Here is a 115,343-nt window from a genome sequence, read left to right as displayed (position 1 = left end):
TGGAGTACGCTAAATTTCTAAACTCTGAAGTGTTTTTTCGTCCGAAGGGATACCAATACGTACAGGATAAGCTTCTCTTGATAGAGAAGTTTCTACAACTTGGGCTTCCTATAGATGATTTGGAGTCAATAGATGTTAAAAAATTACATACATGGGAAGGCTTATATTCATTTATAGGAATGAACTCTTTTAAAATAGATTTTGCTGCTAACGGAATGAATAGTGAAGGACTTGTTACAGGAGATATGGTGCTCACTGTAGCTGAGTACCAAGATGGAAAAGAAGCTTCTGATAATAGCGTGCTATGGTACCCTTATTTGACTAATTGGATTTTAAGCACATGTAGTAGTGTTGAAGATGTGAAAAATAAGTTACCTGAAATAGTAGTAACAAACCCCATAAATGAATTTACAAAAGATAATCCTGGTTTTTTGATGCATTTCCCAGTGAATGACGCTCAAGGGAATGCTATCGTTATTGAGTTTACAGATGGGAAATTACAAATTCATGACAATAGTGATATTGGAGTTTTAACCAACGACCCAGTATTTCCTTGGCAGAAACTAAACTTAAATAATTATTCAAATATTACTCCTTTTAATCAGCCTGCCCGCGAAGGTGCTCGTTTTTCTGTTAGTTGTCCTTCTCAAGGTACTGGATTTAGTGGCTTGCCTGCAAATTCTACTCCGGTAAGCAGATTTGTGAGAGCTGCTATGATGGTAAATTATGCGTATGAACCAGAAACTACAGAAGAGTCGGTTAATTTAGCAGTACATGTATTAAATACTATTGATATTCCTTTTGGAACTATTAGAGAAGGAATCGATGCAAATCCGCTAAGTGAAGATTCAGATTTAACCCAATGGCTTACTATTTCAGATACCCAAAATTTAAAGTACTATATACGAATGTATGGATCACCTTCCTTTTTTGTAGTTGATTTTAAGGAGGTATTAGAGTCTTACGTGGATAATCTATCTTCTTTAGCTAATATTAAGATAGCTATTCCAACAAAGGAAAACTTTGCCATTGATTTAACTAAAAGTGTATCAGTTCCAGAACCGGCACTATAGTCTTGCTATAATTTATAATAGAAAAGATCCTTCTAAATTATCTAGAAGGATCTTTTTTTTTAACGTATAGCGAAAGTAATTTTAAGGATACCATTCAAGAAGTTTAACTTCTATATCTTTACTTTCAGATGTTGTAAGTTCTTTAAATTTTCCAATGTCGCTTTTCCCATCTTGTCCTCTGTAGTGGTAAGGGTATACGGTTTTAGGAGCAAAGTCTAGTACTGCTTCAGCTGCCTTATCAACCGTCATTGTATAGGGTAGGTTCATACATACAAAGGCAATATCTATATTTTTAAGGTTTCGCATTTCGGGTATATCCTCGGTGTCACCACTTATATAAATACGTTTATTGTCTAATGTTAGAAGATATCCATTACCTCTTCCTTTAGGATGAAATTGTTTGGCTTCCTCTCTTAAATTATACATAGGGATTGCTTCTATAGGAATGTCTAAAATGGTTTTAGTAGCTCCATTGTTCATAACAATAGTCTTACTTTTAAAAGTTTCAGGGAGTTTGTCTGCTACAGCTTGGGGAGCAATGATTTTAGTGTTTTGGTCTATTTTTAAGCTCTTCAACGTTTCAATATTCAGGTGGTCTCCATGAATATCGGTAAGCAATACAATATCAGGAGTACCATACTGATTGAAAAAGTTTGCCTTTACAGCAGGATCAACAAAAATAGTTGTAGCTTCTGTTTTTAATACAAAAGAGGCATGTTCAATTGGGATAATCTCAAGAGCTTCTTCAGTTTTCTTCTGCGAGCAACCTATAAGAGTTAGTAAGGTTAACAATAGCGATATCTTTAATTTCATAACATGTAGTTTTGATTTAAAGATAGGTAATAAAAAAGGAGGTAAAAACTAAGTAAAGGTTAAATTAGTCTAGGTTAAAAGTTTTGAGTGTTTTTACAAACTTTTTTCTTTGGTACCAATCGTTATAAACCAGTTCAATTGAGTTTACCGTAAAAGTTCCAAAATTATGGTCTCTATATTTTTCTAAAGTAGTTATGAGCTTGCTTGTATTTGTTAGAGGTGCCCTAAATCTAATTACTGTAGCATGGGCTGTCTGAATAGCGTAACGTTTGTCTATGCTTTGTTCTATAGAAACGTTTTTAAATTGACTTCTTAATTGATCTCTTATTAAATTTAAGCTATTATCATCAGGAAATCCTTGAACAATAATACAAGAGTCTGAAGCTGTTATACCTTTAAAACTTATCTTAAAAGGTCTTATACCATTTAAACCCTCTTCAATAATGGAAGTATAATCTTCTATTGTTATGTTGTCTAAAGAGAATCCGTTATAACAAGAGATAACAGATAGTAATGTTATGTGAATATCAGAATTAGGGTAATAATATTGATGCGGTTCTAGAGGAATTATTTCCGATAAAAATGATTGAATAGCATTTTTTGTTTGCTGGTCTGGTCTAATAACCAAAGTTATACCAAACCTAGTATCATTATCTGTATTTATTAAGGGATCTGTTTTGTAAAGCCCCTTAATTATTTTTTCTTTTGAAGTGTAATAAAGGTTGCTATAATGCTCTTTTAAATTCATTTGATAAACGGAAATTCCTTGCTTAGCAGTTTTTGTATTTATCATGTAGTCCAACTCCTTGTAGTATCATAGGGGTGATTTTTTCCAATCTACTAACTTTGGTAGCTTCTCTTTTGGCTTCCAAAATGTGGTTAGCATATTCCTTTTGTTTGCCAGGAGTTAACTTATCAAAGGCTTGTGTTAGTTCTTCAGACTTTTTTAAAGCTTCCTTAAAAATAGGATCTACATCAAAAGCTATTTTCTTAGAACGTTCAGGTTTAATTTCTAGTCCTTTTAATTGGTTTTCAATAGCTTCTTGAACATAAGTGAGTATCAACGCTTCATTGATGTCTTCATTACTTTCAAATCTCCACTGGCGTAACGCCTTAGTTTTACCTTCTTGTGCATTTAAAAGCACATTTTTGGTGTCTTTTAGCAAAGCACCTTGGAAAAACCATATCCCAAAATGATTTTTAAAAGCACCTAGACCAACAATATTTTTGTTGTTAATGGTGTAAGTAGGGGCACCCCATTTAATGGTTTCTTCCAATTCTGTTTGAAGTAACACGGTTCTTATTTTTTCCAAGCCCGTTTTCCAGGTACTATGTTTTTCTAGGTATGCCGCTACTTTATCCATTATATTAGTGTATTATTTTTCTAATTTTTTAGAGGCTGTTAATTCAGCAATTTTTACAATTACCTGCATAGCTTTCTCCATACTTTCTACAGGTACATATTCATATTTCCCATGAAAATTATGTCCACCAGCAAAAATATTAGGACAAGGTAATCCCATAAAACTAAGTTGCGAACCATCGGTTCCACCTCTAATAGGCTTAATAATAGGCTTAATATCTAGCGCTTCCATAGCCTCCTTAGCGGTATGAACTATTTCAATCACAGGTTCCACCTTTTCTTTCATGTTGTAATATTGGTCTTTAATATCTAATAAAACAACATCACCGTATTTAGCATTTAAATCCGCCTCTATGTTATATAGTAGCTCTTTACGTGCTTCAAAAGCCTTTCTGTCGTGGTCTCTAATAATATACTCTATGGTAGTATTTTCAATAGATCCTGATATGGTATGTAAATGAAAGAAACCTTCTCTACCAGTTGTTTTTTCTGGTACTTCATCTTTTGGTAAAGCATTCATAAACTCATTTGCCAGCATAATGGCATTAACCATTTTTCCTTTAGCATACCCCGGGTGAACACTTTTACCTTTAAAGGTAACTTTAGCTCCGGCAGCATTGAAGTTTTCAAACTCTAATTCTCCTATTTGACTACCATCCATTGTATAAGCCCACTCAGCACCAAACTTTGCTACATCAAACTTGTGAGCACCACGTCCTATCTCTTCATCAGGCGTAAAACCAATACGTATTTTACCATGTTTAATTTCAGGGTGTTCTATAAGGTATTCCATAGCAGAAACAATTTCTGTAATACCTGCTTTATCATCTGCTCCTAATAGGGTAGTACCATCGGTGGTTATAATGGTTTGCCCTTTATATTGTTTTAAGTCTTCAAAGTATTCAGATGATAAAACAATATTTTCTTCTTCGTTCAATACAATGTCACCACCATCGTAATTTTCTACAATTTGCGGATTTACATTAGTGCCTGAGAAATCTGGGCTGGTATCAAAATGAGCCACAAAACCAATGGTAGGTACGTCATGCGCTACATTAGAAGGTAAGGTAGCCATAATGTATGCATTTTCATCTATGGTTACATCTTCTAAACCAATGCTCTTTAATTCTTCTACAAGTTGGTTGGCTAAATCCCATTGTTTTTCTGTACTAGGTGTAGTTTCAGAAGCTGGGTCAGACTGAGTATCCACAGTTATATAACTGATAAATCTATCAATAATAGGTTTCATACAATATATCTTTTCATTTATGTAATTCTCAAAAATACAATCTATTTAAGCTAATTATAAAGTTTTCTTTATAAAAATAATAGGATAACGTACTTTTGCAGACAACTTATAAACTAACAACACAACCTTCTATGTACAAACAACTCATTAGGCCTGTTTTATTTAAGTTTGATCCTGAGAAAATTCATCACTTTACTTTTTCTTGTTTACGAATAGGACAAAATCTTCCCTTTGTAAAAGGTATTATTAAAAGCTCGTTTGAGGTATCGCACCCTGCATTAGAGCGTGAGGTTTTCGGATTAAAGTTTAAAAACCCGGTAGGACTTGCAGCTGGTTTTGATAAAGATGCAAAACTGTATAAAGAACTATCTGCCCTTGGTTTTGGATTTATTGAAATAGGAACATTAACGCCTAAACCACAGCCTGGAAATCCTAAAAAGCGTTTGTTTCGATTAAGAGCAGACCAAGCTATTATAAACCGTATGGGCTTTAACAACGGTGGAGTAGAAGAGGCAGTGGAGCGTTTAAAGAAAAATTCTGATGTTCTTATTGGTGGAAATATTGGGAAAAATAAAGTAACCCCTAATGAAGAGGCGGTAGAAGATTATAAAATCTGTTTTGATGCCTTGTTTGATTATGTAGATTACTTTGTAGTAAACGTAAGTAGCCCAAATACGCCTAATTTAAGAGCTTTACAAGACAAAGAACCGTTAACACTACTACTAAATACGTTAATGGAAAAGAATGCCTTAAAAGAAGCGCCTAAGCCTATCTTGTTAAAAATAGCACCCGACCTTACAGACGATCAGTTGTTAGATATTATTGATATTGTAAAAGAAACTAAAATAGCTGGTGTTATAGCAACCAATACTACTATTGCCAGAGATGGTTTAACATCTGACGAAAGCTTAATTAAAGAAACCGGAGGATTAAGTGGTAAGCCGTTAACCGCCAGAAGCACCGAGGTAATTAAGTTTCTTGCAGAGAAAAGCAACAAGGCATTCCCTATTATTGGGGTTGGAGGTATCCATACAGCCGAAGATGCCTTAGAAAAATTAGATGCTGGTGCCGACTTGGTACAGCTATATACAGGATTTATCTACGAGGGTCCTAAACTTATTAAAGACATAAACAAAGCAATTATAGCACGCTCCTAAAAACTTTATATTATGAATAGCAGAGAATCTCAATTAAAGGCTTTTGATAGATTATTAACTATAATGGACGAGTTGAGAGAGAAGTGTCCGTGGGATCAAAAACAAACCATGGAATCTTTAAGACCACTTACCATAGAAGAGACTTATGAATTAGGAGATGCTATTTTAGATAAAGATCTTACCGAAGTAAAAAAGGAGCTAGGAGATGTATTATTGCATATTGTTTTCTATGCTAAAATTGGAAGCGAAACCAATGATTTTGATATTGCAGATGTACTAAATTCTCTATGTGAAAAATTGATTTATCGTCATCCGCATATTTATGGAGACGTTCAGGTAAAAGATGAAAAACAGGTAAAAGAAAACTGGGAAAAACTAAAATTAAAAGAGGGTAAAAAAAGTGTTTTAGAAGGGGTGCCAAAAAGTTTACCAGCGTTGGTAAAAGCAAACCGAATTCAGGATAAAGTTGCCGGAGTGGGATTTGATTGGGAACACCCAGAACAGGTTTTTGAAAAGCTAAAAGAGGAGTTGTCTGAGCTACAAGAGGAAGTAGAAAAGCAAGATAAAGATGCTATGGAAGGTGAGTTTGGAGACGTGTTATTTAGCATGATTAACTATGCCAGATTCTTAAAAATTGATCCTGAAAATGCATTGGAGCGCACCAATAAAAAGTTCATAAAACGCTTTAATTATCTTGAACAAAAAGCCTCAGAAATGGGAAAATCACTAGGTGAAATGACCCTTTCTGAGATGGATGTTTTCTGGGAAGAAGCTAAAAATATTTAAACAATCACTTTAATTAAAACTTATTAACTAATTGATTAACAATATTTTCAATAGTTTCATTGTTTTTCTTACGAATGAGTTGAAGGGGAGGACTTTTACGAACTTGACAATCTGTCAGTCCACAACTTTCACAAGTAACGCCAACCACCTCGGTCGTGATTTCTGGGTGGCTCACAAACTTAATTTTTTGATGGAGTGATGGTGTTATTAAAATACCAATGCTAATACTTCTCAGGTAATTTTCTTTAAACGGATCGTGCGTAGTAGAACTAAAAACTAAGTACTCATTATTGCTGTTGTGATACTTTGAAATTTGCGCTTCAAAATAATGGGTGTTGGTTACTTTTTTAAAATTTTGCATGGTTTTAATTGCCACCCATTTTCTACAATAATGCTCATTCATTTCGTTTGCTCTTGGCTCTTGCTGATGGGTAATATGGAGCTCTTTTTTTAGCTGATATTTATCGGAACCTTCTTTGTGAGTAAACCTCAAAAAGAACAAATTTTTCATCTGAAAATCTTTCGGAAGTATGTTGGTGATACGTTGATATAAAGTTTCAGGAGAAGCGTTAAATGTTCGAATGATTTCTTCAAAATCTTTTTGTAATAAGATGGGTTGATTAAAAAAATTAGAAAGCTTTTCTACCAACATTTTTCTTGGAATAATTAAAGCACCTGCAAAATAAGAAGCATAAAAATTGTTCAGTACTTGCTCAAAATTTTCAAATTTAATCCAGCTAAACGTATATAAGCGTTCAGCATAGTTAAGATAATTATAAGCTATTTCTTTTGCGTAAATAAAAGCCCTTTGTGCTTCATCTATGTAATTAGCTATTAAAAGAGTTTTTGTTTTAGGTACCAATACTGAACGGAGTGTTTCCAGTTCGGTATGCTTAGATAATTCTTCTTCGTTTATGGTGTAACCATATTCCTCAATTAAGATGGTTTCTAGTTCTTTTGCGCTAATCTTACTGTTTAAGTCTATCTGATAGGCTTCTGCGAAGCTTAGAACGTGATTCTCTAAATCTTCGAAGAAGTTGTTGTGCGCCTCCTGATACGACCTTAGAGAGGCTAAAAAGAAGCTTTCTCTGTTTAGGTTGTATTGTTGCGATATTTCAATAATGGTACTTATAAAGGCATTTACCTTGGCGGGTGCATTTGCAATAATGTCTATCAAATCTCTTTCTTGAATGCCAAAGAGGTCTAGCGGAATCTCTTTTAATATTTTAGATTGTAAAATATCACCAATAGGAGCCAGGTTCTTGTCTAGCTTGGAAGATACTAGTTGGTCATACGGAACATTTAAATGTTCTGATAAAAGGATAATCTTATCGGTTTTAGGATATTTCTTGCCTTTTTCTATTTCATTTAGGTACGATTTAGAGAGCCCGGTAAGTTTAGATAGCCCGAATAATGATAGGTTTTTCTCTGTTCTTATCTGCTTTAATTTTAAGCCAAAAATAAGTCGTATGTATTCTTCTTCTATTGTCATACTGTAAAGATATACTTTTTTGCGAATATATTTAAAAAACGAATTTTATAAAAAAAGCGAACGTTCGCTTGCATTTTATTTTTTTTTAATTTAATATTGTTCTCAGAAACAAACAATTAAGTATTATGTCTGATTTAGCAGTAAAAAAAGTAAGCGCTCAATTTAGCAACGAGGTAGCTAATTATTACCCGGAAGTGCTAACAGATGAGGCATTGTTTTTCCTTGGCAAGTTGCATGAGAAATTCAATGAAGAACGATTATCATTATTAAAAAGACGGGCACAAGAACAAGTGCTTTTTGAAAAAGGAAAGTTGCCTTCTTTTCCTGTAGAAACGTCTGATATTAGAAATAGTGAATGGGTAGCAGGTACTACACCAGAAGATTTACAGGATAGACGCGTGGAGATTACGGGGCCTGTAGATCGTAAAATGATTATTAATGCATTGAATAGTGGTGCTAAAACTTTTATGGCTGATTTTGAAGATAGTAATGCGCCATCGTGGAAAAATAATATGGAGGGGCAGCAGAATTTATCAGACGCTATTTCGAAAACGATTTCGTTGTATGATTCAACTAAGGATAAGTCGTATCAGTTGAATGACGAGGTTGCAACCCTTATTGTACGCCCCAGAGGTTTACACCTAAATGAAGAACATTTGTTGTTTGATGGAGAGTCTGCATCAGGGTCTTTGATAGATTTTGGGTTGTACGTTTTTAGAAATACCAAAGCATTGATGGAGCAAGGGTCTGCACCTTATTTTTACCTTCCTAAAATGGAACATTATTTAGAGGCTCGTTGGTGGGATAGGGTTTTTACTTATGCTGAGCAATGTATGAATGTACCACAGGGAACTTTAAAAGCTACTGTATTGATTGAAACTATTACCGCTAGTTTTCAGTTAAATGAAATTATTTATGAGCTAAAAGATCATATTGTAGGACTTAATTGTGGTAGATGGGATTATATTTTCTCTTACATTAAAAAGCTTAGATATCAACCAGATTTCTTGGTGCCTAATAGAGATCAGGTTACTATGACCACACCTTTTATGGAGGCCTATTCTAAACTGGTTATTCAAACGTGCCACAAAAGAGGTATCCATGCTATGGGGGGTATGGCAGCACAAATACCTATTAAGAACGATACAGAAGCGAATGATAAAGCTATAGAAAAAGTACGTAATGATAAGTTGCGCGAAGTTCAGAATGGTCATGACGGTACATGGGTGGCACACCCAGGCTTGGTAAAGGTGGCTATGGATATATTTGATGAATACATGCCACAACCTAATCAGAAAGATAAAATGCTTTCAGATGTTGAGATTACCGAAAAAGATTTATTAGAAAAGCCTGAGGGTACTATTACAGAAGAAGGTATACGTAAAAATATTAATGTAGGAATACTGTATATAGAAGCTTGGTTACGCGGTAATGGGGCAGTGGCCTTATATAACTTGATGGAAGATGCTGCTACAGCAGAAATTTCACGAACTCAAGTGTGGCAATGGTTGCATGCTAAGGCAACTTTAGAAGACGGTAGAACTTTTGATATAAAGTTATACAATCAATTGTTAGAGTCTGAAGTAAACAACATACAAGCTATGGTTGGTGATGAGGCTTTTTGTAATGGTAAGTTTGAGAGGGCTATTCAATTATTTGAAGAGTTGGTACTTAATGAAACCTTCGAAGAGTTTTTAACGCTACCTGCATATCAATATTTATAAACAAAACATCCCGTAGTTTGCTGGACACAATTCGTACGGGACATTCAATAATCTTTAAAAAGCAAATTTATGAAAACTGAAGCTAGAATTCAACAATTAGTAACGGATTGGGAAACAAATCCAAGATGGAAAAATATTACAAGACCTTACACCGCCGAAGAGGTTATTACACTTCAGGGTTCTTATCAAATTGAGCATAGCATAGCTAAACAAGGGGCTATTAAGTTATGGGATAAATTAAACTCACAAGACTTTGTTGCTGGCCTTGGGGCTTTAACAGGTAATCAGGCAATTCAAGAGGTAGAGGCTGGCTTAGAAGCTATTTATTTAAGTGGATGGCAAGTTGCTGCAGATGCTAACCTTGCAGGAGAAATGTATCCTGATCAGTCTTTGTACCCTGCTAATAGTGTACCTATGGTGGTAAAACGTATTAACAATGCTTTGTTGAGAGCAGACCAAATACAAAATGTAAACGGACTTGCTGATAAGAAAGACTACCTAGTGCCTATTGTTGCCGATGCAGAAGCTGGTTTTGGGGGTAATTTAAATGCTTTTGAGTTGATGAAAGCCATGATTGAAGCAGGAGCTTCAGGGGTTCATTTTGAAGATCAGTTAAGTTCTGCTAAAAAATGTGGTCATTTAGGAGGTAAAGTGTTAGTGCCTACGCAAGAGGCTATTAATAAATTAATAGCAGCCAGATTGGCGGCAGATGTATCTGGTGTACCTTCTGTAATTATTGCTAGAACAGATGCCGACGCAGCTAATTTGTTAACGAGCGATATTGATGAAAGAGATCATAAATTTTTAACGGGAGAACGTAGCGCAGAAGGATTCTTTTATGTGAAAAATGGTATTGAGCAAGGGATAGACCGAGGGTTAAGCTATGCACCGTATGCAGATTTAATTTGGCTAGAAACTTCTACACCAGATTTAAGTGAAGCAAAAAGATTTGCAGAGGGTATACATGCTAAGTATCCTGGTAAAATGTTGGCGTATAACTGTTCTCCTTCATTTAATTGGGCTGCTAAATTAAGTGTGGCTGAAATGGAAACCTTTAGAGAAGAAATAGCAGCTTTAGGGTATAAGTTCCAATTTATTACTTTGGCAGGGTTCCATGCCTTAAACACTAGTATGTTTGAACTTTCTAGAGCTTATAAAGAAAGAGGGATGGCTGGGTACTCTGAGTTGCAAGAACGTGAGTTTGGTTTACAAAAACATGGTTTTAAAGCAGTGAAGCACCAAGGCTTTGTGGGTACAACCTATTTTGATGCTGTACAAAATATAGTTACTTCTGGTACTGCTAGTACAGTGGCTATGAAAGGGTCTACCGAAGCAGCACAGTTTTAGTGTAGTATGCGTTTGACACTCTATATATTTATTTATTTGAGAAGCGCCCGGTTTGTATAGTATCGGGTGTTTCTTTTTTAATACTGATGTATAATAAATATAGCAGGTCTTTTGTGAAGGTCTACTTTTGTTTTTTTCCAGCTAGAAATAGGTTGCGTTTTAATATACTCGGTTGGTAATGTTAAGTCGCAGGCTATACATAATTGGGTGTTACTTTGTAATATAGAACACATGCTTTCTAAAAGCTGATTGTTTCTGTAAGGAGTCTCAATGAATAATTGAGATTGATTAAAATCTTTTGATCTACGCTCTAAAGCTTTTAATGCAGACTTCTTTTCTCCTTTATCGATTGGTAAATAGCCATTAAAAGCAAAATTTTGACCATTAAAACCGCTACTCATCATAGCTAATAGAATAGAGGAGGGGCCAACTAATGGAATTATTTGAATGCCTTTTTGATGCGCTATTTTAACTACATCTGCACCAGGATCTGCAACACCAGGGCAACCAGCTTCAGAAATAATACCTACATCGGCTCCGTTTAAGCAATTGGTTAAAAAACTAGGTAGCTCTTGTGGCTCAGTGTATTTATTAATTACATGAAGTTTTAGCGAGGGTTGCGATTTTTCAGGGCATATCTTTTTAATAAACCTTCTTGCTGTTTTTTCGTTCTCTACAATAAATTCACTTATGGCGTTAATTGTAGTTTTAACAGCTTCAGGGAGTACCTGTTGTGGTTCAACATCTCCTAATGTAGTAGGTATTAAATAGAGTTTACCTGTGCCCATGTCTTATGCATATTTTTTAATAAACGCATCGCATGCTGTATCCAGCATTTTATATACGTTTAAAAACCCATCTTTACCACCATAGTAAGGGTCTGGTACCTCAAGGTTTTCTTTTGGAAAACTTAAGTTTAAGATAAGTTGTACCTTTTTGATATCTTTTTCATTACTAGCTAAAGCAATTACATTATTGTAGTTGCTTTGGTCCATTACAAAAATATGATCAAACGCAGCAAAGTCCGATTTTTTAAATTGTCGGCAGCGTTGGTCTGTAATGTCAATATTAAATTGCTTGGCAATGTCAATAGATCGCCTGTCAGGAAGTTCACCAATATGGTAACCTCCTGTTCCGGCAGAATCTACTATAAATTTTTCAGGATCAAGTCTGTCTTTAAAAATACCTTCTGCTAAAGGAGATCTACAAATGTTCCCTAAGCAAACCATTAAAATTTTGGTTTTCATTATAAGGTAAGTTTTTGAGATATTTCTTCAATATATTTTTTGAACTGCTTGTCTGTTTCGGCAAGGTTATCTACTGTTTTACAAGCATGTAAAACGGTAGCGTGGTCTCTTTTTCCTATTTGAGAACCAATGCTTGCTAAAGAAGCTTTGGTATATTTTTTAGCAAAAAACATAGCTAATTGGCGTGCTTGCACAATATGTCTTTTACGAGTTTTAGATTGTAGGGTAGCAACATCCATTTGAAAATAGTCTGACACTATTTTTTGAATGTAATCTATAGATACTTCTCGTTTGGTGTTTTTAACAAACTTCTCTACAATCTGGCTTGCAAGATCAAGGGTTACTTCTTTTTTGTTGAAAGAAGATTGAGCGATTAACGAAATAATAGCTCCCTCCAATTCTCTTACATTGGTTTTAATATTTTTAGCAACATACTCTACAATCTCTTCAGGCATTTCTACACCATCTCTGTAGAGTTTGTTTTTAACAATAGAAATTCTTGTTTCGTAATCCGGACTTTGAAGTTCGGCAGATAATCCCCATTTGAATCTAGATAACAAGCGTTGCTCAATATCTTGCATATCTACAGGAGCTTTATCAGAAGTTAAAACAACTTGCTTACCATTTTGGTGTAAATGGTTGAAAATATGGAAAAATACATCCTGTGTTCCAGATTTACCAGAGAAAAACTGAACATCATCTATAATAAGTACATCTATTAATTGATAGAAGTGAATAAAATCGTTTCTCGTATTCTTTTTAACAGACTCAATATATTGCTGAGTAAATTTTTCAGCCGATATGTATAAAACTGTTTTTTCTGGATACTTATCTTTAATATCTACCCCTATAGCATGTGCAAGGTGAGTTTTACCTAATCCTACACCTCCAAAAACTAATAAAGGATTGAACGAGGTTCCTCCTGGTTTATTAGCAACAGCTAAACCAGCAGATCTTGCTAATCTGTTAGAATCTCCTTCAAGAAAATTATCAAAACTATAGTTAGGGTTTAGTTGCGATTCAATTTTTACATTTCTGATACCAGGAATGATAAATGGATTCTTAAGTTCAGGATTTTTATTTTTTAAAGGCACGTCTAATTCCTGAGAAGGAACAGCCGGACGATTATTACTAGGAATTTTCTCAGTAAAAGGTTTTTTGTTGCCGTAAGTGTTTTCCATTCTAATAATGTACACTAACTTTGCTCCATCACCAAGTTCTTTTGTTAAAGCAACCTTTAACAATTTCACATAGTGTTCCTCTAACCACTCATAGAAAAATTTACTAGGTACCTGAATGCTTAAAGAGTTGTCTGTCAACTTAACTGCTCTGATAGGTTCGAACCAAGTTTTGTAAGCTTGAGGTTGAATGTTATCCTTTATGAACTGGAGACAGCGCTCCCATACCGTTTGAGCAGTTTTATCCATTCTTTCTTAAAATTTTTTTTATTAATGGGGTAAGATTAATAATTCTTTTTCTTCTAGTTTGGTTAAACAAATATGTGAACAAAAAATTGAAAAAAAAAACGGATTGGGTATTGAATATTTAAAAAAAAAAACACATACCCATTTACATTAAATTAACATTATTTTAACCTATAAAATTCTTACATAAAATGAGACTAGAACATACTTGTAGTACTAGAATACGATATGGTGAAACTGACCAAATGGGGGTAGTGTATCATGGCAATTATGCACAATTTCTAGAGATGGGACGTACCGAACTGCTTAGAAACATTGGGGTTTCATACAAAAGTATGGAAGAAGAGGGGGTAATGTTGCCTGTAGTTTCACTTACTATTAATTACAAGAAATCTGCGTATTATGACGATGTAATTTTTATTAAGACTATATTATCTCAAACACCCTCTGTAAAGATTACTTTTGATTATGAAATAACTAACGAGTTAGGAGAGTTATTAACAACTGCTACGGTGGTCTTAGCTTTTATGAATAAAGACACTCATAAGTTAACAAGATGTCCAGATTATGTATTAAATAAGTTAGGATAACTTTTTTAACGTAATTTCATAGAAAGGAGTAAAAGCTTGTTCGCAAGCGGGTGCTTCAGACTTTCTAATAGAGAAAATAATCTCACATGTGATTTCCATTTTTTGAGAAATGATATGGAGATTTTTTTCTTTTATAATACGCATTACATGGTGTATGTCTTTGTATTCAAAGTTTACCTTATAGGTACAGTCAATTGTTCTTTCTACAATAGAGGCATTTTCTAATGCCATTTGCGCTGTAGTTCTATAAGCATTTATTAAGCCAGGAACGCCTAGTTTAACCCCTCCAAAATAGCGTACTACTATAATGAGTACGTTGGTAACTTCAAAAGATTGTATTTGTCCATAAATAGGCATTCCGGCAGAATTGTTGGGTTCACCGTCATCATTGGCTCTGTATTGCACTGTTTCAGCGCCTATTTGCCAAGCATAACACCAGTGCCTTGCATTGTAATGCTGTTTTTTAATGTCTTCTAGAAGGTCTTTAATTTGTTCTTCGGTTGTTACGGGGTATGCATAGCCGAAAAATTTACTGTTTTTATCTTTAAAAAGTACTTCTTCTGTTGCAGTATCAATAGTTTTGTAAAAGTCTTGATTCTCTTCCAAGCTATCTTTATTTAAATGGATATGGTTGGTTAAACAAATTTGTTACTTCATCTTTTCCAGGAATTAAATTCCAAGTATGTATACCCAGAGAATGCGCTGTAGCAATATGTTCTGCAGTATCATCTATAAATAAGGTCTCTTTAGGGGTAAGATGAGCATCTTTTAAAACAAATTCAAAAATATCGGCATTGGGTTTTCTTAGGTTAATCTCATATGATAGATAGAACTGATCAAAACAGTTTTTGAATTCTTCAAATTTCTCAAGAGAAATTTCATTAATCACGTGCTGAATATGAATATCGTTTGTATTGCTTAGTAAATACAGCTTGTATTTTTTAGAAGCGGCCAAGTCTTTTATAAAGTCAATTCTATTTTGTGGTATGTCTAACAAGATGCAATTCCATGCATCTAGTAAATCTTTTTCAGTAGCTTTTGGGAAAACTTCTTTATAATAGGCTACAAACTCAGCCGAGCTCATAAGCCCCATTTCGTAAGCGTCATTTTTGGCCTGCATTTCTTCTGAAATTTCAAAGGTGCCAAATTTTTCAGTTAACCTAGCAACGGTAGCTGGTTTGTCTAGATTGATAAAAACATCTCCAAAATCAAAAATTATATTCTGTATCATTTGTTTTTGTATATGTGTAGTTGGTTATCTAAAATTTGTTTTTGTTGTGTAAAAGGCTTGTTTATATGCGGAGCCTTAATACCTTTTTCAAATATTGTATTTCCGGTAAAAACTCGGGCTTCATCCCATAGGTTTTCATTTATAAAAGTTTGTAGTGTTTGTGCTCCACCTTCTATAATAATGCTTTGAATGCCGTGTTTGTATAAAATGCTACATATTTGTTTAGCTACATTGTTGGTAAAATCTATATTTTCAAAATATATATTGTTTTTATTACCAGTTTCTTTTTCGGTTATAATAATGGTTTTTACATCCTTATTATAGATTTCTGTGTGGGTAGGAATACGTAAACTTTTGTCTAGCACAATACGAGTTGGATTTTTACCTGCCCATTCTCTGGTAGTTAAAGAGGGGTTGTCTGCTAATACTGTGTTGGTGCCAACAAGTATAGCGTCTTCAATACTTCGCCATTTATGTACTAATTGTTTTGCGTAGGTGTTAGAAATCCAAACAGGAGCTACTTCATCTTTGGATTCAGGAGCTAAAAAGCCTTCTTTAGTTTGAGCCCATTTTAAGATGATATACGGCCTTTTTTGAGTGTGATACGTAAAAAACCTACTGTTTAAATCATTGCATTCATCCTCTAAAACACCTACAGTAACATTGCAACCAGCTTCTATTAACTTTTTAATACCTCTACCAGCTACTTCAGAAAAAGGATCAACTGTACCAATAACAACATTAGGGATACCTTCTTTAATAATTAAGTCGGAACATGGAGGTGTTTTTCCAAAATGGCTACAAGGTTCTAAACTAACATAAATGGTAGCTTCTTTAAGTAGTTGTTTATCTTTAACAGATGCAATGGCATTTACCTCTGCATGTGGTTTCCCTGCCTTTGTATGCCATCCTTCTCCTATAATATTATTATTGTGTACAATGACACTTCCTACCATTGGGTTAGGGGATGTACTACCAAGTCCATTTTTGGCCAGCTGAATACAGCGTTTTAGGTATTTTTCATGTATCTTCACACCGCAAAAATACTATTTATAAAGAGAATTAGAGGAATGATTATTAGGGAAATTGCTCCGGAAGACAATGCTGCTGTTGCGCAGTTAATTAGAGGTGTTTTTGATGAGTTGGAGATACCAAAAACAGGAACTGCATACGAAGATGCTTCGTTAGATAAAATGTATACTGCCTATGAGTTACCAAAGCATATCTATTTTGTAGTGGGACACGAAGGTATTGTTGTTGGTGGCGCAGGGATTGCACCCTTAGCAAATGGAGATGGTTCTGTTTGTGAGTTGCAGAAAATGTATTTTGCAAAAGAGGCAAGAGGGAAGGGTATTGGTTCTAAAATGATGGAGCAATGTTTAGCATACGCTAAAAAAGTAGGTTTTAAAAAATGTTATATTGAAACCATGCCTTTTATGCACGATGCTCAGAAATTGTACAAAAAGTTTGATTTTAAATATCTAGATGCACCAATGGGGTGTACAGGACATACTTCTTGCCCTGTATGGATGCTAAAAGACCTTTTATGAGATTAAAAGAGTTACATATTCATTTTCAAAAAACACTTGCAGCGTTATATGATAGAGAAGAAGTAAATAACTTTTTCTTTATGTTGTGCCAGGCGTTTGTAAATGTAACAAGAGTTCAGTTGGCTTTAAGACCAGATTTGGAAGTTACTGAACAGGATGAACAACGATTTAGAGAGGCGTTATCAAGTTTAGAAAGGGAAACGCCTATTCAATATATAATAGGAGAGGCTCATTTTTATGATTTACTTTTTGAGGTAAATGAGCATACACTAATACCAAGACCAGAAACTGAAGAATTAGTAGATTGGATTAAGTCTGATTTACAAGATATTGGTTTGCAAAAACCTAAAATTGTAGATATCGGAACAGGAACGGGTTGTATAGCCATTAGCTTAGCGCATCTGTTTTCCGATGCATTGGTTACGGCAATAGATATTTCTGCAGGTGCTTTGGAAACCGCGTATAGAAATGCCGAAAAGAATAAAGTAAAGGTATCTTTCATACAGAAAGATATTCTAGCGGTTGCACCAAATGATGCGGATTTAGGAAAGTATGATGTTGTGGTGTCTAACCCCCCTTATGTTAGGGAGCTTGAAAAACAAGAAATAAAAAATAATGTATTGCTGTATGAGCCCGATACTGCTTTGTTTGTTTCAGATGATAACCCATTGATTTTTTACAACAAGATTAGTGATTTTGCTTTCGAGCATTTGCAGCCAGGGGGAATATTGTATTTTGAAATTAACCAATATTTGGCAGAGGAAACTAAATTGCTAGTTGCTTCAAAAGGGTTTAAAGAGGTATCTTTAAGAAAAGATATTTACGGGAATTACAGAATGTTAAAAGCTATTAAAAAATAGTCATGAACGAAAAAGAGAGAATACTTAGTTTACGAGAAGAGTTAACACATTATAACTATCAATATTATGTTTTAGATAATGCTTCCATTTCAGATTATGAATTTGATATGAAGCTTAAAGAACTGCAGAATCTTGAAGCGAAGCATCCAGAGTTATATGATGCAAACTCACCAACTGTAAGAGTTGGGGGTATGGTAACTAAGAATTTTGAAACCGTAGTGCATGATTATAGAATGTATTCTCTTGATAACTCTTACTCTAAAGAAGATTTAGAAGATTGGGAAAAAAGAATTCAGAAAATTATTGGTGATGATAAGGTTGAGTTTACTTGTGAACTAAAGTATGATGGTGCTTCTATAAGTCTAACCTATGAAAATGGTACCATGGTAAAGGCGGTAACCAGAGGTGATGGTATTCAGGGAGATAATGTAACTAATAATGTAAAAACTATTAGATCGGTACCATTACAATTAAAGGGTGATTATCCAGAAAAATTTGACATTAGAGGAGAGATAGTTTTACCACATGAAGGTTTTGCTAAAATGAATCAGGAGCGTATAGAAGCTGGTGAAGACCCTTATATGAACCCAAGGAATACTGCTAGTGGTAGTTTAAAATTACAGGACAGTGCCGAGGTGTCTAAAAGACCGTTAGAGTGTTTGCTTTACAATATAGTTGGAGAAAAACTAGCTATTACTTCTCAATTTGAAAGTTTGGAGAAGGCTAGGGAATGGGGGTTTAAAGTACCAACAGAAGCAAAACTATGTAAGTCTACAAACGAGGTGATGGAGTTTGTGAATTATTGGGATGTTCACCGCCATGATTTGCCTTATGAAACGGATGGTGTTGTAATAAAGGTAAATTCTTTTCAGCACCAAGAGGAACTTGGTTATACTGCCAAGGCTCCAAGATGGGCTATGGCTTATAAATTTAAGGCGGAGCAGGTTAGTACTAAGTTAAATGAAATTACGTATCAAGTAGGGCGAACGGGCGCTATAACTCCTGTAGCTAATTTAGAGCCTGTGTTGCTAGCTGGTACTACGGTAAAAAGAGCATCGTTACACAATGCAGATCAAATTGCTAAGTTGGATGTGAGAGAAGGTGATGAAGTATTTGTAGAAAAAGGAGGAGAAATTATCCCTAAAATAGTAGGGGTAGATTTTACCCAAAGAGACCTTACATCTGAACCTACAGAATATATAAGCGAGTGTCCTGAATGTGGAACGCCATTAATTCGTAAAGAAGGAGAGGCGCAACACTATTGCCCTAATTACACTGGGTGTCCACCTCAAATTACGGGTAGAATTCAGCATTTTATATCTAGAAAAGCAATGGATATTGAAGGTTTAGGTGGTGAAACCGTAGAGCTTTTATTTAAAAGTGGGTTGATTGATGATTATGCTGATTTGTATGAGTTAAAGGTAGAAAATTTACTTCCGTTGGACCGAATGGCGCAAAAGAGTGCAGAGAATTTAGTGAATGGAGTAGAAAAGTCTAAAGAAATTCCTTTTGAACGAGTGTTGTTTGCTTTAGGAATAAGATATGTTGGGGAAACGGTAGCAAAGAAATTAGCGAAACATTATAAATCTATTGAAGCTATACAAAATGCCACTATGGAAGAGTTGGTAGCGGTAGATGAGATTGGTGAGAAAATAGCGGAAAGTGTTGTAGATTTTTTAAGTAACCAAGTGAACATTCGATTGATTGAACGCCTAAAAGATTACGGTTTACAACTAGCGATATCTAAAGATATTTTGGAAAATCAAACCGATAAGTTAGCGGGGGTAAGTTTCGTAGTTTCGGGTGTTTTTGAATCGGTTTCTAGAAATGAGCTTAAAAAAATGATAGAAGATAATGGAGGTAAGGTAGCTTCTTCAATATCTTCAAAAACAGGATATGTGATAGCGGGAGATAATATGGGGCCTAGTAAAAAGGAAAAAGCAGAAAAACTTGGAGTGCCTGTAATATCTGAATATGATTTTAAAGATATGCTGACATAAATGCTTTATGTAGATAAAGAAAAAATAGGGAATTATTTTTTTGTATTGGCAATACTGCATACGTTGTTTTATACCACAATGTATGCTTTAAATATATATGGGTTTTCTAGAATAGTAGCTGTGTTTAGCATACCGTTACTAATGTTTGCATATTTTTTTAAATCTGTAAAAGTAGATTACGTGTACTTATTTTCATTACTGCTGGTTTTAGTAGGTGATGTAACAAATAGCTTTTGGATAGAGAAATATGACTGGTCTGTTTTTTTGTATGGTATAAATTTAGGTTTTTATAGTTATTATTTGCTTAAAGAGATGGGTGATAACTTAACATCTACCCGAATTTTAATACCTGCTATACCATATTCTATTATCTATTTTTATGTGTTTTATAGTTTAGTGGATAATATGGATGGTATGACATTAGGGACTGTGTTGTTTTACAATTTTTTCTTGGGGTTGTTCTCTGTTTGTACGTGGATTAAGCTAATTTATGAAAGATCAAGATCTTCTTTTTATTTATTTATAAGTAGTTCGTCGGCTATTTTAATGTCTATAGCTTATTTATTCAATAAATCGTTGGAAAAATTGAAGGTTATAGATGATGTTATTATCAATTTTTTATTTTTGTTCTTTCATGTGGCTATGTTTCTCTATATCATAAGAAAAGAAAAAGAGAAATATGGTGTTAGTAAGAACGAATGAGGATAAAAATAATACCTGTTTTACTATTTTTAAATACATTGCTATATGCTACAATGGGATATTATAATATCCACTTTTTTGTAGATTTCTTTTCAGTACTTACAATTCCAATCATTGCTTGGTTTTATTTAAGTGAATCTACGGGTAAAAAATTATGTTATCCGTATATTATAAGTTTATGTTTCTTGTTTGTTGGAGATTTGTTTATTTCGCTTACAGATAATATGACTTTTTCACTTTTCTTTTTAGGAGCCGGTTTAACAGGATATGCGAATACCGTATTGAGTAAAATAAATTTTTTAAAAACGAGTATTATTATAAAAATAAGTATTCCTTTCTTATTAGTTTATTTAGTGCCTTCACTATACTTTGCCAGTTATTTTAACGAAATGCTTTTTCCTATTACCATGCATAATTTTGGATTAGGAATATTTGTGTTTACTATTCTCTTGAAATTATTGCACGAGAAAAAAATAAGACCAAATATGTATTTGGTCTTAAGTGGTACTTTTATGTTTCTTGTAGCTATTTTTGATGCTTATGTGTTGTTTATTTCACATAATGATTTTATACATTCTTATATTTCCATTCCTAGTTTTAGTATAGCTCATTATTGTATGTCTAAATTCATACTTAAAGTATACGCTAAACCAAAATAGACTTTCCTTGAGATTTTACTTTAGAGGCTTTGTCAAAATAAAAATCTACTCTACCTACATTAATACCATAACAACCAACCTGGTTAACTAGTACATCTTCATTTATTTTATTTTTAACTACAGCAGGTTTATCTAAAAATGTATGGGTGTGTCCACCAATAATTAAATCAATATCTTGAGTTTGCGCGGCTAGTTTTAAATCGGAAACTTTATCACCTTTATAGTGGTATCCTAAATGTGATAAACAAATAACTAGGTCGCAATTCTCTTTTTCTTTTAATTCTTTAGTGATGTCTTGCGCAATTTCTATAGGATCAATATATACAGTTTCACCGTAATTTTTCTTTTCTACTAATCCTTCTAATTCAATCCCTAATCCAAATACTCCAATTCTAATTTCGCCTCGTACAAAAATTTTATAAGGTTTTATGTAGTCTTCAAGAGGCGTGTTTACAAAAGCATAGTTAGCAGAAACAAAATCGAAGTTTGCATTTGGTAATTGTGCTAAGATGCCTTCAATACCATTGTCAAAATCATGATTTCCTAATGTTACAGCATCATAACGAAGCATACTCATTAGTTTGTATTCTAATTCACCACCATAATAATTAAAATAAGGAGTCCCTTGAAAAATGTCTCCGGCATCTAATAGAATAGTATTAGGGTTTTCTTGTCGTATATTTTCTATTAGGGTAGCTCTTCTAGCCACTCCGCCTTGATTTGGGAAATCAGGATGATCTGCAGGAAAAGGGTCTATATGGCTGTGTACATCGTTGGTATGTAATATGGTAATATGACTTTGCTTTTCAGGTGCACAGGAAGCTAAACTTAATCCTCCTAAGCTTGCAAATGTGGCTCCCACAGCTGTTTTTTGAATAAAATCTCTCCTTTTCATAATTAGTCAATGTAAAGTCTTTTGTCTGTAGATGTTTGTAAAGTGTCTTGTTTAGCAAAATAGTCAATCATAGCTTTTCTAAGCAAATAGTCTACAGGAGTAACGCTAAGTGCTTCTTTAAAAAAGTCCATGTGATCTCCTCCTCCTAATAAGAAGTTTGAGGTAGCCACGTAATAGGTTTTGTTTTTTTGTGGAGTCTTTTTGTTAATAGTAAAAGACTTAACAGACTTATCTTTACGAAATTCTAGATGAAATTGTTGGGAAACCGGGTGTGCTTTCTCATTTTCTATAAGGTAGCTTTCTAAGTCTTTTAGTTGATCATAGGAAAGTTCTGCTACCAAAATAGTATTTTCAAAAGGCATTACTTCAAAAGCGGTTCTGGTAGTTATATTACCTTCTGGTATAGTAGCCCTAATGCCTCCGTAATTTAGTAATACAAAATCAATGTTTTTTCCTGTTCTTTCATTAAAAATTGGATTGGCTTGCTCATACACTATGTCTGCCATTAAATTGCCTAAAGCACTGTTAAGGTTGTTCCCTTTTTTGCTTAAATACGTTGGGTTATAACATAGAATTTTCTCCAAATCGGCCTTAATGTACTCCCTTTTTGGTTTTATAAACTCTTCAATTTCAGTAACTTCTTTTAAAGAATCGTTAATGTTTATCTGTTTTGCCTCAATTTGTCTTAACTTTTGAGGCTCTTTAGAGCAATTATAGGCTACTAATAATGTTATAATTATAACAAAATGTTTAATTTTCATATATTAAAAAGTAGTTATATAACAAAGTTTTAGAAATAAATATTAATAAATTTGTAAATAGGAAAGTAGTAAAATTAGATGATATTAGATGCTGTTCGTAGAAAATTTATCAATAAATTAAGAAGAGATAAAGAATCTACAAAAAATGAGAGTTTTGAGTTTTCCAAAATTAAAAGTGTAGGTTGTATTATAGACCTTGACAAATATGAGAATCCGAATCATTTAATTTCTGAGTTTAAACAATTGGGTTTATCTGGTGCAGAATTTAAAATTATTGGTTTTTCAAGAAAAAATAGTAAGCAAAAGGAAGATACTTTGATTCCTGTTTTTTATAAAAATGAGGTAGGGATTAAAGGGAAGTTGAAAGGCGAAAACCTACAGAATTTTGTTGATGGGCGTTATGACGTATTAATAAATTATTTTGCTGAAGATGTGTTTGAGATGAAGCTAGTTTCATTAATGGTAAAAGCATCTATAACAGCAGGTTTTCCTACTGTAGATCAAAAGTGTAACGATTTAATTTTGAATTGTGAATATACTAATGTGAAGCAGTTTTTTGAAATTTTAAAGAGATATTTGAAAGTTATAAAGAAGTAGAAAGATGCGATCAAAATTTTTAGGAACAGGAGTAGCTTTGGTAACTCCGTTCACTTCGGATAATCTAGTGGATATAGAGGCACTAGAGCGCTTGGTTAATTATGTAGTAGATAGAGGGGTAGAATACCTTGTTGTGTTAGGAACTACTGCAGAAACTGCTACTTTAAATAAACAGGAGAAGGAATTAGTTATTGCTACGGTGAAATCAGTAAACGATGGTAGGGTTCCGCTTGTTTTGGGTATGGGTAGTAACAATACGTATGATTTAGTAGATCAATTAAAGGAAACTGATATGAGTGGTTTTGATGCTATTTTGTCTGTTTCACCATATTATAACAAACCTACTCAGGAAGGAATTTATCAGCATTTTAAAATGGTTGCTGAGAATTCTCCTCTTCCGGTTATCTTATATAACGTGCCTGGTAGAACGGGGTCTAATATGTTGCCTGCAACGGTTTTACGTTTGGCTAACGAATTTGATAACATTATAGGTATAAAGGAAGCATCTGGAGATTTAACTCAAGCCATGCGTATTATTAATGAAAAGCCAGAAGACTTTTTAGTTATATCTGGAGACGATATGTTGGCGTTACCTATGGTATTAGCAGGTGGTGCAGGTGTAATATCTGTAATAGGACAAGGTTTCCCTAAAGAATTCTCTGAAATGATTCGCTATGGTTTATTGCATAAAACTAAAGAGGCGTTTGATCTTCAATATAAAATAATGAATTCTATAGATTATATTTTTGAAGAGGGTAATCCTGCGGGAATTAAAGCACTATTAGAAATATTAGGAGTATGCTCTGGAGGGGTTAGACTTCCATTAGTAAAAGCATCAGGTAACTTATATGAAAAATTATTAGTATTTTCAGAGAAATTTAATGCTATAACCGTATAATGTTCCATAAAGTTAATGATCCCGGCTTTGGTAATTTTTCAACAAAAAATATTCAGCGCTACGTAAATAAAGACGGGAGATTTAATATTAAACATATAAATAAGAAACGAAATATTTCAGCCGCGTATACTTTTTTAATAAGTATTTCGTGGCTGAAATTTTTTGTTCTAGTGATATCTTGTTACACGGTTATTAATATTGTTTTTGCGTTTATTTATCTACTTGCAGGAATAGAAAACTTAACCAGCTCTACGGGTAGTCCTTTACATGATTTTTTTAATGCGTTCTTTTTTTCAGCACAAACCATAACTACAGTTGGGTATGGTGGTATTTCACCGCGAGGTATAATTACAGGTTTAATATCGTCTTTTGAGGCTATGTTGGGGCTTATCTGTTTTTCTTTTATTACAGGGCTTTTATATGGTAGGTTTTCTAAGCCAAAAGCAAGTGCTCAGTTTAGTGAAGATATAGTGGTAAATAAACATTTAGGTACACATAAAATTATGTTTAGGGTTATGAATAGCCGAAAATCGGTAATGATTAGACCTAAAGTAGATGTGATTTTGTTATTGCCAGAGGCGGTAGGTGATAGTTTTAAGAGTAGCTTTTATACTTTAGATTTAGAAAGAAATGCCATAACGTATTTGCCAACTACTTGGACTATTGTACATGATATAGATGATAATAGTCCGCTAAGTAATTATAAAGTAGAAAATTTAGCCAATTTGAATGCAGAACTTATTATTTTACTTTCTTATTATGATGATGCATTTAACCAAGAAGTACATCAAGTACATAGTTATTTATTAAGAGAATTGAAGATAGACTATACTTTTGAGAAAGCTTTTTCGTTTAATGATGACGGTATAATGGAGCTAGACCATGATAAGTTTGATAGAATAATACAAAAATAACGTTAAAGTTTTTCTGAGAGCTATTTTTACTAATTTCAAAAGTATACATTAGCCGTGCAAAAAATCTTTTGTAAAACGTTAAAAATATATAATTTTGCAGAATGTTTAAAAAAATAGAATTTTTAGGATTTATAGCAGTCTTAGTAATTTTTACTTCTTCTTGTAGCGATTACCAAAAAGCACTTAAAAGTGAAGATGTAAAAATAAAATACGACATGGCAGAAAGCCTTTATAATGAAGGTAAGTATACTAAAGCAAACAGATTGTTTGAGCAAATAATGCCAAAGTATGCGGGAAAGCCACAAGGAGAGAGAGTAGTGTATATGTATGCAGATGCTGCATATAAAGATGAAGATTACTATTTAGCAGCGTATCAGTTTGAGCGTTTTGCTACTTCTTACCCAAGAAGTCAAAAAGCACAAGAGGCAGCTTTTTATTCAGCTAAATCATCTTATATGTTGTCTCCTAAGTATTCTATAGATCAAACAGATACTTACGAAGCCTTAGATAAGCTACAGAATTTTATTAATAATTATCCAGATTCTGAATGGTTACCAGAAGCCAATGAAATGGTTCAGGAGTTAACTTTAAAGATTGAACGTAAAGAGTTAGAGATAGCAAAAAACTACAGTAAAACTTTTCATTACAAAGCAAGTATAAAGTCTATTGATAACTTTTTAGTTGATTATCCTGGGTCTGAGTTAAAAGAAGAGGCTTTGTATGTTAGGTTAAATGCATCATACGAGTTAGCAATTAACAGTTATGAGTATTTAGTAAAGGATAGATTATTACAAGCACAAGAAGCTTATCAAGAACTAATAGAAGATTATCCAAATACTCAGTTTTCAGAGGAAGCTACTGAAATCAATGAGAGTATAGAAAAAGAATTAAGTAAAAGATCATAAATATTTAACAATCGATAGAATGAGTAATTTAAAGAAAACTGAAGCGCCGGTATCAACCATTACCTATGATAAAAATGAGTTTGATGCCCAAACAGATAATATTTATGAAGCTATTGCTATTGTAGCTAAGCGTTCTATTCAAATTAACTCTGAGATTAAAAAGGAGTTAATTGAAAAATTAGACGAATTTGCTACTTACAATGATAGCTTAGAAGAAATTTTTGAAAATAAAGAACAAATCGAAGTTTCTAAGTATTACGAAAAATTACCAAAGCCACATACATTAGCTGTAGACGAATGGTTAGACGGTAAAATTTATTACAGAAACACTGAAAAGTAAACAGCTATGTCTGTATTAAGCGGTAAAAAAATACTCTTGGGTGTAACCGGTGGTATTGCTGCTTATAAAACTACTTATTTAGTTAGATTATTCATAAAAGCGGGCGCGCAAGTTCAGGTGGTAATGACAAACAATGCCAAAGAATTTGTGACGCCTTTAGTGCTTTCTACACTATCTAAGAATCCGGTTTTAAGCGACTTTGTCAAGGATACAACTACAGGAGAGTGGGCAAACCACGTTGATCTTGGATTATGGGCTGACTTTATGGTAGTAGCGCCTGCTACTATTAATACGTTAGCTAAAATGGCTACAGGAGAAAGTGATAATTTATTGTTGGCGGTATACAGATCTGCTAAATGTCCGGTGTATTTTGCCCCGGCTATGGATTTAGATATGTATAAGCATGAAAGTACACAACACACTTTTAAAGTATTGCAGTCTTTTGGTAACATAATGATACCTTCTGAAGCTGGTGAACTTGCCAGTGGGTTGGTAGGAGAAGGCCGCATGGCTGAGCCTGAAAACATTTGTACGTTTATAGAAAATGATATTTTAGGCAAAGCACCATTAAATGGAAAGAAAGTTTTAATAACTGCCGGGCCTACGTATGAAGCTATAGACCCAGTACGTTTTATAGGTAATCATTCCTCAGGAAAAATGGGCTATGCATTGGCAGAAGTAGCAAATAGCTTAGGCGCACAAGTTACATTGGTTTCTGGACCTACAAGTTTAAAAGATCCGTTAGATGTAAATGTGGTGAGAGTGGTAAGTGCTGAAGAGATGTATAGTGCGGTTCATGAGTATTATGCAACCACTGATATAGCTATATGCGCAGCAGCTGTAGCAGATTACAGACCAAAAAATGTAGCTGAGCAAAAAATAAAAAAGCAAACAGCATCGTTAACTATTGAGTTAGAACCTACAAAGGATATTTTAGCTTCTTTAGGAGCTTCTAAGCAAAATCAGTTTTTAGTTGGTTTTGCGTTGGAAACGGAGAATGAATTGGCTAATGCTAAAGGGAAGCTAGAAAGAAAGAATTTAGATGCCATTGTTTTAAATTCTTTAAATGATACTGGTGCTGGTTTTGGCAAACCAACAAATAAAGTTACTTTTATAAATCATAAAGAGGTGAAAGCTTTTTCAATTAAAGAAAAAGGAGAAGTAGCTAAAGATATTTTTAACGAAATTATTGAAAGATTAGATGCGTAATTGGATCTTATTAGTTTTTATCTGTATAACAGGTGTAATTAAAGCACAAGAGCTTAATTGCAAGATAACTGTGAATTCTCAGAAGATTAGTCAAACTAATCAACAGGTGTTTTCTACACTTGAAACTGCTTTAAATGAGTTCATGAATAATAGAAAATGGACTAATAAGACCTACAAACCAGAAGAACGTATAGACTGTAATATGTTAATTACGGTAGATTCTTATGAGAATAATAATTTTTCAGCAACAATTCAGGTACAATCTTCTAGACCTGTTTACAATTCTTCGTATATAACCCCGGTATTAAATATTAATGATAAACAGTTTTCTTTTACCTATCAAGAATTTGAACCGCTATATTATAATGAGAATAGATTTGAATCTAATTTAACCTCCGTAATGGCGTTTTATGCCTATGTAATTATTGGGGTAGATGCAGATACTTTTAAAATGCGCGGTGGAACTATGTTTTTCAATCAAGCTAAAAAAGTAGTTAATATTGCTCAGAGTGGTAATAATGTTGGTTGGAAACAAAATGATGGTAATCGTACACGTTTTGAATTGATTGATAATTTACTTTCTAATTTTTATAGAGAGTACAGAACTGTAATGTACAATTATCATTTAAAAGGTATGGACTTAATGTCTTCTAAGCCAGAAATGGCTAAGAAAACCATAGCTTCCAGTATTCAGTTATTTAAAAGTATGAATGCACGTAGGCCAAATTCATATTTGCTTCAAGCTTTTTTTGATGCTAAAGCAGATGAAGTATCGCAAATATATTCAGGGGGTCCACAAATTAATACTACACAATTAGTGGCAACTTTAAATAACATTATGCCCAATTATAGTGGTAGTTGGAAAAAAATTGAATAATAGCTGTTTTATACTCTACAAAATAACAAGTATATTTGAGGTTTAAAATTAATATCATTTGTTAGCTTCACTTTCCATTAAAAATTACGCCCTAATAGACGAGCTTAAAGTTAAGTTTAGTAATGGGTATACTATAATTACAGGGGAAACCGGTGCAGGTAAATCTATTCTTTTGGGAGGTTTATCGTTAGTCTTAGGGAAAAGAGCCGATTTAACGGTGCTTAAAACCAAAGAAGAAAAATGTATTATTGAGGCTGAGTTTCATATAGAAAACTATAATCTAAAACAATTTTTTGAAGAAGAGGATTTAGATTACGAAGGTCAAACCTTTATAAGACGTGAAATATTGCCTAGCGGAAAATCTAGAGCTTTTATTAACGATACTCCTGTAACCCTTTCAGTACTGAATGATTTAGGTGTTAAGTTGATTGATATCCATTCTCAAAATCAAACTTTAGAGTTAACAGAAGAAGAATTTCAATATTCAGTGATTGATGCTGTAGCTTCTAATTTTGAAAATGTAAAACAATATCAAGAAATTCTTTCTACTTACACTAAAACAAAATCTGCTTATAACAGACTTTTAAAAGATCAGGAAGAGGCTTCTAAAGAATATGAGTACAATAGCTTTTTGCTTAAGGAACTAAAAGATTTAAAATTAGAAACCTTAGACAAAGAGGAGTTAGAGTCTAATTACGATCAGCTTTCTAATGTAGAAGATATTAGAGAGAAGTTAACCGCTGCCTTACAATTAGTAAATGCCGAAGAGGTTGGTGTACAAGTGGCTATAACAGAGTTAAAACAGTTGTTTGCCAAACTTACTTCTTTTGGTAGTACGTATGCCGGTTTACATGATAGAATACAATCTGTACTAATAGAGGTTGATGATATTAATGGCGAGCTTATAGCTTTAGAAGAAGGTTTAGAAACAGATCCTGTAGCCTTAGAAAAACTACATGAAATACTGCATAAATTATTTGCAGTAGAAAAGAAACATGGTGTTTCTGGCGTTGCGGAATTGTTGAAAATACAAGAAGAATTAGAGCAGAAAGTAGCTATTACAGAAAATGCAGATGAGGCTGTTTTAGAAAAACAGCAAGAAATGAAGGCATTAGAAGAGAAATTAGATAAAATAGCTTTAAAAATACATAAGCAACGTGCTAAAGAGTTGCCTAAGCTTATCAAAAATCTTGAAAGTATTATTTCAGAATTAGGAATGCCAAATGCTAAATTTAAGATTGAGGTAGCACAAAAAGAGAAGTACTTATCTAATGGTAAAGATGAACTTACCTTTTTATTTTCAGCGAATAAAGGTGGTAGTTTTGGCGATTTGAAGAAAGTAGCATCAGGAGGTGAGTTATCTAGAATAATGTTGGCTATTAAATCTATATTATCTGAGTATATGAACTTGCCTACCATTATGTTTGATGAGATAGACACAGGAGTATCTGGAGAGATAGCTATAAAAATGGCTGACATTATGAAGGAAATGAGTAACCATATGCAAGTTTTTTGTATTACCCATTTACCGCAGGTAGCTGCTAAAGGAGATGCTCACTTTAAAGTATATAAAGAGAATACCCTGTTGGGAACTAGTAGTAATTTGAAATTATTAAATAAACACGATAGGATAACAGAGATAGCTCAAATGTTAGGTGGAGAAAAAATTAGTGAATCTGCTTTGACACATGCAAAAGAACTATTGAGTTAAAAAATTAAACTATCTTTGGCACCTAGAAACTAAGATAAACCTAAAGGAACATGTATAATTTATTAAAAGGAAAAAGAGGAATCATATTTGGAGCGTTAGATGAGAATTCTATTGCTTGGAAAACTGCTGAGCGTGTACACGAAGAAGGCGGTACTTTTGTGTTAACTAATGCACCTATTGCTATGAGAATGGGGCAAATTAATGAATTAGCAGAAAAAACAGGTTCTGAAATTATACCTGCAGATGCAACTAGTATGGAAGATTTAGAAAATTTAGTTTCTAAAGCAACAGAAATATTAGGAGGAAAACTAGATTTTGTTTTGCATTCTATCGGGATGTCTGTAAATGTTAGAAAAGGACGTCATTATACTGAAAACAACTATGATTTTTCAGCTAAAGGATGGGACGTATCTGCATTATCATTCCACAAAGTAATGCAAACTTTATATAAGCAAGATGCCATGAATGAGTGGGGTAGTATTGTAGCCTTAACTTATATGGCAGCTCAAAGAACTTTCCCAGATTATAATGATATGGCTGATAACAAAGCATATTTAGAATCAATTGCTCGTAGTTTCGGGTATTTCTTTGGTAAAGAGAAAAAAGTTAGAGTAAATACAATTTCACAATCTCCAACACCAACTACTGCTGGTCAAGGTGTTAAAGGATTTAGTGGGTTTATTTCTTATGCAGAGAAAATGTCTCCGTTAGGAAATGCATCTGCTCAAGATTGTGCAGATTACACTGTTAGTTTATTTTCAGATCTTACGAAGAAAGTTACTATGCAGAACTTATTCCATGATGGAGGTTTCTCTAACACAGGGGTAAGTAATGAGGTAATTGAAAGATTTGAAGACTAAGTAACATATAATTTTAAGGCTGTATGAGTTTACATATAGGAGCTGAAGTAGGAGAGATTGCAGAAACGGTATTATTGCCAGGAGACCCATTACGTGCAAAATGGATTGCTGAACATTTTTTAACCGATGTAAAGCAATATAATAATGTAAGAGGAATGCTTGGTTTTACCGGATTGTATAATGGTAAAAGAGTTTCTGTACAAGGAAGTGGAATGGGAATTCCTTCTATTGGAATTTATGCTCATGAGTTGATAAACGACTATGGAGTTAAAAAATTAATTAGAGTGGGTAGTGCAGGTTCTTATCAGAAGGAAGTTGCCTTAAGAGATATTGTACTTGCAATGTCTGCATCTACCAACAGTAGTATTAATAATGCTACTTTTCATGGTGAAACATTTGCTCCTACTGCTAGTTTTAATTTATTACGCAAAGCTGCTGATTTTGCAGAAAACAAAGGAATAAGCTATAAAGCAGGAAACATTTTGAGTAGTGATATTTTTTATCAAGACAATCCTGAGTATTATAAAAAATGGGCTTCTCATGGAGTACTTTGTGTAGAAATGGAAACAGCTGTTTTATATACTACAGCTGCTAAGTTTGGCGTAGAGGCATTGTCTGTGTTAACCATTTCAGATAGTTTGGTTACTCATGAAGCTACAAGCAGTCAAGATAGAGAAACAACTTTTAAAGAAATGATTGAAATAGCTCTTTCATTAGTTTAGAAAATATTATCAAAATTTTATAAAAAGGGATACTGTAATTACAGTATCCCTTTTTTATTTTAGATTGGTGAATGGCAGCTATGCATAGTTGCTAAAAAATATTGTAATTTTGCCTTCCTATGCAGAAAAAGATTAACATACAAAATAAGAGAGCTAGATTTGAATATGAAATTCTTGATAAGTACACCGCAGGTATTGTATTAACGGGTACAGAAATCAAGTCTATTAGATTAAGTAAAGCCTCTATAGCAGAAAGCTTTTGTGAATTTAATGAAGGTGGAGAGCTTTTTGTGGTAAATATGAATATAGAAGAATACGCTTATGGTACACATTATAACCATAAGCCTAAAACAGAACGTAAATTACTTTTACAAAAGCAAGAACTAAGAAAGTTACATAAAGAGGTTAAAAACTCGGGTAATACCATTGTACCTTTAAGAGTATTTTTAACGGATAAGGGCTTAGCTAAAATGGATATAGCTTTGGCTAAAGGTAAGAAGCTCTATGATAAAAGAGAAACTATTAAGGATAGAGATAATAAACGAAACCTTGATAGAATTAAAAAGGCTTATAAATAGCCTTTCTCAAGATTGAGTTTTTAGCTTAATTATATAAAAAGAAAAGCTACTATAAAAGTAGCCTTTCACCCCAAACCTTGAAACAATAAAAACTTATTGCTTAAACTTACATAGCATACTTATTAGGTAATGCTGGTTGCAAAACATTAAAATGAGAGGAGTCATTTAGTAATGATTACATGACAAACTTAGATGTTTTGGTTACCAATTTTATTAGTATTTATACGTATTTTTTACCTTAAGTACGTTAAAATGAGTTGTTTTATAAAAGTTATTTTATATAAGGTATGTAATAGTTTGACATAAATTATCTATTTTTAAAATAAAAATTAGTTGTTTAAAGGAATGATGTTAAAACAAAACAAGCATTTTCTTCTATTTGCTGTATTGGTAACTTTTGTGCTTTTTTTTAATTTGGGAGCATGGGGTGTAGCAGAAACAAGCGAGGCTAGGTATGCAGAAATTAGCAGGGAAATGTTACTGTCTAATAATTATTTATATCCTAAATTACTGGGTGTTTACCATTTTCATAAGCCACCGGTAACATATTATTTAACAGTATTAGGATATCAGATTTTTGGGATAAATGAATTTGGTGCTAGGTTTTTTTTACAATTGGCCGTTGTTATTCAACTGTTGCTGGTTTATAAAATTGTAGATTTACTTTACAAAAATAGAAAACTAGCATTGTACGCTGCTATTTGTTACTTTACCATACCAATAGTACTCATGGCAGGTAGAAATCTTACTACCGATATTTATCTTACAACCTTTATTATTGCTGGAGTTTTTCATTGGTTGTCCTATATTCATCATAAGGGTAATTATCACTTATACCTGTACTATTTGTTTATGGGTATATCTTTTGAAACTAAAGGACCTGTAGGGTTATTGTTTTTATTGAGTTTTGTGATTATTTATCGCACTGTTTTAAAAGAGCGTTTTAAAATAACTATGCATCATGTATTAGGGTTTATACTATTTATAGTAGTAGGAGGACTATGGTATTTCTTACTAATTTATAATAAGCCAGAAGTGTTAGATTATTTTATTATAAAGCAAACTGTTAGTAGAATAGCTTCAAAGTCGTTTCATAGAGATCAGCCTTTTTGGTTTTATCTGCCAATTCTACTAGGAGTATTATTTCCTTATGTGATTTCATTTTTTGCTTCTGGTAAAAAATTATGGAAGATTAATAATAGAGTAGATAAAGTGCTTTTATGGAATACCGTAATAATTATTGTTATATTCTCGTCAATAGTTACTAAACGTATATTTTATATACTGCCTGCTTTTTGGATGATTGCAATTCTTATTGTAAGGTTATTGTCTTTTACTTCTGATAGGGTAATAAAGGCAATGAAAATAGCCTATATTAGTTTAATACTAATATATGCTATGGCGTGTGTTGTACTTTACTTTTATAAAGTAGAAACCATAACTATACCTTTAACTCAGTTGGTATTAGTATTGATAGCACTAATTTTATTTCTAATAGTTTACTTTAAATTTTTTAAATCTGTTAGAAAACCTGGAGTGGTGTATGGTATGGGATTGTTCTTTTTTTCTATGGTTTTAGTTTCAGGTACGTTTTTTATGAAAAACAACAGAGATGCCCTAAACTCTTTTAAACCTATAGTAGCATTTATAGAACAACAACCTGCTGATTCAGATAAAAAAATCTTTGCATTTGACTTTTTAATCAACTCAATTCCATTTTATACCAATTCAGAGTTTTACACGGTAAACTATTTACATGATACAGTGGTGAGAGAGATAGAGTTTCAAGCGAATGATAAATATAAAAATCATCTCATTAATGTATACTTGAAATCTGAAGCCGATAGATTTAAAGAGCTTTTAGATTCGGGGGCCAATTATGTACTTGTAAAAAAGAAGTATGGTGTATACCCTCCGTTTAACTTTATAAAGGAGAAGTTACCGCACACAAAAGACTTTGGTAAATGGGTGCTGTATTACAATTAATTTTTGTTTTGTAACATAGGTACAAACCTAAACTCACCAAAGGTAGTTTTTTCAAACTTTTTAGTATCAGTTCTCACAAGTAGCGTCATTATCTGTGGGTCGTCTCCAACAGGTATAACAAGTCTACCACCAATTTTTAGTTGCCCTAGTAATGCTTTTGGGATAAAAGGTGCACCTGCAGTTACAATAATGCTATCAAACGGAGCCTCGTCTGGTAAGCCTTTGTAACCATCACCAAAAATAAGTTTTTTAGGTTTTAAACCAATTTTGGGTAAAAACAAGTTGGTTTTTTTAAACAACTCTAGTTGTCTTTCTATCGAAAATACTTTGGCTCCAAGTGCAACTAAAAGGGCACATTGGTAACCACTACCGGTTCCAATTTCTAAAATTTTATCGGTTGGTTTAACCTCTAGTAACTGTGTTTGAAATGCAACTGTAAACGGTTGTGATATGGTTTGCCCGGCAGCAATTGGGAATGCTTTGTCTTGGTAGGCATGATCTTCAAAAGTACTGTCCATAAATAAATGCCTAGGGATATGCTTCATAGCCTCTAACACCTTAGTATCGGTAATACCTTTTTGAGCCAATATATCTATTAATTGGTTTCTTTTACCTTGGTGTTTTGGTGTATCTTTTAGCATTTGAAAATGGTTAGTGTTAGGATTGTGATGGCAAAAATAATAATACTACCTTTATATTGATTAAAAAGATACTAACAAAGCGTTCTATAGGGTGCTTTTGCTGGGCATATTTATTGCCTAACCCTGTGAGAAACTTTATTTTTGTAAAAAACAATAATTATATGCTTAAAGCAGGAGTTTTAGGTGCAGGTCATCTAGGAAAAATACATTTAAGATTACTTAATCAATCAGATAAATACGAGTTAGTAGGATTTTATGATCCTGATAAAGAAAACGCTGCTAAAATTACCGAAGAATTTGGGTATACCTATTTTGATACTATTGAGGCTTTAATAGCGGCAGTAGATGTGGTAGATATTGTAACGCCTACACTTTCGCATTATGAATGTGCTGTAAAGGCTATTGAAAATAAGAAACATATTTTTATCGAAAAGCCTATTTCTAATACTATTGAAGAGGCAGAGTCTTTAATTAAGTTAAGTGAGGAATACGGAGTTAAAGGGCAAGTAGGCCATGTAGAACGTTTTAACCCTGCGTTTACTTCTGTTAAAGACAAGATTAATACCCCTATGTTTATAGAAGCTCATAGATTGGCTGAATTTAATCCTAGAGGTACAGATGTGCCAGTGGTATTAGATTTAATGATACATGATATAGATGCTATTTTAAGTGTGGTAAACTCTAAAGTAAAGCATGTTAGTGCTAGTGGTGTTTCAGTAATTAGTCATTCACCAGATATAGCTAATGCCAGACTTGTATTTGAAAACGGTTGTGTAGCAAACTTAACCGCAAGTAGAATTTCTTTAAAGAATATGCGTAAGTCTAGATTTTTTCAAAGAGATGCTTATATAGCAGTTGACTTTTTAGAAAAGAAAGTTGAAGTTGTAAAAATGAAAGATGCACCTGAAGTACCTGGAGATTTTGATATGATTCTTCAAAATGCAGAAGGAGAGCGCAAACAAATTTATTTTGAAAATCCGGATATTGAAGCAAACAACGCTATTTTAGATGAATTAGAAACGTTTGCCGATGCTATAGAAAATAATACTACCCCCATAGTTTCTTTACAACAAGGTACCGAAGCACTTAGAGTTGCTAAAGAAATAATAAAAGCATTTGATAATAATTAATACCAAAAAATTATGAAGAATATAGCTGTTATTGGGGCGGGTACTATGGGTAATGGTATAGCGCATACATTTGCCCAATATAACTTTACAGTACATTTAATAGATATATCTGAAGAGGCTTTAGCTAAAGGGATGCATACCATTAGTGCCAATTTAGATAGGATGGTGGCTAAAGAAAAAATAACGGAAGCTCAAAAAAACGAAACACTTGCCAATATTACTACGTTTACAAAACTAGAAGAAGGGGTAAGTGGAGTAGATTTAGTAGTAGAGGCAGCTACTGAAAATGTAGACTTAAAACTATCAATATTTAAAAATTTAGATAAAGTTTGCGATAGCAAAACCGTGTTAGCTACTAATACATCTTCTATATCTATTACTAAAATAGCGGCAGTAACTAGCCGACCAGAACAGGTAATTGGGATGCACTTTATGAATCCTGTGCCAATTATGAAGTTGGTAGAAGTTATAAAAGGATACAGTACGTCTGATGAAGTTACCAGTACGGTAATGGAATTGTCTAAAACCTTAGGTAAGGTGCCTGTAGAGGTAAATGATTATCCTGGGTTTGTAGCAAACCGTATTTTAATGCCAATGATAAATGAAAGTATAGAAACTTTATACAATGGAGTTGCTGGTGTAAGTGAAATTGATACGGTAATGAAATTAGGGATGGCACATCCTATGGGGCCATTACAGTTGGCAGATTTTATTGGTTTAGATGTATGTTTATCTATATTAAATGTAATGTATGATGGCTTTAAAAACCCTAAATATGCTCCATGTCCGTTATTGGTGAATATGGTAATGGCAGGTAAATTAGGGGTAAAATCTGGAGAGGGATTTTACGATTATAGTCAATCTAAAAAAGCAGAAACAGTAGCTAAAATGTTTTCATAATGCCAAAAGTGTTGCCATTTAAAGCGGTATTACCTAATAAGGCTTTTGTTTCCTTAGTCGTTTCAAGATCTTATGAAACTTACAAGAAGAAGGAGCTAAAAGCTAAATTGGCGTATAATCCTTATTCCTTCCTTCACATTCTTACTCCTGGATTTAAGTTTCAGCATGAGATTAGTGGAGTGCAACGCTTTAATATGGTTAAAAATAGATACTTAGAATTTCATGAGCGTGAAGTATATGAGTATGACACGCAAGAGGCTTATTATATTTACAGAATACAAACACATCATAATATATATACGGGTATTATTGCCGCTGCCAGTATAGAAGATTATAAAAATGATGTGATTAAAAAGCATGAAGATACTATTCAGAAACGTGAAGAAGTATTTAAAGAGTATTTAAAAGTAGTTGGGTTTAATACAGAGCCTGTACTGCTCACATACCCTGATGATGATGCTATTAATGCAGTTATTGAGAAAAGAACTCAGGGTGAAGCAGATTATAACTTTGCAGTGGTAGAGCAGCAATTACATTCATTATGGAAAATTGTAGATAAAGAGAGTATTGCTATTATAGCTGGGCACTTTGAAAGCATGAATGCACTTTATATTGCAGATGGACACCATAGGTCAGCATCTTCTAAATTACTTGCTGAAGAAATGTTTCCGCAAACCGGAAATGAAAAGTATAATTACTTTCTAAGCTTCTTAATACCAGAATCTAATTTACATATATCTGAATTTAACAGATTAGTGAAAGGTTTAAACGGATTAACTAAAGAAGAATTTCTGTTTAGACTCGATGAAATTTTCAGAATTGAAAATAGGGGCATTGAATTATATAAACCCTCTAAAAAGCATCATTTTAGTATGTATTTAGATGGTGAATTTTATTCGTTATATTTAAGAAAGTCCTATTACAATTTTCAAGACCCTTTGGGTGAGTTGGATACGCAACTACTGTATAACCTAATTTTAGAACCTATATTAGGTATTCATGATTTAAGAAATGATAATAGAATTGCGTATTTGTCTGGTAAAGATAATAGTATACGTATGAAGAAGCTGATTGATGAAAAGGAGTTTGATGTAGGTTTTGGAATGTTACCTGTTGCCATTACAGAATTAAAGCAAATAGCTGATGCGGGTTTGCAAATGCCTCCAAAGAGTACGTATATTGAACCTAAGCTACTAAGTGGCTTAACCATTTATGAATTTTAATTTATGAGTATAAAAGATAATTTAAGCACTATAAAGGCAACCTTGCCTACACATGTAACCTTAGTAGCGGTTTCTAAAACCAAACCTGTTTCAGATTTGGAAGAGGCTTATAATGCGGGTCAACGCGTTTTTGGAGAAAACAAAATCCAAGAAATGACCGATAAATGGGAGCAGTTGCCAAAAGATATCGAATGGCATATGATAGGTCATGTGCAACGTAATAAGGTGAAATATATGGCTCCGTATGTGAGCTTGATTCATGGCGTGGATAGCTTTAAGTTGCTTAAAGAAATTGATAAACAAGGCGCTAAATGTGACAGAGTAATTAAATGTTTGTTGCAAGTGCATATAGCGGAAGAGGATACCAAGTTTGGATTTGATGAAAATGAGCTATTATCTATTTTTAATTTAGAGGAATTTGCCCTTTTAAAAAATGTAGAAGTAGTAGGCCTTATGGGAATGGCTACGTTTACAGAAGACGAAAACCAAATTGCTAGAGAGTTCAAGGGTTTAAAAGGTTTATTTGATAAAATTAACGCCTCTACTACTATTAACCTAAACATGGAAATTCTTTCTATGGGTATGAGTGGTGATTATAAAATAGCCATAGAAAATGGCAGTACTATGGTAAGAATTGGAAGTAGTATTTTTGGTGCCAGAAATTATCAGTAACTTGTATGCTTAAAGAAGATTATTTGTGTACGCAATTTTAGATATAGAAACTACCGGCGGTAAATTTAATGAAGAGGGGATTACCGAAATAGCTATTTACCGATATGATGGACATACCGTAGTAGATCAATTTATTTCATTAGTAAACCCAGAGAAAGAAATACAGCCCTTTGTTGTAAAGCTTACTGGTATTAACAATAAGATGTTACAAACAGCTCCCAAATTTTTTGAGGTGGCTAAGCGTATTGTTGAAATTACTGAAGACTGTATTATTGTAGCACATAATGCAAAGTTTGACTATAGAATTTTACGGACTGAATTTAAGCGTTTAGGATTTGATTATTCTAGAAATACACTTTGTACCGTTGAATTATCTAAAAAGCTAATACCAGACAAACCTTCTTATAGTTTAGGGAAGTTGGTAAGGTCATTAGGAATACCTGTAAGTGATAGACACCGTGCTAACGGAGATGCCATGGCAACTGTAAAGTTATTTAAGTTACTATTGTCTAAAGATTCTTCTAAAGAGATTATAAGAAACGCAATTAAATCTGATATGGAGCATAAAATGGCTCCAAAACTATTAGATATTATAGATCAATTACCTTCTGTAACCGGAGTTTATTATATTCATAAAAACGATGGTGAAATTATTTATATAGGTAAGAGTAAGAATATTAAAAAGCGCGTTAATCAGCATTTTACCAATAAAAATAAAAGTGCTTTGATAATACAACGTGATGTGGCAGCCGTTACCTATGAAGAAACGGGAAGTGAATTGGTAGCGCTCTTAAAGGAAAATGAAGAAATTAAAGTAAATAAACCGAAACTGAATAAGAGTAGAAAACGAACGATTTTTAATTTCGGATTTTACTTAGAGGTTACGGAACACGGTTATAAAACTGTGGTTATTAAAAAAGTGTCTGATATGAGAGGCGCAATTCCTTTAATGACGTTTACCACCATATTTGAGGCAAAAAATGCCTTATACAAAATGGCAGATGATTATACATTATGCCATAAGTTGCTAGGGTTGTCAGAGGCTAAAAAGAATTGCTTTAATTACACTATAGATAAGTGCTATGGTGCTTGTATACAGAAAGAACCTGTTGAAGATTATAACCAACGGTTTGAGGCTGCTATTACATTTTATAGTTACCCATACAGTAATATGGCTGTGGTAGATAAAGGCCGTAGTGTAGATGAAAGAAGTGTTATTTTAATAAAAGATAATCAGTTAAAAGGTATTGGTTTTTATAACCTTAATTATCAAATTAACCATATAAGCGTTTTAGAAAACATTATAACCCCTTTACAAAATAATGGAAACGCTCAGCATATAATCCAATCGTATTTGAGGAAACGAAAAGTATTAAAGATTATAAATTTAGAAACCTAACAACCAATAATGAAAACAATTTTATCGTTTGCACTTTCTTTTGTGTTTGCTTTTAGCTTTGCACAAGAGAAAGCGTACAAGTATGGTTTTGCAGATGCTGAAACCTTACAAATGACTTCGTATGAGAAAGATCCTGAAGCGCCAGCTCTGGTACTTTATGAAAGGGGAGCAGTAGAAATTAAGTATAATTCTGAAGATGGATTTTATAAGGAGTTTACCTATAAAACCAGAGTTAAAATTTTTGATAATGCTGCGTTTGATAAAGCTACTTATTCTTTAAGGTTATACATTAGTGATAAAGGTGGTTACCGAGAAAAACTTACAGCCTTGCGTGCACAATCTTATAATATGGATAGCCCGCCAGTAGGTATAAGCATGGATGATGTGATGATTGAGAAGAAAGATGATAACCATGAATATGCAAAATTTACAATACCTAAAGTTAAAGAGGGAACTGTATTTGATGTAGAGTATACCATTAGATCTTCTTATTATTATGTTATATCAGATTGGAATTTTCAATCGGATATTCCAAAGTTGTACAGTGAGTTTTATACAAAAATACCAGCGAATTTAAAGTTTAACGGAAAGTTAGTCGGCTTTTTAAAATTTAGTAAGCAAGATTCTGATATAGAAAAGAAATGCGTTGAGGCATTTTATTCTAGTGCAGCAGATTGTGCTATAGACACGTATGTGATGGAGGATATACCTGCCTTTAAGGAGGAGAAGTATATGACATCTAAAAAGAATTATATCTCTCATATTACCTATGAGTTAAGAGAGACGCAAAATTTTCAAGGGGCTAAAAAGTATTATACACGAACTTGGGAAGATGTAGATCATGAAATTAAAACAGCAGATTTTGGTAAGCAAGCCCGTAAAGAAAATGCTTTTAAAAAACTAATTCCAAATGATTTAGCTGCGTTACCAATGAGTATTGATAAGGCAAAAGCTATTTATTATTACTTACAGAATACCTTAGTTTGGAATGGTGATTACCATTATTTATTTACCGATATAGATTGTAAAGATGCTTTTGAAAATAAAAAAGGGAGAAGAGAAGAGTTAAATCTTATTTTATATAATATGCTAAAGGCATCAGGTTTTGAGGCATATCCTGTATTAGTTAGAGAACGAGAAGACGGCGTTGCAACTCTTTTGTATCCTGTAATGGATGAGTTTAATTATTTAATTGTAAAATTGGTTTTAGATGAAAAAATCTATTATTTAGATATTACCGATAAATACTTACCATTTGGTTTATTGCCTTTAAGAGCATTAAACGATTATGGAAGGGTAGTAGATTTTAAAAATGATAGCTATTGGGATAATATTTATATATCATCATTATCTACCTCTACTATTTTTGGACAGTTTGAAATAGATGAAGAAGGAGCTGTAACTACTAAAATGTCTAATAAGTATACTGGCTTTTTTGCTGTTAAAAGAAGAAAATCTATCAATAGTAAAAGTAAAGATGATTATATAGAATCTTTAGAAAACAGTTTAAGCGATGATAATAATGCGTTTGTAAGTAATTATAGAAATATAAATCCAACAGATCCTGAAAAGCTACTTATAGAGTCTTTTGAAGTTGAGTATGAAGATGATTTGAATCAAGATCAGATTTTCTTATCTCCTTTAGACGGATTACTATATGATGAGAATCCGTTTAAATTAGAAGAAAGACAATATCCTGTAAATTTTGGCTATCCTAATGGGTATTCTATCAATATTTTAGTGAAATTAGATGATGCGTATGAGGTTTCAAATATTCCGGAAAGTTTTACGTATACTTACGATAATTTGTTGAAAGTAGACTTTAAGGTATTAACACAGGGTAATGATATTAGTTTTAAAGTAGATTTTTATGTGTATAAGTCGGTATTTCAACCAGAAGAATATGACGAACTTAAAAAAGCATTTAGTAAATTGGTAGATATAAACAATATGACCCTTATTTTAAAAAAGGTTAAAAACTAATATGCAACAAAGAAATTGGAAAAAGCAGCTCTATGAAGTTATTTATGAAGCAGATACAGCTGCTGGTAAATGGTTTGATATAGTACTGCTTTTTTTAATTGGAGTAAGCATTGCCTTGGTAATGCTAGAGTCTGTTGCTTCTATAGAGGCTCACTACGGAGATCTATTTTTAGTATTAGAATGGATTATTACTATTTTATTTTCGATTGAGTATATTTTAAGAATTGTTTGTATTAAGAAACCTTTAAAATATGTTTTTAGTTTTTACGGAATTATAGACTTTATATCTACTATACCATTATACCTTTCTTACTTTTTTGTGGGTTCTCATGTGCTAATAGCATTTAGAGCATTACGCTTATTGCGTGTGTTCAGAATTTTAAAACTGGTTAGGTTTTTAGGAGAAGCAGCCCAGTTAAAAGAAGCTATAAGAGCTAGTAGAACTAAAATATTGGTGTTTATTTATACGGTATTAATCATATCGGTTATTTTAGGAACCATCATGTATTTGGTGGAAGGTGCCGAAAGTGGTTTTACTAGCATACCAAGAAGTATTTATTGGACTATAGTTACATTAACTACAGTTGGTTATGGAGATATTGCTCCGGCAACTAATTTAGGCCAGTTTTTAGCTTCATTAATCATGATTTTAGGTTATGGTATTATAGCAGTACCAACAGGTATTGTAACGGTAGAATTTGCTAAGCAGTCTAAAGTGCAAACCAATACGCAGGTGTGTAGTAATTGTCATAAAGATGATCATAGAGATGAAGCCGAATATTGTTATAATTGTGGTGAGAAATTATAAGTAGAAGTTTGAGCTACTAAAAATGTATACGAGTTGAATACGAAAGGGAAAAAATATATTATTTGTGTAGTAGGTCCTACAGCTATTGGTAAAACAGCTTTGGGTATTAAGTTGGCTAATCATTATCATACAGATATTTTATCTGCAGATTCCAGACAGTTTTTTAGAGAAATGGAAATCGGTACGGCTGTACCTTCAAAAGACGAGTTAGCTGCCGCTAAACATCATTTTATACAGCATATAAGTATACAAGAGCCTTATAGTGTGGGCGATTTTGAAAGAGATGCTATTGCTAATTTGAATGAATTATTTACAACTAAAGATGTTGTAATTGTAGTTGGAGGGAGTGGCTTATATGTTGATGCAGTTACTAAGGGATTGGATTATTTTCCGGATGTAGACCCAGCTATTAGAGCTACCTTGAATACAAAAAATATAGAGGAATTACAGCAAAAGTTATTAGCATTAGATCCTGAATATTATGAGAAAGTAGATATTGCTAACCCACATAGATTAATACGGGCTTTAGAGATTTGTATAGGAACGGGTAAACCCTATTCTTCATTTCTGAATAAAGGAAAAGAAAAACGAAATTTTGAAGTAATTTATGTTGGCTTAGAAGCAGAACGTTCTATCATATACAACAGAATAAACCAAAGGGTTGATATTATGTTGGAGAATGGATTATTAGATGAGGTGAAGCGGTTAGCGCCTTACAAACATTTAAATGCATTGCAAACAGTTGGGTACCGTGAGTTTTATGAGTATTTAAATGGTACGTATGATTTGCCTACTGCAATAGAAGAAGTGAAGAAAAACACTCGTAGGTTTGCTAAACGACAATTAACCTGGTTTAGAAAAAATGAAGCAATTCTTTGGTTCAATTATCAGGAATCTATAGCGGAGATTACAGAAAAATTAGATACCTTACTTACAGTTAATTAATTTGGCTATGAAAACTATATTTTTTTCGTTGGTAATGGTGTTACTACTAGGTGTAGGTTGTTCAGATACTACCAATAAAGTTAAGAAGAGCTCAGGAAGTTTGGAGGAGAAGATAAAGGAGCATTATACCAATGATGCTATTGATACGCTTCAAACAACAAAGTTTTATGTGCCAGTGTATTCAGAGATTTATAGTTCTTCTGAGAATATGAAAATACCTTTAACGATTACCTTGAGTGTTAGAAATACAAGTACCACAGAAAAAAATTATATCCGTACTGTGGCTTATTATAATACACATGGTAAAGAAATTAAGCATTATTTAGAAAAACCGATTGTATTGAATCCTTTAGAAACAATGGATTTTGTAGTTGAGGAAAAGGACAAGGAGGGTGGTACAGGAGCTAATTTTTTAATTGAAGGTAATTTTAAGAATACAGTTCCGGTAATTCAAGCAGTAATGATAGGAACACTCAATCAACAGGGTATTTCTTATTTAACAGAAGGAATTGAGGTAAAATAAAAAAGAAAAGCACTGTAAACTACAGTGCTTTTCTTTTTTTATATATTTTGATAGATTAAGCTTCGCTTTTAATTACTAAACGGAAACCTTCTCCATGAATGTTCAAAATTTCAACATCTTCGTCTTGTTTAAGATACTTTCTTAATTTGGCAATATAAACGTCCATACTTCTTGAAGTAAAGTAGTTATCGTCTCTCCAAATTTTAGTTAATGCTAACTCACGAGGCATTAAATCATTTTCATGTAATGCTAACAAACGTAGCAACTCATTTTCTTTAGGTGATAATTTTATTGGCTCTTCCTGTTCAAAAGTTAAGAATCTTAACTTTGAGTTTAAGTGGAATTTACCAATAGTAAATTCAAATTGTTTGCTATCTGCAATAGAGTCTACAGACTTTCTACTTATAATACTTTGAATTTTAGCAAGCAGTACTTCAGAATCAAAAGGTTTGTTTAAGTAATCATCAGCACCAACCTTATAACCTTTTAAAACATCTTCTTTCATTGTTTTAGCAGTTAAGAAGATGATAGGAACGTTTTCATTTTTTTCTCTAATCTCTTTGGCTAATGTAAAACCATCTTTATATGGCATCATTACATCTAAAATACAAAGGTCATAGTTATCTTTTTTAAACTTTTCGAATCCTTCCATTCCGTTCTTAGCCAATACTACGTCAAAATCGTTCATAGATAAATAATCTTTTAGAACAATTCCGAAGTTAGGATCGTCTTCTACTAATAAAATCTTTTTGTTAACTGTCTCCATAGTTTTTTTAAATTAAAGGTAACTTTATATAAAAGGTACTTCCTTTGCCTTTCTCACTCTCTGCATATACCTCTCCTTGGTGATCTTCTACTATTTTCTTAACATACGCCAGACCTAAACCATGTCCTTTAACGTTATGAATGTCTCCCGTATGTTCTCTATAAAATTTTTCAAAAGCTCTTTTTAATACAGCTTTACTCATACCAATACCTTGATCTTGAATTTTAATAACGATACTGTTTTTTACTACTTCTGTAAACACATCTATTTTAGGTGGTCCCTCAGAGTATTTTACTGCGTTATCTAATATGTTAACCAAAATATTGGTGAAATGAACATCATTAGCCAGTATGTCTGACCGTTCTGCATTCAAATGTTCATTAATATAACCGCCTTTGTCTTCTACAATTAATAAAACATGCGTTATAGCATCTTCTATTAAGTCATGCGCATCTAAACGTTCTTTAGAAATATTAAGTTGATTTTTCTCTAATCTTGAGATTCTTAAAACATTTTCAACTTGCGCATGCATACGTTTATTTTCTTCTCTAATAACTTTTAAATAATGCTCTAACTTTTTAGGGTCTGCCATTATTTTAGGTGATTTTACAGAATCTAAAGCCAAATTAATAGTAGCAATTGGAGTTTTAAACTCATGCGTCATATTGTTTATAAAGTCAGTTTTGATTTCTGAAATCTGACGTTGACGTAACAATTGTAAAAGAGCACTAGAATACGCTATTATAATAATTAAGGTAAAGGCAATAGATAAAACTACCATTACTATAATAGAAGAAATTAGATATCTCTTTTTGTTAGGGAAACTAACAATTAAATCATATTCACTTTTATTATCGTTATCAGTGAATAAGGGTGTTGAGTATTGATTTCTTTTAGCAATTTCAAAATTCTCTGATCTAATTTTTGTTGCCAAAGCATCACTATATACACCAAATTCAAAAGCAAGATCTAAATTTCTTTCTTTAAGTTCTTTAGATAACAAAGCTTTAATTTCTTCTACAGAGGTTCTTCTGGTAATTGGAAACGATTTAATGACATCTTTGTAGGTTGTCATAAACATAGCCTTATCCAGGTCACTCAGCCTTCTAATTTTGCTAATATTCTCTTGTGATGAATTGATGCGTGTGTTATCTATAACATCGGTACCTTCAGTAGTGAAAGTACTTATATTATAATATCGCTTAAGCTGTATAGAATCTAAACTATTTTCAAAGAGCGGTGAGTATCCAAAATCCTCTTCAAATATTTCATTCGAATAAATGTAAGGTTGATTCGTTTTTTGGTCAATGCCTTTTAAAAATAATTGTTTAATAGACTTTATGGTTGGTTCTAAAGAATCAATGTCACTGTTAATTAACCGTTCTATAAATAACTTAGTTTCACGGTTTTGTATCTCATCTGCAACACTGGTTAAAGCCAACGACACATTCATGGAAAATTGGTCTTCCTTATCATCTACCGATGTTTTAATCCAATATCCCTGAACAAATATAATTCCTATGAGCGACAGGCTCATTAGAATAACCAACAATACGAATAATTTCTTACCCATCGGACCAAAATTAACAGTTTAATTTTAACATTTCAGGCCTTTTAACCTAACCTTAACAATAATGTTAAAAGATTAAAGTGTGTTCTTTTTTTTATAAAGTAATTGGTGTAATTCCTTAACCTGTTGTAGTGTACTTGTTAAATTGGTATTTTCTATGATATAGTGAGAAAGTGGAATTTTTTGCTCGTCTGTCCACTGGTTTTTCATCCGTTCTAAAACGGCTTCTTTTGTAGTGTTGTCACGCTCTATAACCCTGTTTATCTTTACTTCTAGCGGAGCTGTTACGGTAATTATTACATCTGTTTTTTTGTATTCGCCAGTTTCAAAAAGAATAGCAGATTCTTTAATAACAAATGGAGTAGTTTGTTGGTTGTACCATTGTTCAAAATGTTTTTTAACTTCTGGATGAACAATAGCATTTAGTTGGTTTAATAATTCTTTATTATTAAAAACCTTTTTAGCTATAAATGCTCTGTTGATGATATTATTATTTACAGCTTCTGCTCCAAATAAATCAGCAAGTTTATGTTTAATACTAGCTGAAGTATCCATAAGCTTTTTAGCTTCTATATCTGAAATGTAAACTGGTACACCTAAATCCTTAAACATTTTTGCTACGGTTGTTTTACCGCTACCTATACCACCTGTTATGCCAACAATCATAATTACATTTTTCTAATTAGTACTTGAAAATTATCATCGTTGATTTTTACAACATCAATATTTTTAGGTTTAGTTCTTACTTTGGTTTTTACAAAAGTAGAAGTAGAGTCTATATTGTTATAATCACAAATAAGATCAAAATCGTTTACTGAAGCCGCTTTGAGTTCTTCAATATTACCTTTACATACAACTTTTACTGCTTCAGGAAAAGATTTGATAGACACATGATCAGGTACATTTATAAACCTCACAGGAAGTTCAAAAACCTTTTCAGAAAACCGCTCTACAGAGCCACTAATGGTTACTGTATTTTGAGAATAATTGATTTCTTTATTTTTAGCAGGGGTAAGTTTTACAGTTTTTTCAAAATCATCAAAAACATCTTCCAAGCTTATGTATTCAGTATTTACAGTACTCAACGAGTCTAAAAACTCGGAAGGGCCATAAGCTGTTATAAAATTAGGAGATACCTTTACAGAATCACTAAGCTGATAACCATTTCTATAGATAAGTTGTACGGTAGGTATTACTTCAATCTCTTTACTGGTAAGGGTATCTACGGTAACATTTACTTTTTCGGGGGTTACGCCTAAAACGTTACTTCTTTTAAAAGTTTGTCTTTGCATGGCGTTTTTATATCTGTTGTTCCCTAAATCAATAACAATATCTTGATCTCCTAAATCAGTTATATCTATATTAAATTCGTTCGAAGTTAAATTATATTTTAATAGCTGAAATCCGGTAGATTTAATTAAAACACTAACTGTTTTAGTGGTTTGATTGGTTATGATTTTTTGTTTGTCGGTTTCATAAAACTTAAGAGTAACATCATAGTTTTGCTGATATTCTTTTGAAAGCTTTATGAGCAACCAAATAATAGAAGAGAAGCCTAAAAAAACTAAAAAGGTAGCAGTCTTTTTATTTTTTATAACTGTTTTAATCGATTTTTTATTTTTCTCTTTCATACGCTTATTTAAAGAAAACTTTTGGAAATAATTCTTGTGGTTCTTTATGATATAAAGTTAGCATAATATTTGCCTTTAAAAAAGCATATCCGTAACCACTAAATTGAATTATAACGGCTACTAAAGATAATATAGCTATTTGTAAACTTTTATTTTTTAACAAACTTTCAGAAAATAATAATAAAAAATAGAAGCTATAACAGTACAATAGATAAGGTATACCAAAAAAACTAAGTAAAACACTTAGCGTTAAGCCTACTACAAATACACTTGGGAACCAGTAGGTTATTTTTTTACTATCAGGATGCCAGTGATTTAATATAGGTCTTGTTAACCCAAACTTATATACTTGTTGATAGAACTTTTTCCAAGAAATTCTTCTTTTGTGGTACACAAAAGCATTGTCTATGTAGGCAGTATCAAAGCCGGCTTTCCAAATTCTTATGGTAAGATCAGGGTCTTCACCAGGATGTATTTTTCCAAATCCTCCAGTGGCTTCAAAAGCTTTTTTAGAAATGCCCATGTTAAAGCTACGAGGTTGGAATTTGTTGACTGATTTTTTACTTCCTCTAATGCCTCCAGTAGTTAAGAAGGACGTCATACTATAACTAATAGCTTTTTGCAGTATAGAGAAAGAGGTATGTTCTGCATCTCTACCTCCAAAACATTCTACATAATTGTTTTCTAAATACTGGTGCGCATTGTATAGATAATCTGGAGGAATAATACAATCGGAATCTAATATAATGTAGTAATTACCTTTTGCTATAGCCATGCCGTAGTTTCTAGAAGCACCTGGGCCAGAATTAGGCTTAAAATAATAAGAAATATTTAGCTTGTCTGTGTAGTTAGCAACCACCTCTTCAGAGGTTAGGGTAGAGCCATCTTCAACAATTACTATTTCATATTCTTTTGTGTAGGTTTGCTTGGTTAAGCTTTCTAATAACTCGTCTACTTCTTCTGGTCTGTTAAAAACCGGAATTACCAATGAAAAATATAGTTCCATGCGGCAAATGTAACCATAAAAAAAAAGCTACCGTAATACGGTAGCTTTTATAATATAAAATTGTGGAAAATTATTTCTTAACAATCTTAATTGTTTTTGAAGTGTTATTTATAATAACATTTACAAAATAAGTTCCAGGTACTACAGCAGTCATATCTAACTCGTAGTTATTAGCTCCTGGAGTAACATTTAATACTTTTTGACCGATAAGGTTATAAACGTTAACAGCCTCAATAGTATTTTCAGCTTTTAAGTTAAGTACATTATTTACCGGGTTAGGGAAATAAGTAAACTGATTATCTGTAAAGCTATCTAAACTTAAAGAGTTAGAGGTCCATAATGCAATGGTAAAATCTGGTGCAGTAGTGGTGGTACTACTATAATTATATACTCTAACATAATAGGTTTGTCCTACCACAAAATCATTTCTAGAGATTCTAGGGTTTCCTGTAGCATAAGTATAATCGTCATTCTCAATAGAAGTAAGTCCATTACAATCACCAGAGAATAATTCAATCACACCATCAAAATCATCGGTAACATCAATAGTAATGTCAGTTGTAGTAGCTACAAAACTGAACCATACATCATCATTAGCTGTACCTGTTGGTGCTGTGATACCAGAATTTGTAGCACTAGCAATGGTACCAGGTATTTGAGTGGCATCTGCTAATGTAGCAATGTTTTCTTCAACAGTTAAAGTAAATGCACCATCACAGTCATCATTAGCAGGAGGAGCAGGAGGTGTACTGATACATAGGTCAAAAGTATTGTTTTGAATGGACTCATACCAACCATATACACGTACATAGTATGTGTTACCAATTGTTAATCCACTTACTTGGAATGAATTTGGGTCACTATCATCAACTAATGCAAGTGCGTTACATCCGTTTGTACCATCATATAATCCCATTCCCATATCTGTACTAGTGGAGGTACCACCACCTATGTTGGTAACATTACTTAAAGAAATAGTATGTTGTTCACTTGTAGCTTCAAAGTAATACCATACATCGGTATTAGGGTAACCTGTAACATCATCTGCTTGTGCAGATGCCGAAGCTCCTAACGTTGTGCCAGAAGTAGTAATGGTACAGCTATCATCAGTATTCACTGTTAATTCAATTGCATTAGCGCAGTCATCATTAGCAGGAGGTGTAGGTAGCGTAGTAAAGCTATATGGGCCTACCCATCCACTAACGTCAGTGTCATTCATACCACAGTCAGATCTTACGTAGAAATCGTAATCTGTTTCTAAAGATAATCCTGTTAATTCATAAGGATTATCCATGGTATCATTTACATTTGGAGTACCTGTAGGAGTAAATCCTGCAACGCCCCATTCGATATCCCAATTAGCAGCAGATCCGTTTTCATTCCATTCTAACCATGCAGAAGTAGAATATAAGCTAGCTACGCCTAAATCTGATGGATCTGGACAAGCAGGAAGATCAGAAATACAAAATTCATATGCATCAGCATCATAATCTTCTGTCCAAACTTGTAAAATATAGGTTGTATTAGCTTGTAAAACATTAATTAGGTTTTCACCTGAATCTAAACCAGCTTGGCAATATACTTCAGAACCTCCACAGCTATCATAAATAGCTATTTCTACATATGAACTTGTTCCTGTGGTAACTTCAAGAGTTATTCCATCTGTACTATTAGTGGTAAAACTATACCAAACATCTTTTTCGTCATTGTCAAATCCTTCACAACTACCAACAACACCACTGTCAGTAGCATAAGTATTATCAAAACTAACAGAATTACAAGCGCCGTATGCTCCTACAGAAATAACGTCTGCATTAGCACAGTCATTATTAGCAGGTGGTGATGGAGGTGTTCCAACACAAACGTCAAAAGTTGTATTTTGAATAGAATCCCAATAACCAAAAACTCTAAGGTAGTAATCAGTTCCAACTGTTAAACCTGAAGCTTGAAAGCTATTTGGGTCACTACCTTCAATTAAAGTAAGTGCACTACAACCAGCTGATCCGTCATACAGTCCCATAGCCATGTCTGTACTGCTATCATCACTTCCGATAACAGATATAACGTTACTTAATGAGATATTATGAACAGTACTAGTAGCTGTAAAATAAAACCATACATCGTTGTTTGGTGTACCTGGAACATCATCTGTTTGAGAAGAAGCAGTAGCACCAACAGTAAGACCTGAAGTAACAACACCACAGTTTTCATCTGCATTTACTGTTAATTCAATAGCATCAGCGCACTCGTCATTTGTAGCAGGACATATATATCCGAATGTACCTAAGTCCAAGTCACAAGCACTATCTGAATGTGTAAAGGTAAGACCTACATTATTTCCTATCGTAAAAGGACCAACAGATGTAATACCTGTAGTAGTAACAGGCCATGTATTTGTGCCATCTGTAATAGATACACCATCGTTAAGAGAAGTAACATCTACATCTACATAGAATTCTGAAGTTGTACAATCAGTAGCACCAATTGCCGTAGAAGCAACAGCTTGTGTACAATTTAATTCAGTTAGGTCAAATGTATATGAAAAGCTCTGAGGTGATGCCCAAGTAGAAAAAACAATATAATATGTTACAAAAGCATCTAAACTAACCTGTAAGCTCATGTCTCCACTGCTACTTGAGTTTCCTAAAAAGTCAACACAAGAAGTGTTAGCGTCATCAATTAAACCATCAAAAACATGAATACCTGCATAGGTATTGCTAATATTACTAAGTGAAATGATAAAAGTACCGTCTGTTAATGGAGTGTAAGCATACACAACATCGTCTCCACTTAAATAGTAATTTGAGCAAGGACTGTCACCGTTATCATAGTTATCTCCATAATTGGAGGTGTCATCTGTGGTGTTATATGGAAGTGAAGCAATTTCTATAGGATCTGTGAAGTCAGTTCCTTGAGAAAAACCATATAACCCGCAAAATAATAAAAGTAAATAAGTAGTAAATTTTTGCATATTTTGTTATATAATTATTAATAAAATGCAAAATTACTTAAAATATAACTTTTACTTATGTTAAAGTAGTTTTTTTAACAGGGTAGAATGTGTAAATGCTTACAGTTCAGAAAAATAAAAAGGTATAGAATTTCTATTCTATACCTTTTTTACACGTAAGTATTCATTTTTATGTAGTTTCTTCGGTAGTGCTTTTTGCAGGATATCCAAAAAGGCCTTTTTTCATAATTAATTCTGCAATACCCTCTGGTAACATATCTTGCCAATCGTTACTACCTTCTTCAATTTTAAGAAGTACTTCTCTTGAGAAAATATCTAATGATTCAGGATCAAAATTAGTGATGTCTACAACTTTACCATTAAACTTAAAGAACTTATAAAGCTCTTTCATTCTAGGATGTACTTTTAGACTATCACTATCTATAATTTGGCCCGTTTCGCTATCTTTCATAGGGTGTAGGTAAACTTTAAGGTCTCGGTAGAACAATTTACCAAAAGCCTCTAAGATACCACCACTAAGATGACGATAATAGTTTTCGTTAAAAATTTCTACTAAGTTGTTTACCCCCATAGCTAATCCCATTCTAGCTTTGGTGTAATTAGAGAAATATTCTACAACACGATAGTATTCTTTAAAGTTAGATATCATTACCGTTTGCCCTAATGAACAAAGTAAATCAGCTCTATCAATAAAATCTTCCTCATCAATTTCTCCCATTGATTTAAGGTTGGAGAGTGTAATTTCAAAAATTACTTCAGCCTTATCTCTATCTACTTTATTTTCTGCAAGGAACATTTCATAAGATTCCTTGTACATACTCATATTTACTTTGGTAACGGGTCTAAAACTACCGCGTAATGCCAATACATTCTTTTTGTATAGCAAGGCAGCTGGTAAAATGTTTTTTCCAAACTTGTCAAACATAACCGCCTCGGTCATTCCGTTTTTAACTAGTTGTAAACTCATTAAACGGTTGTCTACATCTTTAAATCTAGGACCAGAAAAGTTAATAGTATCTATTTCAATAGTATCTCTTTCTAAGTGGTCATAGAGGTATTTTAAAAGCTTTTTAGGTTTGTTATGCTTGTAAAAAGCTCCATAAATTAGGTTAACTCCTAATTTTCCTAATGTTTCCTGTTGAAGTCTGGCCTCCGTTTGGTGAAAACGAATATGAAGTATAATTTCGTTATAATCTTCTTGGTGGTCTACTTGATAGCGTATACCAACCCATCCGTGGCCTTTATACTTTTTTGCAAAATCGATAGTAGCAACGGTGTTTGCGTAAGCAAAAAATAATCTTTCTGGGTATTTATGTCTAAGTCGCTCTTCCATTAAGTTCATTTCATGACTTAACATTTTTTTCAAGCGAGGCTCGGTTACATACCTTCCATCATCTTCGTTGCCATAAATGGCATCACTAAAATCTTTGTCATAAGCACTCATTGCTTTTGCTATGGTACCAGATGCGCCACCGGCTCTAAAAAAGTTTCGCACCGTTTCTTGTCCTGCACCAATTTCAGCAAAAGTTCCGTAAATCTCGTTGTTTAAGTTTATGCGTAACGACTTAGCTTTTATTGAAGGGATGTTTTCAATTTCTTTATCTCCTTTAAGTATAATAGCCATTTTTGTTTGTTCTGGTTTTCACAAAGTTAAAAAGTTTCGGCATGTATTCATTAAAAAACTCATAAATTTGACTAAAAATAGTGTCATGGAAGTTACGTTTTTAGGGACGGGTACCTCTCAAGGAATTCCTATTATAGGTAGTGATCATCCGGTATGTTTAAGTGAAGATAGTAGAGATAAACGATTAAGAGTTTCTGTTTTAGTAGAATGGGATGATTTTTCTTATGTGATAGATTGCGGGCCAGATTTTAGAATACAGATGTTGCAGAATAACGTAAAAAAAGTAGATGGTATTTTGTTTACCCATGAGCATGCAGACCATACTGCGGGGCTAGATGATATAAGACCTTTTTTCTTTAGACAAGGAGATATACCTATCTATGCACATCCACGTGTTTTAGAACAATTGAAAATTAGGTTTGCGTATATTTTTGCTACTGAAAACAGATATCCTGGTGCTCCTGCTGTTAAAGAATTTGTAATAGATAACCAACCTTTTAAAATAGGTAATACCTTTGTAACACCTATAAATGCAATGCATAACAGGTTGCAAGTGTATGGTTTTCGATTTTTTGATTTTGCTTATTTAACCGATGTGAAAACTATTGAAGATAGCGAGGTTGAAAAGTTGAAAAATTTAAAGGTTTTAGTGGTGAATGCCTTGAGAATAGAACCGCACCATTCGCATTTTAATTTGGAAGAAGCACTTGAATTTGTTGAAAAAGTAAAGCCTGAAAGAACTTATTTTACTCATATAAGCCATTTGTTAGGTTTTCATGCAGAGGTAGAAGAAAGGCTGCCTGAAAATGTATTTTTAGCATACGATAATTTAAAAATTTCTATATAAAATTTAGACGTAGTTATTATGAAAAAACAAATATTCCTTTACCTTTTCATTTTTGCAGTGTTGCTGTTGCTGTTTCAATTTGTGAATGCTAAAAAGGCTTATGTAGAAACAGGTAATACCATTAATGAATTGCATATAGAAAATAAAAGATTGAAGGAAGACGCTAAGAAACTTCAAGATTCTTTAAAGAGTGTTACTATAACCTTGGCTGATACTGATTATTTTTCTTTAGAAAATGATAACCAGGCACTAGATTATTTTTATGGTAATGATATTCCGGATGTTTCCAAGTTTGTAGCTGATAAATTGATTGAAACAAATACTTTAAATGCAAATGGAAATCCTTTGATACCTTATGTGGGTACTAATGGGACTATGCGTATAAATAAAGTGAAAGTTTTAAATCATAGATGGGTTATTTGTGATTTTACCGATGGTAAGAACTGGGGGCAATTGATGATTGAATATTTTATAAATGATGATAAAACGGTTGATTTTACTACCATAGCACACGTTTTATACTCTTAAGATTTTAGCAAACTATTTTATGATTTGGATTTTATTTATTGGCTTAGTTCTGTTGTTCTTAGCTTTAGATTTAGGTGTGTTTAATAAAAATGCTCATGTAATTTCTAATAAGGAAGCAGGTATTTGGACAGTAGTTTGGGTTTCGGTAGCTATGCTTTTCTCGGTAGCTATTTATTTTATTTATAAAAATGAATGGATAGCTAATGTAGAGGGGTTAACGCCTTCTAAGGCTATGATAAAATATATTACAGGATATTTAATAGAATTATCTTTAAGTGTAGATAATATTTTTGTGATAGCCGTTATATTTTCATCGTTTAAAATTCCTCAAAAATACCAGCATAGAGTTTTGTTTTGGGGTATTTTAGGAGCTATTATTTTTAGAGCCGCTATGATTATTTTTGGGGTTACGCTAATAAATAAGTTTGAGTGGTTAACCTATATTTTTGGCGGATTTTTAATGTATACGGCTATCAAAATGCTATTTTCTGGTCATGAAGAAGGCTATAACCCAAAAGAGTCTTTTTTGTATAAGCAGATCAGTAAAATTATTCCGGTTAGTAAAGAAATTCATAAAGAACATTTTTTTGTTCGTGAAAATGGAAAAAGGATAGCTACGCCACTTTTAGTAGCGTTAATTATTATAGAGTTTACCGATATTTTGTTTGCCTTAGATAGCATACCGGCTATATTAGGTATTACAAGAGATTCTTTCTTAGTTTTTAGCTCTAATATTATGGCTATTTTAGGGTTACGATCTATGTACTTTTTCTTGGCTAATATGCTGAAGAAATTTGAAATGTTACATTATAGCCTGGTGGTTATTTTATCTTTTGTAGGAGTAAAGTTAATATTAGCAGGGTTTGATATTGAGGTAGAAGAGTGGGTGTCTCTTGTAGTAATTGGTGCATCACTACTTTTTGGTATTCTTTTATCCTTGTTATCAGGAAAAAAGAATACAGAAGCAGAATAGGTTTAAAAAACGGTAATTATTTTACCGTTTCTAACCAGTTTTTAAAAGAATAGAAATTTTGTGGCGCTACACCATGCCCCACAGGATATTCTTCAAAAATATACTTTATAGAAAGTTCATCTAAGGTGTTTTTAGATTTTCTTGCCCATTCAATTGGTAACACTTGATCTACTGTACCATGAGATACGTAAATGTTGAGATTAGAATGATCTTTTTCTTTATAATTAACAGCTAAAAGATCGTTGTTTACATAACCACTTAAGGCAATTACATTTTTAACCTTTTCAGGGTAGGATAGGGCTACAGCGTAACTAAGTATGGTGCCTTGGCTAAAGCCTAATAGGGTAACATTGTTTGGGTTTAAGCTGTATGCTTCGCAAGCTTCTGTAATGAAATTAGCAATAAGGTCTCTAGATTGTCTTGCCTGTTCATCATCACTCCATTTAGCACCATTAATATCAAACTCTAGCGCATACCAAGCATACCCCTGCGGAGGTAGTGGATAAGGAGCCTGAGCAGAGATTATAAAAATGTCTGAAGGCAATTCAGATGCAAAAGAAAATAAATCTTCTTCGTTACTACCATACCCATGAAACATAAATAGTACAGGTGTTTCTGAGGTTACTGTAGTAGCGGGTCTTGTTAAATGATGTAAACTTAAATTATGCATTGTATTTTCCTATTGCGTGAAACCATTTTTGAAAGTATGCCCCAATAATTGGAATAGGCTGTCTTTTTCCTTGAACTGCTGCAACCATACCTATACACCAACAAGCAAAATTTAAAAGCCAAAATCCTAGGCTAATGTATATGTTAACGTATGATATAATTTGTGCAATAAGGAAAATTAGAAACATACCTAGCATTTGACGTACATGGAAAAATACAAGTTCACTTCTTTTTTCCAAGTTCATAAAATAAGCTAAGATGGTTCCTAAAAATGTTAGGTATGATATAATTGCTAACGTTTTATCTTCTTCCATGAATCTTTATTCGATAATCAACTTTGAGTTATTGTAAATTCCGTAAACCTCACCTAATAATTTACTATTTAAAAAGGCACTGTTTTTAGAGCTAGATAAAATATGTTCTTTAGAAAACGTATATTCTTTTATCGGGTTAAATAACGTTAATTGTGCTTTTTCTGAAACCTTGATATGGCTGTTATCAACGTTAAATCGGTCTTTACCTTTGGTTAGTAATTCCACAGCTTTTTGCGCTCCAAATAACTTATTTAATGCACCAAAAGCACTTTCTAAACCAATTGTACCATATTCTGCTAAATCAAATTCTAGCTTTTTGTTTTCAATATCAATAGGGGTGTGGTCTGTGGTTACATAATCAATAATACCTTCAGCAACGGCAGCTTTTAATGTATCTACATCGCTTTGAGTTCTTAATGGAGGCATTACTTTAAATCTAGTGTCAAATTCTTCTAAAGCATCGTCCGTAAAGAATAAATTATGAATTGCCACACTACAAGTAACATCTAATCCTTTTTCTTTAGCAGCTTTAATTAGTTCTACTGAAGCCGTAGTAGAAATAGTAGGTATGTGTAGCTTACCTCCTGTGTATTCTAAAATATATAAATCTCTAGCTACATGTAAAGATTCTGCCAAAGCAGGTATCCCTTTTAACCCTAAACGCGTACTTGCTATATGCTCATTCATTACACCTTTCCCTGCAATTAGTTTTTCATTAGGGAACGACATAATTAGTGCATCAAAATTTTGGGCGTATAACAATGCAATTTTTAATAGATTCGGATTTTCAAGAGGCGTTTTAAAGTCGCCAAATGCAACTGCACCTCCTGAAGCCATGTCATATAATTCAGCAAGGTCAACGCTTTCGCTTTTCATGGTTAAAGCCCCTATAGGGTGTACATTAACTCCTGTATCTTGCGTTTTAGAAATTACATAACTAATAGCCGATTTGTTATCTGTAACTGGTTTTGTTTTAGGGTTTAATAAGATAGAAGTAAAACCACTTTTAGCGGCAGTATACGTACCATTTTCTAGTGTTTCACATTCTTCGTAACCCGGTTCACCAAAACTTACACTACTATCAAACCATCCGTTTGAAACATGTAAATTAGGTAATTCTACTACAGTAGCACCTTCTTCGGTAATGGTATCTTCAATTTTGGTAATGATACCGTCTACTATTAAAATGTCTTTAGTTTGATTGTTATATGTTCCTGAGGAATCTATTATAGTGGCTGACTTTAAAAGCGTTTTCATTTAAGAAATTTTATGATGAACATTTCAATGCACAGGCAAATTATTGCAAAAATAACAAACCATTTCCAAAGCTCGTTATTATTCGTGTCAGATTTTAAATTGTTTAATAAATCTGGAATATTGTTTTGAGTTTCTAAGTTGTAATTGCTTAAGTCAAAGTAGCTTAAATTACCCTCAATTCTTTTATAGTTATAACTAATTGGAGTAAGGCTATTATTATTGTAGCTAATATTGTAATTACCAGATGTTTCGGGTAATTCATTGGTGGTTATACGTACTTTGTTAGGTAGTGCCTTTTGTAAAGGTATAAACGAGGTTTCATTTCCCTTTATCTCTAATACGGTATCTTCTTGTAATTGTGTAGTAACCTCAATATTGTTTGTTTTGTTAATACAATAATATAATGTAGGTAACTGTAAACTTTGCTTTCCTAGATTGTAGAAAGTAGGAACTACTAAATCTCTCAATTCGGTAAAGTTAGTATTATCCTTGTTTAGAGGTGCGGCAAATACACTATAATTACCTTCTGTTGTTAAAAAAGCATTTTGATCTTCTAAGGCTAACGCAATATGTCCTCCTGTTAATTCAAATGACTCCTTTAGGTTGGGATATTGAAAATTGTCTACAGATTTCTCAAATACATTTGAAAACAAAGGATGTTCAAATTTTATATCAGTAATATGCCGTTGCTGGTTATTTAGTTGTTGAAATGTAATATGCGTATCTTGTAATAAACTATTGTATTGTTCTATATTACTTTCTTTAGAAGGTATAACTACAACATGTCCGCCATTACGGGCAAATGTTCTAACCGTATTTATAAAGCCAGAATTAAAATTCTTCAACTCATTTATAACTAGAAGATTTTGATTAGAAATGTTGTTGTAATCAATACTTGTATAGTCTTGAGCTAGGTAATTAAACTCTTCATCATTAGCATATAGTCTGTTTAAAAAATTAGCAGTAGCTTCATTAATAGAGGCTATGTTAATTTTTTCAGGTTTATGAATGCTAAAATATAGTTTGTTATCGTATGGTAAGCTTTCGTCTTCTAAGGCTAAATAACCACTAAACTCGGTGTTTTCTGGTACACTAAAAATAGCTTTAGCCGTTTTATTTTTTTCTATGGAGGTTGCAGTTTTTCCTATGGTTTGCTCTTGGTTAACCAAAGAAATAGTAACATTCTCTACAGGTTCTTGAGAAGAAATTAAAGAAGTTACCTCAATATTCCCAGCCTCTCTTTTAGATATGTAAACTGAATCGATACTAATGTTTTGAAGATACTCAGGTGTTTCTTGAACAAAGTGTGTTTGAATAGTTGATTCTAACGAAAAATTAGGTTCAATTTCTTTTTCTTGAAAGTCTGAAATAAAAATGAAATTCTTTTCGGTGTTGACTTTGCTAGAGAATGAAGAAACTCCTTTCAGGTAAGCTTCTTTATAGGTTAATTGCTCGTTGCTATAGGGTAAATCTAGCAATGTATTTTTAATGTCTGAAAGATTGGTATTACTAAAAGTACTATTGTTAGTAAATAGCGTAAAATTATTACTAGCATCAAGATTGCTAATAATGTTTTGTATGGCTCTTTTAAATAGGGGACCTTTTTTACCTTTAGCTTGCATACTAAAGGAGTTGTCTATATAAATAACTGTTTCTTTTTCTAAGGAAGAAGAAACAGCATTTTTATTAGGTAGAAAAGGTTCTGTAAAGGCAAAAACCAAGGCCGCTAATGCTGCTAATCTAGTGAATAGAATCAACCACTTTTTTAATTTTTCGCTCTTACGTGTTTGTAACTTTATCTCTTTTAAAAATGCAACGTTGGTAAACCAAACTTTTTGAAATTTTCTTAATTGAAATAAATGAACAATAATAGGAATAATAAGTAGTAATAGTGCCCAAAAAAGTTCCGGATGTTTAAACTGCATTCCAAATTATATTATGCTCAAATATAAAGTTATTTTTAAAATAAGTAAATAAGGATTACATATAATTAGGCAACAACTATCATTTCATAAGGTTTAGGAATGGTTATGTTAAAGGTAGTGCCTTCACCTACTACTGAGTCTATTGAAATATTACCTTCAATGGTATCTACAATTTTTTTCACTGTAGCCAACCCGATACCAGTACCTCTATTACCAAATCTATCAGTACTATTCAGGTTATTAAAAAGTTCAAATATTTTAGACTGATCTTCTTTTTTAATACCTGGTCCGTTATCTGAAATTTTAAAGGTATACGTATTTTTTTCTTCGGTAAAACTAATTTTCACCTCAGGGTGGTCTTTATCGCAATACTTAATGCTATTGGTAATAATATTTAATAATATCTGATTTATAGCTTGTGTGTTAGCAAAAATATGGGTGCCTTTTTTGGGTAATTTAATTTTATAGCTGTTATCAACATCTATCATGCTAATAATTCTTTTCACCAAAGGTCTAAGCTTTATACGTTCAATTTCGTCATGAGAGGTATGGTCGCTTTTATAATAGTCTAACATCCCCTGGATATAATCACTTAAAGAAAGAGAACTAGTTTTAAGATATTGAAGATAGGTTTCTATGGTTTTATCTTCAATTTCATATAATTCTAACTTTTTTCTAAGTGTATCAATGGTTAATGTAATATTTGCCAATGGAGATTTCATGTCGTGAGACACTACGCCTGCAAACATTTCTAGTTCTTTATATCTCTTCTTTAAAGCTTTAGAAGTTGCATTCAGTTCAAGATTGGCTTTTCTTAACTCAAATATTCTAACTACTTGAGAAGCTAATATTTTTAAACTATCCTTTTGTTCTGCTGTTAATGATTTTGGTTTGTGGTCTATGGTGCAAAGTGTACCTAAAGCAAATCCGTTTTCACTAATTAGGGGAATCCCTGTATAAGAAATTACAGGATTCTCTCCATATACTAAAGGGTTGGTAGCAAACCGTTCATCTTCTAAAGCATTAGGTACTTCTAAAATGTTGTAAGGATCTTCTATAGCATAGTTGCAAAATGCTAAATTTCTTGGTGTTTCGGATATTTCAAATCCTACTTTAGACTTAAACCATTGTCTGTCTTTATCAATAATAGAAATAAGAGCTACGGGAGTTCCACATATCTCAGAAGCTAGTTTAGTAATTTCATCAAAATCTTTTTCAGGAAGTGAATCAAGAATTTGAAGTCGCTTAATATCTTTCAAGCGCTTTACTTCATGTATATCTACTGCAGGTTTCATTTTTCAACATCAATAACAACTATGGGTCAAAAATACTAAAAAATGTTAAGAAAATCATAATTTCTCGAATACACCCAATCCAAATAGCGCAAAATCATACTTCACTGGATCTAGAGGGTCTAATTTTCTTAAAGCCTCATCAAGAAGATTCAGCGCTTTTGCGTCGTTTTGCTTTCTGTTTAGTAATCCTAATTTTCTAGCAACATTACCAGAGTGTACATCTAACGGACAAGAAAGGTGAGAGGTGGGTATGCTGTTCCAAATACCAAAGTCTACACCCGCGTTGTCTTTTCTTGCCATCCATCGGAGAAACATATTAATACGTTTTGCTGCCGAATTTTTAGCAGGGTCAGAAATGTGTTTGGTAGTTCTTTGCGGATGGTCTATAGAGAAAAATATATTTTTAAAAGCAGTAATAGCAGGTTGTAGTGATTGGGCTTCTATATGTGCAGCAAAAACATTTTCTAATCCGTTGTGGTTTGCATAAATGTTTTGTAAGCTCTCTATAAAATAGGCGGCATCAATGCTATTAAAGGTTCTGTGCACAAATCCTTCAAATTTTGGAATATCGTTTTTAGAAAAACTCATTACAAAATCATACGGGTCATTCCCCATAATATCCATGAACTTTTTGGCATTGGTAATAATGCTTTTTCTATTGCCCCAAGCAATGGTAGCAGTTAAAAAACCTGCTATTTCAATATCCTCTTTTTTGGTGAAGTTATGAGGAATTTGAATGGGGTCTGTTTCAATAAAATCAGGGTTGTTGTATAGTGTAACTTTTTCATCCAGAAACTCTTTTAATAGAGATGGTTCTAAAGGTACTTGTGTCAAAGCAAAATGTTTTTAGTTAATAATATTACCATCTACCATGGTTAATTTTCTATCTGCCATAGCGGCTAACTCTCTGTTATGAGTTACAATCACAAAGGTTTGTCCTAATTTATCTCTTAACTCAAAAAACAGATTGTGTAAATTTTCTGCTGATTCAGAATCTAAATTACCAGAGGGTTCATCTGCAAAAACTACTGAGGGATTATTTATTAAAGCCCTAGCCACAGCAACACGTTGTTGTTCTCCGCCTGAAAGTTCGCTTGGTTTGTGGTTGGCTCTTTTTTCTAAACCTAAAAACTGCAACAATTCCATAGCTCTTTCGGTAGCTTCTTTTTTTGAGGTTCCTTTTATAAATGCAGGGATACAAATGTTTTCTAAAGCTGTAAATTCCGGTAATAATTGATGAAATTGAAATATAAAGCCAATGTGGTTATTTCTAAATTTAGAAAGCTGATTATTCTTTAGGTTGGTTACAGCAATATCATTTATGATAAGTTCACTTGTGTTTAGTTTATCTGGGTTGTCAAGTGTACCTAAAATTTGCAAAAGGGTGGTTTTACCAGCACCACTAGAGCCTACAATGGCTACTACTTCTCCCTTTTGTATTTGTAAGTTTACACCCTTTAGCACTTCTAATTTTCCAAAGGATTTATGAATATTTTTTGCTGTAATCATAATGGCTTTCTAAATCTTGAGTACAAATGTGAGACTAATATTTGATATTAAAAATACTGACTTACTAATTATACGTTAAAATGGTAGCTATAGTTAGACAATTATAATAATTTTATAGAATGGATAATACTACAGAAACTGCAATTTTTGCTGGAGGATGTTTTTGGTGTACAGAAGCTGTTTTTAAAAGAATTGATGGCGTTTTAGAGGTTTTACCAGGCTACATTGGGGGTAAAATAAAAAATCCGTGTTACCGAGAAGTAGCTATGGGTATAACTGGACATGCAGAGGCTGTTAAAATTGATTATGATGCTGAAAAGGTTTCTTATGAGTTTTTATTAGAAGTGTTTTTTGCAACCCATGATCCTACTACTTTAAATAAGCAAGGAGCAGACGTGGGAACGCAATACCGCTCTGAAATTTTTTGCATAAATGAAGAACAAAAGGAAAAAGCAACCGCTTTTATAGCATGGTTAACCAAAGAAAAAATTTTTAGAGATCCTATAGTAACCAAAGTGAGTATGGCTTCACCATTTTACTTGGCAGAAGACTATCATTTTAACTATTATGATGCTAATAAATCGCAACCTTATTGCCAATTAGTCATAAATCCTAAAATAAATAAGTTACAAAGTTATTATTCTGATAAGTTAAAGTAATATTTATTAGAAAAGATAGTTGTATATTTATTGGTATCATTTTTGAAGGTATGAGTATATAAATTAATGAATAGATGAAAGAGAAAAAGAAGAAGTATTTAGTGTTAAGTATAGTATTAGATATAATAGGGTTATTGTCTTTTGCATTTCCTTTATTTGGTGAGTTTTCAGATATTTTATGGGCGCCTATTTCAGGTTATATTATGACTAGAATGTATAAAGGTTTTTCTGGTAAAGTAGCCTCAATAATTTCTGTAATAGAGGAGGGGTTACCTGGTTTAGATTTTATACCAACCTTTACGTTAATGTGGGTGTATACTTATATTATAAAATCCGATGAAGATAAACATACCGGTAGGATGATTCCTATTAGAGTAAGATCATAAATAAAAAGCACCTTTTTAGGTGCTTTTCTTTTTTAAAACCTTCTCAAATATTCTTAGTTTTACGGTATGTTACAAACCAAAACCCTTAGTTATCATTACACCCCAAATGTACAACTAACCTTTCCTGATATAACCCTTTCGTTTCATGAAAATCTTTTGATATTAGGGCCGTCTGGGGTAGGAAAAACAACCTTGCTTCATTTACTTGGTGGCTTGTTAAAGCCTACTGCAGGTACTATAAATATTCAGAATGTTGCTATAGATAAGTTATCACAAAAGAAATTAGATGCTTTTAGAGGTAAGCATATTGGTATTGTTTTTCAAAAAGGAACTTTTATTAAGTCTTTATCGGTAATTGATAATATTAAGGCAAAGTTATTCTTCTCAAAAGCGAGTGTAAGTGATGCTGAAATTAAAGACATCTTAACTACTTTGGGGTTGGCTGAAAAAATAAACAGTAAGGTACGTGAGTTAAGTGAAGGGCAAAAGCAACGCTTGTCTATAGCTATAGCTTTGTGTAATAAACCCGACGTAATATTGGCCGATGAACCTACAGCTAGTTTAGATGATGAAAATGCAAAAAATGTAATTGAACTATTAAGTACTTATGCTAAAGAAAAACAAGCCAACCTAGTGGTAATTACCCATGACCATCGAATTAAAGAATACTTTGCTAATACCATTATGTTATGAATCTTTGGAAACTAGGAATTAAAAACATACGGTTTAAGCCCTTAAATGCTTTTTTAAGTGTGCTGTTATTAGCACTTAGTATAGCTTTAATTAGTGCGGCTTTTCATTTAAAGAAGATATATGAAAATCAGGTAGATGCTAATATCTTAGATATTGATATGGTGATAGGGGCAAAGGGAAGCCCTTTGCAGTTAATTTTATCTTCGGTATTGCATATTGATGCACCTACGGGCAATATCAATTATAATCAAGCAAAAAAAATAGTACGTAATCCTTTAATTAAAACAGCCGTACCTATTTCATACGGAGATAATTATAAAGGATACCGCATTGTAGGTTCTACAGAGGAATATTTTAATGTTTACAATGCAGCTATAGCTAAGGGAACCTTTTTTAATGCTTCTAAGGAATTGGTTATTGGAAGTGTTGTAGCAGAAAAATTACATTTAAAGATAGGTGATGAGGTTACCAGTTCTCATGGATTAACTGAAGGTATTGAAAGTCATGAAGACAAACTAAAAGTTGTTGGTGTTTTAAAGTCAACAGGTACCATTATAGATCAATTATTGGTAACCCCTTTAGAAACGGTTTGGCATTTGCACGAACATGGAGGTGAGGTTCATGAGCATGAAGAAGATAAAGAAGTAACAGCTATGTTGGTATCTTTTAAAAATCCTATGGGAATGTTGCAAATACCCAGAAGAGTGAATGCTACACCAGGTATGCAGGCGGCTTTACCAAGGTTTGAACTAGAGCGATTATATGGTTTAATGGGGGTAGGTTTTAAAGTGATATCGTTAATTGGTATAGCTATTTTAATAGTCTCGGGGATAAGCATATTTATAAGTTTGTATAGGGTAGTAAAAGAACGTACCTACGAAATTGCTTTAATGAGAACTTATGGAGCCAACCGACTACAATTATTTTTTATAGTTTTTATAGAAGGAATAGTTATTGGTGTAGTAGGTTATATACTTGGTATTTGCTTAAGTAAACTAGGGTTGTGGTTTTTAAAGAACTATATGGAAACAGGTTATAAAATGAATGTGAAAACACTATTTTTGTTGCCTGAAGAATGGTGGTTAGGAGGTAGTGTAATAGGGGTTATAGTATTAGCCACCATACTGGCAGTACTACCTATATTTAATATGAATGTATCTAAAGTATTAGCAGATGAAAATTAAATTAGTATTCCTTTTTATACTAGGAATAAGTTTTGGAGCCAACGCTCAAAAGGAAATTACATGGAAAGATTTGGCCGATGTAAAATTTATCTCTAAGTATGTTGAAAGTGAAGGCGGAGAGGTGCTAGTACCTACTTTTGGTCCTGCGATAAAAAAATTAGAGGGTAAGGAGATTAGTGTTACCGGATATTTTTTGAATTTAGATGCTAGTTCTAAATCTTTTATGTTATCTAAAAGCCCAATGTCTGCTTGTTTTTTCTGTGGAGGGGGTGGACCAGAAACGGTTATAGAAATACACTTTGCTAAAAATGAAGTGTATAAAACAGATAAGATTGTAACAATTACCGGGGTTTTAAAATTAAACCAAACCGATATTAATCATTGTAATTATATCTTAGAAAAATCTGAAGGAACAGCCTTTGATTAAATATTTAATCATAGCCTCTTTTGAGGCTATGATTATGGGTATGGACTGTTCTGTAATAATATAAAGATTAAATACGTTGGGGTAGGTCTCTTAATAAAGTATTGTTCCGTTTTTAATGCTTTGTGAGCTTACCCCTTTGTACTATAATTTTATTTATTCTACAGTTATTTCAAATTCAGCTTGGAAATCGGTTTCACCATTTGCATTGGTAATATCTCCATCGCTAACACCTTCTGCATCTTTTTCAGGTAAGTGTCTTAAAATTACTTGTAAAGTAGCAGTACCTGCATCACCTGTAGTTAATGTAAAATCAATACCTACAGGATCTCCGTTAGCATCTACATCTGCATAATCTGTGTCTGCAATAGCACCAGTTGAAATAAAGAAAAATTGGTGGTCTGCGTTTTCTTCCTCTACTTCTTCTGTAACATTTTCTGCAGGACTTTCAGTTTCGTTTAATAGTTCAACATTTCCTGTATATGTTGTATTAGCAGCAAGGTTACCAGAAACAGTTATTTCAGGTGCATTTGGTCCGTCTCCATCTAAATCTTGAGATGTTAAGGTGACTGTTTGTGAACCACTGGTAAGTGTAACGTTCATTGTAGTAATCACTTCTTCCTCATTAATTACTTGAGGTGTGTCATCATCTGAACAGCTTACAAAAGAAATGGTTGCTACTAAAGCTAATATTGAATGTTTTATTATTTTCATGATTTAATTATTTTATAAATATTAGTATTTAAATGTTAATTGTAGTTTGAAATTTCTACCTAAGTCATCTGCATAATACCGTTGTCTGTTTAAATAGTCTCGATAATTTGTATTAAGCAAATTCTGTATGCTAAACCCAATAGTTAAATCAGACTTGCGAAACCAGTTTACAGTACACTGTGTGTTAAAGTGTAAAAGTCCATACCCATTAGGAGGCTCGCTAATTCTAATTGTTTTGGTAACATTTCCATTGTTAGTTGGAATGGTAGCTTCAAAATCATTATCAGGATATCTGTTTTGTTTGAAAACAGTCTCCCATTGCAAACCTGCTTCAAATTGATTCCATTTAGGTTGTGTAAACACAAGTCCGTTACTCCAGTTAGTACCAGGAATATCAATTACAGGTTTGTTATTATCTAAATCTTCAGCATATATGTACGCTGCTTTTGTACTATATTTTAAGGTTGGTACAATCTGATACCCTAAGCTTAAGTCTACACCCGTTAATAAGGCATTAATTTGGCTGTATTCCCATACCGGAAATGCACCACGTGTGGTTTGCTGTAAACCAGTAGGTTGCATAATAACGTAATCATTAATTAAATTGGCATACGGATTTACATTGAAGGTAAAATTACCAGTAGTTTTCGCATAGCCAATACTTACCTTTTTTGCTACCTCTTGTTTTATTCGTAAATCTCCTAACTCAATTATAGCAGCGGAGTGGTGCAAACCATCACTAAATAATTCTGATGCATTTGGAGCTCTACTTGCTAAACTTATGTTGGCGTTTAACTGGGTATTATTAGTAAAGTATGTTTTTAAACCTAAAGTAGCTGAAAGATTATGGAAATTGAATACAGGGTTTGCTAACCACTGGTTATTTTCTTCCCCTATAATAATAGACTCAAAATCCTCATCATACCCACGTTCTTCCCATCTAGATTTTAAATAAAATTTTTTAGCATCAAGATGTCTATAATCATACCGTACTCCAGCATCTAAAATAGTATTGTCAGAAATACTATGTTCTGCAGCTAGATAAGCTCCTAAATTGTATTGTATATAATCAGGAATAAGTCTTCTTACACCCGTATTAGCGTCTGGAGTATTTTTTTGATAAGAGCCTGCAATACCTGCTGAAAATTTATAATGCTTATATGCATCAAAATTAAAATCTGCTTGTAAAGAATGCGTGTTAAGCATCATATCCATAGCAGCTTTGTTACGGTCGTCACCTGTTCTTATATCATACTCTTTTCTATTGTTTTGTTGAAAATCGTACTGAATACTTAATTTTCCAAGTTTAGAAAACCTCCTATAAAAATCTACTTTAGCTAGGTGATGGGTTACATCTTGGTAGGGTGCCTGTATGGTATAGGTAAAATCATTTACCACTAGCGGAGTATTGCTTTCTAAGGCATTTGCTAAATCACCAACACTTCCTATATGTGAGGCGGTTAAAATACCAATTTGCGTATTGTAAAAACTATAGTAAGCATTAAAACCGTATTTAAATTTTCTTAAACCAAAACCTACAGAAAAATCCTTTTCTCTACTTCCTGTGTTTGATAATACATAATCCGGAGCTTCAAAGTCTCCTAAATATTTAAAGGTACCTTGCCCTTTGTAGTACCACCCATTTTCTTTGGTTTTAAATAGAGAAGAGGTAACACTGCCGCCTCTACCATTACTTACACCGGTTAAGATGGTTTTACCGTATAAAGAGTCTTTTGCAATGGGTTGTGTACCATCTATAACTATGGTACCCCCAATAGCATCGCCCCCATATTTTAGAGCAGAAGCTCCTTTTACCACGGTAATGTTTTCAGCGGTATTTACATCTACATTAGGTGCATGTTCAACGCCCCACTCTTGGTCTTGCATACGTACTCCATTATTAATAATAAGTACTCTACTACTGTGCATACCATCAATTACAGGCTTTACAATGGCGCCTCCTGTATTTAAAGAGGAAACCCCGCTAATTTCTTTTAAAGCATTCCCTAAACCATCATTACTATATTTTTGAATAGTAGCGGTGTTTATGGTAACTTCAGAAGCCGAGTTGGTCTTTTTTACATTGCTATTTTCAACTACTACCACTTCACCAATTTCTTCAAGGTGGTGCTCTAACTTAATAGCTGTGGTTGTGTTTCCTTTTATTTCTACTAATTTGACAATGCTCTCACAGTCAGGATGCGAAACTTGTACTTGAATAGTACCATCGCAAAGTCCTGAAATTGTAAAATTACCATCGAAATCAGTATATGCTTCAACATCGGTATCTATCAGTTGAATAAGTGCACCAAATAGAGGAGACCCATCATGATAGTCTGTTACATTACCTTTAAGGGTATATGTACATTCTTGTGCTGAAGCAATTTTTGTTATTGCCAATAAAATAAAGGCAAACCAAAATTGTTTCATAATGATTATTGTAAGTTAAATAACTGAAAATTATAGTTTTAAAACTATAGTTATTGTCTTTTGAGACTATGTTAACTTAAAAATGGAGGAGGCTTGTTATAAAGCGTAAGTGCCGAAAATCTATTATAAGAAATAGAAGTGTAAGTAACTGTATATTCTTTTACAGTTTGGATTAAAGGTAAAACTTCAAAATTAAATGTTGCAGTACCCAAAGCAGGTATAGCATCTTGTGTTAACGTAAATTTACATACGTCACAGTGTTCAATTTTAGATTTTTCCTTTTCGTATATATGAAAAAAGGCATGGAGATTACTCATTTTAACCGAAACGAAGACGATTAAAAAGAAATAAATGATACTATGTTTTACCTTTTGGTTCATATATTGCAGCAAACTTACATATAACTAAAAAGCAATGGTGTTAAAAAAAATTAAATATTTTAATTTTTAGACGTGTTTGAAGAAAATAATCTGGTAAACATTCTTTTTTCAAAAGCCCAGAAGAATTTATATTGCCCAAATAAAGTTCCTACAAGTAATAATAAAGGAAAATAAATAGGTAAGATGGCGATTAATTCAATAATAAAATAAACAATACTCCAGTACCAACCAGTTCCTAAAACATCTTTAGAGAAACCTAGGGCATTAAAAATGGGTCTAATAATATATGCAGAGGTAGAACCTGTTATGGCAAATACAATTAATATTAATATAAATTGAAGATTAGATTTGACGTTCCAGCGTTCTTTTAAACTTTTACTCATATAAAAACATCAAATTCGAGGGATGAATCCTGTTAGTCTTTGATTATATTTTCGTTGAAAGTAAATGAAGTAATTATAGATTTGATAATTTACCTCGTAACCATAATCTATGTCTGAAGTGTAATTAATTTGCATTTCATATAAGTTAGAATTATAGGTTTGAGGCATCATAACTCTTCTATTCCATTCATTTACAAACTGAATATTTCTATTTTCCAGAAACTGTTGAGAGTAAAACCCTCGAGGTCTTGCTATTGACTGTAACCATGTGTTAAATCCAGGATCAATAATAATTACTTCATATTCTAAAGAGTCATTTTCTATGGTAACGGTATCGTTAGTAGTACTATTGAAAATATCTTTTTCTGCATTGGTAACAGTAGGCTGAGACTGTTGTCCACAAGAATAAATACTTACAGCAGTAAGTATAACCAATGTTAGAAAATAATATCCAAATCGACTTAGCTTCATAGTACTGTAAAAATACTAAAAATAGCTGTAATTAGCTTTGATTTACATAGGGATATTTGGCTTGTTTAGGATAGTTTAACAAAAAAGAGGTAGTACTTATAAGTACTACCTCTTTATAAAAGTAAATATTATTCTTAATTATCTTCTACCTGCACCATTACTTTTTGTAGCTCTGGGAGTGGTAGTTCTAGTAGAACGGTTAACAGTTGTTTTAGCGCTGTTATTTGTGGTTCTAGTAGTTCTATTTACAGTAGTGTTAGCTCTAGTACTTCTTTTAGGAGTAGTAGTTCTTGTTTGAGCTTTAACCCTGTTAGTATTTGTAGTTACTCTATTGTTCTGAGTAGTTCTAGGTGTTTGGTTTGTGGTAGTTCTATTATTGTTTCTAACTCTAGGAGTGTTTACACTGTTAGTTCTGTTGGTGTTTCTTGTAGCTCTATTTGTATTTGTGTTAGTTCTACTTCTCTGCGCAACAGCGGTCTTTGTGTTTCTTCTATTGTTTTGATTTGCATAATATCTTCTACCTTTACTATTTACAGTAGCTCTGTGGGTTCTACCTACGGCTACAGTAGCTCTTCTACTATTTCTGTAATATGGGCCGTAATAGGTATATCTAGTAGGTTGATAATATCTTCTGTATGGTGTGGTGTATACTACATGGTAAGTAGGTCTAACAAAACAACTGTAATAAGGTCTGTATACATAAGTTCTATTAAATGAATTTATATAACCAGAACAGTGGCTGTAAGTACCTCCATTATAATATACATGCAACCCACCAATTCTAACAATTCTACTAGAATTGTAGAAAACATTAACCGAACCAATACTACTTACACGTCCGTAATAATCATAGTAAACCGGTATGTTTTCAATTTGAATAATTGCTCCATAATCGTCATACTGCACATAGGCATCATAATTATATCCTGAATTAAAAGTAATATTTACATTGCCAACATTCACATTGGCATTTACATTAACCCCTGCATACTCATTCATCACAAAATCAAATTCCCCATTTGGGTATACAGAAAATGTAATTCCGTTTTCAACAAAAACAAATTGGTTTCCATACCCATATCCAAATGAATTATCAACCAAATCTGATGCTGTATTTTCCTTTGCTCTCATCATAGAGCTACTTAAAAGGGTGATAGCTATAAGTGTGATAATTTTTTTCATAATCTAAGTTTTTATAAACGTAAGCGCTTAACGTAATTGTTTCTGTATAATGTATTACAACCACCGTGCCAAAAAATAATTTAACGTATAATTAGTTGTTTTTAAAAACGAGAAAACCCCAAAGGCAAAGAAGCCTTCAGGGTTTTCTAACTAACTAACCAACCAAAAAAATCTAACTATGAAATCTTTATATCATTAGTCGTAAAACATGTTTACATCTTACATACTAAGTATAAAATAATTACACTATTAAGTGTTCAATTCTCATGCCAAACTTATGATTGTTAGTTTGTTTGGTTATAAAATTGTGTTAAATCTTATCTGCTAAATATTGCGCTGTATAGCTGTCTTTACACTTTACTACAATTTCAGGAATTTCGGCTACCAACAGGTTACCACCTTTTTCTCCGCCATCTTTTCCTAAGTCAATAATATAGTCTGCACACTTAATTAAATCAATATTATGTTCTACTACAATTATAGAATGTCCTCTATCTAAAAGGGCATCAAAAGAAGCTAGTAATTTTTTAATATCGTGGAAATGTAACCCTGTAGTTGGTTCATCAAAAATAAATAGCGTTTTCTCTTTTGAATTTCCTTTAATTAAGAACGAGGCTAATTTAATTCTTTGTGCTTCTCCACCAGAAAGGGTAGAAGAGGACTGCCCCAGACTCACGTAACCTAAACCAACATCTTGTAACGGCCCCAGTTTGTTTACTATTTTTTCTTGATTGTGTTTTTTAAAGAAGTCAATAGCATCATCAATGGTTAAGTTTAGAATATCGTCTATATTTTTATCTTCAAATTTAACCTCTAAAATTTCCTTTTTAAAACGTTTACCACTGCAGGTTTCACATTCTAAATGCACATCGGCCATAAATTGCATTTCAATGGTAACAACACCTTCACCTTTACAAGTTTCGCAACGTCCGCCATCTACATTAAAGGAGAAATGCTTAGGTTGGTAACCTCTTAATTTAGCTACTTTTTGTTTAGAAAACAGGTCTCTAATATCATCGTATGCCTTTATATATGTAACCGGATTAGATCTTGAGGATCTACCAATTGGGTTTTGGTCTACAAATTCTACAGTTTTAATATTAGAAAATTTACCATCTATTTTACTAAACTGCCCTGGCTTTTCACCATGTCCTCCTAATTCTTTTAAAATAGCAGGGTATAGTATTTTTTTAACTAAGGTACTTTTACCACTACCAGAAACACCTGTAACAACGGTTAAGGTGTTTAAAGGAAATGTAACATTAATATTTTTAAGGTTGTTTTCTCTTGCACCTACAATTTCTATGTAGTTTTTATAGGTACGTCTTTTAGCAGGCACTTCAATTTTTAAGCGTCCACTAAGGTATTTACCGGTTAAGGTGTCTGCTTTTAATAAACTCTCATACGTACCCGTACTTACTACATACCCACCATTGGTACCTGCCTCAGGGCCTATATCAATAATTTCATCTGCAGCACTCATAATATCTTCATCGTGCTCTACAACAATTACCGTATTTCCTAAGTCTCGTAACGATTTTAAAACACCTATTAGTTTCTCAGTATCTTTTGGGTGTAAACCAATACTTGGCTCGTCTAAAATATACATAGAGCCTACTAAGCTACTACCTAATGAAGTTGCTAAATTAATACGTTGACTTTCCCCCCCTGAAAGGGTATTAGATTTACGATTTAAAGTTAAATATTGTAGTCCTACATTGGCTAAAAACTCTAGTCTTGTATTAATTTCTTTTAATAATCTAGAGGCTACTTTAGTTTCATATTCAGAAAGTTGAATTTCTTTAAAAAATTGAGTAAGATTTTCCAGAGGTAGCTCTACTAAGTCTGTGATGGTTTTATTATTAATTTTTACATAATTAGCCTCTTCACGAAGTCGTTTACCTTTACACGCAGTACATTTGGTTTTTCCGCGGTAACGAGAAAGCATTACTCTGTTTTGAATTTTGTAACTTTTCTCTTCTAGTTCTTCAAAAAACTGATTCAGTCCTGTAAAATATTTATTTCCTTCCCAAACCAAGGTCTTCTGTTCATCTGTTAATTCAAACCAAGGTTTGTGTATAGGAAAATCAAATGAAAAGGCATTGTTTACTAACTGATCTCTATACCAACTCATGCTTTCACCTCTCCATGGGAAAATAGCATTTTCATAAACAGATAATCCAGTATTAGGAATCACTAAATCATCATCTATACCAATTACATCACCATAGCCTTCACATTTAGGGCATGCTCCATACGGATTATTAAAACTAAATAAGTGTACATTAGGCTCTAAGAAGCTAATACCATCTAGTTCAAAATTATTACTGAACGATGTTCTTTTGCCTGTAGCGAGTTCTTCTATAGCACATTCACCTTTTCCCTCAAAAAAGGCGGTGTCTACTGCATCTGCTAAACGGTTGGTAAAATCTTCGTCATGTTTAACAATAATACGGTCTACTACAAGTTCAAATTGCTGATTAAAACCTTCCGTTAACTCATCCATTCGTAAAACATCTTTACCAACTTTAATTCTGGCAAATCCTTGCTGTTCAAGTATTTTAACGGTTTCGTATTCAGTTCTATTTTCTGGTGTAGCAATTGGTGCTAAAAGCAGCAGTTTTTCTCTTTCTTCATACGCTGTAACATGGTTTACTACATCTGTTACGGTATGCTTTTTAACTTCTTGACCTGAAATAGGTGAATAAGTTTTACCAATACGAGCATATAATAACTTCAGGTAATCATAAATTTCAGTTGTAGTACCTACAGTAGATCTTGGGTTGGTAGAATTTACCTTTTGTTCAATGGCTATTGCCGGTGCTATACCCTTAATAGCATCTACTTTTGGCTTGTCCAATCTGCCCAAAAATTGACGAGCGTAGGAGGAAAGACTTTCTACATATCGTCGTTGTCCTTCAGCGTATAGTGTATCAAAAGCTAAACTAGACTTACCAGACCCCGAAAGTCCGGTAATAACTACTAGTTTATTTCTTGGTATGGCTACCGATATATTCTTAAGGTTATGGAGCTTGGCTCCAAGTATTACAATGTTCTCTTTTGTATTAAGGTCTGCGATCTCTGTCATAGCTTTTGTAAAACGCAAATTTACGAATCTAAGACGACTAGTTAAAATAGAAATATTGTTGAACAAATGTTAAATTTTAAGATTTTCTTTGCGTTTTTAAATAATATGTAGTTATATTTACGGCTCAACCACACAAAATTAGTGCCTATAGTTTAAAATTACTTTAAAAAAAATTTAAGATCAACATTTATCTACACGGGTGTAATCCGTGTTCTTGAATTATTAAAGTAATAACATGGGAAGACTACAACAACTAGACTCAGAATTAGTAAAAGAATACATAAGAGGCGATGAAATGGCTCTTGAAGTATTGATTGAGAGACACAGTCAACGAATATTCAGTTTTATCTTCTCGAAGGTGATGGATAAAGATGTTGCAGATGATATTTTTCAGGATACTTTTATAAAGGTTATTAATACCCTTAAAAAAGGCAAGTATAATGAAGAAGGAAAGTTTTTGCCATGGGTAATGCGTATAGCTCATAATTTGGTAATTGATTATTTTAGAAGAAATAAAAGAATGCCTAAATTTGAAGGTAATGACGATTTTAATATTTTTTCTGTTATTAGTGATTCTTCTTTAAATGCAGAAAATCAAATTATCAAAGACCAGGTGGAAAGTGATGTTAGAAATTTGATTGATGAGTTGCCTTTAGATCAAAGAGAAGTATTATTAATGCGTATTTATAAAAATATGAGTTTTAAAGAAATTTCTGAAACTACAGGTGTGAGTATAAATACAGCGTTAGGAAGAATGCGTTACGCCTTAATAAATCTTAGAAAATTAATTGAAAAAAATAATATAGTTTTAGTTAATTAAAACAATATATCTTTTTTTGCTACGTTATTAAAAATATAAAGAACTCTAGTTTAATAATATGGCAAAAATATACTCTAAAGATTCATTCCATGTAGAATGTGTATCACCCAAAAAAGAGACCATCTCTTTTTTATTGAACTATTCAAAGGCATTAAAAATAGTTCAGCATAAAAAAATACAATTTAAGACAGTTTTAAATTAAGCACAAAAAAACGGTACTAAGTTATTTAGTACCGTTTTTTTATATTTCAGTTATCCAACTATAACTTGAAAGTTTATTGTATAATGTGTTTGTTTTCTACTCCTAGAATTTCTGCAACTTTTGCTTCTAAATCAGCACCTCTTAAATTTTGATATACTATTTCACCTTTTTCATTTAATAAGAAGGAAGTAGGTAGAAAGTTGATATTATATATTTCTGCTGCTTTTTCAGATTTAATTTGTGTATAATTAATACTATCTTTTACAACAGCTGTTTTCCACACTTCTCCATCTTTATCTGTAGAAATTCCTAAAATGCTAAATCCATCATTTTTATAATTACTATACAGTTTTACTAAATTAGGATTTTCCTCTCTGCAGGGTTTACACCATGAAGCCCAAAAATCTATTAAAGTAGCTTTACCTTTAACATCTGATAACGATACAATTTTTTCGTCAGGAGTTGGTCCACTTATTTGCGGAGCAATTTTACCTGTTTGAATTCGTTCAACTTTATCAATTCTATTTTTAATTTTCTTAGCAACATTAGTTGATTTTAATTCATCAGATAAGTTGTCAAATGCTTTAAAAACTATTTTAAGCTCATCAGTTTTATCAGGTGTTACTGTCAAATTATTTTCAATTAAAATAAGACTAACAAAAGAGTCTGGATTTTCTTGAATAAATTTTATTTCAGAGTTATGTTGGCTTTCTTGAGTTTGCTTTTTAATTTCTACAAGTTCTCTAATTTTTACGGTGTCTTTTGTTTTGCTCAGCTCACGTAATTTGATATTAATTTTTTGTAATGAATCTCCATAATTTACTGATTCAGAAAACATAGCGTATAAGTCTTCATTATATTTACTTCCCCCAAACGTAGAAGCTCCAATGTTTTCATTGTTAAAGGTCATTGTAATATTTTCGCCCTTTTCTGTAATTATAGGTAAACGTCCTCTACTTTTGTCTACAAATACAAACGCTAATTTTAATTCAGGTGGAATAGCTGAAATTTTAAATTTTCCATTTCGTACAACAGCGGTGTCTAGTGTAACCGGTTTTCCTAAACTATCCGTTTGTTTTAGAAACACTTGAGTTCCGTCATCAACCCCTATAGTGGTACCGTCAATAGTAAATTCTTTAGGTTCGTTGTTACATGAATAAACCGTAATAAAAAGTAAAGAAAGTGCTAAAAATATTTTTCTCATGGTATATTAATTTGAACTGCAAATTTATTAGAATATTTATGCAAAAAGAAAGCCTCTTAATATTTAAGAGGCTTTTAACATGATAATTATATTTTTTTAGAATTGATATCTAATACCAAGAGCTAAATCTGGACCAAAATTATCGTTTCTCCAATCATCTGAATTAAAATAAATTTCTGGTCTAAAATCAATTGATAATATTAAAGGAATATCAAAGTTATATTCAATACCTAAATCACCTGCAACAAAAACAAAAGCTCCACTGTCATCATAATCATGTGCAGGATGATCATTGTCCCAAGACCAAGACCCTAAACCACCACCGGCACCTGCATACCAGTTAAATCCGCCATCAATATTCCATACCCATTGGTATAAACCAGCTAATTTAATAGCATCTACACTGTTGCTATTTCGCCATCCTAAGTCAAATTCTAATCTATTATTATCTCCAAGACCTCTTTGATACGAAATTTCTCCACCAAAACCATCATTATCACCTAATCTCAATCCTAAAGCATTTTTTGCAATTTCCTGAGCCTGACCCGCAGTTATAGATGCAATTGCAAATACTGCTAGAAAAATCAATTTTTTCATAATCTTTTTTTAGTTTTATGTTATCACAGCAAATCTATATGGGTTTCTTCAAAGTAGACGTTAAATGATTCATAAGAATACATCAAAAAAATCTGAAAATAATGAGAATTCTCAAGTATTTACAGATAATCTGCACAAATTAATGTATGCCACAGATGCTTCTGTGTATAGTGTTAAACCGCATGGGGTGTCTTACCCTAAAAGTATTGCAGATATTAGAGAAGTTATTCAGTATGCTGCCAATAATAAATTAAGCATTATACCTAGAGCAGCAGGAACCTCTTTAGCGGGGCAATGTGTAGGAGATGGAATTGTGGTTGATGTATCAAAACATCTTAATAAAATTATATCTATAGATGAAAAAGCAAAAACCGTTACGGTTGAGCCTGGTGTAGTTAGGGATGAGCTTAACTATATATTAAAACCATACGGATTGTTTTTTGCGCCTAACACTTCTACCTCTAACAGATGTACCATAGGAGGTATGGTAGGGAACAACTCTAGTGGTACTACTTCTATTAAATATGGGGTTACTAGAGATAAGATTTTAGAAATGGAAATTGTTCTAAGTGATGGTACTCTTATGAAATGTGCGCCATTAACCAAAGGTCAATTATTACATAAAATGAGTCTTGCTACTAAGGAAGGTTCCGTTTATAAGCAATTGATAGAAAAACTTTCAGATACACATATTCAAAATGAAGTGTTAGCGCAGTATCCTAAAGAAGCTATTCACAGACGTAATACGGGATATGCTTTAGATTTACTTTTAAGAATGCAGCCTTTTAAAAAGGAGGGCGAAGTATTTAACCTTTGTAAATTACTAGCAGGCAGTGAAGGAACTTTAGGTTTTACTACAAAAATAACTCTACAGTTAGATGATTTACCACCTACTAGTAGTGTGATGGTTGCAGCACATTTTAAGAGTATATCAGATTGCTGTAAAGCCGTAGCTCCATTAATGAAGCATGATTTATATGCTTGTGAAATGATGGATAAGGTTATTTTAGATTGTACGTTACATAATAAAACACAAGCCGCTAATAGAAGTTTTATAGAGGGAGACCCTAAAGCCATATTAATGTTGGAACTATCCTCTAACAGTTTGGACGAATTGGAAGTTTTAAAAAATAAATTATTAGAAACTATACAAACAGGTACGAATGCTTATGCATATCCTGTTTTAAAAGGAGAAGATATTTTAAAGGCATTTGAACTTAGAAAAGCAGGGTTAGGTTTACTAGGAAATATTGTAGGCGATAAGAAAGCAGTGGCATGCATAGAAGATACGGCTGTAGCAGTTGAAGACTTAGCTTCGTATATTGATGAGTTTAGTATGCTAATGAAGAAATATGGGCAAGATGCTGTATATTATGCACACGCGGGAGCAGGAGAGTTGCATTTACGCCCAATTCTTAATTTAAAAAAATCTTCTGATGTTCGTTTGTTCAGGCAAATAACCAAAGATGTAGCAGAACTAGTAAAAAAATATAAAGGTTCTTTAAGTGGAGAGCATGGTGATGGTAGGGTTAGAGCCGAGTTTTTAGAGTTTATGATTGGCAAACAAAACTATCTTTTATTAAAAGAAGTAAAAGAGTTGTTTGATCCAATGTATCTATTCAATCCAGGAAAAATTATTGAAGCGGTTCAAATGGATACATCGTTAAGAACTCAGGTAGGTCAGCCCGCTGAACACATACAAACCACCCTTGACTTTTCAGATTCTTTAGGGATTCTGAGAGCTGCTGAAAAGTGTAATGGTAGTGGAGATTGTAGAAAGTCGAGTCAGTTTAATGGTACTATGTGTCCTAGTTTTCATGCTACAAGAAATGAAAAGGATACCACCAGAGCCAGAGCCAATGTGTTACGTGAAATATTAACCCACAGTGAGAAAGAAAATAAGTTTGATTCTGAAGAATTAAAATCGGTATTTGATTTATGTTTAAGTTGCAAAGCTTGCGGCTCTGAATGCCCTAGCAATGTAGATGCATCTATGTTAAAGGCAGAGTTTCTTCATCAGTATCATAAAGCTCACAAACGAAGCTTTAGAGATAAATTATTTGCACATAATTACACTTACACTAAGCTGGCTGCAAAATTGCCAGGTATGAGTAATTTTGTTTTTAAAAGTAAAACATTATCTGGTACGTTAAAAAAGTTTGCTGGTATTGCACCCATGAGAAAACTGCCATTGGTATCTTCTTATGATTTAGATAAATTAAATAAGCAATTGCAGGAAACCTCAATTAGTTATAATAAAGTTATTCTGTTTATAGATGAATTTTCTAGGTATAACGATGTGCTAATAGCAAAAGATGCTATAGAGGTTTTATATAGACTGGGTTATTATGTAGAGCTGTATTACGGAGAAAGTGGTAGAGCTCATATTTCTAAAGGTTTTTTAGAAGAGGCGAAGCAGTTAGCTAAAATTAATGTGAAGTATTTAAAAAATAAAGTAACACACAAAATACCGTTGTTAGGTATAGAGCCATCGGCTATTTTATGTTTTAGAGATGAATACATACGGTTAATGGACTACCCTGAAGAAGCAAAAAACTTAGCTAAGAATACATATTTAATAGAAGAATTTTTAGCATCTGAAATACATAAGGGAAGTATTAAACCTGTAATGTTTACAGACACTGAGAAAACCATTAAAATACATGCACACTGCTATCAAAAGGCGCTATCTAACCAAAAAGCTACGTTTGATATGTTAAACATACCTATGAACTATAAGGTAACCCTTCTTAATACGGGTTGTTGTGGTATGGCAGGATCTTTTGGTTATGAGAAAGAACATTATGATGTAAGTATGAAAATAGGTAGTCAACGATTATTTCCTGCGGTACATAAATCGGCTCCGGATGCAATTATTTCTGCTAACGGCACTAGTTGTCGTCATCAAATACATGATGGAACAGGGCGTAAGGCCTTACATCCAATTACTATTTTTAAAGAAGCTTTGTTGTAAATAAAAGTAATATTTTAAAGTTTTCCTGTAATGGTAATAGCGGCTAAAAGATCTTTGTAATTCATGTCTTTTAATTCATCATCAGAAAAAAACGGACTCAATTTATCTTCTGAGTAATGGTATAATTTCCATTTTTTATTGCTGTACTCTAGGGCAGTTAGGTTTTCAATCCAATCTCCTGAGTTTAAGTATAGGCAGGTACCATTTTTATTTACTTTGCGTACCAATTGTGGTTGGTGTATGTGTCCGCAAACTACATATTTATACCCATTGGCTATCGCAAGGTCGGCAGCTACTTTCTCAAAGTCGCCTACGTATTTAACAGCTTTTTTAACGCTGTTTTTTATTTTTTTAGATAAGGAATATTTCTCTCTACCCATTCTTACCAATCCCCAATTAATCATTTGGTTGATTAGTATTAGCAAATCATAACCCCAACCACCTAATTTAGCAATCCATTTGGTGTGCTGAATAGAAGCGTCAAAAACATCTCCGTGAAAAAACCATGCTTTCTTGCCATCTAAATCCATTACTACCTTGTTTACTATAGAAATATTACCCATTTTAACATCGGTAAATTTGCGTAACATTTCATCATGGTTTCCGGTAATATAAATAACCTCGGTTCCTTTAGTAGATAAGTCAATTATCTTTTTAATAACCTGTAAATGAGATTTAGGGAAATATCTTTTTCTAAATTGCCAAATATCTATAATATCTCCATTGAGTATTAATGTTTTGGCATTAATACTATTCAAATAAGATAGCAGTTCATTAGCTTGACAACCAAAGGTTCCTAAGTGAACATCGGATATAACGGCAATATCTACTTTACGTTTTCTCAATGACTTTTGTTTTCAACAAATAACGGAGAACAATTTAACCCTAACATTAACTACTAATTAAGAGTAGATTAGACTTACGTTAATTTAAAGTGAATCATTTATTATTTGATAGTTACTAGTAAGTTTTATTTGGGGTAAAAAGATTAGGCAAAAAACTTGGGATTCCTTATTTTCGCTTACATTACAAATAATTAGCATGGCAGGAAATGTTTTTGGGAACCTTTTTAGGTTAACCACTTTTGGAGAATCGCATGGAGCAGCTTTAGGAGGCGTAATAGATGGTTGCCCTCCCGGTGTTGAAATTGACTTAGAGGCAGTACAGATAGAAATGAACCGACGCAAGCCAGGGCAATCTGCTATTGTAACGCAACGTAAGGAACCAGATGAGGTACGTTTTCTTTCCGGAATTTTTGAAGGAAAAACAACGGGTACTCCTATTGGCTTTGTTATTGAAAATACCAATCAGAAGTCGCATGATTATTCACATATTAAGGATGCTTACCGTCCTAGTCATGCAGATTATGTATATGATCAAAAATATGGTTTTCGAGATTACAGAGGTGGAGGTAGAAGTTCGGCCAGAGAAACTGCGAGTAGAGTAGTTGCAGGCGCTATAGCTAAGCAAGTACTAGCGAATGTTAAAATGTACGCCTTTGTATCTTCTGTAGGAGATATTCATTTAGAAACACCTTTAGAACAAATAGATTTTTCACTTATAGAGAGTAATCCAGTACGCTGTCCTGATATAGCCACAGCGGATAAAATGGAGGCCTATATTAAAGAAATAAGAAAGCAAGGAGATACGGTAGGTGGTGTAGTTACCTGCGTTATAAAAAATGTACCCATTGGTTTAGGAGAACCTGTGTTTGATAAATTACATGCAGAATTGGGTAAAGCAATGCTATCTATTAATGCCGTAAAAGGTTTTGAATATGGTAGTGGTTTTGAAGGAGCCAAAATGAAAGGTTCTGAGCATAACGATTTGTATAATGAAGATGGAACCACTAAAACTAATTTATCAGGCGGTATACAAGGAGGTATAAGTAACGGAATGGATATTTATTTTAAAGTTGCTTTTAAACCCGTAGCTACCATTATGCAAAAACAAGAAACCATTGACCGCGATGGTGCCTTTGTAGAAATGCAAGGAAAAGGTAGACATGACCCATGCGTGGTGCCAAGAGCAGTACCTATTGTAGAGGCAATGGCAGCACTAGTATTAGCAGATTATTATCTTTTAAATAAAACGTACAAATAAGTAGATTACTTTGTATGTTAATGAAATAGTTACAATACGTGTAATTTAATTTAAAATTATTGAGTAGCATAAACACCAACTAAAATCAACCAACTAAGTTATATGAAGAAACTAGCTTTACACTGGAAAATATTATTAGGAATGCTCTTTGGGGTACTTTTTGCATTAGCAATGGTGCAATTTTCATGGGGCCCTGAATTTGTTAAGGATTGGATAAAACCTTTTGGTAATATTTTTATCAATTCGCTTAAATTAATCGCAGTTCCGTTGATATTAGCTTCATTGATTAAAGGAGTTTCAGATTTAAAAGATATCTCTAAGTTATCTAAAATGGGGGGTAGAACTATTGGAATTTATTTAATTACCACGGTGATAGCTGTGCTAATTGGTTTGGCAGTAGTAAATACCTTTAAGCCTGGAAAAGCAATTTCTCAAGAAACCAGGGATAATTTACTAGAAAATTATAAAAATGATGCAGACTCAAAAATAGCCGATGCTGCTAAGCAAAAAGAAACGGGTCCGTTACAAGCTTTAGAAGATTTGGTGCCGAGTAATATTTTTAAAGCAGCAACCGATAATGGTAATATGTTACAGGTAATATTTTTTGCTATCTTTTTTGGTATTGGTCTAATTCTTATACCAGAAGAACAAGCAAAGCCTGTTAAGGCCTTTTTTGATGGATTTAACGAGGTAATACTTAAGCTCATAGATATTATAATGCTAGCGGCACCTTACGGGGTTTTTGCGTTATTGGCTGCTTTGGTTGCAGAAGCTCCAAGTACTTCATTGTTCTTTGCCTTAAGTAAGTATGCTATGTGTGTGTTGATAGGTTTGGCGCTTATGATTGTTATTTATGCACTTTTGGTTTGGGCATTTACAGGTAAAACACCAGGTTTCTTTTTTAACGGTATTTCTCCAGCGCAGTTATTAGCATTTTCAACTAGTTCTAGTGCAGCTACTTTACCTGTAACAATGGAAAGAGCAGAAGAGCATTTAGGGGTTGATGAGGATGTTACTAGTTTTGTAATGCCTATTGGAGCTACTATTAACATGGATGGTACAAGTTTGTACCAAGCAGTAGCTGCTGTTTTTATAGCGCAAGCTTTTGGAATGGATTTAAGCCTAGGCGCACAATTGGGTATTATAGCAACAGCAACTCTAGCTTCTATTGGTTCTGCAGCAGTACCCGGTGCGGGTATGGTTATGTTGGTAATTGTACTAGGGCAGGCAGGTATACCAGAAGCAGGTTTAGCATTAATTTTTGCTATTGATAGACCTCTAGATATGTGTAGAACTACGGTTAATGTTACAGGAGATGCGGCAGTGTCTATGTTGGTTGCAAAATCAGTAGATAAATTACATGATCCTAAGCCTAAAAATTGGGATGATAACTACCCAAATAAATCATAAGATTTATACTATTTTAGCCGCATGAAACTTTCAGTTCCTTTAGAATTTGCTCCTATCTATCAAATAGATGGGCAATTAGACCGACTGCTTAAGAATATTGAATTGTTAGCATATTTAAATCCTAACAATATAGAGCAGGAAAAAAAGCGTTTTTTTGGTTCTAAGTATACCGTAGAGCCAGAGTTTACCTATACGCGTTTAAAGTTTGATGCTTTTAAAACACAACGTAGATTATTTTCGTTTAGGTTAGAAGAAATTGAAGATGAGGTGATACGGTCTTTGTTTGAAGATCTTTTGTATCATTATTCTGGTATGGTACAGTGTATTGATACGATAGGTAAAGGAGATAAGTTTTATTACAACAGTCTTAAAACATTTGGTACACCTACTGATAAAGATGTTCAAAATGCTCAGTTTATATTGCACTTTAAAGATGTGGTAGATGATAATTCTATAAAGAAGTTTTCTGCCAATCAAGCGGCGGAATACTTTGCTGAGTTTTCTAAAAATTATCAGTTTGATTACAAGATAGTACAATCTACCCGATTGGCATCTGATGCCATGGTTAAAAATAGTACTAAAGAATTATTGATTAAAAAGAATGGTAAGTTTAGTGCCAATCAATTAAAAATATTGGCGCACCATGAGATTGGGGTACATTTACTAACCTCTTTTAATGCAGCGGCACAACCTTTAAAGATTTTTTCAAATGGTTTTCCTAAAAATGTTGAAACACAAGAGGGATTAGCAGTTTATAGTGAGTATATGTCTGGTGCATTAACGCTGAAACGATTAAAAACGCTTGCCTATAGAGTAATAGCAGTAGATAGTCTTAGACGTGGTTGTAGTTTTATTGAAACATTTAAGCAACTACATTTAGATTATAATTTGAATAGAGATGATGCTTTTACTACCGTTATGCGTGTACATAGAGGAGGCGGTTTTACAAAAGATTATTTGTATTTAACCGGGTTAAAAAAAATATACAATCATCATAAGGAAGGCAATTCATTAGATGACTTATTAACGGGTAAGGTTACGTTAAAATACAAAAAGACCATTCAAAAAATGGAAGGACTAGGGTTAGCGGTAAAACCAGTACACCATAATATTGCCTATACTACGAATGATAATACAAATGATAAAATAGATTTTATTTTAAATAACCTACGATAACAAAAAAGAGCGCTTTATTGCGCTCTTTTTAATTATTCGGTTAGCTATTATTACTTAATTTAAATTTACTTTTTTCTCTTTCGGGTATCTTATTTCATAAGATAAATGTTTTTCAGTACGCTCTCCAGCATTTATAGGTATTGTCCATTCTAATAGACCTTTCTCTTCTGTATAGTTATCAGCATCATAGGTAATGTCATTTACTTTTATTTCTTTATTTTCTGAAACGGGAATTCTATCTTTTAATTTCACGGTAACTGGTTTACTACCTGTGTTGTGTAAAGCTATGGTATAGGCTCTGTTCACAATTCTGTTATTACCTATAAAGGGTGTTGATTTAAAATTGGTATCCAAAGTTCTTTTTACAGTGATAGAGGGAGCAACACCTAATGAAAGGGTTAAGTTTTCCTTAGTTTCATACGGATTTAAGTAGGACTTGCCAACATACACACCAGAAAAGTAAATATTACATTGCCCAGGTAGAAGCTTTAAATCTTTCCAATTGGTTAGGGTAGCTGTTAGGTAAACATTTTCGTCTAGTACAGGTGCTGCTACATATTCATAGTCAGCTGAAACTTCCATTTTTTCTATATCTATTACAGATATTTCCATGATAGACTTGATGTGCTGAGGTTGTTTTATTTTATATTCAACAGAGGTGATGTTTTGGTCGGTAATAACATTTTTAGTGGTTAAGACTACAACACCTTCAGCTGTTCTAGCACCGTATATAGCACTGGCATCAGCCCCTTTTAAAACATTTATGGAGGCAATATTGTTTTGTGAAATATTTTCGAAAGTTGATTTGTCAGCAATTTCACCATCTATAACATATAAAGGCTCAACAGTGTTATTAACAGAACCAAATTCTCTTATTGAAACTCCAGCAACGCTACCAGTTAAGGCTTTTGTAACAGACTTATCTCTATTAGTACCATAACCTGCAATTACAACTTCTTCTAATTGGTTAGCATCCATTTCCATAGTCATATTTATAAGTGGACCATAAATAGGTGTAGTTTGGGTTTTAAACCCTACATAAGACACGGTTAAATTTTCACCATGTGTTACTGGTAAATTATACCTTCCGTCAAAATCAGTGGTAGTTCCTTGGTTTGTGCCCTCAATTAGTACTGTAGCCCCTGGCAAGGGTAATCCATCTGCATCTGTTATTACGCCAAACACTTCTTTAATAAAAGGGTTATACTTAGTAGCACTATTTCCTTTAGCTTTTGTTTCGTTATAAGTATATCTTGATATAAAATTTAAATAATGCGGATTCATTTCTGGTTGTTCAGTTGGTACCGTTGGGTCTGCGGTAGATAATGTTACTTTTACATTCTCCCAGTCTTCTCCAGTATCTTGGTATACATGTGCTTTAAAGAAAATATCTAAATCACTTTCTGTTGAATTTGTTTTAATATCATAAACAGGAAACCACCCCGCATTACTTACGTTATATTTTATATGAATAGCTATACTTTCGGTTTTATCACTGTTTATTTTTAAGGTAAGTACTCCTTTAACATCTTTGTTTTTAGAAGATAGTTGGGTTAATTCTTTTTCATAGGTATTTACAATTTCCTGTAAACTATCTTTTTGAGTAGCGTAGTTATAAGTTTCGTTCGCTATTTTGGTCATGCGCTCTCTATAGTAGGTAGCCATTTCTTGTAATTTTTCTAATGATGAATTTTCACTAGAAAGTAGCTTCCGATTGTTGTTGAGTAAATTTTCTTCTTCTACAAGTCCTTTTAAATTGTTGTTTATAAGTGCTATGTTATGTTCTTTTTCTTTCATAAGTGCTGTTAATTCGGTAATACGTTTAGAGTCTTTTTTATTAAAAACATGCGTAGTGGTAAAGTTCATAGCACTAATGGTAGCTGATTTTAAACCACTTATTTGTATGGAATTTTCATCTATAAAAGGAGATAAATTGGTAAATTCAAAACTGGTTTCTCCCTTGGTAGTTAAAATTGTACTGGTACGTTCTATTTGTGCACCAGAGAGGTAAATAGTGGCATTGGTAATAGTAGATTCTGTTTCTTTAGCAGTATGTTGACTCCACATTAAAAAAGGGGCAAAGAGTAATAGTAGTAAGATTCTCATAATAGTGTATTTTATTATTTGTATCTAAACTACTTTAACTAGTTGCAGTAAAAAACAATTAATGAGTAAGAAGGTAGTTTGTTATGGTGAACGTAAGACTTAGGTTAGTTAACCCAAATATTTTTTGGTGTGATTAATAGCATCTGTGCTATTTGTAAAGTAGCAATATTTTACGTTTAAGCTTTTCATGGTGTTTAGGGCAGTAAGAACTTTTTGTTTTTGTTGGGAGCCTGTTTGGCGTATATAAACAGTACTAATGTTTTTTGGAAACATTTTACAGATATTCTCATAGATAAACGGGTCTTTTTGAGAGTCGTCGCCTAGTAATACAAAACGTAATTCAGGGTAGAAGGTAACCAGTTCTTTAATTTTATGAAATTTATGATTATGACTACCGCCACCGGTAAATAAGAAATCGGCAATGCCTGTTTTAATATCTTTTAAAGCTAATACAGCTTTTGGGAATTTATGTATTTTGGTAAATTGAGTAATAAAATTATATAAATTCCATTCGCTACTACTCACGTAAAAGAACGCATTGTTGGTATCGTTGTTTTCTCTACCTAGATAATTTAATAAACGGTAGTGGTCTACTACATCGTTAAAAACTTTACGCTTATGTACGTTTTTGGTGAGAAGAACATATATCTTTTTAAAAAAATTACCTGAATGGGATATTAAAAAAGTGTCGTCTATATCACTTATAATTCCATATTCTCCTGGGTATGGTCTTACAAATTCACCTTTTTTAATAATTTCTGAGTTTTCAGTTTTTGCTGTAATTTGAAATTGATGCCAACCACTATCTAGAGTGATATTGTATGGTATCTTTAAAATAAACTGTCCATCTTCTTTAGTTTTAGTATGTGCCTTTAGTCCGTTAAAATTAAAATGAATGTCTACATTCTTTAAAGTTTTAATTCTAAACATTTGTATCACTGTAAGTGCATGTCGGTACCACTTTTGATCTAGTTGAAAACTATCCGGACTTAATTTTTTAAATACATGACCACTAATCACTATAGAATGTTTGTTAGCGTAGCCTCGGTATATTTTTAAGTCTATTTTCATAAGATATTAAGGAAAGTATAACTATTTAACTCTTGAAAACTAAGTAATTTTAAAGACAATCTTAATTAAAGAAATATGAAATTTTTCTTAATTGTAAACCCAATAAGCGGAGATAAAGATAAAACCGGTCTAATAGCCAATGTAAGAGAGCGTCTGGAAAATGAAGATTCTATAGAAACTTTTGAAACTACTGGAGTAAATGACCTTGAACAAATAAAGCAAAAGCTAACGAATAAATCATTTGATAGGGTTTTGGTAGCAGGAGGTGATGGTACGGTAAAATTAGTAGCCGAGGCTATGGAAGATTGTAGTTTACCTATAGGAATATTGCCAGCGGGTTCTGCTAATGGTTTGGCTAGTGATTTAGGAATTTCAGAAAAAGAAAATGAGTTTATACCTATAGCCCTATATGGTATTACTAGGACTATTGATGCAGTTTGTGTAGATGGTAAGTTAAGTTTGCATATGAGCGATATGGGGTTGAATGCACAATTGATTGAAGAATATGAGAAGAGTTCTATACGTGGTAAGGTAGGCTATGCTATTAATAGTGTAAGTACCTTATTTAAAAATGAAGCACCGTATGAATTTACCATTAAGTTAGATGATAAAGAAATAAAGGAGCAAGGTATAATGCTATCTTTTGCTAATAGTAAAAAGTTTGGGACAGGAGCAGTTGTAAATCCGCAAGGTAAAATTGACGACGGAATTTTTGAAGTGCTTGTATTTAAAAAATTAGATATTGTGGAATTGATAAAAACATTAAACAATCCAAAAGAGTTATCAGAAGATTTTGTAGAAATATATCCAACAAAAAGGGTAGCGGTTACTACTAATAATCCAGTTCCTTTTCAAGTAGATGGTGAATTTTGTGATGAGGTTACACAGGTAACAGCTTATATATTACCTAACAGATTAGAAATAGCTGTACCTGAATAAAAAAACCGGAACCTAATTTAATAGATTCCGGCCTTTATATGCAACTAATATAAAGTTAATTAAGATTTTAAAGAACCTACCATGTCTTCAGGTTTAACCCACTCATCAAATTCTTCAGGGGTAACATAACCTAAATTAACAGCTTCTTCTTTTAAAGTTGTACCGTTTTTATGTGCAGTATTAGCAATTTCTGCAGCTTTGTAATAACCAATTTTAGTATTTAAAGCAGTAACTAACATTAAACTGTTGCTTACCAATTCTTTAATACGAGTATGGTTAGGCTCAATACCAGCAGCACAATGCTCTTCAAAGCTAACACAAGCATCACCAATTAAACGAGCAGACTGTAAAACATTAGCAGCCATTACTGGTTTAAATACGTTAAGCTCATAATGTCCTTGTGTACCACCAACAGTAACCGCAACATCATTACCCATAACTTGAGCACAAACCATAGTCATAGCCTCGCATTGTGTAGGGTTTACTTTTCCTGGCATAATAGAACTACCTGGCTCATTTGCAGGAATAATAATTTCTCCAATACCACTTCTTGGTCCAGAAGCCATCATTCTAATATCATTAGCAATTTTATTTAATGAAACTGCTAATTGTTTTAAAGCTCCGTGCGTTTCTACCAAAGCATCATGCGCAGCTAAAGCTTCAAACTTATTGGCAGCAGATGTAAATGGTAACTCAGTTAATTGAGCAATATATTGTGCAACACGTGTAGCATATCCTTCAGGAGTATTGATACCTGTACCAACAGCGGTACCACCTAAAGCTAATTCTGCTAAGTGCTCTAATGTATTTCTTAAGGCTTTTAATCCGTGATCTAATTGAGATACATAACCAGAAAACTCCTGACCTAAAGTTAATGGTGTAGCATCCATAAGGTGAGTTCTACCAATTTTAACTACATTTTTAAAAGCTTCAGATTTAGCTTTTAAAGTATCTCTAAGTTGTTCAACACCCGGAATAGTAGTTTCAACAATCAATTTGTAAGCAGCAATGTGCATACCAGTAGGGAAGGTATCGTTAGATGATTGTGATTTGTTTACATCATCATTAGGTTGTAATGTTTTTTCTCCTTCACCAATAACTTTTCCTGCTAATTGATGCGCTCTGTTTGCTACTACCTCATTAACATTCATGTTAGATTGTGTACCAGAACCTGTTTGCCAAATAACTAAAGGAAACTGATCGTTGTGCTTACCTTCTAAGATTTCTTCACAAACTGCAGCAATTAAATCTCTTTTTTCTACAGGTAAAACACCTGCTTCATGGTTAGCATAGGCAGCCGCTTTTTTTAAGTAAGCGAATCCTTCAATAATTTCTTTAGGCATTGAAGCTGAAGGACCAATTTTAAAATTGTTTCTAGAGCGTTCTGTTTGAGCTCCCCATAACTTATCTGCAGGAACTTTAACTTCGCCCATGGTGTCTTTTTCTATTCTATATTCCATGAGAATGTGTGTTGTTATTATTATAATTATACTAACAAAAATAAGGAATAAAGAGAAAAATAGCCGTGTAAAAATGCAAATAAATTACATGATAAATGTTCTGAAAACTTTTGTTCTAAACATTTTAAAAACCCATAAATAAAACTATATTTGTAATTAAATTCGAAAATTTCCGGAAATTATGTTTGAATTTCAACAGTATCTAGGCTTCTTAGCTTTTTTAACTATCCTTACTATAGGATTCTGGTTAATGATCTTCTTGCTAACCTTTGTAGTTCCTTACTGGGTAGGCGGAGGACTTATGGAGTTCTTAAAAGAAAAGAGAGATGCTAAAAAAGCTAAATTAGAAGAATAAAAAAAGAAGCCAAACGGCTTCTTTTTTTTTGATTTATTTTTTCTTATTTACAATATAAAATATAGGTTAACAATTGCTAAAAAAGTTACGCATATAAAAAAACGGGGACTAATGTTAGTCCCCGTTTTTATTTAGTTATGTTTAATGTTTTTTAGAATTCTTATCCGCCAAATTCCATATCGTCTCCTCCACCTGGCATTTGTTCGTTACCACGGTTTCTTTTGAAATCATTCTTTTTCATATTGAAACGGTACATAAAGTTCACTGTAATTTGACGCTCTCTCCATTGAAATTCACTATAAGTAATGGCGCTATCTGTAAAAGTGGTAGATCTACGTTTTCTAGAGTTAAATAGGTCACTAACATTCAAGGATACAGTAGCATTTTCATTAAATACTTCTTTACTAAATGCTAGATTGGTGGAAAACATACCCTCATTCTCACTTTGTGCATTTTTACTTGGCCCTCTGTACATCATATTTGCCTGAAACTCTACTGCAGCAGGTAAAGTAACTTTTGAAGTTAATCTTGCGAACCAAGAGAAGTTATTAGAACTAAAATCTTTTTCTTCTTGTAAACCAGTGTTATAATTGGTGTAAGAGTAGCTACCCATAACATTTTGTTGGAAGAGGTTTACGTTACCAGATAATCTCCATTTTTTAATAGGATTATAAGTTGAAGTAAATTCTAAACCATAGCGTTCTTCTACACCTACATTTAATGGAGTTCTCACTTGAACAGGAACTTCAATAGTTTCTTGAGCGGCTGGTGCTGTAGGATCATAGTTAGGGCTAGTAGGATCGTTAACCGGATCATTTTCGTCATATTCTGGGTTGTCAATTTCAACCACATCATCGGTATCTAAAGTAACAAACTGAAAAGTTCCTGTAGATCTGTTATAGTATGCAGAAGTGCTTAAAGTAAATTTATCCCAACGTTGAATAAAACCTAAATCATATGCATTGGTAAAAGTAGGATCAATATCTGGATTACCTTGAAATAAGTTGGTGTTACTAGAATAATTAGGATAAGGATTCAGGAAACGAGACCAAGGTCTTCTTAAACGTCTACTATAACTTACAGTAAGTTGAGTTTTTTCAGAGAATTCATAGCCTAAAAATACAGAAGGGAACCAATTGGTATACTTTTTAGTAGTAGCATCATAATCTTGTCCTGGTTCAATACTAATATTAGTATCTTCCATACGTAAACCACCTAATACATTCCATTTTCCTAATTTAGTACCATATTGTATGTAAGCAGCGTTAATCTTTTCTGAATAGTTAAACAAGGTATTAGTATAATTAGCAAAGTTTTCGTTGTAACTACCATCATCAAGAAGTTGACCATAACGGAAAACAGTTTCGTAATCATTAAAGTTTCCTCTATAACCAGCTTCTAACTGACTATTTCCATTTTCTCCTAGAGGCAAAATATAATCGGCCTGAACTAGGTGGCTGTTATTATTATTATCTTGAAATGTTCTTTCTGGTGCAATAATGGTATCACTTCCAATTACTCTTTCATTAATATAAGAGTCTTCCAATTCATCATTTCTAGAAAATTGATAATCAACCGTCAATTTATGTCCGTCTTTTTTAAAGCGTTTTTCATAATTTAGAGCATATTGAAAAGCTTCTTCGTTATCCTCTTGTTTGGTAAAACGGTTACGTCTTGTTAATAAAGTTCTGTTAGGATTGTAGTTAAAGAGATCGATATTGGTTTCGTCTGTTCCATCTTGTGTTCTATACACTACAGAATTGGTAATAGACGAAGTAGAGTCAATATAAAACTCAACACCAACATTGGTAGAGAAATTGTTACCCATGCGGTCATAATTTCTATATTCATCTTGAAACCCTGTGGTAGTTCCATTATCCGGGTCTAGGTTTTCTTGTTCGTACAAAGCATTACCAGGAGCATTGCGGTATCGGTACGAGGTATTTGTGAAAATATTGAATTTTTGACTTCTTAAGTTTAGGTTTAAAGATCCTCCAAAATTATCAGGGTTACCTGCAAAAGCATTTACAGAACCATTCACACCAAGAGCTTTTCCTTTCTTAAGTACAATGTTGATGATACCAGCCGTACCTTGTGCATCGTACCGAGAAGATGGGTTGGTAATTACCTCTACCTTTTCAATAGCATCTGATGGTATTTGCTGTAATGCATTATTGTCTAAACCAGATAAAGCAGAAGGTTTACCATTAATTAAAATACGAACATTTTCATTTCCTCTTAAAGAAATACCACCTTCAACATCTACTGTAACAGATGGTACATTATCTAATACATCGGTAATAGAACCTCCTTTTACAGTCATATCAGATCCTACGTTATAAACCTTTTTGTCTAAACGTAATTCAACAGTAGTTTTTTCAGCAGAAACTTCAACAGCATCTAATTGCGCAACGTCTAAGCCTAATTTAACCACTCCCATATCTTTATCTGCGGTAAGAGTTTGATTGTTTAACTGATAAGTAGAATAAGAAATAAATTCTACTCTAATGTTATAAGTTCCGGGTGTAGTTTCTACATTAAACTTACCATTCATATCGGTAACTCCTCCTGTTACTTGTTGAGTAGCTGTATTTTGCAAAACAAGGGTAGCGTACTCTAAAGGCTCATTGGTGTCCCTATCAATTACAGTACCAGTAACTTTAATTGTTTTTCCTTCTTGGGCAAAAGAAGAAAAGAGTGATAACATGCATAGCAAACATGTTAGAAATTTGAGTTTTTTCATTATAGATAATTAGTTATTTCATCTTGGATTGCAAATATCTCATTGGGTTTAATCATACTTGGTTAAAAGTTTGTTAAAAGAAGAATGAGAATAGAGTAAAAAAAAGCGACCTTTTAAATAAAAGGCCGCTTAAATTATGAATGTGTAATTTTCTTACTAACTTAAATGAAGGATGCTAATAATTTGCTCTGCAAGTTCAACACCAATTCTATCTTGTGCTTCATTAGTTGCAGCTCCAATATGCGGAGTTAAAGAAATTTTAGGGTTCATTAGTACTTTAAGGGCTGGGGTAGGTTCGTTTTCAAAAACATCCAATCCAGCAAAAGCTACTTTACCACTTTCTATAGCGTCTATTAAGGCAACTTCATCTATAACACCGCCACGTGCAGCATTTACAATACCAACACCATCTTTTAAAGATTCAAATTCTTTAGTGCTTAGTACGTATCCATCTTGAGCAGGAACGTGCAGTGTAAGGAAATCAGCTTGTTTAAATACATCTTCCATGTGCATGGTTTCAATTTCTACATTAATGTATTGTCCATTATAGAAATCTACTTTAATTTCTGCTTTGTCTACAAACTTATCAGCAGCTACTACTTTCATACCTAAACCTAAGGCAACTTTAGCGGTAGCTCTACCAATACGTCCAAAACCTACAATACCAAGCGTTTTACCTCTTAGCTCTGTACCGGCAGCATATGCTTTTTTAAGTGCGGCAAATTTAGTTTCACCTTCTAATGGCATATTTCTGTTGGCATCATGTAGAAAACGAACACCTGTAAATAAGTGAGCGAATACTAATTCGGCAACAGACTCTGAAGATGCAGCAGGAGTATTGATTACATGGATACCTTTTTCTCTTGCATAAGCCACATCAATATTATCCATACCTACACCACCACGACCAATAATTTTAATAGAAGGGCAAGCGTCAATTATATCTTTTCTAACTTTGGTAGCCGAACGAACTAAGATTACATCTACTTCATTTTCGTTGATGTAATTAATAAGTTGCTCTTGCGCTACTTTTGTTGTAATAACTTCTATTCCAACTTTTTCTAAGGCATCAATTCCACTTTGTGAAACACCATCATTTGCTAAAACTTTCATTTTTATATGTCTTGACTAATTATTATAAGGTATTTTCAAACTTCTTCATTGTGTCTACTAATACTTCAACACTTTCTAGTGTTAAACCATTGTACATAGATGCACGGTAACCACCTACACTTCTGTGCCCATTTAATCCATTAATACCAGCTTCTTTCCATAAGTTATCAAAAACTTCTTTATGGCTATCGTCTACTAGGTTAAAAGTAGCATTCATAGTAGAACGATCTTCTTTTGCTGCAAAACCAGTAAATAATGGGTTTCTATCAATTTCGGCATATAAAAGCGCTGCTTTTTGGTTATTGATTTTCTCAATAGCAGCTATACCACCTAAGTTTTGTAACCAATCTAAAGTTAGCATAGACACGTAAACAGCAAATACAGGAGGAGTATTAAACATACTTTCCTTTTCAGCGTGCACTTTATAACTTAACATAGAAGGAATGCTACGAGTAACTTTTCCTAGAATGTCTTCTTTAATAATAACAAGCGTAGCACCTGCTGGTCCCATGTTTTTCTGAGCACCTGCATAAATTAAGTCGAATTTAGAAAAATCTAATTGACGAGAAAAAATATCAGAACTCATATCACATACTACTGGGATACTACCTTCTGGAAACTCTTTGTATTGGGTACCAAAAATAGTATTGTTAGAAGTACAGTGAAAATAATCTGCATCAGAAGGAATAGTATATCCTTTTGGAATGTAGTTATAGTTTTGATCTTTAGAAGAAGCAATCACATCTACCTCCCCAAACATTTTAGCTTCTTTAATAGCTTTAGAAGACCATGTACCTGTATCAGCATAAATTGCTTTCTTTTCTAAAAGATTATACGCGGTCATAAGAAATTGCATACTAGCGCCACCTTGTAAAAATAATGCTGTATACCCTTTATCCTTCAATCCTAAAAGCTCTAACGCTAAATTCTGAGCTTTATCCATTACCGCAATAAAATTCTTGTCTCTGTGTGAAATTTCAATAATAGATAAATCCATATTGTTGAAATTTAAAAGAGCCTGAGAAGCTTTCTGAAAAACTTCTTGCGGTAAAACACATGGTCCTGCACTAAAATTATGCTTTTTCATAAAATTGTAACTTAAATATAAAGTAGTTGTGTTAAACAAAATACAAAGGTGCTAAATATTGTTTTAAATTGTAATACAGAGCACATAATTTTCTATTAAATTTTTAACAAGAAATCAACAGTATCCACATTATCTGCATAATCCCATAATTGTGGTTTCTGTGTTTTCCCGAAATCAATAGTAATAAAGTCGGCTAAATTACCAACAATACATTGAATATCATCTTTTTTGTTCGTTAATATTTTTCTAATATGAGCAGAATCTGCGTATTCTTCGTAGAATAGTGTAGCTATAGGAGAGGAAAAACTCTCATCTTTTTTTAGCATTAAAAAGCCGTTTTCCAATAATTTAAACTGACTCATTAAATACACTGCTTTATTATAGTCATAATTATTAGCATATTTCTGCTCGTTAATTATATCACTAAAAATAAAAATAGATTCAAAAAACTTTTTAAAATCATAGCCCTCAGGAACATATAATTTAGATACATTTCTGCAGCCTAATCCGTAGTACCTAAAAATATCTTCTCCTAGTAATCTTAATTCTGCTTCTGTTTCGTTACCATTTAAAACTGCAACAGAATTTCTATTTTTTCTAATAATACTAGGTTTGTTTTTAAAATAATATTCAAAGTATCTGGCAGTATTATTACTTCCTGTTGCAATTACAGCGTCAAATTCTGGTAATCTGTCATCGGTAAATACAATACAATCTTTAAAGTCTTCACATACTTCTTGGAGGTATTTAGCTAAAATAGGTAACAACACATTATCGTTAGAAGATTGTTTCACAATAGCTTTATTACCGGTTATGAGTACCGATAAAAAATCGTGAAAACCAACTAACGGAATATTACCAGCCATAATAATGGCAATATTTTTAGGTTCTTTACTGTAGGTAAGGTTATATTTTGCTAACCAAGTAGTAATATTTTCTTCTTTTAAAGCTTCAGACCAGCTTTCGCAAGCAAAAAGCACCTCTTTTTTGGTAAACCAAGAGTTGCGTAAATATGCTAGGTTTATCTGATCTTGAAATATATCGAAGAATAAATCGTTCTTTTCAATGTTTTCTTTTTTGATAATGCCGTTGTTAGAAAACTGTTCAAGGAATTTTCCTAATGTTATAAAAGCATTTATCTTTTTATTAAAATCCATAAAGTTTTGTTTATGTTTTATAATGGCTTTAAATTTGTACAAATTTATGTAAAGAAAAAAATATGGCTATAATAATAACAGACGAATGTATTAATTGTGGAGCATGTGAGCCAGAATGCCCTAATACTGCTATCTATGAGGGTGCAGATGATTGGCGTTATAGTGATGGAACACAATTAAATGGAGATGTTGTTTTACCTGATGGTAAATCAGCCAATGCAGATAATGCTCAAGACCCAATTTCTGATGAGATATACTATATTGTACCAGATAAATGTACAGAGTGTAAAGGTTTTCATGAAGAGCCTCAATGTGCCGCTGTGTGTCCGGTAGATTGTTGTATACCAGATGACAATCACGTAGAAACTGAGGACGAATTATTGGCAAAACAACGTTTTATGCACCCAGATGGGTAATTAGAACTAATTTACAGATATAAAAAACCGCTTGTCTGAAGTATTGATGACAAGCGGTTTTTTTAATCAACCAACCAACTTTATCTTTATTTAGAATAGATTTCTGTTTTTTTAATCCCCGATGTACTATCGGTATATTCTACACAAATTTTTCCTTGTTTTGTAAAGTAACAAACACTGTTATTAGGGTCATTTTCTAATGTATATGTTTTATTATTTGCCCGAGTAATGGTTTTAGAGCTTTTATTTTGCAACTTATAAGTTTCATTACCTTGCTCAAAATAGGTCTCAACTTCTTTAGAAACTATCTCATCACCATCTTTAAGAACCGTTGTTTTTGTAACCTTTGTAGGGCCAACTTTAAAGTCTTGATTTACTTTATTTTTATCCTTTTGGTTTAGCATTAACGCATTTTGCCTTTGTATGGTAACCTCTTTTTGTAATTTTTGAACTTCTTTACCATTGTTAACTTCAATAGTAGTTACTTCTGTTTCAGTGGTAATACCTTTGTTTGGGTCTTGTTCTTCTTGCGAAAAAGCATGTGCCGTAAAAAGAAAAGCCCCAATAAGCATTAAAATTTTCAATTTCTTTTTCATAGTATTTTTCTTTTACTTGGTAAAAGTAGCAAAGGCGTTTAGCTTTTAATTTCAAAAGCTTGTTAATAAAACTTAAGTGTTTGTTAATCATTTTAGTCTCTAATAGTGTAAGTAAGTGTATTTTGTATATAGCTATTGAATAAAGAAATGTATATTTGCGGCGACTAAAATTAATAAGATGAAAGCCGGAATCGTAGGATTACCAAATGTTGGTAAATCAACATTATTTAATTGTTTATCTAGTGCTAAAGCCCAGAGTGCTAATTTTCCGTTTTGTACTATAGAACCTAATTTAGGAGTTGTTAATGTACCTGATGAACGTTTAGAGAAATTAGAAGAATTAGTAAACCCAGAAAGAGTTCAGCCTGCTACAGTAGAGATTGTAGATATTGCTGGTTTAGTAAGAGGTGCTAGTAAAGGAGAAGGATTAGGAAACCAGTTTTTAGGAAATATTAGAGAATGTAATGCCATTATTCACGTATTACGTTGTTTTGAAAATGATAATATAGTTCACGTAGATGGTAGTGTAGATCCTATTAGAGATAAAGAAACTATTGATATAGAACTTCAATTAAAAGACCTTGAAACAGTAGATAAAAGACTTGAAAAAGTTAATAGAGCTGCTAAGACAGGTGATAAAGATGCTCAAAAAGAACAAGCTACGTTACAAAAATTCAAGCAAGCACTAGAAAGTGGTATTTCGGCAAGAGGTGTTGAAGTTGATGAAGATGAGGCTTTATTAATGAAGGGTTTTCAATTATTAACAGCAAAACCTATCTTATATGTTTGTAATGTAGATGAAGCATCTGCAAAAGACGGTAATGCATTTGTAGAAACTGTAAAAGAAGCTGTAAAAGATGAAAACGCAGAAGTTATTGTTTTAGCAGTAGCAACTGAAGCTGATATAGCAGAGTTAGAGTCTTATGAAGAACGTCAGATTTTTTTAGAAGATATAGGACTTACAGAGCCTGGTGTATCGCGTTTAATTAGAGCGGCGTATACGTTATTAGACTTACAAACATATTTTACTGCAGGAGTAAAAGAAGTTAGAGCTTGGACTATACCAGTAGGTGCAACAGCACCACAAGCAGCTGGAGTTATTCATACCGATTTTGAAAAAGGATTTATTAGAGCAGAAGTGATAGCTTATAATGATTATGTTTCTTTTGGGAGTGAAAATAAGGTGAAGGAAGCCGGAAAAATGAGAGTTGAAGGAAAAGAATATATAGTTAAAGATGGTGATATAATGCACTTCAGATTTAATGTATAACAGTATGGAAAATCGCCTTTTAGGCGATTTTTTTATATTTAATGAGTATTTGTTTTAAAATTATTGTTTTTTTACTCTTTTATATTTTTGTGTGAATTAGTAAATCATTTCTTTCTATCCCTCTTGTAAGAATGAAAAACTTTTATCTTTTTTTATGTTTACTTCTATGTGCCTTTGGTAGCAGTTTTGCAGAGCCTTATAGTAAAGACTCGTTGAATATTATATTACAACAGGGGTATGACTATATGGATAAAAAAGATTATATAGAATCTGTAAAGTCTGGAAGGTTATTATTAGAGCAAGCTTATAAAGAAGGAGATAGTGTTTTTATAGCAGAAGCATATTATCTTTTAGCACTAAATGATGAGTATATTGAAGAATATTCTCGAGCAAAAGATAAATATCTCAAAACACTTGATATAGCTGAAAAAATAAAGGATTCACTTTTTATTATAGATATCTATAATGGTTTAGGTAACATTGCATCACTTCATGATAAAGACCATAAAAAATCGAAAGAGTTTTATCTGCAAGCTCTGGATATTTGTGAAAAAATGAGAGTTAAAAATAGAATGACCTACGTAATTAATTTATGTTGGGAATATCTTGATTTAAAAGAATACGATTCTATAACTACTTATTTACCATCTTTTGATGTGTATTTTCAGGAGAATGAACTAAAGTCCAATATAGATATAGATGGAACCAAATGTCATTCTTATTATGTTTTAGGAAGATATTATGGTGAAAAAGGGGAGGTAGAAAAAGGATTAAATTATCTTGATAAAGCTTTAACTTATGTAGATAAATATCAGTTAGATGACGAAGCGGCTGACGTTTACGAGGAACAGGTAAAACTGTATAAACAAATAGGAGATAAGCAAAAGGCATTTGAGGCTTTACAGAATTATGTTGCTACCTATAAAAAGATTAATGATCTCTCTATGCTAAAAAAAATGCAAATAGAAGAGGTTAAGTATAAAGTAGAAGAATACCAACGTACCATAGAAATTGCAGAGAAAGAGAAGCAACTAGCTGATGCTGAAGCTGCCTCTAGCGCTAAACTGAATAGGGTTTATATGGTAGTATCCTTTTTATTGTTAATTTTATTAGGTTTTATTTTAAGAGAGAATATTGTAAAAAAGCGCCTTATTACAGATTTAAATGAGAATAATAAACAGTTAATAGAAGCCAAAAAACAAGCCTCTCTAGCAGCGGAAGCAAAATCTAATTTTGTTTCAAATATTAGTCATGAATTAAGAACTCCACTGCATGGGGTTACAGGTATTACATCTTTATTACTAGCTGAAAAAGAAATATCTAGTAAGAACAGACAGTTGTTAGAAAGCTTAAAGTTTTCAGGAGACTATTTACTAGGGTTAATAAATAATGTTTTATTGTTAAGTAAAATAGATAACAATAAAGTAAAGGTATTACCTAAAGAATTTAATATTCATAATTTCTTTGATAACATCAAGCATTCTATAGAGTATTCTGCCACAAAGCATAATGTAGCAGTTTCTTTTGTAGTGGGAGAAGAGATACCTAAAATTATAGTTTTAGATGAAAGTATTCTTTCAGAGGTTTTAATTAATCTAATGGAGAATGCTATAAAATTTTCTAAAAATGGAAGGGTTGTTGTTGAAGTAAAAAAGGGGCCAGAGCTAAGATTAGAAGACAAAAAAATGAGAATTCGTTTTGCTGTTAAAGATGATGGAAAAGGCATTCCTGAAGATCAGAAAAAGCAGATATTTCAGAAATTTTCTCAGATAAGTGAGAATCAGAGTATCATGGAAGGAGCTGGTTTAGGGTTATCCATTGTTAAAAGTTTATTAGAGCAAATGGGAAGTTCTATACATTTAAAAAGTAAAGAAGGTTTGGGGACCATATTTTATTTTGATTTAGTGGCAGGTATTGTAGAAGACGAAAAGTGTAGAAAAGCAAATAGTGAAGAAGCATATAAATCTAAATTCGTAGATAAGAAAATACTTCTTGTGGAAGACAATGAAATTAATAAATTGGTTTTAAACAAGTTTCTAAGTATTTACAATGTAAATTTAGATGTTTATTCTAATGGAAATGAAGGATTAGAAGCTATTAAAGCATCTGATTATGATTTAGCTCTTTTAGATATTAATGTACCTGGCTTAAATGGGTATGAAATAACGAGAAGCGTTAGAGAATTTGATAAAGAATTACCAATTGTTGCAGTAACAGCCTCAGAATTAAGTGAGATAGAAGACATAGCAATGGAAGCAGGAATGGATGATATTTTAATAAAACCCTTTAACAAAAATAAATTGTTAGAAATTTTAATCAAGTATCTTGCTTAAATAATGCTTTTTGTTAATTACTTTACATAAACACCTCTTTTAATAATTGTTCATAAATAGTATATTAGCAACGCACATCTATATATACTCTACTTAATTTATGGCGGAAACTCAATATACAGAAGATAATATACGTTCGTTAGACTGGAAAGAACATATTAGAATGCGTCCTGGTATGTACATTGGTAAACTGGGCGACGGTTCTTCGGCAGATGATGGAATCTATATACTTTTAAAAGAGGTACTTGACAATAGTATTGATGAGTTTGTAATGGGCTCAGGTAAAACTATTGAAATTTCTGTACAAGAAAGTAAAGTTACCGTTAGAGATTACGGGCGAGGTATTCCTTTAGGGAAAGTGGTAGATGTGGTATCTAAAATGAATACCGGTGGTAAGTATGATAGTAGAGCTTTCAAAAAATCGGTAGGATTAAATGGTGTAGGTACCAAGGCTGTTAATGCATTATCTACTTTCTTTAAAGTAGAATCGGTTAGAGACGGGCAATCCAAAACTGCCGAATTTGCTCAGGGTAATTTGGTTACTGAAGAAAATCCGGTAGAAACTACTAAAAGAAAGGGTACTAAGGTTACCTTTATTCCTGATAATAGTATTTTTAAAAATTATCGTTTTAGACATGAGTATATAGAGCGTATGCTTAAAAACTATGTTTATCTGAATCCAGGATTAACGATTGTTTTTAATGGAGAGAAATTTTATTCTGAAAATGGATTAAAGGATTTATTACTTGACAATAACAACGAAGAAGATTTTCTTTATCCTATTGTTCATTTAAGAGGAGATGATATTGAAATTGCTATTACACACAGTAGATCTCAGTATTCTGAAGAGTATTATTCTTTTGTAAACGGGCAAAACACAACACAGGGAGGTACACACCTTACAGCTTTTAGAGAGGCTATCGTAAGAACTGTAAGAGAATTTTACGGAAAAAATTATGATGCATCTGATATTAGAAAATCTATTATAGGGGCAATTTCTATTAAAGTAATGGAGCCTGTTTTTGAAAGTCAGACAAAAACTAAATTAGGTTCTACAGACATGGGAGGTGATTTACCAACCGTGCGAACTTATATTAATGATTTTGTAAAAACTAAGTTCGATAACTTTTTACATAAGAACCAAGAAACGGCAGAGAAGTTACAACGCAAAATCATTCAAGCAGAGAAAGAGCGAAAGGAACTTTCAGGAATACGAAAATTAGCTAAAGAACGTGCTAAAAAAGCAAGTTTACACAATAAAAAATTACGTGATTGTAGGGTACACCTAACAGAATCTAAGAAAGATAGATACTTAGAATCTACGTTGTTTATTACGGAGGGAGATTCTGCATCTGGAAGTATAACCAAATCTAGAGACGTAAATACGCAAGCAGTATTCAGTTTGCGTGGTAAGCCTTTGAATACCTATGGTATGACAAAGAAAATTGTTTATGAAAATGAAGAGTTTAATTTGTTACAAGCGGCTTTAAATATAGAAGAGTCTATGGAGGATCTGCGTTACAATAACATTGTAATAGCAACAGATGCCGATGTAGATGGTATGCATATTCGTTTGCTGTTGATAACATTTTTTCTTCAGTTTTTCCCAGAACTAATTAAAGAAGGGCATTTGTATATTTTGCAAACACCTTTGTTTAGGGTTCGTAATAAAAAGGAAACTATTTACTGTTATAGTGAAGAAGAAAAGGTGCAAGCTATTGATAAGTTACGAGGCAAACCAGAGATAACCCGATTTAAAGGTTTGGGTGAAATTTCACCTGATGAGTTTAAGCATTTTATTGGAGATAACATAAGGTTAGACCCAGTGATGTTAGATAAAGCTATTACTATAGAAGAATTATTAAGTTTTTATATGGGTAAAAATACACCCGATAGACAGGATTTTATTATCAAAAACTTGAAAGTAGAACTAGATTTACTTGAAGGAGAATCCTAAAAAGTATTTATAACCTAAAACCTATTTTAATCATCAATGAGTACCGACCATTCTGAAGAACTAAATTCTAACGATAACTCAAAAAAAGAAGAACAAGATAGCATAAAGCGTATTACCGGTATGTATGAAGACTGGTTTTTAGATTATGCTTCTTATGTTATTCTTGAACGTGCTGTGCCAGCCATCGAAGACGGATTTAAACCGGTTCAACGAAGAATAATGCATTCTTTAAAAGAGTTAGATGATGGTAGGTACAATAAGGTAGCTAATATTGTTGGGCATACCATGCAATATCACCCGCACGGTGATGCAAGTATTGCAGATGCAATGGTGCAAATTGGGCAGAAGGATTTATTGATAGATACGCAGGGGAACTGGGGTAACATACTTACAGGTGATGGTGCTGCGGCATCTAGATATATAGAGGCTAGATTGTCTAAGTTTGGTTTAGAGGTTGTTTATAGCCCTAAAATTACAGAATGGCAGGCTAGTTATGATGGTAGAAAAAAAGAACCCGTAAACCTACCCGTTAAATTCCCATTATTGTTAGCACAGGGAGCAGAGGGTATTGCCGTAGGTTTGTCTACAAAAATATTACCTCATAACTTCCTTGAACTTATAGATGCTTCTATAAAGCATTTAAAGGGGAAAAGGTTTGATTTATATCCTGATTTTCCAACGGGAGGAGTTATGGATGTTTCTAATTATAATGATGGTTTAAGAGGAGGAAAGGTTAGAGTACGGGCAAAAATTAATCAACTAGATAAAAACACGTTGGTAATTAATGAAATACCTTACTCTACAACTACTTCTTCGTTAATTGACTCTATTCTAAAAGCAAATGATAAGGGTAAAATAAAAATCAAGAAGATTGAGGATAATACAGCTGCGGAAGTTGAAATATTAGTACACTTACCAAATGGTATATCACCTGATAAAACTATTGATGCACTATATGCTTTCACAGCGTGTGAAAGTTCTATCTCACCTTTAGGTTGTATTATTGATAATAATAGTCCTTTATTTATTGGAGTGTCTGAAATGTTACGAAGATCTACTGATAATACGGTACAACTACTAAAACAAGAGTTAGAGGTACAGTTAGGAGAGTATGAAGATCAGTGGCACTTTGCTTCTTTAGAAAGAATTTTTATAGAAAATAAAATCTATAGAGATATAGAAGAAGAAGAAACTTGGGAAGGGGTAATTAAGGCCATTGATAAAGGGTTAAAACCACATATAGGTCATTTAAAAAGACCTGTTGTTGAAGAGGATATTGTTAGGCTTACAGAGATTAGAATTAAAAGAATTTCTAAATTTGATATTAATAAAGCTCAGCAATTAATAGATGCTTTAGAAGAAAAAATAGCGCAAGTAAAATATAATTTAGAGCATTTAATAGATTTTACTATAGACTATTTTACAAATCTTAAGAAAACTTATGGTCAAGGTAAAGAACGTAAGACAGAGATTAAGCACTTTGATAATATAGAAGCTACTAAGGTAGTTATAAGAAATAATAAGCTTTATGTGAATAGAGCTGAAGGGTTTATAGGTACTTCTTTAAGAAAGGATGAATACGTTACAGATTGTAGTGATATTGACGATATAATTGTATTTACTGCAAACGGAAAAATGCAAGTAACAAAAGTTGCTGATAAAACTTATATTGATAAAGAGATAATTCATGTAGCTGTATTTAAAAAAGGAGATAAAAGAACCATTTATAATATGATTTATAAAGATGGTAAAAACGGACCATCTTATATAAAACGTTTTAACGTTACTAGTGTTACTAGAGATAGAGAGTATGATTTAACTCAGGGCAAACCAGGAAGTAGAGTATTGCACTTCACTGCAAACCCTAATGGAGAGGCAGAGGTAGTTACTATTCATTTACGTGCTGTTAGTAGTGTTAGATTACTTAAATGGGATGTTGATTTTGCCGATATTCTTATTAAAGGTAGGGCGTCTAAAGGAAACATAGTTTCTAAAAATAGCGTTAAACGTGTAGATTTTAAAGAAAAGGGTATTTCTACATTAAAGCCACGTAAAATTTGGTTTGATCCTGTTGTTAGAAGATTAAACGTAGATGAGAGAGGAGATCTTTTAGGAGAGTTTAAAGGAGAAGATAAATTATTGATTATTAGAAAAAATGGTATTGTTAAAACCGTAACACCAGAAATGACGTTACATTTTGACAATGACATGATAGTGTTAGAAAAGTGGGTGCCTGAAAAACCAATTTCAGTTATTTATTTTGATGGCGAGAAAGAGAAATATTACCTGAAACGTTTTTTGATAGAGAACGATAGTAAAGAGGAACTTGTAATCTCTGAACACCCTAAAACTACATTGGAGTCAGTAACTACAGATTGGCGACCTGTAGCTGAAATTGAGTTTGTAAAACCTAGAGGTAAAGACCCTAAACCTAATCTAACAGTTGATATGGAAGAGTTTATAGCTGTGAAAGGAATAAAAGCTCTTGGCAATCAATTGACAGCGGATAAAATAAAAAATATTCATATGCTTGATCCGCTACCTTATGAAGTTCCTGAACCGGAACCAGAAGAAGAGGATGAAGATACGCAAGGAGATTTATTCTCTTAAAGATTAATGAGACAACTCATTCTTAATGAAGAATATTCAAAATCTCTAAGCCCTTGTTGAAAACGTATATCAAAGTTAAGTTTAGAATTAAAAGTACTTGTTAGTGTTGCTCTATAGACCAGAGGATGGTCTTCATTACCAATATAACCTTGGTAGCCACCTAGCGCATTTGTAAACTTAACTTTTTTCATGTTTGTATCCACACCAATTCCGTAAAGTAGGCAATCATTTTGTCTGTATACGGTATGAAAAGTTTGATAAACATATAACCCAGCAATTCCGTGAGGTCTTATACTTTCAATAAAACCATTGGTAGGCAAGGTTTTTCCTAAAGCAAAGTAAAATGAATATCCAGGGGTATCGGTATAGCGCATACCTCTTAAATTAGATCCTGAAGCTGTTTTTAAATTGATAGATAAAACTATATCTGGCCATAGTTTATGGTTTTCTAGTAACTGAATATTTGTAGCTATGTTAAGATCGCCAATAGCCGTACCTTTTCCATCGTAATCCATAGCTTTTCTTAAGTCTCTGGTTTCCATGTCCATTTTGTAATGTTCATAGGGCACCATATTAATACTTAGCCCAACTCTTTTACTAAATAAGGGTACATATAATTCTACATATCCATTTTGTGTATCATCACCTTCACTAAAATGAATTTCACCCCCAGCTTTTATATAACTTTTTTCAGGTAATTTACCATTTAAAATTTCGGGTACAGGCAATGCATTTGGGCCCATATATGCAGGAGAAATGGGTAAAATTTTAGTATAATCACCAGAGTAATTATGTAACTCATACCACCATGAATATTGATTTGCTTGCGCAAAAACAGTAGCATTACATAATAAAAATAAGGTTGTGAAAACTGATAAGAGAGCAAGCCTATGGGTAGAAGTACTCATATTTTTTCTTTATATAGGTTAATTTTTATACGAAATATAGGAAAATTATAGGTATATGCTGCATAAAAATTCAAAACTTAGTTGTTCTGCTTTTTATAATCTATAATCTCCTCTTTTAGTCTTTCAGATATATTAATAGATGCTTTTTCAAATACAAAAATGGTAGTACCATGCTCTCTTGCATATTTGTTAGTAATGGAGTCTGCTATGTACGATTTCTCAAAGTAAGGACTTGTAACTTGCATTTCATCATCTAAATTTTGTTGAGATTTAATACGTATAAAATTTTTGTAAGGTTTATTTAATTGAAACCAATTGATATAGTCTGCTTCAAAAGTATTTGCTTTGAGTCTGTTATTGGTATAATAGTTAATAGCGCCTGCTTGTCCGTAATTATCACATAAGATTAAAGTAGCGTTAGAGTTTGGCAGTTTATCATATGCATCTGCTACTTTTGTGGCCAATTCTTTCCAACCTAACATATCCGCATAATCTTGTGGTATTTCATGGTCTTTTCCGTCTTCCCAGCGTAGTAACCCATAATCTTTATAAATATTAGAATGTTTTGCAATATAATCCGCTGATTGATTAGGAAAAGCAATAGTGTACATAGGGAAAAAGATAGCAACAGGAATGGCAATTAATAGTAAACTTATATAGTTTCGTTTATTCTTTTCAAGGAGGTTGGTTAAATAAACAGCACCAAAAGCAATATATATTGGGTATAACCCAATTGCATAATAGTCTTTTGCTTTGAAATATGTAAATATGAGCAATATGGTTATAAAAGTTAACCCCAAAAACTTATATTTTTTAAAGGGAGCATATAGAAACAAGGCAATAAGTGAAGCTAAGATAACAAGTAACGATCCTGTAAAAAATGAGATTTGTCCTAGTAAAAAGTCTAGCCTATTTACATGTATTAATTGTGTTTTAGAAAGTACCTTCATATGGGTAACTACAGGAAAATTGTTTTGATACTGCCAATATAGATTAGGAGTAATCAATATAAGGGCTAATAGAATAGCTAAGTATATTTCACGCTTTGTAAAAATACACCTAGCTTTTGTAGCTAATAGGGCAGGTGTTACCCCTAGTACAAGAAACAATATGTTATACTTATTTAGGAAGCCAATTGCAAAAATAATTGCGGTAAAATATATGTATTTAGGTTTATTAGTGTATATGTAAGAAATTAGAAAATAGAAGAAGCCGGTCCAACATAATACGTCTAAGGAATTAGGCTGATATAATGTATTAAGCCTTAACAAAGCAGAAAATAATATACAGCAAGAGCCTAATATAAGAGCGTATAGGTTACCGTTTAGTCTTTTTATGGTTTTCCATACAAATAAGATGGTAAGTGCACCATACATGGCAGGGAAAAATTTAACCCAGAAAACAGAATTACCTAATAGATAAATACATAAAGAGGTGATGGAAGTTATTGGAGGAACAGATGCATACCCTAAAGCTAAATGATGAGCTTGATCTAGGTGTAAATATTCGTCTCTGTGTAATTCATATTCAGGTGCAATAAGTGTAAATTGAAGGATAAATTTGATTAATACTGTACTTAATAAAATTATGGTTTCTTTTTTCATAAAGTAACTATTGATGTATAATAGTCTTGAAGGAGCTTATTATGTTACAATATAAATTAAAAAGTAAGTAGGATAAATTTATATCAGTTCTGATTCAAGTTCTGAATATTTAAATTTGGAGATGACTTAAAGGTTTTAAATAAAAAGGCTTCCAAAATATAGGAAGCCCTTGCCTTAAATTGAATTATAGTACACTGCAACAGGTGGTACCTGAAACATATCCTAAGCATTGAAAATTTTCATCTCCAAGACCTGGAAACATACATTCTCCTGAACCTAAATCGGTATAGTCACTTACACATCTACCAGCACAAGGTTGTTTTCCTGGTTTAGTGCTTACTCCTCCTTGGATACTTCTTTGTTCTTCTTTAGATAATGCTTGACCAAGATTTAGTAATTTTTTCATAATTAAAATTTTAAAAGGTTATTATATTCTTGATTGTTTTAGGACACTCAAGATTTGTGTCCAGTATTATTATACTAGTGTTTAGAGTAATCTAATACGGATTACATCTCAATTTTTTGAGTTAATCTTAAATGAGGGTATGTGCAAAAAACAATAGCTTAATCTTTTTGTAAAAGACTAAGATTTTTAATTATCGCGTTAATTCTGTGAGGGTATGTAGCTTTTATGCTACATCTAAATATAGTAATATTATTTAAATAAAATAAGATTTTATTTAAAATTTAAATTTATGGATGTTAAAAAAGCGAAGCGTTTAAAGGCCTATTTTTTATTACAACGTTATAATTCTGATAAAAATCATTGATTGAAAACCAATAGTTGAGAACCTAAAAACAGCACAGAAAACAGTAGTACATTTGGGTAAAACTAACTAGCATAACAGTCAAATGAAAATAAATTACTACCTAGTAAGTATGCTACTTTTACTTTCAAGTAGCATACTTTTTTCTCAGAATGAAGCTTCAGAACTTTTAGGAAAAGAATCTGTAAAAAACTCGGTAAGATTGAGTGTAGGTATTGGTCATGCACATATTAAAAAGGGAGTTCAGTACGATGATTACGGAATTTCATTAGCTTCTTTTTACTTAGATGCAGATTATTGGGTTAGTAATAGATTGGCTTTTGGCTTACAAACAGATCTTATTTTAGAAGATTATTTAGTAGAACAGCATTTAGAAGAAGGTGAAAGTAAAACGCATGAGCGTAATAGCCCTATTGCTATTATTCCTGTGGCTGTTTATAGACCGTTTGATCATATTTTATTAATAGGAGGGTATGGACTTGAATTTAGTGAAGAAGAAAATTTTTCAATGGCCAGAGCAGGCATAGAATATGGTATTGAACTACCACGAAAGTTTGAATTTGGAGTTTCTTTAATTTACGACGTAAAAATTGAAGCTTATGATACTTGGGTTTTTGGAGTAGGTATTAGTAAGTTTTTTGGAGGTAATGAACATCATCATGCTGAAGAAAAAGAAGAATTAACTGCTTTATAAGCGTATCTATTTACCGCAGATGCTCTTGTAATCCTTTTTTAATAAGTTTTATTGCCCAGTTGTAGTGGCTAGAGCAGTTTGCTCTAATGTAGGTAGCAACTGAAGAAGAACCTGTCCAATTGTATTTCTTTTTTTCAAAAAGTTCTTCATTGGTATGACTTTGAATTATAGAAAGCATCTTTTGGTGAGATTCATTAAGCAGATTTAGCACTTTTTCTAATGTATAGGTTTGGTATAATTCCCAGATTTGTAAATTCAATTCTTTAGTTTGTTTCCATTTATATCCTTTTTGGGGCATCGCTGGTTTTTCATTATCCATACCTGTATAGTACCAATTAGTGAAAAGTAATTGCCAGTGATACAAGTGTCCTATCACGTCTCTAATATTTCTATTCATTGTACCTTCAGTAAACTCCATATTTCTTTTCTGTGTAGGAATGGAATGGATTAATGTGAGAAGTTTGTCGTAGTTTTCTTCTGACTGCTTTACTAATGAAATTTTATCTATAGGAATTGGCATTGCTTGATTTTTAGTGATTTAAGAGGTTTCGTTTTTTGTTAAAAAAAATATAAACGTACTCAGAGAGGGGGTAAGTATCGAAAATATTATTTCATTTGCACTTCAAAAATAAAATTATTTATACAAGATAATTCAATTAGTACTATAGAATTTCAAGTTATTCTTGGACATTCATGAGTAACAATTTGTTTGTATATACAAGTTTATGTAAGTTTGAACCAATGAAAATGATAATCAAGTATATATTTGCCGTATATTTTCTACTTATGGGATTGGTATCCCATGCGGCAACGTCTTTATTATCAACTCATCAGGTTAATTTATCGGTTTTAAAAGTAGATACAGAAGAAATTTCGTTTCCTTCAACTTTAAAGAAATCAATAGATACAGCGCTTTATAAGAATGATTATTCTAGCATTGAAGATGAAAGAATAGAGCTTATAGAGAATGAAGAAAGAGAAGAAGAAATAACAGAAGGTTATACAGACTTTCACTTTGATTCACATTCAATTCTTCCCTTTTATACCTACCTAATAAGATATCTTTCACCAAGTTTTAATGGTACTGAAGCATATCAGGAAGATTTCCTGAAGACACTTACTACTAAAAAGTATATTATTCTGTGTGTCTACAGAATATGATGTAATCTTATCAATTAAGGGGTAATTACGCCCTTTTTTATCCTTAAGTATATTGCTATAAATGATATGTTCATTTCAAACATATTCTTATACGAATATGCTTTAAGGTTATTTTATCTACCAAACAAATTTTAGTAAACCATTTTAACATCAACCGCTTTAAAGCAAATCATTATGAAGAAACATTTCATGGTTATGGGCTTGTGTGCACTCTTGTGTTATACAACCAGTTGTACTTCTGAAAAAGAAAAAGTAAAAGAAGAAACAGCAGACTATTTAGTTACAAGCCCTTTACAGAAAGATACCCTTATTACCGAAAATTATGTATGTAACGTACGTTCTATTCAGCATATAGAACTAAGAGCCCAAGAAAGAGGGTACTTAGAAAAAATATATGTAGATGAGGGAGAACATGTAAAAAAAGGTCAGCTTTTGTTTAAAATTATGCCTTCACTATACGAAGCTGAATTACAAAGAGCACAAGCAGAAGCAGACTTTGCAAAAATAGAATATGAAAACACTAAAAAATTAGCCGATAGTAATGTAGTTGCACCCAATGAGTTAGCAATGGCTAAAGCCAAATTTGATAAAGCAAATGCTGAATTATCGCTTTCTCAGGTTCATTTGCAGTTTACAGAAATACGTGCTCCTTTTGATGGGATTATTGATAGATTTCATGTAAGACTTGGTAGTTTGGTGGATGAAGGAGAGTTACTTTCAAGTTTATCAGACAATAGTCAAATGTGGGTATACTTTAATGTACCGGAAGCTGAATATTTAGATTATAAGACCAAAGTAGGTAAAGACAACCCTATAAAAGTACACCTGCTCATGGCAAATAATAAAGTTTTTAAATATGATGGTGAAGTAGAAACCATTGAGGCTGAGTTTAATAATGAAACTGGTAATATCTCCTTTAGAGCTACCTTCCCAAACCCCGATGGATTATTAAGACATGGAGAAACAGGAAACATTTTAATGCCAGTACCAGTAGACAAGGCTATTTTAATTCCGCAAAAAGCAACTTTTGAAGTACTTGACAAAAAGTATGTTTTTGTGGTAGGTGATGATGATGTGGTGAAAACAAAAGAAATTACCGTTAATCAGGAATTAGAAGATTTATATGCCGTAGGTAACGGACTTTCTGTAAAAGATAAAATACTTCTTGAAGGTATTAGAAAGGTGCGAGACAATGATAAAATTGAATTTACCTATGAAGAGCCTCAAGAAGTTCTTTCTCATCTGAAACTTTATGCTGAATAATCTAACACGTTAAAAAATATAATATGTTTAATAAATTTATTCATAGACCAGTACTTGCTATGGCAATATCGCTCGTAATTATTTTTATGGGGATACTGGCTATCAATAATTTACCAACCTCACAGTTCCCTTCTATAGCACCACCGCGTGTAGTGGTAAGTATTGCTTATCCTGGGGCTAGTGCAGATGTATTGGTAAAATCGGTACTTATTCCTTTGGAGAAATCAATTAACGGTACTCCGGGAATGAAATATATGACCTCTGATGCAACCAGTGCAGGGGAAGCAACAATTCAAGTAGTATTTAACTTGGGTACAGACCCCAATCAAGCCGTTGTAAATGTTAAAAATAGAATTGAGCAAGTATCTAACCGTTTACCTGAACTGGTGCAACGGGAAGGGATTATTGTAAATAAGGCACAACCCAACATGCTTATGTATGTGAACTTGTATAGTAATGATAAAAATTCTGATCAGAAGTTTTTGTATAACTATGCTAGTGTAAACATTCTCCCAGAACTGAAACGTTTAAATGGGGTAGGTAGTGCCAAAATATTGGGTAGTAGACAATATGCTATGCGTATTTGGTTAAAACCTGATAGAATGAGAGCTTATAATGTTTCTACAGATGAAGTTATGGAAGCTTTAGAGTCTCAAAGTATCATTGGGTCTCCTGGTAGAATAGGTAGAAGTTCAGGTAAAAAGTCGCAATCACTGGAGTATGTATTAACCTATGGTGGCCGATATAATGAAACGGAACAATATGAAAATGTAATTATTAGAGCCAATGCAGATGGTGAGATATTGCATTTAAAAGATGTAGCAGATGTAGAGTTAGGAAGTGAGTTTTATGATATTTACTCAAATCTTGATAATCATCCATCGGCAGCAATAACGTTAAAGCAAACTTATGGAAGTAATGCAAATGATGTTATTGAGGAAGTTAAAGAAAAACTAGCTGAAATTAAAGAATCATCTTTTCCTCCAGGAATGGATTATCAAATTAGTTATGACGTATCTAATTTCTTAGATGCCTCTATTGAAAAGGTAGTACATACCTTGGGTGAAGCTTTTATTTTGGTTGCTATTGTGGTGTTTCTTTTCTTAGGAGATTTACGTTCAACGTTAATCCCAGCCATTGCAGTACCCGTTTCTTTGGTAGGAGCCTTTATATTTATGCAGTTTTTTGGGCTTACCATTAACTTAATTACCTTGTTTGCTTTAGTATTAGCTATTGGTGTGGTAGTAGATGATGCTATTGTAGTGGTAGAGGCAGTACATGCCAAGATGGAAGAAGAACATCTCTCGCCCTATAAAGCGGTGCAAAAAGTATTGCATGAAATTAGTGGGGCTGTAATTGCAATTACTTTATTAATGGCAGCGGTGTTTGTGCCAGTATCTTTTATGACGGGGCCTGTGGGTATTTTCTATAGACAATTCTCTATAACTATGGCAACCTCTATTGTATTGTCTGGTTTAGTAGCATTAACACTTACTCCGGTTTTATGTGCCATGATTTTAAAAAATAACCATGGTAAGCCAAGAAAGAAAACACCTGTTAATAGGTTTATAGATTGGTTTAACGGAAGATTTAATAAACTGAATGGAAAATATGCTATTTTCTT

General features: G+C 32.8%; 106 protein-coding genes (2 of these 106 only partly in view). 56 read left to right on the top strand and 50 right to left on the bottom strand.

Going from position 1 to position 115,343, the window contains the following annotated elements; translation table 11 throughout:
* Positions 1–1,073, top strand: partial view of a linear amide C-N hydrolase gene (locus Y10_RS10790; RefSeq protein WP_281765398.1) — the 3' portion only. 58 nt of this gene lie to the left of the window's left edge; only the last 1,073 of its 1,131 coding nucleotides appear in the window; its start codon lies off the left edge, out of view; its stop codon occupies positions 1,071–1,073.
* Between the two features lie 81 nt (positions 1,074–1,154).
* On the opposite strand, the gene Y10_RS10785 is transcribed toward Y10_RS10790, so the two are convergent.
* From Y10_RS10785 to pepT, 4 genes are all read right to left on the bottom strand, one after another.
* Positions 1,155–1,886 carry an MBL fold metallo-hydrolase gene (locus Y10_RS10785; RefSeq protein WP_281765397.1) on the bottom strand — a complete coding sequence of 244 codons (732 nt, stop codon included), beginning with the start codon at positions 1,884–1,886 and terminating at the stop codon, positions 1,155–1,157.
* A gap of 64 nt (positions 1,887–1,950) precedes the next feature.
* On the bottom strand, positions 1,951–2,679 hold the full coding sequence (locus Y10_RS10780; protein ID WP_281765396.1) for a 2'-5' RNA ligase family protein: 729 nt from the start codon (positions 2,677–2,679) through the stop codon (positions 1,951–1,953).
* Complete coding sequence (locus Y10_RS10775; protein WP_281765395.1) at positions 2,657–3,250, bottom strand: YdeI/OmpD-associated family protein; 594 nt, start codon at positions 3,248–3,250, stop codon at positions 2,657–2,659. The genes Y10_RS10780 and Y10_RS10775 overlap by 23 nt, the downstream gene beginning before the upstream one ends.
* A 12-nt stretch (positions 3,251–3,262) precedes the next feature.
* Positions 3,263–4,498: a peptidase T gene (gene pepT, locus Y10_RS10770; protein WP_281765394.1), complete on the bottom strand. Its 1,236-nt coding sequence runs from the start codon at positions 4,496–4,498 to the stop codon at positions 3,263–3,265.
* Between the two features lie 131 nt (positions 4,499–4,629).
* Between pepT and Y10_RS10765 the strand changes: the two genes are divergently transcribed.
* Complete coding sequence (locus tag Y10_RS10765; protein WP_281765393.1) at positions 4,630–5,655, top strand: quinone-dependent dihydroorotate dehydrogenase; 1,026 nt, start codon at positions 4,630–4,632, stop codon at positions 5,653–5,655.
* Positions 5,656–5,667: 12 nt separating this feature from the next.
* Positions 5,668–6,441, top strand: coding sequence for a nucleoside triphosphate pyrophosphohydrolase (gene mazG / locus Y10_RS10760; protein ID WP_281765392.1), 774 nt, complete (start codon positions 5,668–5,670; stop codon positions 6,439–6,441).
* Positions 6,442–6,454: 13 nt separating this feature from the next.
* On the opposite strand, the gene Y10_RS10755 is transcribed toward mazG, so the two are convergent.
* Complete coding sequence (locus tag Y10_RS10755) at positions 6,455–7,933, bottom strand: helix-turn-helix domain-containing protein (protein WP_281765391.1); 1,479 nt, start codon at positions 7,931–7,933, stop codon at positions 6,455–6,457.
* A 125-nt stretch (positions 7,934–8,058) separates the two neighbouring features.
* Between Y10_RS10755 and aceB the strand changes: the two genes are divergently transcribed.
* A complete protein-coding gene (gene aceB / locus Y10_RS10750) occupies positions 8,059–9,657 on the top strand; it encodes a malate synthase A (RefSeq protein WP_281765390.1) in 1,599 nt (532 codons plus the stop codon).
* Positions 9,658–9,726: 69 nt separating this feature from the next.
* Complete coding sequence (gene aceA / locus Y10_RS10745; RefSeq protein ID WP_281765389.1) at positions 9,727–11,004, top strand: isocitrate lyase; 1,278 nt, start codon at positions 9,727–9,729, stop codon at positions 11,002–11,004.
* Between the two features lie 77 nt (positions 11,005–11,081).
* Here the strand turns inward: aceA and Y10_RS10740 are convergent, their stop codons facing one another.
* The 3 genes from Y10_RS10740 to dnaA are packed head-to-tail and all read right to left on the bottom strand — an operon-like array spanning position 11,082 to position 13,678.
* On the bottom strand, positions 11,082–11,792 hold the full coding sequence (locus tag Y10_RS10740; RefSeq protein WP_281765388.1) for an SAM-dependent methyltransferase: 711 nt from the start codon (positions 11,790–11,792) through the stop codon (positions 11,082–11,084).
* 3 nt (positions 11,793–11,795) lie between these two features.
* On the bottom strand, positions 11,796–12,251 hold the full coding sequence (locus tag Y10_RS10735) for a low molecular weight protein-tyrosine-phosphatase (protein ID WP_281765387.1): 456 nt from the start codon (positions 12,249–12,251) through the stop codon (positions 11,796–11,798).
* Positions 12,251–13,678: a chromosomal replication initiator protein DnaA gene (dnaA, locus tag Y10_RS10730; RefSeq protein ID WP_281765386.1), complete on the bottom strand. Its 1,428-nt coding sequence runs from the start codon at positions 13,676–13,678 to the stop codon at positions 12,251–12,253. The genes Y10_RS10735 and dnaA overlap by 1 nt, the downstream gene beginning before the upstream one ends.
* A 188-nt stretch (positions 13,679–13,866) precedes the next feature.
* Here dnaA and Y10_RS10725 point away from each other — a divergent pair, with 188 nt between their 5' ends.
* The gene (locus tag Y10_RS10725) at positions 13,867–14,265 is read left to right on the top strand and encodes an acyl-CoA thioesterase (protein ID WP_281765385.1); all 399 of its coding nucleotides are present in this window, start codon (positions 13,867–13,869) and stop codon (positions 14,263–14,265) included.
* Here Y10_RS10725 and Y10_RS10720 read toward each other — a convergent pair.
* The 3 genes from Y10_RS10720 to ribD are packed head-to-tail and all read right to left on the bottom strand — an operon-like array spanning position 14,257 to position 16,530.
* Entirely contained in the window at positions 14,257–14,871 is a 615-nt protein-coding gene (locus tag Y10_RS10720) for an IMPACT family protein (RefSeq protein ID WP_281765384.1), read from the bottom strand. The two genes, Y10_RS10725 and Y10_RS10720, sit on opposite strands and share 9 nt — an antisense overlap.
* A gap of 7 nt (positions 14,872–14,878) precedes the next feature.
* The gene (locus tag Y10_RS10715) at positions 14,879–15,496 is read right to left on the bottom strand and encodes an HAD family hydrolase (RefSeq protein ID WP_281765383.1); all 618 of its coding nucleotides are present in this window, start codon (positions 15,494–15,496) and stop codon (positions 14,879–14,881) included.
* On the bottom strand, positions 15,493–16,530 hold the full coding sequence (gene ribD / locus Y10_RS10710) for a bifunctional diaminohydroxyphosphoribosylaminopyrimidine deaminase/5-amino-6-(5-phosphoribosylamino)uracil reductase RibD (protein WP_281765382.1): 1,038 nt from the start codon (positions 16,528–16,530) through the stop codon (positions 15,493–15,495). The genes Y10_RS10715 and ribD overlap by 4 nt, the downstream gene beginning before the upstream one ends.
* Before the next feature lie 36 nt (positions 16,531–16,566).
* Here ribD and Y10_RS10705 point away from each other — a divergent pair, with 36 nt between their 5' ends.
* The 5 genes from Y10_RS10705 to Y10_RS10685 are packed head-to-tail and all read left to right on the top strand — an operon-like array spanning position 16,567 to position 21,267.
* Positions 16,567–17,046, top strand: coding sequence for a GNAT family N-acetyltransferase (locus tag Y10_RS10705; protein ID WP_408733615.1), 480 nt, complete (start codon positions 16,567–16,569; stop codon positions 17,044–17,046).
* Positions 17,043–17,906 carry a peptide chain release factor N(5)-glutamine methyltransferase gene (prmC, locus tag Y10_RS10700; RefSeq protein WP_281765381.1) on the top strand — a complete coding sequence of 288 codons (864 nt, stop codon included), beginning with the start codon at positions 17,043–17,045 and terminating at the stop codon, positions 17,904–17,906. Before Y10_RS10705 ends, prmC begins: the two co-directional genes overlap by 4 nt.
* Positions 17,907–17,908: 2 nt before the next feature.
* A complete protein-coding gene (gene ligA, locus Y10_RS10695) occupies positions 17,909–19,906 on the top strand; it encodes an NAD-dependent DNA ligase LigA (protein ID WP_281765380.1) in 1,998 nt (665 codons plus the stop codon).
* Positions 19,907–20,608 (top strand): hypothetical protein, encoded by a 702-nt coding sequence (locus Y10_RS10690; RefSeq protein WP_281765379.1) that lies wholly within the window; start codon positions 19,907–19,909, stop codon positions 20,606–20,608.
* Positions 20,605–21,267, top strand: coding sequence for a hypothetical protein (locus tag Y10_RS10685; protein WP_281765378.1), 663 nt, complete (start codon positions 20,605–20,607; stop codon positions 21,265–21,267). The genes Y10_RS10690 and Y10_RS10685 overlap by 4 nt, the downstream gene beginning before the upstream one ends.
* On the opposite strand, the gene Y10_RS10680 is transcribed toward Y10_RS10685, so the two are convergent.
* Positions 21,254–22,162 (bottom strand): bifunctional metallophosphatase/5'-nucleotidase, encoded by a 909-nt coding sequence (locus Y10_RS10680; protein WP_281765377.1) that lies wholly within the window; start codon positions 22,160–22,162, stop codon positions 21,254–21,256. The genes Y10_RS10685 and Y10_RS10680 overlap by 14 nt on opposite strands.
* Before the next feature lie 2 nt (positions 22,163–22,164).
* Positions 22,165–22,923, bottom strand: coding sequence for a 5'-nucleotidase C-terminal domain-containing protein (locus tag Y10_RS10675; RefSeq protein WP_281765376.1), 759 nt, complete (start codon positions 22,921–22,923; stop codon positions 22,165–22,167).
* A 78-nt stretch (positions 22,924–23,001) separates the two neighbouring features.
* On the opposite strand from Y10_RS10675, the gene Y10_RS10670 reads away from it, so the two are divergent.
* The 12 genes from Y10_RS10670 (at position 23,002) to Y10_RS10615 (ending at position 34,520) form a co-directional block, all read left to right on the top strand.
* On the top strand, positions 23,002–23,520 hold the full coding sequence (locus tag Y10_RS10670) for a DUF6913 domain-containing protein (RefSeq protein WP_281765375.1): 519 nt from the start codon (positions 23,002–23,004) through the stop codon (positions 23,518–23,520).
* Between the two features lie 4 nt (positions 23,521–23,524).
* Positions 23,525–24,418, top strand: a complete 894-nt coding sequence (dapA, locus tag Y10_RS10665; RefSeq protein ID WP_281765374.1) for a 4-hydroxy-tetrahydrodipicolinate synthase — start codon at positions 23,525–23,527, stop codon at positions 24,416–24,418.
* Complete coding sequence (locus tag Y10_RS10660) at positions 24,418–25,332, top strand: ion channel (RefSeq protein ID WP_281765373.1); 915 nt, start codon at positions 24,418–24,420, stop codon at positions 25,330–25,332. Before dapA ends, Y10_RS10660 begins: the two co-directional genes overlap by 1 nt.
* A gap of 101 nt (positions 25,333–25,433) precedes the next feature.
* Positions 25,434–26,237, top strand: coding sequence for an outer membrane protein assembly factor BamD (locus tag Y10_RS10655; protein WP_281765372.1), 804 nt, complete (start codon positions 25,434–25,436; stop codon positions 26,235–26,237).
* A 19-nt stretch (positions 26,238–26,256) separates the two neighbouring features.
* Positions 26,257–26,577 (top strand): DNA-directed RNA polymerase subunit omega, encoded by a 321-nt coding sequence (locus Y10_RS10650; protein WP_281765371.1) that lies wholly within the window; start codon positions 26,257–26,259, stop codon positions 26,575–26,577.
* 6 nt (positions 26,578–26,583) lie between these two features.
* Positions 26,584–27,786: a bifunctional phosphopantothenoylcysteine decarboxylase/phosphopantothenate--cysteine ligase CoaBC gene (coaBC, locus tag Y10_RS10645; RefSeq protein WP_281765370.1), complete on the top strand. Its 1,203-nt coding sequence runs from the start codon at positions 26,584–26,586 to the stop codon at positions 27,784–27,786.
* A complete protein-coding gene (gene porD, locus Y10_RS10640; protein ID WP_281765369.1) occupies positions 27,779–28,663 on the top strand; it encodes a type IX secretion system protein PorD in 885 nt (294 codons plus the stop codon). The genes coaBC and porD overlap by 8 nt, the downstream gene beginning before the upstream one ends.
* 58 nt (positions 28,664–28,721) lie before the next feature.
* Positions 28,722–30,374, top strand: coding sequence for a DNA repair protein RecN (gene recN, locus Y10_RS10635; protein ID WP_281765368.1), 1,653 nt, complete (start codon positions 28,722–28,724; stop codon positions 30,372–30,374).
* Positions 30,375–30,424: 50 nt separating this feature from the next.
* Positions 30,425–31,234 carry an enoyl-ACP reductase FabI gene (locus Y10_RS10630; protein ID WP_281765367.1) on the top strand — a complete coding sequence of 270 codons (810 nt, stop codon included), beginning with the start codon at positions 30,425–30,427 and terminating at the stop codon, positions 31,232–31,234.
* A gap of 23 nt (positions 31,235–31,257) precedes the next feature.
* Positions 31,258–31,956 carry a purine-nucleoside phosphorylase gene (gene deoD, locus Y10_RS10625; protein WP_281765366.1) on the top strand — a complete coding sequence of 233 codons (699 nt, stop codon included), beginning with the start codon at positions 31,258–31,260 and terminating at the stop codon, positions 31,954–31,956.
* A gap of 119 nt (positions 31,957–32,075) precedes the next feature.
* Positions 32,076–32,534: an SsrA-binding protein SmpB gene (smpB, locus tag Y10_RS10620; RefSeq protein WP_281765365.1), complete on the top strand. Its 459-nt coding sequence runs from the start codon at positions 32,076–32,078 to the stop codon at positions 32,532–32,534.
* A 345-nt stretch (positions 32,535–32,879) separates the two neighbouring features.
* A complete protein-coding gene (locus Y10_RS10615; RefSeq protein ID WP_281765364.1) occupies positions 32,880–34,520 on the top strand; it encodes an ArnT family glycosyltransferase in 1,641 nt (546 codons plus the stop codon).
* Here Y10_RS10615 and Y10_RS10610 read toward each other — a convergent pair.
* Positions 34,517–35,161, bottom strand: coding sequence for a protein-L-isoaspartate(D-aspartate) O-methyltransferase (locus Y10_RS10610; protein WP_281765363.1), 645 nt, complete (start codon positions 35,159–35,161; stop codon positions 34,517–34,519). The genes Y10_RS10615 and Y10_RS10610 overlap by 4 nt on opposite strands.
* Positions 35,162–35,322: 161 nt before the next feature.
* Between Y10_RS10610 and Y10_RS10605 the strand changes: the two genes are divergently transcribed.
* The 9 genes from Y10_RS10605 to Y10_RS10565 are packed head-to-tail and all read left to right on the top strand — an operon-like array spanning position 35,323 to position 44,744.
* Positions 35,323–36,291, top strand: coding sequence for a Gfo/Idh/MocA family protein (locus Y10_RS10605; RefSeq protein WP_281765362.1), 969 nt, complete (start codon positions 35,323–35,325; stop codon positions 36,289–36,291).
* A 12-nt stretch (positions 36,292–36,303) separates the two neighbouring features.
* Entirely contained in the window at positions 36,304–37,191 is an 888-nt protein-coding gene (locus Y10_RS10600; RefSeq protein WP_281765361.1) for a 3-hydroxyacyl-CoA dehydrogenase family protein, read from the top strand.
* On the top strand, positions 37,191–38,414 hold the full coding sequence (locus Y10_RS10595; RefSeq protein ID WP_281765360.1) for a DUF1015 domain-containing protein: 1,224 nt from the start codon (positions 37,191–37,193) through the stop codon (positions 38,412–38,414). Before Y10_RS10600 ends, Y10_RS10595 begins: the two co-directional genes overlap by 1 nt.
* A 3-nt stretch (positions 38,415–38,417) precedes the next feature.
* The gene (locus tag Y10_RS10590; RefSeq protein WP_281765359.1) at positions 38,418–39,086 is read left to right on the top strand and encodes a YggS family pyridoxal phosphate-dependent enzyme; all 669 of its coding nucleotides are present in this window, start codon (positions 38,418–38,420) and stop codon (positions 39,084–39,086) included.
* A gap of 25 nt (positions 39,087–39,111) precedes the next feature.
* Complete coding sequence (locus Y10_RS10585) at positions 39,112–40,485, top strand: exonuclease domain-containing protein (RefSeq protein ID WP_281765358.1); 1,374 nt, start codon at positions 39,112–39,114, stop codon at positions 40,483–40,485.
* A 9-nt stretch (positions 40,486–40,494) separates the two neighbouring features.
* Positions 40,495–42,468, top strand: a complete 1,974-nt coding sequence (locus Y10_RS10580; protein ID WP_281765357.1) for a hypothetical protein — start codon at positions 40,495–40,497, stop codon at positions 42,466–42,468.
* A gap of 1 nt (position 42,469) precedes the next feature.
* On the top strand, positions 42,470–43,276 hold the full coding sequence (locus Y10_RS10575) for an ion transporter (RefSeq protein ID WP_281765356.1): 807 nt from the start codon (positions 42,470–42,472) through the stop codon (positions 43,274–43,276).
* 33 nt (positions 43,277–43,309) lie between these two features.
* A complete protein-coding gene (miaA, locus tag Y10_RS10570) occupies positions 43,310–44,221 on the top strand; it encodes a tRNA (adenosine(37)-N6)-dimethylallyltransferase MiaA (RefSeq protein WP_281765355.1) in 912 nt (303 codons plus the stop codon).
* A gap of 7 nt (positions 44,222–44,228) precedes the next feature.
* Complete coding sequence (locus tag Y10_RS10565) at positions 44,229–44,744, top strand: DUF3124 domain-containing protein (RefSeq protein WP_281765354.1); 516 nt, start codon at positions 44,229–44,231, stop codon at positions 44,742–44,744.
* Between the two features lie 55 nt (positions 44,745–44,799).
* On the opposite strand, the gene Y10_RS10560 is transcribed toward Y10_RS10565, so the two are convergent.
* The 7 genes from Y10_RS10560 to Y10_RS10530 all read right to left on the bottom strand — a co-directional run bounded on the left by Y10_RS10560 (position 44,800) and on the right by Y10_RS10530 (position 54,312).
* The gene (locus Y10_RS10560; protein ID WP_281765353.1) at positions 44,800–45,510 is read right to left on the bottom strand and encodes a response regulator transcription factor; all 711 of its coding nucleotides are present in this window, start codon (positions 45,508–45,510) and stop codon (positions 44,800–44,802) included.
* A 7-nt stretch (positions 45,511–45,517) separates the two neighbouring features.
* On the bottom strand, positions 45,518–47,083 hold the full coding sequence (locus tag Y10_RS10555; RefSeq protein WP_281765352.1) for a sensor histidine kinase: 1,566 nt from the start codon (positions 47,081–47,083) through the stop codon (positions 45,518–45,520).
* A 72-nt stretch (positions 47,084–47,155) separates the two neighbouring features.
* Positions 47,156–47,746 carry a dephospho-CoA kinase gene (gene coaE / locus Y10_RS10550; protein ID WP_281765351.1) on the bottom strand — a complete coding sequence of 197 codons (591 nt, stop codon included), beginning with the start codon at positions 47,744–47,746 and terminating at the stop codon, positions 47,156–47,158.
* Between the two features lie 2 nt (positions 47,747–47,748).
* Complete coding sequence (locus Y10_RS10545; RefSeq protein ID WP_281765350.1) at positions 47,749–48,711, bottom strand: CdaR family protein; 963 nt, start codon at positions 48,709–48,711, stop codon at positions 47,749–47,751.
* A 4-nt stretch (positions 48,712–48,715) separates the two neighbouring features.
* Positions 48,716–49,717 carry a glycosyltransferase gene (locus tag Y10_RS10540; RefSeq protein ID WP_281765349.1) on the bottom strand — a complete coding sequence of 334 codons (1,002 nt, stop codon included), beginning with the start codon at positions 49,715–49,717 and terminating at the stop codon, positions 48,716–48,718.
* A gap of 70 nt (positions 49,718–49,787) precedes the next feature.
* Entirely contained in the window at positions 49,788–52,688 is a 2,901-nt protein-coding gene (locus Y10_RS10535) for a T9SS type A sorting domain-containing protein (protein ID WP_281765348.1), read from the bottom strand.
* Positions 52,689–52,857: 169 nt separating this feature from the next.
* Positions 52,858–54,312: a TonB-dependent receptor gene (locus Y10_RS10530; protein ID WP_281765347.1), complete on the bottom strand. Its 1,455-nt coding sequence runs from the start codon at positions 54,310–54,312 to the stop codon at positions 52,858–52,860.
* Between the two features lie 85 nt (positions 54,313–54,397).
* Between Y10_RS10530 and Y10_RS10525 the strand changes: the two genes are divergently transcribed.
* From Y10_RS10525 to Y10_RS10515, 3 genes are read left to right on the top strand one after another with little or no spacing between them, the layout of a single operon-like run.
* Positions 54,398–55,159 carry an MBL fold metallo-hydrolase gene (locus Y10_RS10525; protein WP_281765346.1) on the top strand — a complete coding sequence of 254 codons (762 nt, stop codon included), beginning with the start codon at positions 54,398–54,400 and terminating at the stop codon, positions 55,157–55,159.
* Positions 55,160–55,177: 18 nt separating this feature from the next.
* Complete coding sequence (locus tag Y10_RS10520) at positions 55,178–55,687, top strand: hydrolase (RefSeq protein ID WP_281765345.1); 510 nt, start codon at positions 55,178–55,180, stop codon at positions 55,685–55,687.
* A 19-nt stretch (positions 55,688–55,706) separates the two neighbouring features.
* Positions 55,707–56,660 carry a TerC/Alx family metal homeostasis membrane protein gene (locus Y10_RS10515; RefSeq protein WP_281765344.1) on the top strand — a complete coding sequence of 318 codons (954 nt, stop codon included), beginning with the start codon at positions 55,707–55,709 and terminating at the stop codon, positions 56,658–56,660.
* Between the two features lie 16 nt (positions 56,661–56,676).
* Here Y10_RS10515 and Y10_RS10510 read toward each other — a convergent pair whose 3' ends face one another.
* The 7 genes from Y10_RS10510 to Y10_RS10480 form a co-directional block, all read right to left on the bottom strand.
* Positions 56,677–57,330 carry an alpha/beta hydrolase gene (locus Y10_RS10510; RefSeq protein ID WP_281765343.1) on the bottom strand — a complete coding sequence of 218 codons (654 nt, stop codon included), beginning with the start codon at positions 57,328–57,330 and terminating at the stop codon, positions 56,677–56,679.
* Positions 57,323–57,643 (bottom strand): DUF4870 domain-containing protein, encoded by a 321-nt coding sequence (locus Y10_RS10505; protein ID WP_281765342.1) that lies wholly within the window; start codon positions 57,641–57,643, stop codon positions 57,323–57,325. The genes Y10_RS10510 and Y10_RS10505 overlap by 8 nt, the downstream gene beginning before the upstream one ends.
* A gap of 6 nt (positions 57,644–57,649) precedes the next feature.
* Entirely contained in the window at positions 57,650–58,900 is a 1,251-nt protein-coding gene (locus Y10_RS10500; RefSeq protein WP_281765341.1) for a dihydroorotase, read from the bottom strand.
* A complete protein-coding gene (locus Y10_RS10495; protein ID WP_281765340.1) occupies positions 58,897–60,825 on the bottom strand; it encodes a BatA domain-containing protein in 1,929 nt (642 codons plus the stop codon). The genes Y10_RS10500 and Y10_RS10495 overlap by 4 nt, the downstream gene beginning before the upstream one ends.
* 65 nt (positions 60,826–60,890) lie before the next feature.
* Entirely contained in the window at positions 60,891–62,120 is a 1,230-nt protein-coding gene (locus tag Y10_RS10490) for a GAF domain-containing sensor histidine kinase (RefSeq protein ID WP_281765339.1), read from the bottom strand.
* Between the two features lie 54 nt (positions 62,121–62,174).
* Positions 62,175–62,954 carry a TIGR02757 family protein gene (locus tag Y10_RS10485; RefSeq protein WP_281765338.1) on the bottom strand — a complete coding sequence of 260 codons (780 nt, stop codon included), beginning with the start codon at positions 62,952–62,954 and terminating at the stop codon, positions 62,175–62,177.
* Positions 62,955–62,966: 12 nt separating this feature from the next.
* Positions 62,967–63,629, bottom strand: coding sequence for an ABC transporter ATP-binding protein (locus tag Y10_RS10480; protein WP_281765337.1), 663 nt, complete (start codon positions 63,627–63,629; stop codon positions 62,967–62,969).
* Between the two features lie 119 nt (positions 63,630–63,748).
* Here Y10_RS10480 and msrA point away from each other — a divergent pair, with 119 nt between their 5' ends.
* From msrA to Y10_RS10455, 5 genes are all read left to right on the top strand, one after another.
* The gene (gene msrA / locus Y10_RS10475) at positions 63,749–64,288 is read left to right on the top strand and encodes a peptide-methionine (S)-S-oxide reductase MsrA (protein WP_281765336.1); all 540 of its coding nucleotides are present in this window, start codon (positions 63,749–63,751) and stop codon (positions 64,286–64,288) included.
* Positions 64,289–64,362: 74 nt separating this feature from the next.
* A complete protein-coding gene (locus Y10_RS10470) occupies positions 64,363–64,674 on the top strand; it encodes a hypothetical protein (RefSeq protein ID WP_281765335.1) in 312 nt (103 codons plus the stop codon).
* Between the two features lie 66 nt (positions 64,675–64,740).
* A complete protein-coding gene (locus tag Y10_RS10465; RefSeq protein WP_281765334.1) occupies positions 64,741–65,367 on the top strand; it encodes an ABC transporter ATP-binding protein in 627 nt (208 codons plus the stop codon).
* Positions 65,364–66,551: an ABC transporter permease gene (locus Y10_RS10460; protein WP_281765333.1), complete on the top strand. Its 1,188-nt coding sequence runs from the start codon at positions 65,364–65,366 to the stop codon at positions 66,549–66,551. Before Y10_RS10465 ends, Y10_RS10460 begins: the two co-directional genes overlap by 4 nt.
* Positions 66,541–66,978, top strand: a complete 438-nt coding sequence (locus tag Y10_RS10455) for a hypothetical protein (protein WP_281765332.1) — start codon at positions 66,541–66,543, stop codon at positions 66,976–66,978. Before Y10_RS10460 ends, Y10_RS10455 begins: the two co-directional genes overlap by 11 nt.
* Positions 66,979–67,131: 153 nt before the next feature.
* Here Y10_RS10455 and Y10_RS10450 read toward each other — a convergent pair whose 3' ends face one another.
* From Y10_RS10450 to uvrA, 7 genes are all read right to left on the bottom strand, one after another.
* Positions 67,132–67,689: a type 1 periplasmic binding fold superfamily protein gene (locus Y10_RS10450; RefSeq protein WP_281765331.1), complete on the bottom strand. Its 558-nt coding sequence runs from the start codon at positions 67,687–67,689 to the stop codon at positions 67,132–67,134.
* 21 nt (positions 67,690–67,710) lie between these two features.
* Positions 67,711–70,119, bottom strand: coding sequence for a TonB-dependent receptor (locus Y10_RS10445; RefSeq protein ID WP_281765330.1), 2,409 nt, complete (start codon positions 70,117–70,119; stop codon positions 67,711–67,713).
* A 71-nt stretch (positions 70,120–70,190) separates the two neighbouring features.
* On the bottom strand, positions 70,191–70,499 hold the full coding sequence (locus Y10_RS10440; protein ID WP_281765329.1) for a hypothetical protein: 309 nt from the start codon (positions 70,497–70,499) through the stop codon (positions 70,191–70,193).
* A gap of 59 nt (positions 70,500–70,558) precedes the next feature.
* Positions 70,559–70,882, bottom strand: coding sequence for a DUF6787 family protein (locus tag Y10_RS10435; protein WP_281765328.1), 324 nt, complete (start codon positions 70,880–70,882; stop codon positions 70,559–70,561).
* Positions 70,883–70,891: 9 nt separating this feature from the next.
* Entirely contained in the window at positions 70,892–71,353 is a 462-nt protein-coding gene (locus tag Y10_RS10430) for a DUF6146 family protein (protein ID WP_281765327.1), read from the bottom strand.
* Between the two features lie 138 nt (positions 71,354–71,491).
* A complete protein-coding gene (locus Y10_RS10425; protein WP_281765326.1) occupies positions 71,492–72,535 on the bottom strand; it encodes a hypothetical protein in 1,044 nt (347 codons plus the stop codon).
* A 310-nt stretch (positions 72,536–72,845) separates the two neighbouring features.
* A complete protein-coding gene (gene uvrA / locus Y10_RS10420; RefSeq protein WP_281765325.1) occupies positions 72,846–75,623 on the bottom strand; it encodes an excinuclease ABC subunit UvrA in 2,778 nt (925 codons plus the stop codon).
* Positions 75,624–75,858: 235 nt separating this feature from the next.
* On the opposite strand from uvrA, the gene Y10_RS10415 reads away from it, so the two are divergent.
* Positions 75,859–76,443 carry an RNA polymerase sigma factor gene (locus Y10_RS10415; RefSeq protein WP_281765324.1) on the top strand — a complete coding sequence of 195 codons (585 nt, stop codon included), beginning with the start codon at positions 75,859–75,861 and terminating at the stop codon, positions 76,441–76,443.
* A gap of 275 nt (positions 76,444–76,718) precedes the next feature.
* Here Y10_RS10415 and Y10_RS10410 read toward each other — a convergent pair whose 3' ends face one another.
* Positions 76,719–77,849 carry a TlpA disulfide reductase family protein gene (locus tag Y10_RS10410; protein WP_281765323.1) on the bottom strand — a complete coding sequence of 377 codons (1,131 nt, stop codon included), beginning with the start codon at positions 77,847–77,849 and terminating at the stop codon, positions 76,719–76,721.
* A gap of 96 nt (positions 77,850–77,945) precedes the next feature.
* Complete coding sequence (locus tag Y10_RS10405; RefSeq protein WP_281765322.1) at positions 77,946–78,446, bottom strand: hypothetical protein; 501 nt, start codon at positions 78,444–78,446, stop codon at positions 77,946–77,948.
* Between the two features lie 64 nt (positions 78,447–78,510).
* Between Y10_RS10405 and Y10_RS10400 the strand changes: the two genes are divergently transcribed.
* On the top strand, positions 78,511–81,420 hold the full coding sequence (locus tag Y10_RS10400) for an FAD-binding and (Fe-S)-binding domain-containing protein (RefSeq protein ID WP_281765321.1): 2,910 nt from the start codon (positions 78,511–78,513) through the stop codon (positions 81,418–81,420).
* 14 nt (positions 81,421–81,434) lie between these two features.
* On the opposite strand, the gene Y10_RS10395 is transcribed toward Y10_RS10400, so the two are convergent.
* On the bottom strand, positions 81,435–82,265 hold the full coding sequence (locus Y10_RS10395; RefSeq protein WP_281765320.1) for a UDP-2,3-diacylglucosamine diphosphatase: 831 nt from the start codon (positions 82,263–82,265) through the stop codon (positions 81,435–81,437).
* Positions 82,266–82,461: 196 nt separating this feature from the next.
* Between Y10_RS10395 and aroC the strand changes: the two genes are divergently transcribed.
* From aroC to Y10_RS10380, 3 genes are all read left to right on the top strand, one after another.
* Positions 82,462–83,523 (top strand): chorismate synthase, encoded by a 1,062-nt coding sequence (gene aroC / locus Y10_RS10390; protein ID WP_281765319.1) that lies wholly within the window; start codon positions 82,462–82,464, stop codon positions 83,521–83,523.
* 102 nt (positions 83,524–83,625) lie between these two features.
* Entirely contained in the window at positions 83,626–84,933 is a 1,308-nt protein-coding gene (locus Y10_RS10385; RefSeq protein WP_281765318.1) for a dicarboxylate/amino acid:cation symporter, read from the top strand.
* A gap of 21 nt (positions 84,934–84,954) precedes the next feature.
* The gene (locus Y10_RS10380; protein ID WP_281765317.1) at positions 84,955–86,109 is read left to right on the top strand and encodes a flavohemoglobin expression-modulating QEGLA motif protein; all 1,155 of its coding nucleotides are present in this window, start codon (positions 84,955–84,957) and stop codon (positions 86,107–86,109) included.
* 54 nt (positions 86,110–86,163) lie between these two features.
* Here the strand turns inward: Y10_RS10380 and Y10_RS10375 are convergent, their stop codons facing one another.
* Positions 86,164–88,215 carry a DUF4139 domain-containing protein gene (locus tag Y10_RS10375; protein WP_281765316.1) on the bottom strand — a complete coding sequence of 684 codons (2,052 nt, stop codon included), beginning with the start codon at positions 88,213–88,215 and terminating at the stop codon, positions 86,164–86,166.
* A 108-nt stretch (positions 88,216–88,323) separates the two neighbouring features.
* On the bottom strand, positions 88,324–89,286 hold the full coding sequence (locus tag Y10_RS10370) for an App1 family protein (RefSeq protein ID WP_281765315.1): 963 nt from the start codon (positions 89,284–89,286) through the stop codon (positions 88,324–88,326).
* A 75-nt stretch (positions 89,287–89,361) separates the two neighbouring features.
* On the opposite strand from Y10_RS10370, the gene Y10_RS10365 reads away from it, so the two are divergent.
* Positions 89,362–90,225, top strand: a complete 864-nt coding sequence (locus Y10_RS10365; protein WP_281765314.1) for a diacylglycerol/lipid kinase family protein — start codon at positions 89,362–89,364, stop codon at positions 90,223–90,225.
* 59 nt (positions 90,226–90,284) lie between these two features.
* On the opposite strand, the gene fumC is transcribed toward Y10_RS10365, so the two are convergent.
* Entirely contained in the window at positions 90,285–91,685 is a 1,401-nt protein-coding gene (gene fumC, locus Y10_RS10360) for a class II fumarate hydratase (RefSeq protein ID WP_281765313.1), read from the bottom strand.
* Between the two features lie 181 nt (positions 91,686–91,866).
* Between fumC and Y10_RS10355 the strand changes: the two genes are divergently transcribed.
* A complete protein-coding gene (locus Y10_RS10355; protein ID WP_281765312.1) occupies positions 91,867–92,040 on the top strand; it encodes a hypothetical protein in 174 nt (57 codons plus the stop codon).
* A gap of 160 nt (positions 92,041–92,200) precedes the next feature.
* Here the strand turns inward: Y10_RS10355 and Y10_RS10350 are convergent, their stop codons facing one another.
* The 4 genes from Y10_RS10350 to Y10_RS10335 all read right to left on the bottom strand — a co-directional run bounded on the left by Y10_RS10350 (position 92,201) and on the right by Y10_RS10335 (position 98,140).
* Complete coding sequence (locus Y10_RS10350; RefSeq protein ID WP_281765311.1) at positions 92,201–94,747, bottom strand: TonB-dependent receptor domain-containing protein; 2,547 nt, start codon at positions 94,745–94,747, stop codon at positions 92,201–92,203.
* Positions 94,748–94,939: 192 nt separating this feature from the next.
* Positions 94,940–95,896: a D-2-hydroxyacid dehydrogenase gene (locus Y10_RS10345; RefSeq protein ID WP_281765310.1), complete on the bottom strand. Its 957-nt coding sequence runs from the start codon at positions 95,894–95,896 to the stop codon at positions 94,940–94,942.
* Between the two features lie 22 nt (positions 95,897–95,918).
* Positions 95,919–96,983 carry a 3-phosphoserine/phosphohydroxythreonine transaminase gene (gene serC / locus Y10_RS10340; RefSeq protein ID WP_281765309.1) on the bottom strand — a complete coding sequence of 355 codons (1,065 nt, stop codon included), beginning with the start codon at positions 96,981–96,983 and terminating at the stop codon, positions 95,919–95,921.
* Between the two features lie 95 nt (positions 96,984–97,078).
* Complete coding sequence (locus Y10_RS10335; protein ID WP_281765308.1) at positions 97,079–98,140, bottom strand: acyl-CoA reductase; 1,062 nt, start codon at positions 98,138–98,140, stop codon at positions 97,079–97,081.
* Between the two features lie 62 nt (positions 98,141–98,202).
* On the opposite strand from Y10_RS10335, the gene Y10_RS10330 reads away from it, so the two are divergent.
* Positions 98,203–98,556: a 4Fe-4S dicluster domain-containing protein gene (locus Y10_RS10330; RefSeq protein ID WP_281765307.1), complete on the top strand. Its 354-nt coding sequence runs from the start codon at positions 98,203–98,205 to the stop codon at positions 98,554–98,556.
* Positions 98,557–98,642: 86 nt separating this feature from the next.
* Here the strand turns inward: Y10_RS10330 and Y10_RS10325 are convergent, their stop codons facing one another.
* Positions 98,643–99,152, bottom strand: coding sequence for a hypothetical protein (locus Y10_RS10325; protein WP_281765306.1), 510 nt, complete (start codon positions 99,150–99,152; stop codon positions 98,643–98,645).
* Between the two features lie 178 nt (positions 99,153–99,330).
* Between Y10_RS10325 and ychF the strand changes: the two genes are divergently transcribed.
* From ychF to Y10_RS10305, 4 genes are all read left to right on the top strand, one after another.
* Positions 99,331–100,422, top strand: coding sequence for a redox-regulated ATPase YchF (gene ychF / locus Y10_RS10320; RefSeq protein ID WP_281765305.1), 1,092 nt, complete (start codon positions 99,331–99,333; stop codon positions 100,420–100,422).
* Positions 100,423–100,553: 131 nt separating this feature from the next.
* Positions 100,554–102,755: a tetratricopeptide repeat-containing hybrid sensor histidine kinase/response regulator gene (locus Y10_RS10315; protein ID WP_281765304.1), complete on the top strand. Its 2,202-nt coding sequence runs from the start codon at positions 100,554–100,556 to the stop codon at positions 102,753–102,755.
* A 100-nt stretch (positions 102,756–102,855) separates the two neighbouring features.
* Positions 102,856–104,712, top strand: coding sequence for a DNA topoisomerase IV subunit B (locus Y10_RS10310; RefSeq protein ID WP_281765303.1), 1,857 nt, complete (start codon positions 102,856–102,858; stop codon positions 104,710–104,712).
* A gap of 36 nt (positions 104,713–104,748) precedes the next feature.
* Positions 104,749–107,322, top strand: coding sequence for a DNA gyrase/topoisomerase IV subunit A (locus Y10_RS10305; protein WP_281765302.1), 2,574 nt, complete (start codon positions 104,749–104,751; stop codon positions 107,320–107,322).
* Here Y10_RS10305 and Y10_RS10300 read toward each other — a convergent pair.
* The 3 genes from Y10_RS10300 to Y10_RS10290 all read right to left on the bottom strand — a co-directional run bounded on the left by Y10_RS10300 (position 107,319) and on the right by Y10_RS10290 (position 110,240).
* The gene (locus tag Y10_RS10300) at positions 107,319–108,230 is read right to left on the bottom strand and encodes a hypothetical protein (protein ID WP_281765301.1); all 912 of its coding nucleotides are present in this window, start codon (positions 108,228–108,230) and stop codon (positions 107,319–107,321) included. The two genes, Y10_RS10305 and Y10_RS10300, sit on opposite strands and share 4 nt — an antisense overlap.
* A gap of 77 nt (positions 108,231–108,307) precedes the next feature.
* Positions 108,308–109,834, bottom strand: coding sequence for a glycosyltransferase family 39 protein (locus tag Y10_RS10295; protein ID WP_281765300.1), 1,527 nt, complete (start codon positions 109,832–109,834; stop codon positions 108,308–108,310).
* A 184-nt stretch (positions 109,835–110,018) separates the two neighbouring features.
* Entirely contained in the window at positions 110,019–110,240 is a 222-nt protein-coding gene (locus tag Y10_RS10290; RefSeq protein ID WP_281765299.1) for a hypothetical protein, read from the bottom strand.
* A 446-nt stretch (positions 110,241–110,686) separates the two neighbouring features.
* Here Y10_RS10290 and Y10_RS10285 point away from each other — a divergent pair, with 446 nt between their 5' ends.
* Positions 110,687–111,295, top strand: a complete 609-nt coding sequence (locus Y10_RS10285; protein ID WP_281765298.1) for a hypothetical protein — start codon at positions 110,687–110,689, stop codon at positions 111,293–111,295.
* A 10-nt stretch (positions 111,296–111,305) separates the two neighbouring features.
* Here Y10_RS10285 and Y10_RS10280 read toward each other — a convergent pair whose 3' ends face one another.
* Positions 111,306–111,815: a ClbS/DfsB family four-helix bundle protein gene (locus tag Y10_RS10280; protein ID WP_281765297.1), complete on the bottom strand. Its 510-nt coding sequence runs from the start codon at positions 111,813–111,815 to the stop codon at positions 111,306–111,308.
* Between the two features lie 266 nt (positions 111,816–112,081).
* On the opposite strand from Y10_RS10280, the gene Y10_RS10275 reads away from it, so the two are divergent.
* The 3 genes from Y10_RS10275 to Y10_RS10265 form a co-directional block, all read left to right on the top strand.
* Positions 112,082–112,456 (top strand): hypothetical protein, encoded by a 375-nt coding sequence (locus Y10_RS10275; RefSeq protein ID WP_281765296.1) that lies wholly within the window; start codon positions 112,082–112,084, stop codon positions 112,454–112,456.
* A 174-nt stretch (positions 112,457–112,630) separates the two neighbouring features.
* Entirely contained in the window at positions 112,631–113,719 is a 1,089-nt protein-coding gene (locus Y10_RS10270; protein ID WP_281765295.1) for an efflux RND transporter periplasmic adaptor subunit, read from the top strand.
* A 23-nt stretch (positions 113,720–113,742) separates the two neighbouring features.
* Positions 113,743–115,343, top strand: partial view of an efflux RND transporter permease subunit gene (locus Y10_RS10265; protein ID WP_281765294.1) — the 5' portion only. Its footprint extends 1,570 nt past the window's final position; the window shows 1,601 of its 3,171 coding nt (coding positions 1–1,601); the start codon lies at positions 113,743–113,745; the stop codon falls past the right edge of the window.

Origin of the sequence: Neptunitalea lumnitzerae (genome assembly GCF_027924185.1) — a bacterium.
Taxonomy (GTDB): Bacteria; Bacteroidota; Bacteroidia; order Flavobacteriales; family Flavobacteriaceae; genus Neptunitalea; species Neptunitalea lumnitzerae.
Note: the sequence above shows the minus strand (reverse complement) of the source record. Positions and strands in the feature narration are given on the sequence as shown.

Excerpts from the sequence above, each read along its gene's own strand:
- Y10_RS10435 (WP_281765328.1), bottom strand. The coding sequence starts at position 70,882 with ATGAGTAAAAGTTTAAAAGAACGCTGGAACGTCAAATCTAATCTTCAA.
- Y10_RS10375 (WP_281765316.1), bottom strand. The coding sequence starts at position 88,215 with ATGAGAATCTTACTACTATTACTCTTTGCCCCTTTTTTAATGTGGAGT.
- Y10_RS10505 (WP_281765342.1), bottom strand. The coding sequence starts at position 57,643 with ATGGAAGAAGATAAAACGTTAGCAATTATATCATACCTAACATTTTTA.
- fumC (WP_281765313.1), bottom strand. The coding sequence starts at position 91,685 with ATGGAATATAGAATAGAAAAAGACACCATGGGCGAAGTTAAAGTTCCT.
- Y10_RS10780 (WP_281765396.1), bottom strand. The coding sequence starts at position 2,679 with ATGATAAATACAAAAACTGCTAAGCAAGGAATTTCCGTTTATCAAATG.
- uvrA (WP_281765325.1), bottom strand. The coding sequence starts at position 75,623 with ATGACAGAGATCGCAGACCTTAATACAAAAGAGAACATTGTAATACTT.
- Y10_RS10520 (WP_281765345.1), top strand. The coding sequence starts at position 55,178 with ATGAAAAAACAAATATTCCTTTACCTTTTCATTTTTGCAGTGTTGCTG.
- Y10_RS10295 (WP_281765300.1), bottom strand. The coding sequence starts at position 109,834 with ATGAAAAAAGAAACCATAATTTTATTAAGTACAGTATTAATCAAATTT.
- Y10_RS10560 (WP_281765353.1), bottom strand. The coding sequence starts at position 45,510 with ATGGAGACAGTTAACAAAAAGATTTTATTAGTAGAAGACGATCCTAAC.
- Y10_RS10515 (WP_281765344.1), top strand. The coding sequence starts at position 55,707 with ATGATTTGGATTTTATTTATTGGCTTAGTTCTGTTGTTCTTAGCTTTA.
- Y10_RS10540 (WP_281765349.1), bottom strand. The coding sequence starts at position 49,717 with ATGGAACTATATTTTTCATTGGTAATTCCGGTTTTTAACAGACCAGAA.
- Y10_RS10270 (WP_281765295.1), top strand. The coding sequence starts at position 112,631 with ATGAAGAAACATTTCATGGTTATGGGCTTGTGTGCACTCTTGTGTTAT.
- Y10_RS10490 (WP_281765339.1), bottom strand. The coding sequence starts at position 62,120 with ATGAAACCTGCAGTAGATATACATGAAGTAAAGCGCTTGAAAGATATT.
- Y10_RS10385 (WP_281765318.1), top strand. The coding sequence starts at position 83,626 with ATGAAGAAACTAGCTTTACACTGGAAAATATTATTAGGAATGCTCTTT.
- Y10_RS10355 (WP_281765312.1), top strand. The coding sequence starts at position 91,867 with ATGTTTGAATTTCAACAGTATCTAGGCTTCTTAGCTTTTTTAACTATC.
- Y10_RS10370 (WP_281765315.1), bottom strand. The coding sequence starts at position 89,286 with ATGAAAATAGACTTAAAAATATACCGAGGCTACGCTAACAAACATTCT.
- Y10_RS10610 (WP_281765363.1), bottom strand. The coding sequence starts at position 35,161 with ATGCTAAAAGATACACCAAAACACCAAGGTAAAAGAAACCAATTAATA.
- Y10_RS10530 (WP_281765347.1), bottom strand. The coding sequence starts at position 54,312 with ATGGCTATTATACTTAAAGGAGATAAAGAAATTGAAAACATCCCTTCA.
- Y10_RS10690 (WP_281765379.1), top strand. The coding sequence starts at position 19,907 with ATGCTTTATGTAGATAAAGAAAAAATAGGGAATTATTTTTTTGTATTG.
- Y10_RS10445 (WP_281765330.1), bottom strand. The coding sequence starts at position 70,119 with ATGAAACAATTTTGGTTTGCCTTTATTTTATTGGCAATAACAAAAATT.
- Y10_RS10590 (WP_281765359.1), top strand. The coding sequence starts at position 38,418 with ATGAGTATAAAAGATAATTTAAGCACTATAAAGGCAACCTTGCCTACA.
- Y10_RS10365 (WP_281765314.1), top strand. The coding sequence starts at position 89,362 with ATGAAATTTTTCTTAATTGTAAACCCAATAAGCGGAGATAAAGATAAA.
- msrA (WP_281765336.1), top strand. The coding sequence starts at position 63,749 with ATGGATAATACTACAGAAACTGCAATTTTTGCTGGAGGATGTTTTTGG.
- pepT (WP_281765394.1), bottom strand. The coding sequence starts at position 4,498 with ATGAAACCTATTATTGATAGATTTATCAGTTATATAACTGTGGATACT.
- Y10_RS10455 (WP_281765332.1), top strand. The coding sequence starts at position 66,541 with ATGAAAATTAAATTAGTATTCCTTTTTATACTAGGAATAAGTTTTGGA.
- smpB (WP_281765365.1), top strand. The coding sequence starts at position 32,076 with ATGCAGAAAAAGATTAACATACAAAATAAGAGAGCTAGATTTGAATAT.
- Y10_RS10465 (WP_281765334.1), top strand. The coding sequence starts at position 64,741 with ATGTTACAAACCAAAACCCTTAGTTATCATTACACCCCAAATGTACAA.
- aceA (WP_281765389.1), top strand. The coding sequence starts at position 9,727 with ATGAAAACTGAAGCTAGAATTCAACAATTAGTAACGGATTGGGAAACA.
- Y10_RS10400 (WP_281765321.1), top strand. The coding sequence starts at position 78,511 with ATGATTCATAAGAATACATCAAAAAAATCTGAAAATAATGAGAATTCT.
- Y10_RS10785 (WP_281765397.1), bottom strand. The coding sequence starts at position 1,886 with ATGAAATTAAAGATATCGCTATTGTTAACCTTACTAACTCTTATAGGT.
- Y10_RS10405 (WP_281765322.1), bottom strand. The coding sequence starts at position 78,446 with ATGAAAAAATTGATTTTTCTAGCAGTATTTGCAATTGCATCTATAACT.
- Y10_RS10305 (WP_281765302.1), top strand. The coding sequence starts at position 104,749 with ATGAGTACCGACCATTCTGAAGAACTAAATTCTAACGATAACTCAAAA.
- Y10_RS10510 (WP_281765343.1), bottom strand. The coding sequence starts at position 57,330 with ATGCATAATTTAAGTTTACATCATTTAACAAGACCCGCTACTACAGTA.
- Y10_RS10685 (WP_281765378.1), top strand. The coding sequence starts at position 20,605 with ATGAGGATAAAAATAATACCTGTTTTACTATTTTTAAATACATTGCTA.
- Y10_RS10650 (WP_281765371.1), top strand. The coding sequence starts at position 26,257 with ATGAGTAATTTAAAGAAAACTGAAGCGCCGGTATCAACCATTACCTAT.
- Y10_RS10345 (WP_281765310.1), bottom strand. The coding sequence starts at position 95,896 with ATGAAAGTTTTAGCAAATGATGGTGTTTCACAAAGTGGAATTGATGCC.
- Y10_RS10740 (WP_281765388.1), bottom strand. The coding sequence starts at position 11,792 with ATGGGCACAGGTAAACTCTATTTAATACCTACTACATTAGGAGATGTT.
- Y10_RS10300 (WP_281765301.1), bottom strand. The coding sequence starts at position 108,230 with ATGAGTACTTCTACCCATAGGCTTGCTCTCTTATCAGTTTTCACAACC.
- mazG (WP_281765392.1), top strand. The coding sequence starts at position 5,668 with ATGAATAGCAGAGAATCTCAATTAAAGGCTTTTGATAGATTATTAACT.
- Y10_RS10655 (WP_281765372.1), top strand. The coding sequence starts at position 25,434 with ATGTTTAAAAAAATAGAATTTTTAGGATTTATAGCAGTCTTAGTAATT.
- Y10_RS10600 (WP_281765361.1), top strand. The coding sequence starts at position 36,304 with ATGAAGAATATAGCTGTTATTGGGGCGGGTACTATGGGTAATGGTATA.
- Y10_RS10595 (WP_281765360.1), top strand. The coding sequence starts at position 37,191 with ATGCCAAAAGTGTTGCCATTTAAAGCGGTATTACCTAATAAGGCTTTT.
- Y10_RS10765 (WP_281765393.1), top strand. The coding sequence starts at position 4,630 with ATGTACAAACAACTCATTAGGCCTGTTTTATTTAAGTTTGATCCTGAG.
- Y10_RS10545 (WP_281765350.1), bottom strand. The coding sequence starts at position 48,711 with ATGAAAGAGAAAAATAAAAAATCGATTAAAACAGTTATAAAAAATAAA.
- dnaA (WP_281765386.1), bottom strand. The coding sequence starts at position 13,678 with ATGGATAAAACTGCTCAAACGGTATGGGAGCGCTGTCTCCAGTTCATA.
- Y10_RS10325 (WP_281765306.1), bottom strand. The coding sequence starts at position 99,152 with ATGAAAAAGAAATTGAAAATTTTAATGCTTATTGGGGCTTTTCTTTTT.
- Y10_RS10565 (WP_281765354.1), top strand. The coding sequence starts at position 44,229 with ATGAAAACTATATTTTTTTCGTTGGTAATGGTGTTACTACTAGGTGTA.
- Y10_RS10280 (WP_281765297.1), bottom strand. The coding sequence starts at position 111,815 with ATGCCAATTCCTATAGATAAAATTTCATTAGTAAAGCAGTCAGAAGAA.
- prmC (WP_281765381.1), top strand. The coding sequence starts at position 17,043 with ATGAGATTAAAAGAGTTACATATTCATTTTCAAAAAACACTTGCAGCG.
- Y10_RS10580 (WP_281765357.1), top strand. The coding sequence starts at position 40,495 with ATGAAAACAATTTTATCGTTTGCACTTTCTTTTGTGTTTGCTTTTAGC.
- Y10_RS10755 (WP_281765391.1), bottom strand. The coding sequence starts at position 7,933 with ATGACAATAGAAGAAGAATACATACGACTTATTTTTGGCTTAAAATTA.
- Y10_RS10410 (WP_281765323.1), bottom strand. The coding sequence starts at position 77,849 with ATGAGAAAAATATTTTTAGCACTTTCTTTACTTTTTATTACGGTTTAT.
- Y10_RS10460 (WP_281765333.1), top strand. The coding sequence starts at position 65,364 with ATGAATCTTTGGAAACTAGGAATTAAAAACATACGGTTTAAGCCCTTA.
- Y10_RS10425 (WP_281765326.1), bottom strand. The coding sequence starts at position 72,535 with ATGAAAAAAATTATCACACTTATAGCTATCACCCTTTTAAGTAGCTCT.
- Y10_RS10555 (WP_281765352.1), bottom strand. The coding sequence starts at position 47,083 with ATGGGTAAGAAATTATTCGTATTGTTGGTTATTCTAATGAGCCTGTCG.
- Y10_RS10450 (WP_281765331.1), bottom strand. The coding sequence starts at position 67,689 with ATGAAAATAATAAAACATTCAATATTAGCTTTAGTAGCAACCATTTCT.
- aroC (WP_281765319.1), top strand. The coding sequence starts at position 82,462 with ATGGCAGGAAATGTTTTTGGGAACCTTTTTAGGTTAACCACTTTTGGA.
- aceB (WP_281765390.1), top strand. The coding sequence starts at position 8,059 with ATGTCTGATTTAGCAGTAAAAAAAGTAAGCGCTCAATTTAGCAACGAG.
- Y10_RS10285 (WP_281765298.1), top strand. The coding sequence starts at position 110,687 with ATGAAAATAAATTACTACCTAGTAAGTATGCTACTTTTACTTTCAAGT.
- Y10_RS10680 (WP_281765377.1), bottom strand. The coding sequence starts at position 22,162 with ATGAAAAGGAGAGATTTTATTCAAAAAACAGCTGTGGGAGCCACATTT.
- Y10_RS10575 (WP_281765356.1), top strand. The coding sequence starts at position 42,470 with ATGCAACAAAGAAATTGGAAAAAGCAGCTCTATGAAGTTATTTATGAA.
- Y10_RS10630 (WP_281765367.1), top strand. The coding sequence starts at position 30,425 with ATGTATAATTTATTAAAAGGAAAAAGAGGAATCATATTTGGAGCGTTA.
- coaBC (WP_281765370.1), top strand. The coding sequence starts at position 26,584 with ATGTCTGTATTAAGCGGTAAAAAAATACTCTTGGGTGTAACCGGTGGT.
- ychF (WP_281765305.1), top strand. The coding sequence starts at position 99,331 with ATGAAAGCCGGAATCGTAGGATTACCAAATGTTGGTAAATCAACATTA.
- Y10_RS10615 (WP_281765364.1), top strand. The coding sequence starts at position 32,880 with ATGATGTTAAAACAAAACAAGCATTTTCTTCTATTTGCTGTATTGGTA.
- Y10_RS10315 (WP_281765304.1), top strand. The coding sequence starts at position 100,554 with ATGAAAAACTTTTATCTTTTTTTATGTTTACTTCTATGTGCCTTTGGT.
- Y10_RS10675 (WP_281765376.1), bottom strand. The coding sequence starts at position 22,923 with ATGAAAATTAAACATTTTGTTATAATTATAACATTATTAGTAGCCTAT.
- Y10_RS10705 (WP_408733615.1), top strand. The coding sequence starts at position 16,567 with ATGATTATTAGGGAAATTGCTCCGGAAGACAATGCTGCTGTTGCGCAG.
- Y10_RS10290 (WP_281765299.1), bottom strand. The coding sequence starts at position 110,240 with ATGAAAAAATTACTAAATCTTGGTCAAGCATTATCTAAAGAAGAACAA.
- Y10_RS10330 (WP_281765307.1), top strand. The coding sequence starts at position 98,203 with ATGGCTATAATAATAACAGACGAATGTATTAATTGTGGAGCATGTGAG.
- Y10_RS10495 (WP_281765340.1), bottom strand. The coding sequence starts at position 60,825 with ATGCAGTTTAAACATCCGGAACTTTTTTGGGCACTATTACTACTTATT.
- porD (WP_281765369.1), top strand. The coding sequence starts at position 27,779 with ATGCGTAATTGGATCTTATTAGTTTTTATCTGTATAACAGGTGTAATT.
- Y10_RS10350 (WP_281765311.1), bottom strand. The coding sequence starts at position 94,747 with ATGTTATCACTCTTTTCTTCTTTTGCCCAAGAAGGAAAAACAATTAAA.
- dapA (WP_281765374.1), top strand. The coding sequence starts at position 23,525 with ATGCGATCAAAATTTTTAGGAACAGGAGTAGCTTTGGTAACTCCGTTC.
- Y10_RS10500 (WP_281765341.1), bottom strand. The coding sequence starts at position 58,900 with ATGAAAACGCTTTTAAAGTCAGCCACTATAATAGATTCCTCAGGAACA.
- coaE (WP_281765351.1), bottom strand. The coding sequence starts at position 47,746 with ATGATTGTTGGCATAACAGGTGGTATAGGTAGCGGTAAAACAACCGTA.
- Y10_RS10775 (WP_281765395.1), bottom strand. The coding sequence starts at position 3,250 with ATGGATAAAGTAGCGGCATACCTAGAAAAACATAGTACCTGGAAAACG.
- Y10_RS10605 (WP_281765362.1), top strand. The coding sequence starts at position 35,323 with ATGCTTAAAGCAGGAGTTTTAGGTGCAGGTCATCTAGGAAAAATACAT.
- ligA (WP_281765380.1), top strand. The coding sequence starts at position 17,909 with ATGAACGAAAAAGAGAGAATACTTAGTTTACGAGAAGAGTTAACACAT.
- Y10_RS10310 (WP_281765303.1), top strand. The coding sequence starts at position 102,856 with ATGGCGGAAACTCAATATACAGAAGATAATATACGTTCGTTAGACTGG.
- Y10_RS10430 (WP_281765327.1), bottom strand. The coding sequence starts at position 71,353 with ATGAAGCTAAGTCGATTTGGATATTATTTTCTAACATTGGTTATACTT.
- Y10_RS10715 (WP_281765383.1), bottom strand. The coding sequence starts at position 15,496 with ATGATACAGAATATAATTTTTGATTTTGGAGATGTTTTTATCAATCTA.
- Y10_RS10470 (WP_281765335.1), top strand. The coding sequence starts at position 64,363 with ATGAAAGAGAAAAAGAAGAAGTATTTAGTGTTAAGTATAGTATTAGAT.
- Y10_RS10670 (WP_281765375.1), top strand. The coding sequence starts at position 23,002 with ATGATATTAGATGCTGTTCGTAGAAAATTTATCAATAAATTAAGAAGA.
- Y10_RS10440 (WP_281765329.1), bottom strand. The coding sequence starts at position 70,499 with ATGAACCAAAAGGTAAAACATAGTATCATTTATTTCTTTTTAATCGTC.
- Y10_RS10535 (WP_281765348.1), bottom strand. The coding sequence starts at position 52,688 with ATGCAAAAATTTACTACTTATTTACTTTTATTATTTTGCGGGTTATAT.
- Y10_RS10525 (WP_281765346.1), top strand. The coding sequence starts at position 54,398 with ATGGAAGTTACGTTTTTAGGGACGGGTACCTCTCAAGGAATTCCTATT.
- Y10_RS10480 (WP_281765337.1), bottom strand. The coding sequence starts at position 63,629 with ATGATTACAGCAAAAAATATTCATAAATCCTTTGGAAAATTAGAAGTG.
- Y10_RS10725 (WP_281765385.1), top strand. The coding sequence starts at position 13,867 with ATGAGACTAGAACATACTTGTAGTACTAGAATACGATATGGTGAAACT.
- Y10_RS10415 (WP_281765324.1), top strand. The coding sequence starts at position 75,859 with ATGGGAAGACTACAACAACTAGACTCAGAATTAGTAAAAGAATACATA.
- Y10_RS10275 (WP_281765296.1), top strand. The coding sequence starts at position 112,082 with ATGGGATTGGTATCCCATGCGGCAACGTCTTTATTATCAACTCATCAG.
- Y10_RS10335 (WP_281765308.1), bottom strand. The coding sequence starts at position 98,140 with ATGGATTTTAATAAAAAGATAAATGCTTTTATAACATTAGGAAAATTC.
- Y10_RS10380 (WP_281765317.1), top strand. The coding sequence starts at position 84,955 with ATGAAACTTTCAGTTCCTTTAGAATTTGCTCCTATCTATCAAATAGAT.
- Y10_RS10660 (WP_281765373.1), top strand. The coding sequence starts at position 24,418 with ATGTTCCATAAAGTTAATGATCCCGGCTTTGGTAATTTTTCAACAAAA.
- deoD (WP_281765366.1), top strand. The coding sequence starts at position 31,258 with ATGAGTTTACATATAGGAGCTGAAGTAGGAGAGATTGCAGAAACGGTA.
- serC (WP_281765309.1), bottom strand. The coding sequence starts at position 96,983 with ATGAAAAAGCATAATTTTAGTGCAGGACCATGTGTTTTACCGCAAGAA.
- Y10_RS10735 (WP_281765387.1), bottom strand. The coding sequence starts at position 12,251 with ATGAAAACCAAAATTTTAATGGTTTGCTTAGGGAACATTTGTAGATCT.